The following is a 115,343-nucleotide window of genomic DNA, read 5'->3' as shown; positions in this document are numbered from 1 at the left end:
GATGGGGGTGCCGTCGGACGCTGTGCCCGCCGGCGCCTGCATGCCCGCGAAGTACCAGATGGCGGGCGCAGACAGGCCCAGGTGCGGATCGTTGGCGAGCAGCGGCTTGCCGCTCACGGTGCGGGTGCCCGCCAGCACCCAGTTGTTGCTGCCCTTGCCTTCGTTGGTGCCTGCATTGCGGGTCAACTCCTCGGCCCAGGCCAGCATGCCGGCGCTGACCTGGCGGGACAGGAAGCCGCCCCTTGCAGCAGGCGCTTGTGCCACCGTTGGCGGCTGTGCCGAAGTGGCTGCCGCACCCGCAGCTGATGCCCGGTACACGCCCCACTGGCGATACAACGCAGACAGATCGGCCGTGGCCGCTGGCCGCTCGCCGGGATACGGCGGCATCAGCTGCCACAGGCGCTCGGTGTCCAGCGTGCGGGCCACCGACATGCGCGCGAACTCGTTGCCCCAATTGCTGCCGAGGTCCAGTGCCATCATCAGCGCCCAACCCACGCTGTCTTCGGGTTCCCACACGGCGGCAGACTCGCCTCCGGGCTTGACACCCAGAACGTGGAACTCGGGCGGAAGCGCTTGCGGGCGGTCCTTGTGAAACGCGTGGATCCCGCGGCTGTAGGCCTGCAGGGCCTCCTTGGCTGAAAGCGGCAGGCCTTCGTACTGGCGCCGGGCCGCGCCCATGATGTCCAGCGCGCGCATGAGCTTGTCGGTCTCCAGCGTGGCCTCGCCAAACACTTCCGACAACCGGCCGTGCATCACGCGGCGGTTGAACTCCAGCTGCCACGTGCGCTCCTGCGCATGCACATAGCCCATGGCAAACCACGCGTCCTGCGGGTTGTTTGCGCGGATGTGCGTCACGTCCGCAGCGTCGCGCTGCACCCGCACGGCCTCGCGCAGGCCCGCCACGCCCAGCCGGCCGTCCACCACGGCAAAGCTGCGCTGCACATACACCGCTGCCCCGGTGCCGGCCAGCAGCACCACGGCCACCAGCCCAACGGCTGTCCGTTTCATCCACGCCATCTCGAATGTCTCCTGTGTTTTGTTAGCTGGTTGTCTTGAGAAGGTGCCGGACCTTGAAGCCTCGCCAGGCGCCTCGCACCGGCTAGCGCGCCAGCACGCTCGGCTCCGAAACGCTTCCACCGCTTCCCGGCCACTCAGTCCAGGTGCACACTGCTGCCGGCCACCTGGAAGTTCATGACCGGCGCACTGGGCTCGCTGAAGGACACTCCCAGCGCGATCTGCCCCGTGCCATGCAGAATGCACGCGTCCCGCCGCAGGCGCACCGGCGAGTCGCTGCCGTCAAACCGCACCCAAGTGCCAAAGCTGCTCATGTCGGTCAACACAAAACCGCTGTTGCGCCAGTCGATGCGTGCATGCAGGCGGGACACCCGCGGGTCGTTGATGCACAGTTCTGCATCCGTGGCGCGGCCCACGTGAACGGGTGCGTCGGCGGAAGAAAAGGACATGTCCACGCCATGCCATGAAAACTGGATCTGCCCAAGGATGGAGTCCGCCGGGGCGAAATTGCTGACCAAGCCGGCTTGCATGGTGAGGGAGTCGGGTTCTTCGTTCTCGCGCCACTCCACCTGATACAGCATGAGCAGCTCGGTCTTGCCGCGAATTTCCATCATGCCGAGCTTGCGGTACCAGACGTCGGGGGCCGTGCCGGCCAGCAGCACCGCGGTTTCGGTGGCCCAGATCTCCGCCGGGCCTGCGCGCTCGCACAGGCGGGAGGCCACGTTCACCGCGTCGCCGTAACAGTCGCCATCCACATCCAGCACCTCGCCGGTCGCGATGCCCACGCGAATGTCCATGCGCAGGGGCTGGGGCCAGCGGTCCAGGCGCGCTTGGTGCTGGCGCAGCAAAGTGCTCATGGCTGCCACCGCGCTGGACGCGTCGCCAAAGATGCACAGCACACCATCACCCAGCTTTTTCACCACCCTCCCGCCGCTCAGCTCGACGGAATTGGCGATCCATTGGGTCACCTGGGTGACCGCCTCGGTGGCCTTCTCGTTGCCAAGGGTTTCGTACAACGAGGTACTGCCCGAAATGTCTGCAAAGACCACGGTAGACAGCACACTCATGAACGCGGGCCTCTGAGTAACATCATGTGAATCAGTTTAGTGCAAGCGCAATAGCGGCGCACGGTTTAAACGGTTAACGATGTTTTGTCCGGTAGTGCGGAAACAGACGCCGCTCAAACCTAAGAACTCACGATTTCTCGCGCCCGCTCACATCGCCGTGAAAAAACGCAGGGTCAAACGTAAAAATTCGCAAAAAACGGGTCTGCGATGTTGGCTTTGCGCAAAAACGGGAGCGCTCCTCTTGTGCGGCACGCCCATCACGCTTAAGTTGGCCAACCCTGTTACAAAAGAACTCGCGTCCACCCCCATGCGTTGGAACAAGCCCAACATCCGCAACAGCCTGCACGACCTCCTGGGCCGTGATAAGCCGTCTTCGACGGCATGGGTGCGCGACCAGGGGCTGGAGAACATTCGCCGCGCCATGCTGCACAGCCTGGCGGGCGTATCAGGGTGTGAGGTGGCCCGCATGAACATGCGGCTGCGTTATGCGGGCGACATCGAGGCGCTGTGGTACCTGCGCAGCGACCTCTTCACCACGCTGCTGCCCCTGTGCGGCCGCGCGTATGCCCAGAATGCACTGGACCGCATCACCCCCCTCTTCCAGGGTCAGCTTCCCCGCACGCTGCGCGCACCGCTTCTGCAGCACGTGCATCTCTAGAGATGCCTTGCACAACTCCCTGTGGTCCGTGGTAGCGCGGCCTGGGGCGGTCCGCACTTCCACCGACTCGCGAGGCTTATGCAGGAAATCCCCGAAAGAAAGCAGGATCAGCCGGGCGCGGCGCCGACATGCTGCTACTGGTGCCCCCAGTAGATCAGCGCATCGCGCGCTTCCACCGACAGCGACACCGCGGCGCCTACGGGCAGCAGCACCTTCGTCTCCACATGGCCGTATGGCAGGTTGGTCAGCACGGGTGCCTTGATCTGGCTGCGCAGCCAGTCCACCACCGATTGCAGCTTGTAGCCTTTGTCGTGCGGCGCCAGCTTGTAATTGGTGAACTGTCCCAGCACCACGGCCTTTTGCTGCGCCAGTACGCCGGCGTGCAGCAGCTGGGTGAGCATGCGTTCGATGCGGTACGGGTGTTCATGCACGTCTTCCACAAACAGAATGCCACCCTTGATCTGCGGAAAGTACGGTGTACCGACCAGCGAAGCGAGCACGGCGAGGTTTCCGCCCCAGAGGGTGGCGCTTTTCACGTACACATTGGGCACGGCTGGCTTGCCGGTGGTGGGATGGGGCTTCTCGTTGTGCATGCACCAGCCCGTGCCCTCGCCATGGCCGGTCAGCAGGTCATCGAAGCAGGCTTCCATGATGTCGTCGGGCTCTCCCGCCACACCGAAGTCGGCACCCAGTGAGGGGCCCGCCCAGGTAGTGGCCCCCGTCTTTGCCAGCAAGGCCAATTGAAAAGCGGTGAAGTCGCTCACGCCCACAAAGTGCATGCCCTTGTCGATGGCCTTGGCCACGGCCTTGTAGCGGATGCCCGGCAGGATGCGCGTGAGGCCGTAGCCCCCCCGCGAGATCATCGCCACGTCGGCCCCGCTGGCGGCAGCGCGGTGGATGGCGGCCAGCCGCGTCTCGTCGTCGCCCGCAAAACGCGTGTGGGTGGCCAGGGCATCGGTGTCCACCTCGACCTCATGGCCCAATGCCTTCAGGCGGGCCAGGCCGCGTTTGAAGGCCGCCTTGTCGCGCACGGCGCTGGAGGGCGAATAGATATAGATGTGCTTGGGACCGTGGTCGTGGTCGCACTGCGAAGGGTCGTGATCGTGGTCGTGCAAAGCGCTCAGGCCCGCGAGGGCCTGCTCCGTCAAAAAAGGGGGTCCGGTGCCGCGTCAGCAGCCTGTGCGAGCGGTACCGGCAGCCGGGAAGTATTCCACAGCACGCGCGGCAATCGCCTCGCCATGCTCCTGCACAAAATGCCCGGCGTCTGGCAGCACCACCGGCTCGGGACAGCCCCGAAGGGAGGACTGCAGTGCGCGCATGGTGGGCAGGCCCAGCACCGGGTCCTGCGCGCCCACCACCATCAGGATCTGCCCCTGCCACCGGTGTTGCCAGAAATCCCGGGCCGCGCGGGACACGGCCGCCCCCGGATCTTCAGTGGCGGCGGGCACACGTTCAGGAAAGGCGCGCAGCGCTGCGCGGTAGCCTTTGTCGGGGAACGGCGCGTCGTAGGCAGCACATTCGGCCGCCGTGAGATGCGGGTTGCCGCGCGCAAACAAGCGGCCTACCCCGTACAGCGGCTTGTCGCGGCACATCGCACGCCAGTCCACAAAACCCTTTGGCAGCGGCGCGTCGCCCGTGGCCAGCAAGGTGTTCATCACCAGCAAACCCTTGAACCGCTCGGGCATCGCCATGGGCAGCGTCAAGCCCAGAATGCCGCCCCAGTCCTGCACCACCAGCACTACGTTGCGCAGATCGAGCCTTTCAATCAGTTCCAGCAACACCTGGCGGTGCCAATCGAACTGGTGGGCGCCCTCTTTCTTGGGCTTGTCGCTTTTGCCAAAGCCAATCAGGTCGGGCGCCACCACGCGGTCGCCGGCGGCCAGAAAGCCGGGCAGCATGCGCCGGTACAGGTAGCTCCAGGCCGGGTTGCCATGCAGGCACAGCCAGGTGCGGGGCGCCATCGCCGGGTCTGGTGGGCCTTCGTCCAGATAGTGCAAACGCAGGCCCACTAGGCTGGGCAGGTCACTGATGTACTGCGGTGCCCACGGGTAACCAGGCAAATCGGCAAACGCGGCATCGGGCGTGCGCAGCGCATCGTCGCGCAGTGGGTGGCGAGCCAGCCCATCTGCCCGCTGCTGGCGGCGGCGCTGTGCAAAAAACCCGCTCAGCAGGCTGCCGCATTCATCGGCCAGCACGCCGCCCAGCACCTCGGTCTGGTGGTTGATCTCGGCATGACCGAACAGGTTGAGCACCGAGCCTGCGGCGCCCGTCTTGGGCTCTGCCGCGCCATACACCACACGGGCCAAACGCGCGTGCAACATGGCGCCGCTGCACATCGCGCAGGGCTCCAGCGTCACATACAGGCTGCAGCCATCCAGCCGGTAGTTGCCCAGGCGCTGGGCTGCTGCGCGCAGCGCCACGATCTCGGCGTGGGCCGTGGGGTCGTGGGCCTGCACCGGGGCATTGCGGCCTGTGGCGATCACTGAGCCGTCCTTCACCACGATGGCGCCCACCGGCACCTCGCCCGCCTGTGCGGCCGCCTGGGCCTCGGCCAGCGCCAGGCGCATCCAGTGGGTATCGTCGTGGGAAGTCATCGCTATTTAAAACATAGCTACCAGCGCTTTATGGATAAGCGCTAGAGGCCATTTTGATGCTTATTTCACGTCATCCGGCATGGGTCGGGCCTGCTGCATCAGGCTGTCCATCTGTTCCTTGACCTGCTGCTGGACCTGCTGGCTTTGCTCACGCACCGTGGCCGCCGGCGCGGAAGCGGCGCCCGCAACCGCTGGCGCGGGCTGCAGCGAAGGCACTGGGGCACGGGTGGCAGACATCTGCTTCTTGACCAGCACACCCACCAGGGCCAGGGCTACCACCAGCCCCACCAAGCCAAACATCCCGCGCATGTGATTTCTCCTTGCAGGGCGCCTTGCCCCATGTACCAAGGAGCAAACTGTATCTGCAAACCCGGCCCCCCATGGCCGCGCACGGCGGCCGTCGGGTGGCAGGGCGGGATCAGTTCAGCGCCACGCGGCTGCCGTCCTTGAAGGTATAGAGCGTCACGGCGGGCGTCGTCAGCTCACCCTTGGCAGTGAAGGCGATGTTCGCCGTCACGCCCTTGTACTCGGTCTTGGCCAAGAAGGGTGTGAACACCTTGGGGTCCACCGAGTTGGCGCGCTTCATCGCATCGGCCAGCACCATGGCGGCGTCATAGGCGTAGGGGCTGTATATCTGGAACTGGCCCGGGAACTTGGCGTCGTAGCGCTTCTTCCAGTCCGACCCGCCCTGCATCTTGTCCACCGACGCGCCGCCGGTGGCGCAGGTCACGTTCTTCAGCGCCGGGGTCTTGCCAGAAAGCTCGGGCAGCTTTTCGGTGCACAGTGCGTCGCCACCAAAATACTTCACGTTGCCCAGGCCCAGCTGCTCCATCTGGCGCAGCATGGGACCGGCCTGCGCGTCCAGGCCGCCGTAGAAGATCGCGTCGGGCTTCTTGTTCTTGATGGCCGTGAGGATGGCCATGAAGTCGGTGGCTTTGTCATTGGTGAACTCTTCTGCCACCACCTTCAGGCCCTTTTGTTGCGCCGTGGCCTTGAAGACCGAGGCCACGCCCTGGCCGTAGGCCGTGCGGTCGTCGATGATGGCCACGCTCTTGAGCTTGAGGTGGTCGGCACCAAACAAGGCCAGGGCAGCACCCAGCGCGTTGTCGTTGGCGATCAGGCGGAAGGTGGTCTTGTGGCCGGGCTTGGTCAGGTCGGGGTTGGAGGCCGAGGCCGTGATGTGGGGCAGATCGCACTTGGCGTAGATGGCCGATGCGGGGATAGACGTGCCCGACTGCAGGTGACCCACCACGCCCGCCACCTTCTGGTCGCACAGCTTTTGCGCCACGGCGGTGGCTTGGCGTGGGTCGCCCGCGTCGTCTTCGGCCGCGATTTCGAACTTGATCTTCTTGCCGCCGATGACGAGGTTCTGGGCGTTCAAGTCGTCAATGGCAAGGCGCACGCCGTTTTCGGTGTCCTTGCCGATGTGGGCAATGCCGCCGGACACAGGACCCGCGTGGGCGATTTTGACGGTCTGCACGTCCTGGGCCTGAACGGCAGCAGCGGCCATGGTCAGGGCGCACAGCGCGGAAACACTGGACAGGGGGGCGGTGGCGGAAAAGACAGGAAAAGCAGCGAAGCGAGGCACGAAAAAGTCTCCAAAATTCAGTCGAAGCGAAGCCGGTGGTGCACCAATCTTGTACACAACCGGGCTGTATCCTAGCCACCTGCGCTGCGGATTGCCGCGAATTGCTAAGCAAACTTAGCAATTGACACGGCCATTAACCACGCTAATGGAGCGCACTCCCCGAGCACCTCGCGGAGTGCGCTGGGATAATCCGGCCCCATGTCCCTTTTGCCCCACCAGCTCGAACTGCTCTCGCCCGCGCGCGACGCAGACATTGGCATCGAAGCCATCAACCACGGCGCCGATGCCGTCTACATCGGCGGCCCTGCCTTTGGCGCGCGGGCCAGCGCGGGCAATGACATCCGCGACATCGAGCGTCTGGTGAAGCACGCGCACCGCTTCAACAGCCGCATCTTCATCACGCTCAACACCATCCTGCGCGACGATGAGCTGGAAGCCGCGCGCCAGATGGCCTGGCAGGTATACGAGGCGGGGGCCGACGCGCTCATCATCCAGGACATGGGCTTGCTCGAAATCGACCTGCCGCCCATCCAACTGCATGCCAGCACCCAGACCGACATCCGCACACCCGAGAAGGCGCGTTTTCTGCAGGACGTCGGCCTCTCGCAAATCGTGCTGGCACGCGAGCTGACGGTGCAGCAGATAGCAGCAGTCCACAAGGCGCTGGGCCCGGTCGATGCGCCCGGCCGCGCCAACATCGAGTTCTTCATCCATGGCGCGCTGTGCGTGGCCTACAGCGGCCAGTGCAACATCAGCCATGCGCAAACCGGCCGCAGCGCCAACCGAGGCGACTGCAGCCAGGCCTGCCGCCTGCCCTACCAAGTGACGGATGCACAGGGCCGCTTCATCGCGCACGACAAGCACGTGCTCTCGATGAAAGACAACAACCAGAGCGACAACCTGCGCGCCCTCATCGACGCCGGTGTGCGCAGCTTCAAGATCGAAGGGCGCTACAAGGACATGGGCTATGTGAAAAACATCACGGCCCACTACCGCACGCTGCTGGACGAAATCATTGAAGAGCGCGAGGCGCAAGGCCGTCCTCTCTCCCGCTCATCGAGCGGTCGCACCACCTTCACATTCAAACCCGACCCGCTGCAGAACTTCAACCGCGAGTTCACCGACTATTTCGTGACCGGCCGCAAGGAGGACATCGGCGCCTTCGACAGCCCCAAGAACCCCGGCCAGGCCATCGGCTGGGTGACCAAGGTCGGCCCCGACTTCGTGGAGCTGGAAGTGAGCGACCCCGCCACCGTGCTGCACAACGGCGACGGCCTGTGCTACTACGACCTGCACAAGGAGCTGGTGGGCATGGCCATCAACGTGGCGGAGCCCGTGTCGGCCCGCAGCGTCGGCCAGTGGCGGGTGTACCCCAAAGACCCGATGGACGGCTTCAAGGACCTGCGCAAGGGCACCGAGGTCAACCGCAACCGCGACATGGACTGGGTGCGCACGCTGGAGAAAAAGTCTAGCGACCGCCGCATCGGCCTGTGGGCGCACCTGAGCGAGACGCCCACCGGCTTCAGCCTGATGCTGACCGACGAGGACGGCAACGTGGGCTGTGCCGACGTGCAGCAGCCCCACCAGCCAGCCACCGATGCCGCCAAGGCCGAGGCCAGCCTGCGCGAGCAACTGGGCCGCTTTGGTGCCACGGTGTTTGCGGTGCATGACATTGCGTTGCAGTTGTCGCAGCCCTGGTTTGTGCCCGCATCGGTGCTCAACGCGCTGCGCCGCGATGCCGTCGCCGACCTGGAAGCCAACCGCGCGCGCAACTTTGTCCGCCTGCCGCGCGCCACGCCGGTGGAGCCGCCTGCGCCCTACCCCGAGGACACGCTCTCTTTCCTCGGCAACGTGTTCAACCACAAGGCCCACGACTTCTACGTGCGCCACGGCGTGAAGGTGATCGATGCCGCCTATGAGGCGCACGAGGAGGAAGGCGAAGTCAGCCTCATGATCACTAAGCACTGCGTGCGCTTCTCCATGAGCCTGTGCCCCAAGCAGGCCAAGGGCGTGACGGGCGTGCAGGGCACCATCAAGGCGGAGCCGCTGATGCTCATCAACGGCAAAGAGAAGCTGACCCTGCGCTTTGACTGCAAGCCGTGTGAGATGCACGTGGTGGGCAAGATGAAGAAGTCGGTGCTGAACCAGCACGCCAAGGACATGCAGGCCGTGCCGCTGCAGTTCTACCGCACGCGGCCAGCGGCGAAATCACTATCAAATTAAGAGCTTTTTTCGCTTATCCATCAAGCGCTAGAGGTCAATTTGGCTCTAAATTTCGGGTGAAACTGCCGCCAGCACGGCGCGCATAAGCACATAGCCAAAGATTCGACCCGTGCGCACCATCCGGGTGCAAGAATGGCTGCCATCATCCGCCCTGCAAAGTTCTGCACGGGGCGGGGTCCATTCCCTCAACCCGGAGACCTCAGCGCATGAAGATCGAAACCCTGGCCGTGCACGCCGGCTACAGCCCCGACCCCACTACCAAGGCCGTGGCCGTGCCCATCTACCAGACGGTGGCTTATGCGTTTGACAGCGCCCAGCATGGCGCGGATCTGTTCGACCTGAAGGTGCCGGGCAACATCTACACCCGCATCATGAACCCCACCACCGACGTGCTCGAAAAGCGCGTTGCGGCGCTCGAAGGCGGCATCGCCGCGCTGGCCGTGGCCTCGGGCATGGCGGCCATCACCTACGCCATCCAGACCATTGCCGAGGCGGGCGACAACATCGTCTCGGCCAGCACGCTGTATGGCGGCACCTACAACCTGTTCGCCCACACGCTGCCCCAGCAGGGCATCACCACCCGCTTTGCCGACCCGCGCGACCCGGCCAGCTTTGCGCAGCACATCGACGCGCGCACCAAGGCCATCTTCATCGAATCCATCGGCAACCCGCTGGGCAACGTGACCGACATCGCGGCCATCGCCAAGGTGGCGCACGACCACGGCGTGCCGCTGATCGTGGACAACACTGTGCCCAGCCCCTACCTGCTGCGCCCCATCGAGCATGGCGCCGATATCGTTGTGCATTCGCTCACCAAGTACCTGGGCGGTCACGGCAACAGCGTGGGCGGCGCGATTGTGGACAGCGGCAAGTTCCCGTGGGCCGAGCACAAGGTCCGCTTCCCGCGCCTGAACGAGCCTGACGTGAGCTACCACGGCGTGGTCTACACAGAAGCCCTGGGCCCCGCCGCCTTCATTGGCCGTGCGCGCGTGGTGCCGCTGCGCAACACCGGCGCGGCGCTGTCGCCGCAAAGCGCCTTCCTGATCCTGCAAGGCATCGAGACCCTGGCCCTGCGCATGGACCGCATCTGCGACAACACGCTGGCGCTGGCCCAGTACCTGCAAAGCCACCCTAAGGTGGAATGGGTGCGCTACGCGGGCCTGCCCGACCACCCGGACCACGCCATCGTGCAACGCCAGCTGGGCGGCCGCGCCTCGGGCATCCTGAGCTTTGGGCTCAAGAGCACCGACGCCGACCCGCGTGCGGCCGGGGCGCGTTTCCTCGACGCTCTGCAGCTCTTCACGCGCCTGGTCAATATCGGCGACGCCAAGTCGTTGGCCACGCACCCGGCATCCACCACCCACCGCCAGCTCAACCCCGAAGAGCTTGCCAAGGCGGGCGTGAGCGAGAACATGGTGCGCCTGTCGGTCGGCATTGAACACATCGACGACCTGCGGGCCGACCTGGTGCAGGCCCTCGACGCCGTCTGAGCCTTCAACAGCCGGCACCGGTTGCGGGATACTGGAGGGCCTGCCCCGCAGATCGCGGGGTGCCTTGATTCAAGATCGCCATGTCCCGCCTATTCCCTTTTGCTCCGGTCACGCTCGGCCTGCTGATTCTGGTCGGCTGCAGCTCCCTACCCTCCATCTCGCCGCGCGGAGCGGATGTGACCGATTCCCACGTCGCCAGTTTCCGCCAGAAGGAGGACGAGCAACTACTGCAAAAGCAGGTGTCACCTCCGCTGGATGCACCTTTGTCGCTGCAGGAGGCACCGCTGCCGCGCTACCCGTCCTTCATGCTGAATGACAACTCGCCCAAAGCACGCGGCGACGTGACGGTGTCGTTCGAGATCATGCCCAGCGGGCTGGTCGGCACCGTTCGCGTGCTGTCTGGCACAGGGGACGAAGCCCTGCACAAGCCGGCGATCGATGCGGTGCGCCGCTGGAAATTTGCGCCGCTGCTACGCAACGGGGAACCCGCCCGCCTGGTCTTGCAGCACACCTTCCGCATGGAACCTGAGCGCGTCAGATAGCGCGGTGCCGCCGCTCATGCGTCACGCGCCAGCCGCAGCCCGCTGTATTGCCAGCGTGCAGTGGCAGGAAAGAAATTGCGGTAGGTGCTGCGCGCATGCCCCGGCGGCGTAGCGCAGGAGCTGCCGCGCAACACGTACTGGTTGACCATGAACTTGCCGTTGTATTCGCCCACGGCGCCTTCCGCTGCACGAAAGCCGGGGTAGGCGGCGTAGCTCGATTGGGTCCACTGCCAGGCGGTGCCAAACAGTTGCTCCAGCCCAGGGCCGCCACTGGGAGCCAGCTGTGCGGCGTGTTCCCATTCGGCTTCGGTGGGCAGGCGTGCGCCCGCCCAGCGGGCATAGGCGTCGGCTTCGTAGTACGACAGATGCAGCACCGGCATTGCCGCCTGCACTGGCTGCAAGCCCGCCAGCGTGAACACCTGCCAGGGGCCGTCACCACCCGGGCGGTGCCAGTACAGCGGATGCTCAAGCCCCTGGGCCACGCGCCAGTCCCAGCCCTCGGCCAGCCAGTGGGCGGGTTGCTGGTAACCCCCGGCCTGCACAAACGCCAGCCACTCCCCACAGGTCACCAGCCGCGAGGCCAGCGCATACGGCGCCAAGTAACAGCGGTGGCGCGGGCTTTCGTTGTCGAAGGCGAAACCGGTGCCACCGTGGCCGATGTCCACCAGCCCCCCCTCCAGACTTACCCAGCCCGGGGGCGCAGTAGCGGGGGTGATGGCGGGCTCGCCCACCAGGGTGGTGGCATCGCCATAGGCCGGAAAGATGGGATTGCACGACAGCAGGTGCTTGATGTCGGTGAGCATCAGCTCCTGGTGCTGCTGCTCGTGCTGCAGGCCCAGCTCGATGAGCGCGCACACGGCGCTGTCGTGCAGCACGGCGGGCAGCAGCCGCGCCAAGCGGGCGTCCACGTTGGCGCGGTAGTCCTGCACCTCGCTCAGCGCAGGCCGGGTCAGCAGGCCGCGCTGCGGACGCGGGTGCTTTGCGCCCACGCCGTTGTAGTACGAATTGAACAGCACCCGGAATGCGGGGTGGAAAGGCGCAAAGCCCGGCTCGTGGGGCTCCAGCACAAAGGTCTCGAAAAACCAGGTGGTGTGGGCCAGATGCCACTTGGTGGGGCTGGCGTCGGGCATGGATTGCGCGGCACAGTCCTCCGCCGACAGCGGCGCCGCGATGGCACGCGAGCGGTTGCGCACGGTGGTGTAGCGGGCATGCAGGTCGACGGGGTTGGTGGTCATGGCAGTGGTGCGGCAAGGGGCAGGTGTGTGGCGGTCACGGGCGAGCGTGCACCACGGCGAACCAGCCGCGCTCGTCCGTCCAGGCCTGGGCATCGCTGAAACCGGCGCGCTCCAGCATGGCGGTGAACACGGGTAAGGGGTATTTGTAGCTGTTTTCGGTGTGGATGCGCTCGCCCTGCTCGAACATGCGCCCGCCGCCCGGCCAGCGCACCTGCGCGTCGGCCAAGGCCTCCAGGTGCATTTCGATGCGCGACTCCTGCGGGTTGAAGAACGCATGGTGCTTCCATTGCGCCAGGTCGAAGTCGCTGCCGATGAGGCGGTTGACGTGGCGCAGCACGTTGCGGTTGAACTCGGCCGTCACGCCCGCGGCGTCGTCATAGGCGGCTTCCAGCACGTTCACGTCCTTGGGCAGGTCAATGCCGATGAGCAGGCCGCCGTCGTCATCCACCAGCTCGCGCATGTGGGCCAGCAGCTGCAGAGCGTGCGGCGGGTCGAAGTTGCCGATGGACGAGCCAGGGTAGAACACCAGCCGCCCTGCGCGCGGGATGTCGGCGGGCAGCTCCACGCCGCGGGTCATGTCGCCGCCCAGCGCGCGGGCATCCAGCCAGGGGAAGTCGCTCTGCAGCCCGGCCACGGCCTCGCGCAAGTAATCGGCCGAAATGTCCACGCCCACAAAACACGCAGGCCGCACCAGCTGGCACAGCGCGCGCGCCTTCTGGCAGTTGCCGGCGCCCAGCTCGATCAGCGTACGGCCCGTGCCCACCGACCGGGCAATGTCGTCCGCATGCCGCCGCATGAGGGCTTGCTCGGTGCGGGTGGGGTAGTACTCGGGCAACTGGGTGATGGCCTCGAAAAGGCGCGACCCGTGCTGGTCGTAGAAGTATTTGGGGGAGATGCTGGCGGGCCGCTGGCTGAGCCCGTGCGTGATGTCTTCGGTGTCGCGGGTCCGTGGCATGGGTGGGTGCGGGTAGCGGCTGGGTAACAGCGGAGTGGGGTACAGGCCGTGGCTGGGCACGCGTTGACCGGCGCCTCGCCACTTCGGAACCGCCCATTCTGCGCACATAGCCCCGGCCTGTATGTAGGCCAAGGCCGCCCGCCCACTTTCGCCTGCGTGACCAGGGCACTTTTGCAAGCTGCCGCGCTCCAAACGCACTTTCCAGGAGAAACAGCCCATGCCCCTCCTCCATCTGCCGCCTTCCCCTTCCATGCGGGGCCCCAGCGCGCCTGGCGACAGCACAGACCACACACGGCGCACCCTGCTGCAGCGCAGCGCCTGGGCCGCAGCCTGGGTGGCGACGCCCGCCGTGGTGCAGACGGCATGGGCGCAGGGTGCGCAGCGCCTGCAGCCCACGCCCAGCCAGACCGAAGGCCCGTTCTACCCCGTGGCCCTGCCCGCCGACAGCGATGCCGACCTGCTGCGCAACGGCGCGCTGCAGCAGTATGCCGAGGGCCAGCCCGTGTGGGTGGAGGGCCGCGTGACCGACACCGGCGGCACGCCACTGGCCGGCGGTGTGGTGGAGATCTGGCAGTGCGACGCCGCCGGCCACTACCACCACCCGGGCGATGGCGGGCGCGCGGCGCAGGCCTTCCAGGGCTTTGGCCGCGTCACCCTGGGGCGCGACGGGCGCTACCGCTTTCGCACCATCCGCCCCGCACCGTATTCCGGCCGCACGCCGCACATCCACTTCAAGGTGCGCCTGGCGCAGCGCGAGCTGCTGACCACGCAGATGTATGTGGCGGGCGACCCCGGCAACGCGCGCGACTTTTTGTGGAACAGGCTCGGCGAAGCCGGGCGCGCAGCGCTCACGGTGCCGTTCACGCCGTCCAGCGATGGGCCCCGCGCCGAGTTCGCGCTGGTGGTGCAGGCCTGACGAAGCCTGCGGGGGCGCGTCAGCCCGATAGCCGCCCACGCAGAGCCGGCCCCAGGCAAGCAAAGCCTTTGCGCCAGCCGGTACAGTGCGCGCTCCGCCATTCCTTCCCGCTTGTTGTATGGATTCCGTCAGCCAACTCGTTCTGGGCGCCGCCGTCACCATCTCCACCCTGGGCCGGCGCACCGCCGTGTGGAAGGCCGCGCTGTGGGGTGGCATTGCGGGCACCTTGCCCGACCTGGACGCTCTTGTCGACCACGGCGACGCCATCCTCAACATGGTGTTGCACCGCTCGGAGAGCCATTCGCTGTTCTACCTGACGGCCCTGTCGCTGCCGCTGGCCTGGGCGGTGTCGCGCCTGCATGGCGAGCCCACACTGTTCCGCCGCTGGTGGCTGGCGCTGTGGCTGGCGCTCGTCACCCACCCCTTGCTCGACTGGTTCACGGTATACGGCACGCAACTGCTCCTGCCGTTCACCAGCTTCCCCTATGCCATCGGCAGCGTGTTCATCATCGACCCGCTGTACACCCTGCCGCTGCTGGTAGGTGTGGTCGCAGCCCTGGTGATGCGCCAGGGGCGCGGCCTGGCCTGGGCACGCGGCGGACTGGTAGCCAGCACCGCCTACCTGGCCTGGAGCGTGGTGGCCCAGCACCAGGCCCTGCAGCAGATCATGGCGTCACCACCCGAGCCCCAACTGACGCCACAGCAGGTGCTTGTCACCCCTGCACCGTTCAACACGCTGCTGTGGCGCGCCGTGGTCGTCACGCCCACGCACTACTACGAAGGCTACACATCGCTGCTGGATGATGGCCGCCCAGTGCGCTGGGCCCGGCATGCGCGCGGGGCCGACCTGTATGCGCGGCACAGCGCCAGCCCGCTGGTCACCCGCGTGGCCAATTTCAGCCAAGGCTTTTTCAAGATGAGCGAGGCGGACGGCAACGTGTTCATCACCGACCTGCGCATGGGCAACGAGCCCACCTACACCTTCCACTTCAACCTGGGCCCCGAGTCGCGCATGGCCCATGGCGGGCACATCACCACGCAGCAGTGGCAGCGCCCCGACCTGGCCACCGCCTTGCCGTGGCTATGGCAGCGCATGTGGGGACGCGACGTGAGCCTGTATTGACCCGCGGGCCCTTGCGTTGCGGCATGCACACTGCGAAAAAAAGGCCGGCGCCTTTGCAGGCACCGGCCCCTCCCCTTGGAAAACACGCTTTACTGCAACGCGCCGCGCGTTAGAACCTGTTCAATGTCTTTTCGGGGGCGCACAAGTACCTTGCCGGGATGGGCAGCAAGGCGCGGTGCGCAGCCAATAGCTCGGCTATTGGCAAGCGCCGCAACGCCGCAGACCGCCCGGCAAGGCACTTGCCCGAAGGGTTGGAGTGAAATCGGGCGATTGGACGCCTCGGCTGCTTGCATGGGCATGAGCCCATGCGGCGCATCCGAAGCATCCACTCATCCCGATTGCACTCCAATGCGATCCCCGAAAAGACTTTGAACAGGTTCTTAGAACCGCCAGCCCAGGCCCACGCCCACCAGAACGGGGTCCACCTTGAACGTGCCCAGCTTGGCGCCGCCAGCCTTCACATCGGTCTTGATGAAGACTTTCTTCACGTCGAAGTTGAGGTACAGGTTCTTCTGCAGCGGAATATCCACACCCACCTGCAGCGCTGCGCCAAAGCTGTTGCGGTCGATGTCCACGCCAGCCGGCAGGTTCACGCTGGAAAAGCGCGTGTAGTTCAGGCCCGCGCCCACATACGGCTTGAATCCGGGGGCATCGAAGTGGTACTGCAACAGCAAGGTGGGCGGCAGGTGCTTGAGCGAGCCAATGGGCACGCCCCCTGCGCGCAGCGTGTGCTTTTGCGGCACGGTCAGGATCAGTTCGGCCGCCAGGTTGGGGCTGAAGAAGTAGGTGATATCGACTTCAGGAATCGCCTTGTTGTTGACCGTGAGGCCCAGGGGCGTGCTGTCCTTGTTGGCGCTGTCGAGGTGCACCGCGCGCGCACGGACCATCCAGGGGCCCTCGGCCTGTTGGGCCAGGGCGGCGCCGGACGAAAGAGCACACAGTACGGCGACAGCCAGCAGATTCTTTTTCATGGTGATTTCTTCGCATCGGTTGGACGGGGACGACCCCCGTGGCTGTATTGAACCGCTGCTGCGAACTGCCGGCCTTGCCCTACCTCAAGGGCTTGGCGTTAACCCTTAGACCTGGATCAATGCGCGGGCTTTTTGCCGCGCAGGCGCTGCACCAGCGTGACGCCCGCCAGCACCAGGCCACCGGCCACGATGCCCACCACCGCGTTGAGCAGGTTCTCGGCCAGCACCTTCCACACCCCGCCCGCGGGCCACTGGCCTGCTGTGGCTGCGGCGGCCTCCACCGCGTGGTGCACCGCCGGCACGCCGTGTACCAGGATGCCGCCGCCCACCAGGAACATGGCAGCAGTGCCGGCCACCGACAGGCCTTTCATCAACCACGGAGCCGCGCGCAGAATACCCGCGCCCACGGCCCGCGCAGCGCTGCTGGCCTTGTTGCTGAGCCACAGGCCCAGGTCGTCTAACTTGACGATGCCCGCCACCAGGCCATACACGCCGATGGTCATGATCAAGGCGATGCCCGACAGCACGGCCACCTGCTGCGCAAACGGCGCCGTCGCCACCGTGCCCAGGGTGATGGCAATGATTTCGGCCGACAGGATGAAGTCGGTGCGCACGGCGCCCTTGATCTTGTCCTTCTCGAAGCTGACCAGGTCCACGGCCGGGTTGGCATTGGCCTGGGCGTGGCTCTCGTGCTCGGCCGCGTCTTCGTGCGGGGCGTGCAAAAACTTGTGCGCCAGTTTTTCAAAGCCCTCAAAACACAGGAAGGCGCCGCCCACCATCAGCAGCGGCGTGACGGCCCAGGGCGCGAAGGTGCCGATCAGCAGCGCGGCCGGCACCAGGATGAGCTTGTTCACGAACGAGCCCTTGCACACCGCCCACACCACGGGGATCTCCCGCTCTGCCCGTACGCCAGAGACCTGCTGCGCATTGAGCGCCAGGTCGTCGCCCAGCACCCCCGCCGTTTTCTGCGCGGCCACCTTGGTCATCACGGACACATCGTCCGCCATGGCGGCACTCTTCTTGGCCGCGACCTTGGTCATCAATGCAACGTCGTCTAGGACTGCAGCGATATCGTCGAGAAGGGTCAACAAACTGGCACCGGCCATGAAGGGCTCCGGAAGTGAAGAAGAGCGGATTATGAATAAAAAAAGCTTCTAGCGCTTATGCATCAAGCGCTAGAAGCTATATTTTTTATAGTGACCTACGGGGACTGATGCGGCTTCAGTGGCGGAGATGCAACGCCCCACCATGTCGCGCGTTTCGCCCTACCCCACCCACTTGCGCGCGTTTCGCCAGATGCGCATCCAGCCGCTGTACTGGGCCTTGTCCTCGCTGGTCCAGCTCATCTGCACGTTGCGGAACACGCGCTCGGGGTGCGGCATCATGGCCGTGAAGCGGCCGTCGGCCGTGGTCACTGCCGTGAGGCCGCCCGCGCTGCCGTTGGGGTTGAACGGGTACTGCTCGGTCGCGCGGCCATGGTTGTCCACGTAGCGCATGGCAGCAATGGCCTTGTCGGCATTGCCCCGGTACTTGAAGTTGGCATAACCCTCGCCGTGCGCCACCGCAATCGGCAGGCGGCTGCCCGCCATGCCTTGCAGGAACAGGCTGGGCGATTCGAGCACCTCCACCAGCGAGAGGCGGGCCTCGAAACGCTCGCTTTGGTTGGTGGTGAAGCGCGGCCAGTCTTGTGCGCCGGGGATGATGTCGGCCAGCTCGGCAAACATCTGGCAGCCGTTGCACACGCCCAGGCCGAACGTGTCGGTGCGGCCAAAGAAGCCCTGGAACTGCGCCGCCAGCACGGGGTTGAACGTGATGCTGCGCGCCCAGCCGATGCCCGCGCCCAGCGTGTCACCGTAGCTGAAGCCGCCGCAGGCGACCACGCCCTTGAAGTCTTCCAGTTTGACGCGGCCGGTCTGCAGGTCAGTCATGTGCACGTCGAAGGCCTCGAAGCCCGCCTCGGTGAAGGCATAGGCCATCTCGACGTGCGAGTTCACGCCCTGCTCGCGCAGGATGGCCACCTTGGGTTTGGCAAGGTTGAGGTATGGCGCGGCCACGTTGTCGGCCGCATCGAACGTGAGGTGCACGTGCAGGCCGGGGTCGGTGGGCTCGCCTGCGGCCGCGTGTTCCGCGTCTGCATTGGCGGGGTTGTCGCGCTGCTGGCAGATCTTCCAGCTCACAGCGTCCCACACCTGGTGCAGATCGGCCAAAGGCGCGCTGAACACGGCTTTGGCGTCGCGCCAGACCTGCAGTTCGCCCTTGCCAGCGTCGATTTCGGACGAAACTGGGCGGGTTTTGCCCACGAAGTGGCTGAATTGGGAGAGGCCGTGCTCGCGCAGCACCTGCATCACCTCGTTGCGCTCGGCCGTGCGCACCTGCAGCAGTACGCCCAGCTCTTCGTTGAACAGGGCCTTGAGCGTGAGTTCTTCACGGCGCGCGCTGACCTGCTGCGCCCAGTTCTTGGCGTCGCCGGTTTCCATGCGGCTGTCGTTGATGCCGTCGCCTTCGGTGACCAGCAGGTCCACGTTGAGCGCCACGCCCACATGGCCCGCAAAGGCCATCTCGGCCGCGGCAGCCAGCAAGCCGCCATCGCTGCGGTCGTGGTAGGCCAGGATCTGGCCCTTGGCGCGCAGGGCGTTCACGGCGTTGACGAGGTTGACCAGATCTTTCGGGTCATCCACGTCGGGCACCACATCGCCGCTTTGCTCCAGTGTCTGGCCCAGGATGCTGCCGCCCATGCGGTTCTGGCCCTTGCCCAGGTCGATCAACACCAGGGTGGTGTCGGACTCGGTGGCGTTGAGCTGGGGAGTGAGCGTGCCACGCACGTCGGAGAGCGAGGCGAATGCGCTCACGATCAGGCTGACAGGGGAGGTGACCTTCTTCTTGTCCGCGCCTTCACTCCACTGCGTGCGCATGGACAGCGAATCCTTGCCCACGGGGATGGACACGCCCAGAGCGGGGCACAGCTCCATGCCCACGGCTTTCACAGTTTCGTACAGGGCGGCGTCTTCGCCGGGCTCGCCACAAGCGGCCATCCAGTTGGCGCTGAGCTTCACACGCGGCAGCTCGATCGGCGCGGCCAGCAGGTTGGTGATGGCCTCGGCCACGGCCATGCGGCCCGATGCGGGCGCGTTGATGGCAGCCAGCGGCGTGCGCTCGCCCATGCTCATCGCCTCGCCGGCAAAACCACGATAGTCGGCCAGCGTCACGGCGCAATCGGCCACGGGCACTTGCCAGGGGCCGACCATCTGGTCGCGGTGCGTGAGGCCGCCCACAGTGCGGTCGCCGATGGTGATGAGGAAGCGCTTGGACGCCACGGTGGGGTGGGCCAGCACGTCGATGACGGCCTTTTGCAGCGGTACGCCGGTCAAGTCCATGGGCGCAAATTCACGCGCCACGGTGGTCACGTCGCGGTGCATCTTGGGCGGCTTGCCCAGCAGCACGTTCATGGGCATGTCCACCGGCAGCTTCTGGTCGTCGGCCGTGGCGGCGGGGTCGTGCAGCACCAGTTGGCGTTCTTCGGTGGCGGTACCGATCACGGCAAACGGGCAGCGCTCGCGTTCGCAGAACGCCTTGAACTGTTCCAGCGACTCGGGCGCAATCGCCAGCACGTAGCGCTCTTGCGACTCGTTGCTCCAGATTTCCTTCGGGCTCATGCCCGACTCTTCGAGCTGCACGGCGCGCAGGTCAAAGCGTGCGCCACGGCCCGCGTCGTTCGTCAGCTCGGGGAACGCGTTGGACAAACCACCCGCGCCCACGTCATGGATCGCGAGGATGGGGTTGTTCGCGCCCTGCGCCCAGCAGTGGTTGATGACTTCTTGCGCACGGCGCTCGATCTCGGGGTTGCCGCGCTGCACAGAGTCAAAGTCCAGCTCGGCCGCATTGGTGCCGGTGGCCATGGAGCTGGCGGCGCTGCCGCCCATGCCGATGCGCATGCCGGGGCCGCCCAGCTGGATGAGCAGCGAGCCAGCGGGAAATTCGATCTTCTTCGTGAGCTCGGCATCGATCACACCCACGCCGCCCGCGATCATGATGGGCTTGTGGTAGCCGCGCTGCACGCCGCCCACGTTCTGCTCGTATTCGCGGAAGTAGCCGTTCAGGTTGGGGCGGCCGAATTCGTTGTTGAACGCGGCGCCGCCCAGCGGGCCTTCGACCATGATCTCCAGCGGGCTGGCAATGTGCTCGGGCTTGCCCACGGTGCTGCCCCAGAGCTTGGACACGGTGAAGCCTGTGAGGCCCGCCTTGGGCTTGGAGCCCCGGCCGGTGGCGCCTTCGTCGCGGATCTCACCGCCCGCGCCGGTGGAGGCACCGGGGAATGGCGAGATGGCCGTGGGGTGGTTGTGCGTTTCCACCTTCATCAGCACATGGTGGGTTGCACTACTCTTTTGATAGCTGCTCGCGCTTACCCCATATGCGCCAGAGGCCATTTTGGCCACAAAACGCTCGACCGGGTGGCCTTCCATGATGGAGGCGTTGTCCGAGTACGCCACCACCGTGTGCTGGGGCGCCAGCTGGTGGGTGTTGCGGATCATGCCGAACAGCGATTTGTCCTGCGCCACGCCGTCGATGGTGAACTGGGCGTTGAAGATCTTGTGGCGGCAGTGCTCGCTGTTGGCCTGCGCGAACATCATCAGCTCCACGTCGGTGGGGTTGCGCTTGAGGCCCGTGAAGGCGGTCACGAGGTAGTCGATTTCATCGTCGGCCAGGGCCAGGCCGAAGCGGGTGTTGGCGGCCTCCAATGCAGCGCGGCCACCGGCCAGCACATCCACATGCTCCATGGGCGCAGGCTGCAGTTCGGTGAACAGCGCCGCGGCGGCGCTGCGGTCGGCCACCACCGATTCGGTCATGCGGTCATGCAGCAGCGCGGCGATCTGGCCCAGTTGCTCGGCCGTCAGCTCGGGCGTCTTGCCCAGCAGGCCGGATTTCAGGCTGATGCGGTATTCGGTGATGCGCTCGACGCGGCGGATGGCGATGCCGCAGTTGCGCGCAATGTCGGTGGCCTTGGAGGCCCAGGGCGACAAGGTGCCCAGGCGGGGCGTGACGATGAGGACAGCGCCGTCGTCGGGGCCGGCGTAGGGGTCGCCGTAGGTCAGCAGCGCGGCCAGACGTTCCTGTTCGGCGGGCGTGGGGGCGGCATCGGTGGCGACCAGGTGCACAAACCGCGCTGCAATACCGCTGATCTTGGGGTGGATCGCCTCCAGGGCGGGTTGAAGTTGCTGGGCGCGGAAGTTGCTGAGGGCGTTGCCGCCCGCCAGCGTGGTCATGTGCAAGGTCACGGTAGCGGCCTGTTGGGGGTGTGAGGGGAACCCGGCATTTTACTGGGCGGCATCCATGGCAAGCGGCAACACAGGCCCGATGGGATAATTGCGGCATGAGCATCACCATCAAATGCGCTGAAGACATCGAGGGCATGCGCCTGGCGTGCCGACTGGCCTCCGAAGTGCTGGACTACATCACACCGCACATCAAACCAGGCATCACCACCAAAGAGATCGACCGCCTGGGCGCCGAATGCATGGCGCAGCAGGGCACCATCTCGGCCACCGTGGGCTACCAGCCGCCCGGCTATCCGCCCTACCCGGCCTCGCTGTGCACCTCGGTCAACCATGTCGTGTGCCATGGCATTCCCAACGACAAGCCGCTCAAGAAGGGCGACATCGTCAACGTGGACGTGACGGTGATCACCAAGGATGGCTGGTATGGCGACAACAGCCGCATGTTCCTGATCGGCGAGTGCTCGATTGCAGCCAAGCGCCTGTCGGCGCTGACGTTCGAGGCCATGTGGCATGGCATCGTGCAGGTGAAGCCGGGCGCGCGGCTGGGCGACATCGGCCACGCGATCCAGAAGTTTGCCGAAGGGCACGGCTTCTCGGTGGTGCGCGAGTTCTGCGGCCACGGCATCGGCCAGAAGTTCCATGAAGAGCCGCAGGTGCTGCACTACGGCAAGCCCGGCACACTCGAAGAACTGGTGCCCGGCATGGTGTTCACCATCGAGCCCATGATCAACGCGGGCCGCCGCGAGGTGAAGGAGTTTGGCAACGACGGCTGGACCATCGTCACCAAGGACCACAGCCTCTCGGCCCAGTGGGAGCACACGGTGCTCGTTACGCCCACGGGATATGAGGTGATGACGCTGTCCGCCGGCTCGCCGCCGCTGCCCGCGTTCGTGACCGCGACCAAGACCTGACCGGCCGAGGCGCGCAGCCGGTGGCGGCGCGCACAACTCTTGCATGGCTTTTTTGCATGGCACTTCCTTCGCGCGAGCTTCTTTGATGACCACGACCGAGATCCATGCCCTTCGCGACGCGTACCGCCGCGACAAAGCCGCGCTGCTGACGGCCCTGCAGGCCACCGGCGCATCAACGCGCGGCATCCGCGTGCTGCTGCGCAAACTGTCCACGCTGGCGGGCAACCTGCTGCAGACGCTGTGGCAGCGCGCTGGGCTGCCGCCCGACATGGCCCTGGTGGCAGTGGGAGGCTTCGGACGCGACCAGCTGTTCCCCTACTCTGACGTGGATGTGCTGCTGCTGATGCCCGATGGCGCGGCGCCGGAGGCCGGCAGCGCGTTGCGCACACGCCTGGAGGGTTTTATCGGCAGCTGCTGGGACGCGGGGCTGGAGATTGGGTCCAGCGTGCGCACGGTGGCTGAATGCCTGGCCGAAAGCGCGGGCGATGTCACTGTGCAGACCTCGTTGCTGGAGTCGCGCCTGGTGTGTGGCGACGCGGCCTTGTTTGCCGACTTCCAGCGCCAGTTCCGCGCGCAGATGAACCCGCAGGCCTACCTCGTCGCCAAGACGCTGGAAATGCGCCAGCGCCACAACAAGTACGAAAACACGCCCTACTCGCTGGAGCCCAATTGCAAGGAGTCGCCCGGTGGGCTGCGTGACCTGCAGATGATCCTGTGGGTGGCGCAGGGCGCGGGCCTGGGCCGCAACTGGAAGGAGCTGGCCGCCAGCGGCCTGGCCACAGCCTTTGAGGTGCGCCAGATCGAGCGCAATGAAGCGCTGCTGTGCCTCATCCGCGCGCGTCTGCATGCGGCAGCGGGGCGGCATGAAGACCGCTTGGTGTTTGATCTGCAGACGGCCGTGGCCGAGTCGTTCGGATACCGCTCGCTGTCGCCCGACGGCTCGCGCCTGCCCATGCGCGCCAGCGAAAGCCTGATGCGCCGCTATTACTGGGCGGCCAAGGCCGTGTCGCAACTCAGCCAGATCCTGCTGCTCAACATCGAAGAGCGCCTGAACCCCTCCACGCACGAGCCGCGGCCCATCAATGAACGGTTTTATGAGAAGGCCGGCCTCATCGAGGTGGCCAGCGACGACCTCTACACGCGCGATCCGCACGCCATTCTCGAAACCTTCCTGCTCTACCAAACCACGGTGGGGCTCAAGGACCTGTCGGCCCGCACGCTGCGCGCGCTGTACAACGCGCGAGGCGTGATGGACGGCGCCTTCCGGCGCGACCCGGTCAACCGCGCCAATTTCATGCGCATCCTGCAGCAGCCCTCGGGCATCACGCACGCCATGCGGCTCATGAACCAGACCTCGGTGCTGGGGCGCTATCTCTGGGCGTTTCGCGGCATCGTGGGCCAGATGCAGCACGACCTGTTCCACGTCTACACGGTGGACCAGCACATCCTGATGGTCCTGCGCAACGTGCGCCGCTTCTTCATGGCCGAGCATGCGCACGAATACCCGTTCTGCTCGCAGCTGGCAGGCGGCTGGGACAAGCCCTGGGTCCTGTACATCGCCGCGCTGTTTCACGACATCGGCAAGGGCCGGGGTGGCGACCATTCGCAGATCGGCGCCGTGGAGGTGCGGCGCTTTTGCCGCCAGCACGGCGTGGATCGCGAAGACGCCCGGCTCATCGAATTCCTGGTCAGCGAGCACCTGGCAATGAGCCGCATCGCGCAGAAGGAGGACTTGTCGGACCCGGATGTGATCGCCAGCTTTGCGCAGCGTGTGGGCAATGAGCGCTACCTGACGGCGCTGTACCTGCTGACGGTGGCCGACATTCGCGGCACCAGCCCCAAGGTGTGGAATGCGTGGAAGGGCAAGCTGCTGGAAGACCTGTACCGAGCCACCTTGCGCACACTGGGCGGACGCGCACCCGACGCTGCCGCAGAGATTGAGGCGCGTAAGCGCGAGGCCCTGGTGCTGCTGGCGTTGAGCGCCCTGCCCTTTGAGGCGCACAAGGCGCTGTGGGCCACGCTGGACGTGAGCTACTTCATGCGCCACGAAGCTGCCGACATTGCCTGGCACACGCGCCACTTATCACGCCACGTGGGCGCGCCGCGCCCGGTGGTGCGCGCGCGCCAGTCGCTGGCGGGCGACGGCCTGCAGGTGATGGTGTATGCGCCAGACCAGGAAGACCTGTTCGCGCGCATCTGCGGCTACTTCGACCGCGCGGGCTTCAGCATTCTGGACGCACGCGTGCACACCGCTAACAACCGGCACGCGCTGGACACGTTCCAGATCGTCGCATCAGACCAGGCGGGCCACTACCGCGAGCTGACCCACATGGTGGAGAGCGACCTGGTGCGCGTGATCGAGGAAGGCGGCCCGCTGCCCGAACCCACGCGCAAGCGGGTGTCGCGCCGTGTCAAGAGTTTTCCCGTGGCACCGCGCGTCACCCTGCGGCCGGACGAGAAGGCCCAGCGCTGGCTCCTGGCGATCTCGGCCAGCGACCGCGCTGGCCTGCTTTACCTGGTGGCCCGGGTGCTGGCCCAGCACCACTTGAGCGTGCAGCTCGCCAAAGTCAGCACCCTGGGCGAACGGGTGGAAGACACCTTCCTGGTGCAGGGCCCCGAGCTGCAGAACAACGCCCGGCAGATCCAGATCGAAACCGAGCTGCTGCGCGAGCTGTCGGCCTGAGGCCATCCTCGGATGGACTCAGCGGGCTTCCCGCCTGACCCTGGATGCTTCATTATTCATAGCTATCAGCGCTTTACCAGCAAGCGCTAGCGACATTTTTTGATCAGTATTTCGGCGCTGAAGATTCAGATAGGCTCGCCTCAGTCGTCTTCTGCAGCATCAATCTCAGGAAACAGCACCTCGGTGAAGCCGAACTGCGTGAAGTCGCGCACACGCATGGGGTAGAGCTTGCCAATGAGGTGGTCACACTCGTGCTGCACCACCCGGGCATGGAAGCCATCCACTGTGCGGTCAATGGGATCACCATACGGGTCAAACCCGGTGTAACGGATGCGCGACCACCGGGGTACCTTGCCCCGCAGGCCGGGCACCGACAGACAGCCTTCCCAGTCCTCTTCTTCTTCCGGCCCCAGCGCTGTGATCACCGGATTGAGCAATACGGTCGGTGGCACCAGGGGCCGGTCGGGATACCGCGGGTTGCGCTGGTCGGAGCCAAAGATGACCAGCTGCAGGTCCACACCGATCTGGGGGGCCGCCAGCCCGGCCCCGTTCACGGACCGCATCGTGTCGAACATGTCGCGCACCAGCAGGTGCAGCTCATCGGTGTCAAAAGCGGTGACGGGCTGGGCCACGCGCAGCAGGCGCGGGTCGCCCATCTTGAGGATGGTATGAATGGTCATGGGCAAAGGCGGGTTGCAAAGCAGCCCGCGCAGCATAGCGCGTGAAGCGCACAGCGGCTTGCATGCTCCGTGCAGAACATACACTTCGGTTTTCTGGAAAACGCTCACTTTTTGTGTATATAATCGTGGTCTTGTTCCTCGATAGCTCAGTCGGTAGAGCGCCGGACTGTTAATCCGTAGGTCCCTGGTTCGAGCCCAGGTCGAGGAGCCAAGAATTGCAGGCCCTGCATGAGCTAAGCAGGGCCTTTTAGTTAGCCGATTCAACCAATCTGGCTAGCTGGTGAAATTTCTGTCAGATACCGATATTCCTCGATAGCTCAGTCGGTAGAGCGCCGGACTGTTAATCCGTAGGTCCCTGGTTCGAGCCCAGGTCGAGGAGCCACATAAAAAGCCTTGCAACGTGTCAGCGGTGCAAGGCTTTTTTGCTTGTGCGCACCCCGCGCCTCCTGCACCCCATGCCATGCCGGACAATCGCTCCATGTCCTCCCAACTGCCCTGGCTGGAGCCCGATGACCCTTTGCCCCTCCCTGCTCACGCTTGGGGAGCCGCCGACCCGGCGCCCGGCCTTCTGGCTGCTGGCGGGTCGCTCAGCGTCGCAGCGTTGTGCGCAGCCTATGCCCAGGGCACCTTCCCGTGGTACGGGCCGGGTCAGCCCATCCTTTGGTGGGCACCCGACCCGCGCATGGTGCTGCCCGTGGCCAATTTCCGGCTGCACCGCTCGCTGCGCAAGACTTTGAAGGCCTTCCGCAACGATGCGCGCTGCGAGGTTCGTGTCGACAGCGCCTTTGCCGACGTGATCACCGCCTGTGCGACCAAGGATCGCGATGGCCAGGCAGGCACATGGATCGTGCCGGAGATGATTGCCGCCTACACGGCGCTGCACAAGGCCGGCTACGCCCATAGTGTGGAAACCTGGATCGACGGCCGGCTGGCTGGCGGCCTGTACTGCGTGGCGCTGGGCCAGGCGGTGTTTGGCGAATCCATGTTTGCCCACGCCACGGATGCCTCCAAGATCGCACTGTCGGCCTTGGTGTGCCTGTGCAAGCACCATGGCATCAGCTTGATCGACTGCCAGCAGAACACCCCGCATCTGGCTTCGCTGGGCGCCCATGAAATCACGCGCGCCGAGTTTCTGTCCCACGTGGACACGGCACGCCGCCTGCCCGCGCCCCGCTGGCAGTTTGACCCCGTATACTGGAACGCGCTGCTGCCCTCCTCCTGATGCCGACAGCATGACGCAACTCAACGACCTCCCACTGCAGACCCTGCAGTTTTACGCGACAGCCCCCTATCCCTGCAGCTACCTGCCGGACAGGCAGGCCCGCTCGCAGGTCGCCACACCCAGCCACCTGATCCAGAACGACGTTTATTCCGGCCTGGTGGCCAATGGGTTCCGCCGCAGCGGCATGTTCACCTACCGCCCATATTGCGATGGCTGCCAGGCCTGCACGCCGCTGCGGGTGCTGGCCCATGAATTCCAGCCCGACCGCAGCCAGCGGCGCGGCGTGGCGCGCCACGGCCAGCTGCAGGCCCGGGTGCTGCGCCTGTGTTTTGTGCCGGAGCACTACCAGCTCTATCTGCGCTACCAGACCGGGCGCCATGCGGGCGGTGGCATGGACCATGACAGCATCGAACAGTACACACAGTTCTTGCTGCAAAGCCGCGTCAATTCACGGCTTGTCGAGTTCCGCGAAACTGATGCAGGAGGAGAGCCGGGCGCGCTCAAGATGGTGTCTATCCTGGACGTGCTGGACGATGGCCTGTCCGCCGTGTACACGTTCTACGAGCCCGAGCCCCGCTGCAGCTATGGCACGTACAACGTGATGTGGCAGATTGCGCAGGCGCAATCGCTGGGCCTGCCCTATGTCTACCTGGGCTACTGGATCGAGGCCAGTCCCAAAATGAACTACAAGGCGCGCTTTCATCCACACGAGATCCGGACCCAGGGTGGGTGGCGCCGGGGTGATGACACGGGTAGCACGAGCGACTCCGAGCTGGAAGCGAAGCCGCATTTCACAAGGTAAGATGCAGCGGCTGTTTCCCTCCCGCCGCCCATGAAAAAAATCGATCCCAGCATTCCCGTCAAACCCAGCGTTCAGGTTCTGGAACGCATGTTTACGCTGATCGATGTCCTGGCGTCCCGCGAAGAGGCGATCTCCCTCAAGGAGATCAGCGAAAAGACGGGCCTGCACCCGTCCACCACGCACCGCATCCTGAACGACCTGACCATCGGCCGGTTTGTAGATCGGCCCGAATCCGGCAGCTACCGCCTGGGCATGCGCCTGCTGGAGCTGGGCAACCTGGTCAAAGCCCGCCTCAGTGTGCGCGACGCGGCCCTGACACCTATGCGCAATCTGCACAAGCTGATCCAGCAGCCCGTAAACCTGAGCATGCGGCAAGGCGACGAGATCGTGTACGTGGAGCGCGCCTATAGCGAGCGCTCGGGCATGCAGGTGGTGCGTGCCATCGGTGGGCGGGCCCCGCTGCACCTCACCTCCACGGGCAAACTGTTCCTGGCGCTGGACGATCCGCAGCGCGTGCGTGCCTATGCCACGCGCACCGGCCTGTCGGGTCAGACGCGCAACAGCATCACCCAGCTGCCGGTTCTGGAGCGCGAGTTGGCCAAGGCCCGTCAGTACGGCATCGCCCGCGACAACGAAGAGCTGGAGTTGGGCGTGCGCTGCATGGCCGCCGGTGTGTACGACGACCAGGGCAAGTTGGTGGCGGGACTGTCGATTTCCGCGCCCGCCGACCGGCTGGACGAAGGTTGGCTGCCCAAGCTGCAAGCCACCGCCAGTGAAATTTCCACCGCGCTCGGGTATGCGGCCAGTGCCGACACCCCGGCCGACGCTGCTGCTTCCCACGGCGTGCGTGGCCTGATGCGCTGAGCTCGCAAGGCACCACGTAAGCCTAAGGGCAGGACTTCCCAAACAAAACGCCGGAACAGCGGTAGCTGATCCGGCGCCAAGCGAGTCCGCGAACTGTGATGGGTGACCTGAACTATTGCTACTTGGCCGCTGCCTCCACCGCGCGCACCGCCTGCAACGGCGTTGCCAGCAGTGGCAGTTCAGGCTTGGATTCCACCCACTGCCGAACCCGTTCGGCATCACCCAAGCGGCTGAACTTGCCGGCCGAATCCAGGAACACCATGATGAGCTTGCGCCCCGCCACCTGCGCCTGCATGACCAGGCAGCGCCCAGCTTCAGAGATGTAGCCCGTCTTCTGCAGTCCGATATCCCAGGAGGGGTTCTTCACCAAGCCATTGGTATTGTTGTACTGGAGCGTCTTGTGCCCCACCGCCACTTCGTAGCCGGGCGACGTGGACAGCTCGCGCAGCAGCGGGTCGCCGTGCGCGACATTGACCAGGGTGGCCAAGTCACGCGCACTGGATTGATTGCGACTTGAAAGCCCCGTGGGTTCAACGTAGCGTGTGTCAGTCATGCCCAGCAGCCGCGCCTTGGCATTCATCTGGGTGACGAACACATCCAGACCACCAGGGTAGGTGCGGCCCAGCGCATGGGCCGCACGGTTCTCGCTCGACATCAGCGCCAAGTGCAACATTTCTCCCCGCGTGAGCGTGGTGCCCACCGTCAGGCGAGATCGGCTGCCTTTTTCCGTGTCCACATCTTCCTGGGTAATGGTGATGGGCTCATCCATGGGCAGGTGTGCCTGCGAGATGATCATGCCGGTCATGAGCTTGGTCAGCGAGGCAATGGGCAGCACCGCATGGTCGTTCTTGCTGAGCAGCACTTCCTGGGTGTCCTGGTCGATCACCAAAGCCACGCTGGACTTGAGGTCCAGGGGGTCAGTGATCTCATGCAGCCCTGCGATCTGGCCAAATGACAGCCGAGGGGGCGTGGGAGTGTAGGCCACCCGGGTGGGCGCCTTGGCCGTCTTGGCGGTGATGCGCACCACCTTGTTATTGGCAGCCGCCTTGCGCGGGGCCACGGCGCGCTTGGCACTGCTGGAACTGACCTGTTCCTTCTTCGCAGGCGCCTTCTTGCGCTCACCGGCCTGCGCCGCGGTGGCCACAAGTGCCGCACTGAGCAAAAACACGGTCAGGCCCTGGCAGAAACGACTCACTGCGGTGCGGGAGGCATGGTGCATCAAAGTGCTCCAAACAGTAAAAAGTGTTGTGCAGTGTACAGAACCAAAAAAAGTCGCGCAAGATCAACACCTTGCGCGACTTTCCAAGAAAGTGAATGAATTATAAAAACAATCGTCAGCCTTGTGCTGCCACCCTGTCAGCTTTACTTTGTAACTTGTTCAGGGCGCTCAGGTAGGCCTTCGCGGACGCCACCACGATATCCGGGTCTGCACCCACGCCGTTGACGACGCGGCCGCTGTTTTGCAGGCGCACGGTCACCTCACCCTGGCTCTCGGTCGAGCCGCTGATGGCGTTGACGGAATACAGCACCATCTCCGCCCCACTCTTCACATGCGATTCGATGGCCTTGAGTGACGCATCCACTGGACCGTTGCCTGCAGATTCACCGCGCACCTCGACGCCGTCCACAGTGAATACGATGCGGGCACGGGGCTGCTCGCCCGTTTCACTTTGCTGGTACAGCGAGACGAAGCCGTACTGCTCCTTCTCGGCCGTCACGCTCTCGTCGCTCACCAGCGCCAGGATGTCTTCGTCAAAGATCTCGCTTTTACGGTCGGCCAGTTCCTTGAACTTGGCAAACGCGACGTTGATTTCAGTTTCGCTGTCGAGCTGAACACCCAGCTCCTGCAGGCGCTGCTTGAAGGCATTTCGGCCACTGAGCTTGCCCAGAACGATCTTGTTGGCGCTCCAGCCCACGTCTTCCGCGCGCATGATTTCGTACGTATCGCGGGCCTTCAGCACGCCGTCCTGGTGAATGCCGCTGGCGTGGGCGAAGGCGTTTGCGCCCACCACCGCCTTGTTGGGCTGCACCACAAAACCCGTGGTCTGGCTGACCATGCGGCTGGCCGCCACGATGTGCTGGGTGTCGATGCCCAAATCCAGGTTGAAATAGTCACGGCGCGTTTTTACGGCCATCACTACTTCTTCAAGCGAACAGTTGCCCGCGCGCTCGCCCAGTCCGTTGATCGTGCATTCCACCTGGCGCGCGCCGCCAATCTTCACACCGGCCAACGAATTTGCCACAGCCATGCCCAGGTCGTTGTGGCAATGCACCGACCAGATCGCTTTGTCGCTGTTGGGAATGCGTTCGCGCAGCGTCTTGATGAAGTTGCCGTACAGCTCGGGGATAGCGTAGCCCACGGTGTCGGGCACGTTGATAGTGGTCGCGCCTTCCGCGATCACAGCTTCAAGCACGCGACAGAGAAAATCCGGATCGCTGCGGTAGCCGTCTTCGGGGCTGAACTCGATGTCCGCCACCAGGTTGCGCGCAAAACGCACAGACTGCTTGGCCTGCTCCAGCACCTGCTCGGGCGTCATGCGCAGCTTCTTCTCCATGTGCAGTGGGCTGGTGGCGATGAAAGTGTGAATGCGCGCGCTGTTCGCCCCTTTCAAAGCCTCGGCGGCGCGGGAAATGTCCCGGTCGTTGGCGCGGGAGAGCGAGCAGATCGTGGAATCCTTGATCGCGTTGGCGATGGCTTGAACGGCTTCGAAATCACCGTTGGAGCTGGCGGCAAAACCAGCTTCGATCACGTCCACCTTCAGGCGCTCCAGTTGGCGGGCGATTCGCAGCTTTTCGTCCTTGGTCATCGAAGCGCCGGGCGACTGTTCGCCGTCGCGCAAGGTGGTGTCAAAAATGATGAGTTTGTCAGCCATGTCGTTCTCTCCTGGAATCGGTGGGGTCCCGCAACGTCAAAATTCTGGCGCCCAAAACAAAAGGCCCGTTGCGGGTGCATACGGGCCTTTGTGGAAAAAGTGTGCGCGTGCGCCTACTGCCTCCGCCCGTGGGGAGGTAGCAGTAGAGCCAGAGCAAACGTGTTCATGCGGTGCAATGTAGCACAAGTGGCTTTGCGGGGCGGCAGCGCTCACTTGTGCAAGCCGCGTTCGTCGGGTTCTTCAGTGGACGTGCTGATCACGCTACTGTGTTGTCCTTTGGCCTTGCGCCAGGCATACACGCCGTAGCCGCTCACGCCATACAGCACGAACACGCCGAACAACACGATGGGCGGATGGATGTTGATGACCGCAATGCCGAGCGCGATGAGCACGATGGCAGCAAACGGCACGCTCTTTTTCATCTGCACGTCCTTGAAGCTGTAGAACGGCACGTTGGTCACCATGGTGAGCCCCGAATACAGTGTGAAAGCAAACATGACCCAGGTAATCTGCGACCAAGTGAGCCAGGCGTCTTCGCCTGGCTGCACACCCAGCTCTGTCATGAGCCAGATGAACCCTGCCACCAGAGCGGCGGCAGCCGGCGACGGGAGCCCCTGGAAGTAGCGCTTGTCCACCACGCCGGTGTTCACGTTGAAGCGCGCCAGCCGCAGCGCCGCACACGCGCAATAGACAAACGCCGCAATCCAGCCCCAGCGGCCCAGGCCCTGCAGCGCCCATTCGTAGGCGATCAAGCCGGGCGCCGCACCAAACGACACCATGTCGGACAGCGAATCCATTTGCTCGCCGAACGCGCTCTGTGTATTGGTCATACGGGCCACGCGGCCGTCCAGGCTGTCTAGCACCATGGCACAGAAAACGCCGACAGCCGCCATGTCGAATCGGCCATTCATCGCCATCACGATGGAATAGAAACCACCAAACAAGGCCGCCAGGGTAAACAGGTTGGGCAGGATATAGATGCCCTTGCGCCGCTTGCGGACTATCACCTCCGTGCCCGGGATGGAATCATTGCCATCATGCATCAAACAGACCTCCAGCGCTTGCCTGCAAAGCGCAAGCAGCTATTAAATTTATAGTATTTGAGACCACCCATTGTCTGGGCATGCCACCACCCACGCCCGAGGCGAAGGACGCAGTGTAGCGCCTGGCAACGTCCCGTTACGCCCATGAAAAAAGGCCACCGAGGTGGCCTTCAGATGCTATGTGCGCAGGATCAGTTGCGGGTCTGGTCCACCAGCTTGTTCTTGGCGATCCAAGGCATCATGGCGCGCAGCTGGCTGCCCACCTTTTCGATGCTGTGGTCGGCCGTGTTGCGGCGGCGGGCCGTCATCGATGGGTAGTTCAGGCGGCCTTCCTGGATGAACATCTTGGCGTAGTCGCCGTTCTGGATGCGCTTGAGGGCATTGCGCATGGCGGCGCGCGACTGCTCGTTGATCACTTCGGGGCCGGTCACGTACTCGCCGTACTCGGCGTTGTTCGAGATCGAGTAGTTCATGTTGGCAATGCCACCTTCGTAGATCAGGTCCACGATGAGCTTCAGCTCGTGCAGGCATTCGAAGTAAGCCATTTCTGGGGCATAACCGGCTTCGACCAGGGTTTCATAACCCATCTTGATCAGCTCGACAGCGCCGCCGCACAGCACGGCCTGCTCGCCGAACAGGTCGGTCTCGGTTTCTTCCTTGAAGTTGGTCTCGATGATTCCGGCCTTGCCGCCGCCGTTGGCAGCTGCGTAGCTCAGGGCCAGGTCACGGGCCTTGCCGGACTTGTCCTGGTGCACAGCGACCAGGTGGGGCACGCCGCCGCCTTGGGTGTAAGTGTTGCGCACGGTGTGGCCGGGGGCCTTGGGGGCCACCATCCACACGTCCAGGTCAGCACGGGGTACGACCTGGTTGTAGTGCACGTTGAAGCCGTGGGCGAAGGCCAGCGATGCGCCTTGCTTGATGTTGGGCTCGACGTTGTTCTTGTACACGGCGGCGATGTCTTCGTCGGGCAGCAGGATCATGACCACGTCAGCGGCCTTCACGGCATCGTTGACTTCCATCACCGTCAGGCCTGCCTTGCCGACCTTGTCCCACGATGCACCGCCCTTGCGCAGGCCGACCACCACCTTCACGCCGCTGTCGTTCAGGTTTTGTGCGTGGGCATGGCCTTGGCTGCCATAGCCGATGATGGCCACGGTCTTGCCTTTGATCAGGCTCAGGTCGGTGTCTTTGTCGTAGAAAACTTTCATGGGTCGCTCCGGTTGAAATGCGTTGTTGGGGGGTTGAAATAAGAAAAACGGGGTGAATTGTCTTACACGCGCAAAATGCGCTCGCCCCGGCCGATGCCGCTGGCGCCCGTGCGCACGGTTTCCAGGATGGCCGTGCGGTCGATGGCTTGCAGGAAGGCGTCGTTCTTGGACTGATCGCCCGTCAGCTCGATGGTGTAGCTCTTCTCGGTCACGTCGATGATGCGGCCACGGAAGATGTCGGCCATGCGCTTCATTTCCTCGCGCTCCTTGCCCACGGCGCGCACCTTCACCATCATCAGCTCGCGCTCGGTGTAGGCACCTTCAGTCAGGTCCACCACCTTCACGACTTCAATGAGGCGGTTCAGGTGCTTGGTGATCTGCTCGATCACGTCATCCGAGCCCGTGGTCTGGATGGTCATGCGCGACAGCGATGCATCCTCGGTGGGCGCTACGGTGAGCGATTCGATGTTGTAACCACGGGCCGAGAACAGGCCCACGACGCGGGAAAGAGCTCCGGGCTCGTTTTCCAGCAAGACGGCAATGATGTGTTTCATAAGTGCAGATTCCTCTTTTCGCTGCCCTCCCCCGTGCACGGTAATGCACGGGCTTGGCAGGCAATAGATTCGTCAAAAGTGAATGCTATCTATTCGATAGCTGGTAGCGCTTGATGGACAAGCGCTGGAGGCCGATTTGGCTTAAAGGTCTTCCGACCCCAGCAACATCTCGGTAATGCCCTTGCCGGCCTGCACCATCGGGAACACGTTCTCGGTGGGGTCGGTGCGGAAATCCATGAACACAGTGCGGTCCTTGAGCTTGCGGGCTTCGCGCAGCGCGGGCTCCACGTCCTTGGGGTGCTCGATGAGCATGCCCACATGGCCATAGGCCTCGGCCAGTTTCACGAAGTTGGGCAATGCATCCATGTAGCTGTGGCTGTAGCGGCCAGAGTATTCGATCTCTTGCCACTGGCGCACCATGCCCAGGTAGCGGTTGTTCAACGAGCAGATCTTGATCGGCGTGTTGTACTGCAGGCAGGTGGACAGCTCCTGGATGTTCATCTGCACCGAACCTTCGCCGGTGATACAGAACACCTCGGACTGCGGCTTGGCCAGCTTGATGCCCATAGCGTAGGGGATGCCCACGCCCATCGTGCCCAGGCCACCAGAGTTGATCCAGCGGCGTGGCTCGTCAAAGCGGTAGTACTGCGCAGCCCACATCTGGTGCTGCCCCACATCGGACGTGATGTAGGTGTCCGCGTCCTTGGTCATGTTCCACAGCGTCTCGACGACGTACTGGGGCTTGATGACGTCGGGACCACCCATGTCGTACTTGAGGCATTCGCGCTTGCGCCAGCCTTCGATGGTGTCCCACCAGGCGGCCAGGGCGCCCGCGTCGGGGCGGGTGCTGCTCTCGCGGATCATGGAGATCAGCTCGGTGAGCACGTCCTTGACGTCACCGACGATCGGGATATCGACCCTCACGCGCTTGGAAATGCTCGACGGGTCGATATCTACGTGGATGATCTTGCGGTCGTTCTGCGCAAAGTGCTTGGGGTTGCCGATCACCCGGTCGTCAAAGCGCGCGCCCACGGCCAGCAGCACATCGCAGTTCTGCATGGCGTTGTTGGCTTCGATGGTGCCGTGCATGCCCAGCATGCCCAGGAACTTGCGGTCGCTGGCCGGATAGGCGCCCAGGCCCATCAGCGTGTTGGTGACGGGATAACCCAGCATGTCCACCAGCGTGCGCAGCTCGTTGGTGGCGTTGCCCAGCAGCACACCGCCGCCGGTGTAGATGTAGGGGCGCTTGGCCGTCAGCAGCAATTGCAGCGCCTTGCGGATCTGGCCGCCATGGCCTTTGCGTACGGGGTTGTACGAGCGCATCTCCACGCTCGTGGGGTAGCCGGTGTAAGGCACCTTCTTGAAGGAGACGTCCTTGGGCACGTCCACCACCACGGGACCGGGGCGGCCGGTGCGCGCAATGTGGAAGGCCTTCTTCATCGTGGCGGCCAGGTCGCGGGCGTCCTTGACGAGGAAGTTGTGCTTGACGATGGGACGCGTGATGCCGACCGTGTCGCATTCCTGGAAGGCGTCCAGCCCGATGGCGGGCGTCGGCACCTGGCCGGAGATGATCACCATGGGGATCGAATCCATGTACGCGGTGGCGATGCCGGTGACGGCATTGGTCAGGCCGGGGCCGGAGGTGACCAGTGCCACACCCACTTCGCCGGTGGCGCGGGCGTAGCCATCGGCAGCATGCACAGCCGCCTGCTCGTGGCGCACCAGTACGTGCTGGATGGTGTCTTGCTTGTAGAGCGCGTCGTAAATGTAGAGGACTGCGCCACCGGGGTAGCCCCAGATGTACTGGACGTTCTCAGCCTGAAGCGACTTGATGAGGATCTCGGCGCCCATGAGGTCCTGAGCACCGGAAGCGGGGGAGGTGTTGTTGCCCTGCGAAGCAGCGGCAGCCGAGGAGAGCTCAGCCTTGGAGATTTCCATGATCGATCAACCTTTGTGAATTTCTCTGACGAAAAACCTTGGGTGCTCCTTGCATGCGCTCTTGTGAAGCCAGCGTGGAACTTGAGGCCAAGGACATGAGCGAGATGATTGCTCGCCGGACCGTGACCCGTTTGCCTTTTGAATTGCAGCGGCGATTATCGCACTGCAACACAAGCAAAAACCGCGCGCTCTTAAAAAATCAAGGCTGGATGCGATAATCAATGGCTTGACCGTGCCAGATAGCCACAATTTTGAGGCCGTCGGCACCGACCCCACCCGGGCTGACCCCTCTTGGCAACCGAACAAGAACTCTCCGACTTCCTGAAAAGTGTAGAAAAGCGCGCCTACAAGCGCTCGGTCTACCATGTTCGCAACGAGGAAGCCGCGCTGGACATTGTTCAGGACAGCATGCTCAAGCTGGCCGAGCACTATGGGGACAAGCCTGCAGACGAGCTGCCCATGCTCTACCAGCGCATTCTGTCGAACTGCACGCTGGACTGGTTTCGACGCCAGAAGACGCGCAATGCACTGTTTTCGAGCATGAGCGACTTCGAAGGACCGGGCGAAGATGGCATGGATTTTGATTTACTCGAAGCGTATTCAGGCCCGAAAACCGGCGAGAAAGCCGAAAGCGCCGAGGACCTGACCCGCCGTGCGCAGATCTTTCACGGGATCGAAGCAGAAATTGCCGAGCTGCCGCCGCGTCAACGGGAGGCGTTCCTGATGCGTTACTGGGAAGAAATGGACGTCGCAGAAACTGCAGCCGCCATGGGCTGTTCGGAAGGCAGCGTCAAAACACACTGTTTTCGCGCCATTCAGACACTGAGCAAGGCACTCAAAGCCAAAGGAATCGAGCCATGAACACCGCACACACCCCCACCGCACAGACAGAAGCCGCTGCAGAGCGTTTTGCCCTGCGCGTCACGGCCCGGTTGTCCAGCGGCACCGAGGACCTGCCTTACGACATTTCCGAGCGGCTGCGCGCCTCGCGCGTGCAGGCCCTGGCCCGCCGCAAGCGGGTGGCGGCCCCGGCGCACATTGCGGCGCCCGTGGTGGTTATCGGCAGCGGCAGCGCCACGCTGGGCCGTGGGGGCGACCAGAGGAGTGGCTGGTGGAGCGCACTGGTGTCCGCCGTACCGCTCATCGCCTTGGTGGTTGGCCTGGTGGTCATCAACATCGCACAGGACGAAAACAGCGCCAACGATCTGGCCGAAGTGGACGCAGCCTTGCTGACCGACGACCTGCCGCCTGCCGCTTACGCCGACCCCGGCTTCGTACAATTCCTCAAGACTTCTGCACGAACCAACTGAGCGGACTGCCGCACAGGTACAGAACGGACTGAATGCACCCACGCCCCCCCGCTGCTCCCACTGCCCTGCCAGCCATCGTGCTGGCTTCGGCGCTTCTGGGGGTCCTTTCTATTGGTGGCGGCTACGCGTTCATGCAGACGCGCATGGCGCCCGGCACCCTGCTTTCCGCAGGCGCGGAAGCGGCGATTGCCGACCCCAGCAACGTGCGTGCGGCTAACCGGCCGGCTGAAGCAGCCACCGCTGCGGCGGTCGCCACCGAGTCTGGCCCTCCCTGGGGCACCTTGAACACCGCGCAGAAGCTGGCTCTTTACCCCCTGGCAGAGCGCTGGGCGCTCATCAGCGAGGTACAAAAGCGCCGCTGGCTCTCGCTGGCAACCAATTTTGCGGCGCTGCCTGCAGAAGAACAGGCCAAGTTCCACGAACGCATGACCGACTGGGCCAGCCTAAGCGCCCAACAGCGCAACCAGGCACGGCTGAACTACGCGGTGACCAATCGGCTGGCGCCCGATGACAAGCGTGCGCAGTGGGAGGCATATCAAGCCCTGTCGGACGAAGAAAAGCGTGCGCTGGCCGCCATCGCCGCACCAAAACCGAAGGGCGCGGCCACTGCGCTTCGGCCCGTGTCGCCCAAAAAACTGGCCCAGGTGCCCGCGGCCACGCAGGCCAGCCCCAACCGGCCCAACCCGCCAAAGATCCCCCCGGTGATCGACCACGCACCGCGTGTGGCCGCCCCCGTGACACCCGCATCACCGCCAGCAACCCATGCGGATTCCACCGTGGTAGAAACGGCGCCGGTGGCCGTTCCCGTAGCCACGCCGGCGGCCCTGCCCCCACTGGGCGAAGCCGCTTCCTCCGATGCGCCGGCCCCTGCAAGCCCCCCGCCCGTCACGCCCGATACCTCGGGCCTGTATCCTCAGTAGTTTTCAGCTCGGCGCTGCCACCGCTGGCGGCGCCCACCCCTCCTGACATGACGGCCTCTCCTCCCGCCCGCGCGCCCCTGCCCGATACGCCCGGCACTCCCGCTTCCCCTCCCCTCGGCGCCACGCCCAACCTGTGGCGTCGCATGGCCTGCTGGCTGTACGAGGGCATGCTGATGTTTGGCGTGGTGTTCATTGCGGGCTACCTCTTCGGCACCTTGAGCCAGACCCGCAACGCCATGGACAACCGCCATGCCCTGCAGGCGTTTTTGTTCGTGATCTTCGGCATCTACTTCACCTGGTTCTGGGCCAAGGGGCAGACGCTGGCGCAAAAGACCTGGCACATCCGGGTGGTAGACAAGGCAGGCCAGCCCATCACGCAGGCGCGGGCCTTGCTGCGCTATGTGCTGAGCTGGGTGTGGTTTCTGCCGCCGCTGGCGGCTTACTCGTTCGGCGTGGCTGCTGTGGATGTGCTGGTGCTGACCTTTGGTTGGGTGGCCATCTGGGCGATCCTGAGCCGGTTTCACCCCTGGCGCCAGTTCTGGCATGACGCCTGGGCCGGCACGCGGCTGGTGCACTACGAGCCTCCAAAAAAATAAGCGCTGCGGCGGCCGTCACCGCGAATTCACCCGACGCAGCGACGCTCCGCACTGTCATGTGGCTCCGCCACAATACCTGCATGCCCCCGATCCGCCCTGAGCCTCCCGCACCCGCCAACCCCCAGAAGGCTCGCAAGGGTTTCAACCGCATCTGGCATGCCGCGGGCTATTCGGTAGAGGGCCTGCGCGCTGGCTGGCATGAGAAGGCGTTTCGCCAGGAAGCCATCGCCGCCATGGTGCTGCTGCCTGCGTCGCTGTGGCTGGGGCGCAACTGGGTCGAGACGGCCCTGCTGGCGGGCTCCGTGCTGATCGTGATGATTGTCGAACTGCTGAACACGGGCATCGAAACCGCCATCGACCGCATAGGCCCCGAATGGCACGATTTGTCCAAGCGCGCCAAGGACATGGGCAGCGCCGCCGTGCTGCTGGCGCTGCTGTTGTGCGCCGGCATCTGGGGCACCGCTTTTTTCCAGAGGATTTTTCATGGCTGAACCCGCTGCACCCGTTGCTTTCTCTGTTTGCGTGTACTGCGGCTCGCGCCCCGGCGAGAACCCCGCCTTTGCCGACGCCGCCAAGGCCGTGGGCACCTGGATCGGCCGCCACGGCGGCCAGCTGGTGTACGGCGGGGGGCGCAGCGGCCTGATGGGCACAGTGGCCGAGGCCACGCGCGTGGCGGGCGGGCGCGTGGTGGGCGTGATCCCGCAGGCGCTGGTGGACAAGGAACTGGCCAACCGCCTGTGCGACGAACTGCACATCGTGCAGACCATGCACGAACGCAAGGCCATGATGGCCGAGCGCAGCGACGCCTTCATCGCCCTGCCCGGCGGAATCGGCACCTTTGAAGAGCTGTTTGAAGTCTGGACCTGGCGCCAGCTGGGCTACCACGACAAGCCTTTAGGCCTGCTCAACGTGGCGGGCTACTACGACGCGCTAATGGGCTTTTTGAACCACAGCGTGGTCAGCGGCTTCATGGGGGAATGGCAGATGGGCTTGCTCCACACCAATGCCGATGCCGAAGCCCTGCTGCGCACCCTGGTGCAAGAGGCCGGCCCCGACCAAGCGCCCGTCCCGCTGCGCTCGGTGATCTAACTCAAAACCAGAACCCCTGCCCACCGAAACCGACGCGCCCGGGCGAGGACCGCCGCGCAAGGGCCGCCCCGCCGCGCTGGCGGTGTCCCCCTTCCCGAATGGCGCAGCCATTCGAGAGAAGGGGCTGAGGGCCGCGGCTCCGAGCCTGCCTGCGCAGGCTTGGACGTGCCCGAAGAGACATCGCCTGTGGCGATGGCACCGAGGCGCGAAGCGCCTCAGGGTGATGTCACCCTCATACAGCCGCGTCGTCCAGGTCACCCGTACGGATGCGCACCACGCGCTCCACAGCGGTCACAAAAATCTTGCCGTCGCCGATCTTGCCGGTGCGTGCCACATTCACGATGGCGTCCACGCAGCGGTCCACGTCTTCGGTCTTCACCACGACCTCAACCTTCACCTTGGGCAAAAAGTCCACCACGTATTCGGCGCCGCGGTACAGCTCGGTGTGGCCCTTCTGGCGGCCAAAACCCTTGACCTCGGTCACGGTGAGACCGGTCACTCCACATTCGGCCAGGGCTTCGCGGACTTCTTCGAGCTTGAAGGGCTTGATGACGGCGGTGATCATTTTCATGGCGGGTCTCCTGGAGGATGTAAAAAATCGGGGCTGAAGGCGCGGCGCTAAAGCGTCACGCCCTGAATTTGCTGGTGATAGGGTAACGCCAGTCCTTGCCGAAGCTGCGGCGCGTCACCCTTATCCCCACGGGCGCCTGGCGGCGCTTGTATTCGTTGAGCTTGATGAGGCGGGTCACGCGCTCCACATCGGCGCGCGCGTAACCGCTGGCGATGATGGACTCGATGGGCTCGTCGTTTTCCATGTAGCGTGCCACGATGGCGTCCAGCACCTCATAGGGCGGCAGGCTGTCCTGGTCCTTCTGGTCGGGCCGCAGCTCGGCGCTGGGCGGGCGGGTGATGATGCGTTCAGGAATGGGGTTGGCGCCCGTGCCATACGGGTCGTTGGCGTTGCGCCAGCGGGCCAGGTCGAACACGCGGGTTTTGGCCACATCCTTGATCACTGCAAAACCGCCCGCCATGTCGCCGTACAGCGTGCAGTAGCCGGTGGACATTTCGCTCTTGTTGCCGGTGGTCAGCACGATAGAGCCGAACTTGTTGGACAGCGCCATCAGCAGCGTTCCGCGGATGCGCGCCTGCAGATTCTCCTCGGTCGTATCCTCCGCCAGCCCCGCAAAGTCGCTGGCCAGCGCTGCCTTGAAGGCTTCGAACTGCGGCTTGATCGAAATTTCGTCGTAACGCACGCACAGGCGCTCGGCCATGTCGCGCGCGTCGATCCAGCTGATGTCGGCCGTGTAGGGCGAGGGCATCATCACCGTGCGTACCTTGTCGGCCCCCAGTGCATCCACCGCAATCGCCAGCACCAGAGCCGAGTCGATACCGCCCGACAGGCCCAGCAGCGCGCCGGGGAATCCGTTTTTGCCCACGTAGTCGCGCACGCCCAGCACCAGCGCATCCCACAGATCGGCCTCCAGGCTTTTCTCGGGGGCAATGTCCGCTTCAATTTTAATAGCTGCCTGCGCTTGATGGACGTGCGCAAACACCAGTTTTTCTTCAAAACCCGGACCACGCCCTGCCACCGAGCCATCGGTATTCAGCGCAAACGAGCGGCCCTCAAACACCACCTCGTCCTGCCCGCCCACTAGGTGGGCATACACCAACGGCAGGCCCGTCTCGATCACACGCTCACGCATGGTGGCCTCGCGCTCGGCGCTCTTGCCCAGGTGGAAGGGCGATGCGTTGATGACCGCCAGCAGTTGCGCGCCAGCCGCCGCCGTGCTGCGTGCGGGCTCGGCAAACCAGGCGTCTTCGCAGACCAGCAGGCCGACGCGCACGCCTTCAACCGCAAACACACAAGGCGCATCGCCCGCCACGAAGTAGCGGCGCTCGTCAAACACCTGGTAGTTGGGCAGCTCGCGCTTGGCGTACGTCTGCTCGATATGTCCATCGCGCAGCACGCTGGCGGCATTGAAGCAGGCGCTGAACGCCGGCGCATCGGGCGACACGGCCTGCGGGTGGCCCAGCACAATGGTCAGGCCCTTCAACCCTGCGGTCTCGCGGGCCACGGTTTTCACGGCATCATCGCAGGCCGCGATGAAAGCGGGCCGCAGAAACAGGTCTTCAGCCGCATAGCCGCAAATGGCCAGCTCAGGGGTCAGCAGCAGCCGGGCGCCTCGGGCATGCGCCTCGCGCGCGGCAGCAATGATCTTCTGCGCATTTCCGGGCATATCGCCCACAACAAAGTTGAGCTGCGCGGTGCAAATGGAGAGCGTCATGGAACTGGAGTCGGCCCTTTTGGCCGGGTTGGATACCGCCTCTGCGGCCGCGCGTTGCGGCGGGCGGCGCGGGAGAGCGCATGGCTGAGGAAGCGCACATTATCGCCCGCGTATTGGCGTCTCCGCTGGACGTGGACGCCAGCGCCTGGAACGCGCTGCTCGCGCAGCAAAGCCACCCCACCCCCTTCCTGCGGCACGAATACCTGGCCGCCCTGCACGAGAGCGGCAGCGCCACGCCACGCACCGGCTGGGTGCCACGCTTCATGACCCTGTGGGAGGCGCAGGGCGACGCTGAAGTCCTGGTGGCCGCGTGCCCGCTGTATCTGAAGAACCATTCGTATGGCGAATACGTGTTTGACTGGGCCTGGGCCAATGCCTACGAGCAGCACGGCGTGCCCTACTACCCCAAGGCCGTGGTCGCCGTGCCCTTCACGCCCGTACCCGGCACACGCCTGCTGGCGCGTGACGACGCCACGCGTGCGCTGCTGGTGCAGGCCGTGTGCCAGTTGTGCGAGCAGCAGGATGTGTCGTCCGTGCATGTACTGTTTGCCAGCGAGGACGACGTGCAGACCAGCTCGCAACAGGGCCTGATGCTGCGACACACGGTTCAATTTCATTGGAAGAATGTGGCCCCCACGCTCGGCACTGACGTGTCCTCGCTGCCCCCCGAGGGGGCGCTCGCCGCCTTGGGGCGGCCCGGCGGCGGCTCGATGGCCCCCACGCTCGGCACTGACGTGTCCTCGCTGCCCCCCGAGGGGGCGCTCGCCGCCTTGGGGCGGCCCGGCGGCGGCTCGATGGCCCCCACGCTCGGCACTGAAGTGTCCTCACTGCCCCCCGAGGGGGCGCTCGCCGCCTTGGGGCGGCCCGGCGGCGGCTCGGTGGCCCCCACGCTCGGCACTGACGTGTGCTCGCTGCCCCCAGCTGGGGAAGGGGCCCAGGCTCCGCCAAGCCCGGGGGCGCTCGCCGCCTTGGGGCGGTCCGCCGGCGGCGCGGCCCGCTACACCAGCTTCGACCACTTCCTCGCCAGCCTCACCCAGGACAAGCGCAAGAAGATCCGCCAGGAGCGCCGCAAGGTGGCGGATGCGGGCGTGCGCTTTCGCTGGTCGCGTGGGGCCGACATCAGCGCGGCCGACTGGGATTTTTTCTACCGCTGCTACGAGCGCACCTACCTGGAGCACGGCAATCCGCCCTACCTCACGCGCAACTTCTTCGCCCGCATGGCGGCCCACATGCCCGAGGCCTGGCTGCTGTTTGTGGCCGAACGTGAAGGTCAGCCGATTGCTAGCAGTTTGATAGCTATCAGCGCTTTATCATCAAGCGCTAGCGGCCAAAATGACCAAAATCTGGTGGCCTACGGCCGCTACTGGGGCGCACTGGAGCGCGTGGACTGCCTGCACTTTGAGGCCTGCTACTACCAGCCCTTGCAGTGGTGCATCGAACATGGCGCGCTGCGGTTTGAAGGCGGCGCCCAGGGCGAGCACAAGATGTCCCGCGCGCTGCTGCCCGTGCAGTCGTCCAGCGCCCACTGGCTGGCACACCCGGCGTTTGCCGAAGCGGTAGAGCGGTTTCTGCAGCGCGAGGGTGCGGGCGTGGCGGACTACCTCGAATCGCTGAACCAGCGTCTGCCAATCAAGCCGTCGCTATGAGTGCGACTAGAACGACTCCCAGTCTTCATCACCCGCGGCCGATGTGACCTTGCCCGGAGAGGCCATGGCAGACTTGACCGGGCTTCGCGCTGCAGAGGGCCGAGCCGCCGGAGACGACGCGGCCGCTGCGCTGCTTGCCAGCCGAATTTTCAGCTCCTTGGCCAGTTGAACCACGGCCATAGAGACCTTCTGTGAGGCGTTGGCAAAACCAGTGCCGTTGCCCAGCTGCATCTCCGCTTCGCTGTAGGCGCCCTGATTGATCAGACGAGCCACCTTGCCCGCTTCTTCATGGAACTGTCGGTGTGAATCCAGCAGGTTCACAAACGACGGCTTGCCCCCGTACTGCGAGTTGCCTGAGCCATGCAGCCATTTGCCGAGTTCGCAGCAGTCGTCGCGGCCCACGGTGTCGGCGTCGAGATTCTCCCTGGTGGCGACCGCCGTTCGCAGCTTGGCACGCCACTGGGCGTGGGCTTGAATGGCGGTATCCAGATTGATGCCCAGAGAAGTGCCGCTCATACCGCGACCGCTGGCGTTACCAAAAGCCGCGGGCTTAGCAACGCGTGGAGTGGCAAACGCCGAAGACGCGTAGGCCAATGGCACAGGCACAGACATGCCCTGTGGCGCATCGCCCGAATAGGCGGCCTGCCCTGCCGACAGCTTGAAGAACGCCACCGTGTTCACCAAGTCCTGCGCCTGGTTGTTCAGGCTGCTCGCAGCCGCGGCCATTTCTTCGACCAGAGCCGCATTCTGCTGCGTGACCTGGTCCATTTGCGTCACCGCTTCGCCCACCTGCGCCACGCCCTGGCTTTGCTCCGAGCTGGCGGCGCTGATCTCACCCATCAGGTCCGTCACGCGCTTGATGGCCGCGACCACCTCGCTCATGGTGGCTCCGGCCTTGTCAACCAACACCGTACCGGTGCCCACCCGCTCCACGCTGTCGTTGATCAGTGTCTTGATCTGCTTGGCTGCATCGGCCGAACGACCTGCAAGGCTGCGCACTTCAGAGGCCACCACCGCAAAACCACGGCCCTGCTCGCCTGCTCGCGCGGCTTCCACGGCGGCGTTCAGCGCGAGGATGTTGGTCTGAAACGCAATGCCATCGATCACCCCGATGATGTCGGCGATCTTGCTGCTGCTGTCGTGGATGCCCTTCATGGTGCTGACCACCTGGCTTACCACTTCGCCACCGCTGACTGCCACAGTCGATGCGCTCTGGGCCAACTGGTTGGCTTGCCGCGCGTTCTCCGCGTTCTGGCGCACGGTGGAATTGAGCTGCTCCATCGACGCAGCAGTTTCCTGCAGCGCGCTGGCCTGCTGCTCAGTGCGCGCGCTCAAGTCGTTGTTGCCCTGCGCAATCTCAGACGAGGCGGTGGACACGCTCTCCGATCCCGAGCGCACCTGGCCCACGATACGCTCAAGGTTCTTCTGCATCTCACCCAGCGAACGCAACAGCTGCGCCATTTCGTCCTTGCCATCATGGCGAATGTCCACAGCCAGATTGCCGTGGCTGATTTCGTCTGCCGCCTCCACCGCGCGCTGCACAGGGCGAACGATGGAGCGTGTAGCCCACAGGGCTAGCGCCGCGCCCAGCACCAAGGAAATGACAGCCCCGGAAGCGAGTGCCACTTGGCTGAATTCAGCCGTCTCGACATTGTGTTTTTCAAACGCGCTCAGTTGCTGCTGCGCGTTGTCTGCCACGTTCGCCAGCGACTGAAGGTAGGCATTGGCAAGGGGCTTGAGTTCTGAATCTACAAGAGCAAAAACGTCTTCTCCCGCCTTTTTGCGCTCCAGCAACTTGGCCCTTGCCCCCACATAGGCTGAGCGCGCTACAGCCACGCTCTCCATCAGCGCTTTTTCCTCGGCATCGTCTACCAACGCTTCCAGCTTTTTCTGCGACTCGCTCGCGCGCTTGGATGACGCCGTCATATCCGCTGCGAGCGCTTGCACATAGGCGTCATCGTTGGTCTTGAGCGAGGCCGATGCCCGGACCCAGTTCAGGTCGATGGCGGCCTTCCATTCTTGCGCAAGGGTGCTGCGCTGCATCTCAATAGTGGCCAAGCGCACGCTGGCGGCTTTCAACTCCCCCAGCCGCCATACGCCTATGGCGGCGATTGCAGCAGTGATGAGGAGAACCAAACCAAAGGCCAGGCTCAAGCGGGTGCCGATTTTGAGGTTGTTCATAGAGTTTTTCTGTGGTTGCAAGGGGGGACGCGCTTGCGTGAAAGCACGACAAGCATTGCGGCAACCCACGGATCATATCATATTTAATGATAAATATGATTTCATCATTTTTATCACAATGACATTGCACTTCCACATACCACCATAGGTGGGCGCCAACGCAGGTGCATTGAGTCACATCAAGCCTCCGCGCCTTGCACCCACGCCAACCGGGTCTGAGAGGCCCACAGGGCGAGCCCGACTTGTGATGCTTGCCCAGTGCCACGCGCTCTCTTGGCGACCTCAGCACAAATGCCCAAAAAAAAGCACGCCGGGCAGAAACCCGGCGTGCTCTCATTTTGCTAGCTTTCAGCGCTTTACCATCAGGCGCTAGGATCAGTTTTGGTCATATTCGGTGTCGTACAGCTTCGCGCATTGTTGCACTCAGAAGCTTTCCCAGTCGTCATCGCTCCCGCCCTTGGCAGGCGCGGAGGGTTGCGCTGCGGGCTTGCTGGCGGCGGGCGCAGAGGCAGCCGCTGCTGCAGGGCGCTTGGGGGCGCTCAGGCTGGCCAGCGGCTTGGTTTTGACAGCCGCAGCAGCGGGCTTGCTGGCCGCTACGGCCGGTGCCGCCCGGGCGGGTGCGGGCACGGCCATGGGCGCAGTAGCAGGCCGCGCGGCGCTGGTGTATTGGCTCGCATCGAGCTTGAACACCGCCACCGCATTCACCAGTTCGCCCGCCTGTGCGTTCAGTGCACTGGCCGCCGCCGCCATCTCCTCCACCAGCGCTGCGTTCTGCTGCGTGGCCTGGTCCATCTGCGTGACGGCTTCGCCCACCTGGCCCACACCTGCGCTTTGTTCGCTGCTGGCCGCGCTGATCTCGCCCATGATGTCCGTCACCCGGCGGATGGAGGCCACCACTTCGGTCATGGTGGTGCCGGCCTTGTCCACCAGCAGGGTGCCTTGTTCCACCCGCTCCACGCTGGCGGTGATCAGGCTCTTGATCTCTTTGGCGGCTTCGGCGCTGCGTCCGGCCAGGCTGCGCACTTCACTGGCCACCACGGCAAACCCGCGGCCTTGTTCGCCTGCACGGGCGGCTTCCACCGCCGCGTTCAGCGCCAGGATGTTGGTCTGGAAGGCGATGCCGTCGATGACCGAGATGATGTCGGCAATCTTGTTGCTGCTTTCGTTGATGCCTTTCATGGTCTCGACCACTTCGGCCACCACGTCGCCGCCTTGCACGGCCACGGTCGATGCATTGACGGCCAGCTGGTTGGCCGTGCGCGCGTTGTCGGCGTTTTGCTTGACGGTGGAGCCCAGCTCTTCCATCGATGCGGCCGTTTCTTCCAGCGCGCTGGCTTGCTGTTCGGTGCGGGCCGACAGGTCGTTGTTGCCCGAGGCTATCTGCGAGCTCGCCGAGGCCACGCCTTCGGCGTTCTGGCGCACCAGACTGACGGTGTTGACCAGGCTTTGCTGCATGCGCTGCAGCGCGGCCAGCAGCTGGCCGGTTTCATCCTTGGACTGCACGAGGATCTGGCCGCTCAGGTCGCCAGCGGCCACGCGGTCGGCGGCTTCCACAGCCTGGGCCAGCGGGCGGGTGATGGAGCGGATGATGCTGATCGCCAGGAAGATGGCCACGGCAATCGCCAGGGCGCCTGCGATCAGCACATCGCGCTGCAGGGCGCTAGCGGCGGCCTCAGCGCGCTTGCCCGCATCGATGGTCACCTGGGCCTGGTAGTCCACCTGTTCCTTGATGACCTTCTGGTACTCCTGCTGGGTGGGGCGCACCTTTTCTTCAAGCAGCTTCAGGGCCTCGTCCCTTTGCCCCTGCTGGATCAGCGCCAGGTATTCATCGCCCACCTTGAGGAAGGCGGCACGGTTTTCCTGCACACGCGCCAGGATCTCCTTGCCTTTGTCTGACTGCACCAGCCTGGTGAGGACCGTCATCTGCTCGGCGATGGAGCTGCGTGCTGCAGCCACACGCTCCAGCGACGGCTTGGTGATGTTTTCAGACGTGAAGATTGCGAGGTTGCGGAACTGGATGGCCTGGACATTCACTCCATCTGCCAGCACGCCCATCGACTTGGTGATGGGGATGCGCATCTCGACGATGTCATTGAGCGAGGCGCGCTGGCTGGCAGAGCGGGCCAGCGCGACCGAGCCCAGCACCACCAGCAGCAGCACCATGGCAGCAAACGCGATGGTGAGCCGGGTGGAAATCTTCCATTGGATCATTGTGCTTCTCCTCGGGGTTGCTTATGAATTCATTGGGCGACGACCGGACCGCAAGCCAGTGTCGAGGACTTGTTGCGTAAACACCTTACTCTGGCATGGCCGTTGTCACCAGTCCTATTTCGTCACTGCTCAGCAACGCCTCAATGTCCATCACGATCAACATGCGGTCGCCGAGGCTGGCGATGCCCGTGACGAAAGAAGGGTCTACATGGCCCTGGCGTTCGAACTGGGGCGTGGGCTTGATGAGCTCGGGCGTGAGCGACACCACGTCGGCCACCGAATCCACCACCGCGCCGATCACGGTGGCGCCTATGTCCAGGATGATGACCACGGTGAAGTCGGTGTAGTGCGCCTCGGGGCACGCGAGCTTTACACGCAGGTCCAGGATGGGGACGATGCGGCCGCGCAGGTCGATCACGCCCTTGATGAAGTCGGGCGAATGCGCCAAGCGGGTGGGCTGCTCGTACGAGCGGATTTCCTGCACACGCAGGATGTCGATACCGTACTCCTCGGCCCCGAGGCGGAAGGTGAGGTATTCGGCCGCCGCCCCCGCTGCGGACGGCGAAGCGGCAGAACGATGGGCGGAGGTGGGCGCAGGGGTTGCAATCATGGGCTGGGTCCAACAAAAGAGAGGAGAGGCAAAAGGCACGCGGGCGGCGGCTGCAGGTGTGATGGAGCGGCGGCCGGGCTCAGGAAACGACCCGCGCGGGCGGTGGACGCAGCATAGCAGCGTCTGTTTCAATTCATAACAATTGGGGATGTTCGGCACCTGGGGCCACGGGATTGGAGAGCTGGCTCCAGCCCCGCGATCATCAGCCGGGGCCAAAAAATGCTACCTTCGACGGCATTCGCGCGCGCCGGGCTCTGTTCTGCCGCCGCCCTCTCCGCTCTTGATCGCCCCCATGCCCCGCTCCTCCACCGCTCCATCCTCTGACTCCATTACCCCCATGGCCGCGCCCGGCCTGTCGCTGCTGGCGCTGGAGCTGCGGGCGCCGTGGGAGTTTGGGGCGGTGCTGCCCGCCTGGCCGGTGCTGCAGCGCGCGCCGCTGGGCGACGGCCACACGGTGATCGTGTTCCCCGGCCTCACCGCGGGCGACGCCACCACCGTGCCCCTGCGCCGCTACCTGGACTCACGCAACTACAACACCCTGGGCTGGGGCCAGGGCCTGAATCTGGGCCCGCGTGATGGTGTGCTGGACACCGCTAAGCGCCAGTTGCGAGAGGCCGCCGATGCCAGCGGCAACAAGGTGAGCCTGGTGGGATGGAGCCTGGGCGGCATCTACGCCCGCGAGCTGGCCAAGGAACTGCCTGACCTGGTGCGCTGCGTGGTGACGCTGGGCACCCCGTTTGCTGGGCCGCACACATCCACCAACGCTTGGCGCATCTATCAGTTCGCCAGCGGCCGCAACATCGAGCGCGAGACCGAGAACTACGACCTGCCGGGCGCGCCGCCGGTGCCCACCAGCAGCATCTATTCGCGCTCGGACGGCGTGGTGGCGTGGCGCGGCAGCATCCAGGCGCCGGCCGACCACAACCCCCACACCGAGAACATCGAGGTGGTGGCCAGCCACTTCGGCATTGGCCTGAACCCCAGCGCCTGGTGGGCGGTGGCCGACCGGCTGGGCCAGCCGCTGGCGGCGCCGGGCGCGGTGTGGAAACCGTTTCAAAGGCCCCGGCTGCCGGGCTTGCATCTGGTGTTTCCGGATCCACACAGGTAGGCAGTACACAACACAAAAAAAGAAGCACGCCAAGGGTCACCCTGGCGTGCTTCTTTTTTTATAGCTTTCAGCGCTTATGGATAAAGCGCTGGAGGCCGATTAAGCTTAATTTTCAGCGTGTTGCTCAGCGGCGCAGGTTCTCCTGCTGGGTTTCACCGACGCGCGTCACCTCGCGCTCCTGGGGGCCAGGGATGGTGTCGGCGGGGTCGTTGACCTTGGCGGGGCCGACGGCCACACCACCCAGAGCGCCCGCCACGCCACCCACGGCGCCGCCCACCACCGCGCCAATCGGGCCGCCGACGGTGGAGCCCACCGCTGCGCCTGCGGCCGCGCCGACGGCAGCCCCGCCACCCACCGCCACGGTGCCGGAGCCTTCCACGACCTCAGCTTGTGGACTTGGGTCAGCGCCGTCGCGCAAATTAGGGGTGGGAACGCTGGTGTTCAGGGTCTGTTTTTCGCGGCGCACTTGTTCGGCCAGGTCGTTGTCGCGGGCCACGGCTTCGATGGTGGATGGGTTCATGGTGCAGCTCCTCGCAAGGGGTGGAGTAATGTGAAAGTCACAACGTGGGCAGCGCCGCGCGCTGCCTTACCCTGTTTTTACGGTCCCTCGCGCAGAGCCCGCGCCGTCTTGCGGGCTCCCTGCATGTCAGACAAGGTCTTACCCGGCTGGCGCGGCACCCATCTGCACTAATCGCACCGCACTGCACCGCATCATGTGGCGCGGCAGGATGCCTGGCGTCAGAAGCTTTCCCAGTCGTCATCGCTCCCGCCCTTGGCAGGCGCGGAGGGTTGCGCTGCGGGCTTGCTGGCGGCGGGCGCAGAGGCAGCCGCTGCTGCAGGGCGCTTGGGGGCGCCCAGGCTGGCCAGCGGCTTGGTTTTGACAGCCGCAGCAGCGGGCTTGCTGGCCGCTACGGCCGGTGCCGCCCGGGCGGGTGCGGGCACGGCCATGGGCGCAGTAGCAGGCCGCGCGGCGCTGGTGTATTGGCTCGCATCGAGCTTGAACACCGCCACCGCATTCACCAGTTCGCCCGCCTGTGCGTTCAGTGCACTGGCCGCCGCCGCCATCTCCTCCACCAGCGCTGCGTTCTGCTGCGTGGCCTGGTCCATCTGCGTGACGGCTTCGCCCACCTGGCCCACACCTGCGCTTTGTTCGCTGCTGGCCGCGCTGATCTCGCCCATGATGTCCGTCACCCGGCGGATGGAGGCCACCACTTCGGTCATGGTGGTGCCGGCCTTGTCCACCAGCAGGGTGCCTTGTTCCACCCGCTCCACGCTGGCGGTGATCAGGCTCTTGATCTCTTTGGCGGCTTCGGCGCTGCGTCCGGCCAGGCTGCGCACTTCACTGGCCACCACGGCAAACCCGCGGCCTTGTTCGCCTGCACGGGCGGCTTCCACCGCCGCGTTCAGCGCCAGGATGTTGGTCTGGAAGGCGATGCCGTCGATGACCGAGATGATGTCGGCAATCTTGTTGCTGCTTTCGTTGATGCCTTTCATGGTCTCGACCACTTCGGCCACCACGTCGCCGCCTTGCACGGCCACGGTCGATGCATTGACGGCCAGCTGGTTGGCCGTGCGCGCGTTGTCGGCGTTTTGCTTGACGGTGGAGCCCAGCTCTTCCATCGATGCGGCCGTTTCTTCCAGCGCGCTGGCTTGCTGTTCGGTGCGGGCCGACAGGTCGTTGTTGCCCGAGGCTATCTGCGAGCTCGCCGACGCCACGCCCTCGGCGTTGCTGCGCACACCCGACACCACGCGCGCCAGGTTGTCGCGCATGTGGGTCAGGGCGGTGAGCAGCTGGCCCATTTCGTCCTTGCCGCCCGCGGGCACGTCGGTTGTGAGATCGCCCTCTGCAATGGCGCGGGCTGCGCGCACCGCGTGGTGCGCGGGGCGGGTCACGGCGCGGGTAATGCCCACGCCCAGCAGCGCGGCCAGCACCACGCAGACGGCCAGGGTGGCCAACAAGGAGATGCGGGCCATGTTGAACACCTGGCGGGCTTCTTCACTGGCCTTCCTGGCATTTTCGGAGTTCAGGGCCTGCATCTGGCCCAGGGTCTCAGCCACGGCCACAAAGGCACCTTCGGATTCGCCCGCGTACACCATGGACAGCGCGTCGCCTGTCAGTTCCAGCGTCTCGGCGGAGGTGAAGTCCACACCGTTGGCAATCTCCACCAGCTTGGCCTGCAGCACGGCGTATTCGGCCTTGCGCTTCTTGTAGGTGTCGTAGATCTCCCGCTCTTTGGGGTCGTTGATCAGGGGCTCGTAGGTTTTTTCCACCTGTTCGATGTCCTTGGCACGCAGGGCGACCTGTTCGGAGAAGGCCTTGACCTCCACCAGGCTGCGCGCGGTGACCATGCCCGCCTCGGACCGACGCATGCGGTTGAACAGAACGCGCAGGTCACCGGTCTGCTCCACGCTGGGCAGCAGGTTGGTGGCGATCGCCTCGGCGTTGCTGTTGATGCGCGACATCTGCACCAGCGCGATCACGCCCAGCACCGTGGTCAGCAACACCACAGCAAAAAAAGCTGCACCCAGTTTGACGCCAATGCGCAGATCGGAAACTCTCATGACTCACCCTTCCAAGAAACCAGCCACCCGGCCGCCCTTGCACCAGTACAAGCTGTAACAAATTGATGCGGCAGTCTATCAGCGCCCCAGCCCACCCCGGCTAGGGCATGACCCCCATGGGCAGATGGCCCACCGCCGAATGCGGCCATAAAAAAAGCATGCAGGCCAAAGAGCTTGCATGCTTTAATTTTGATAGCTGCTAGCGCTTACCAGATAAGCGCCAGGGGCCGATTTGGCTCCAATTTTTCAGAGCATCTTCCGGCCCGGGGCCGTTTACGCTTGCGACTTCTTGAATGCCTCGATGCCGTCGGCCACTTCCTTCTTGGCGGCCTCAATGCCTTCCCAGCCCACCACCTTCACCCACTTGCCCTTTTCCAGGTCCTTGTAGTGCTCGAAAAAGTGGGCGATGGCGTTGCGGCGCATGGCATTCACGTCCTCGATGTTCTGCCAGTGGTCGTACATGGGCAGGATCTTGGAGGTGGGCACGGCGATGACCTTGCCGTCCACGCCGGCTTCGTCTTCCATCATCAGGATGCCCAGAGGGCGGCAGGGCACCACCACGCCGGGGTGCAGCGGGTAGGGGGTGATCACCAGCACGTCCACCGGGTCGCCGTCGCCGGACAGCGTCTGCGGCACATAGCCGTAGTTGGTGGGGTAGTGCATGGCCGTGGTCATGAAACGGTCCACGAAGATGGCGCCCGATTCCTTGTCCACCTCGTACTTGATGGGGTCGGAGTTCATCGGGATTTCGATGACGACGTTGAAGTTTTCGGGGGCGTTCTTGCCTGGGGGGACGTTGTTGAGAGACATGTCTTTGAATAGTGGTTTGAAAACGGCAACCCGCGATGCAAGCGCTGCGTCACGTTGATGACACAGCACAACGAAGCGTCGGGATTAACCCTGATTTTAGGGGCACGCCCCTTTCTGCCCGCTTGCAAACCGGCGTTTGCCTGTAAATTGGGCCCGTTGGCCAATCGACTCCAGCCGCCCCAGCGGTGCGCAGGGAGCACGAGGAAGCAACGCAGCGGGGATGCCACCGATGCGTTGGACCCCCTCCGTGCAACACACCCAAGGAGTATTGAATGGCTGCCAGTTCAGCGCTGACCTCCCCCCTCATCCTCGCCCTCGTCTGTGGGCTCATCGCCGTGGCCTACGGCATCTGGGCCCGGGGGTGGATTCTTTCCAAAGACCCGGGCAACGCCCGCATGCAGGAAATCGCCGCCGCCATCCAGGCCGGCGCGGCAGCCTACCTGGCGCGGCAATACAAGACCATCGCCATCGTGGGCGTGGTGCTGGCCGTGCTCATCGGCATCTTTCTGGACACGACCACGGCCATCGGCTTTGTGGTGGGCGCGGTGCTGTCGGGCGCCTGCGGCTTCATCGGCATGAATGTGTCGGTGCGCGCCAACGTGCGCACGGCGCAAGCGGCCACGCAAGGCATCGGCCCGGCGCTCGATGTGGCGTTTCGCGGCGGGGCCATCACCGGCATGCTGGTGGTGGGGCTGGGGCTGCTGGGCGTCACGGCGTTCTATTGGTTCCTGGCGGGCAATGGCAACCTCACGCCCACCGCCAACCTGGCCACGCTGCTGAATCCGCTGATCGGGTTTGCGTTTGGCTCGTCCCTGATTTCCATTTTTGCGCGCCTGGGCGGCGGCATCTTCACCAAAGGCGCCGACGTGGGCGCCGACCTGGTGGGCAAGGTGGAGGCGGGCATCCCTGAAGACGACCCGCGCAACCCCGCCGTGATCGCCGACAACGTGGGCGACAACGTGGGCGACTGCGCCGGCATGGCGGCCGACCTGTTCGAGACCTATGCAGTGACGCTGATCGCCACCATGGTGCTGGGTGCGCTGCTGGTGGCCACCGCGCCGGTCAACGCCGTCGTGTACCCGCTGGCGCTGGGGGCTGTGTCCATCATCGCGTCCATCATTGGCTGCTTCTTCGTCAAGGCCTCGCCTGGCATGAAGAACGTGATGCCCGCGCTGTACAAGGGCCTGGCGATTGCCGGCGTGCTGTCGCTTATTGCGTTCTACTTCGTCACGCTGTGGATCATTCCGGACAACGCCATCACCGCCACGGGCACGCAGATCCGCCTGTTTGGCGCGTGTGCCACGGGCCTGGTGCTGACGGCCGTGTTGGTGTGGATCACCGAGTTCTATACCGGCACGCAGTACTCGCCGGTGCAGCACATCGCCCAGGCGTCCACCACGGGCCACGGCACCAACATCATTGCAGGCCTGGGCGTGTCGATGCGCTCCACCGCCTGGCCCGTGGTGTTTGTATGCACGGCGATCATCGTGTCGTACGGCCTGGCGGGCCTGTATGGCATTGCCGTGGCGGCCACCGCCATGCTGAGCATGGCCGGCATCGTGGTGGCGCTGGATGCCTATGGGCCCATCACCGACAACGCGGGCGGCATTGCCGAGATGGCCGAGCTGCCCAGCAGCGTGCGCGACATCACCGACCCGCTGGACGCCGTGGGCAACACCACCAAGGCCGTCACCAAGGGCTATGCCATCGGCTCGGCCGGGCTCGCGTCGCTGGTGCTGTTTGCCGACTACACGCACAAGCTCGAAACCTACGGCCGGTCCATCAGCTTCGATCTGTCGGACCCGCTGGTCATCGTAGGGCTGTTCATCGGCGGGCTCATCCCCTACCTATTCGGCGCCATGGCGATGGAGGCCGTTGGCCGCGCAGCGGGCGCAGTGGTGGTGGAGGTGCGTCGCCAGTTCAGCACCATCAAGGGCATCATGGACGGCACCGGCAAGCCCGAATACGGCAAGGCTGTGGACATGCTGACCACCGCCGCCATCAAGGAGATGGTGATCCCCAGCCTGCTGCCGGTGATTGCACCACTGGTGGTGGGCCTGCTGCTGGGCCCCAAGGCGCTGGGCGGCCTGCTGATGGGCACCATCATCACCGGCCTGTTCGTGGCCATCAGCATGTGCACGGGCGGCGGCGCGTGGGACAACGCCAAGAAGTACATCGAGGACGGCCACCACGGCGGCAAGGGCAGCGAGGCGCACAAGGCTGCCGTGACCGGCGACACCGTGGGCGATCCCTACAAGGACACGGCCGGCCCCGCCATCAACCCACTGATCAAGATCATCAACATCGTGGCGCTGCTCATCGTGCCGCTGGTGGTCAAGTTCCACGGCGGATAGGCGCTGACACGGGGGCCCGGCCGAGCCTAAGAAGGCCGCGCATCAAGGAAAACGGGGGGCTTCGGCCCCTTTTTGCCGCGTACCATCACGGGCACGGCACTCCAACACCTCCCAGATGGCCCCGCACACCCCTTCTGCACACGCACCGGCCCGCGCGCCCGCCCCCCACGAGCGCATCACCACCGAGGTGCTGGCCCAGGCCGGCCCGCTGCTGGAGCGCGTGGCCGACGCCGCACGCACCACATTGCAGCAGCGGCAAGACCAGGCCCGCACGCCGGGCGAGCACCAGGCGCTGCAGGGCGCGCGCCAGCAGCTCACGCATCTGACCCCCGTGATGCGCGATCGCTATCCCGATGCCTTGCGCCAGGCCATGGCGCAGACCGCTGCGCAGGCCGACGCCGCGCCCACGCGCTCGCTGTTCTCCATCCACTTCGACGAGCTGGAGCTGATGGACGAGAACCAGGTGAACGAAAGCGTGGAACGCGCCCGCGCCAAGCAGGTGCTGGTGACTGCAGTGGAAGGCCCGCTGGCCGACCTGGACGCGCTGGTGTGCGGCGCCCTGGGTCTGCCCCGCGTGCAGCCCGAGCACAACCCGCTGCGCCCGGACGTTTTTTTGCAGGCGCTGCAAACCGTGGTCTCACAGATGCAGCTGAGCCCACAGGTGCGCACCGATTGGATGGGCCCCATGGCCCAGGCCTTGGGTAACGAGCTGCGCGGCTTGTACCGCACGCAGATCGACCGCCTCAAGCAAGCCGGCGTGCAGCCCGTGGGCTATGCCATGCGCCAGGCCGACGGCAACCTGCTGTATGTGGCGCCTGCCGCAGGTGGCGCATCCCCCGGGTTTGCGGCGGACAACGACCTGGCCGAGGCCCGGAGCAGTGGCGACCCGCTGCTCACGCTCGACCGGCTTCGCCGCCTGCTGCTGGGCGAGTTCATGGCGCCACAGGTACCACCGGCGGCGCCCGCTGCCGGTGACGGTGCCGGGGCCCCGTCCCCAGAGGAAAGTTTTGCCGACCGCTTTGCACGCGAGTTTGACAACAACCCTGCACAGTTGCCCCAAATCGACGCCCCCGCCACCGACTTCGCCATGACCGTGCCCGCCGCCTTCGAAGCGCTGCAGGAGATGGACCAGGTCGGCCACATGATGCAGCGCCTTGGCAGCGGCGGCACAGAGGCGCTACGCCAGCCCCAGCAAAGCGCCGGCCTGGGCCAGGCCCTCAGCATGGAGGTGGTCGCGCTGATGGTGGACAACATCGCGCACGATCCGCGCCTGCTGTGGCCCGTGCAGCAGTTCATCCGCGCGCTGGAGCCGGCCCTCATGCAACTGGCCGTCGCCGACCCGCGTTTCTTCAGCCACAAGGACCACGCCGCACGCCGGTTGCTGCAAGACATCACTGACCGCAGCCTGGCTTTCAACAGCACTGAAGCACCCGGGTTCCAGAGCTTCATGCGCTCGCTCATGAACATTGCGGGCCCCCTGTCCACCGCCACCATCGACAGCGCGCACCACTTTGAAGAGGCGCTGAAACAGCTACACGCCAAGTGGGACGAGAAGGAGCAAGCCCGCAAGGCAGAACGCGCCCGCGCCATCGAAACCCTTCAGCACGCCGAACAACGCCACGCCCTGGCGGCCACGCTGTCGCGCGACCTGGCGCAGCGCCCCCACATCGACCGCGTGCCCGAGGAAGTCGCCCAGTTCCTCCTGGGCCCCTGGGCCCAGGTGCTGGCCGAAGCCCGTCTGACGAATCCCGACGACTCCCCCGACCCCGGCCTATACCACGCCCTGGTGGACCGCCTGATCTGGAGCGCTCAGCCCGAGCTGACACGCCAGAACACTGCAGAGCTGGCCCGCATGCTGCCCACCCTGCTGCCCCGCCTGCGCGAGGGCCTGGCCCTCATCGACTACCCCGCCACCCGCACCGACGCAGTTTTCGAGCTGCTGATGCAGCAGCACCAGGCTGCCTTTGCCAAACCTGCGGCAGGCACGGCCACACACGGACAGGACGCGACGACGGATGCGGGCGCCCCTGCGGCAGCCGCGCCACGCGCCCTGACGGAGCCCGCCGCGCTGGCAGACGACGAGCCCTGGCTGGCACCTGCCGAAGCCAAAGAGTCCGGCTACATGGACATCAGCGCAGCAGACGGGGAAAACCTGCCGGCTGTCCCGGAAGCCGACGCCGTTGCGGACCAGCACGCGGGCGACGCAGCCCCCCCACACCACCAGCCAGCCCCCGCCACCCCCTGCCCGCCGCTGGCCGTGGGCAACTGGGTCAACCTGCTGGTGTCCGGCCAGTGGGAACGCACGCAGCTTTCCTGGATCGGCAAGCACGGCACCCTCTTCCTCTTCACCAGCGCTGCGGGCCGCACCCAGTCCATGACCCAGCGCCTGCTGGACAGGCTGTACCAGCACGGCGCGCTGGAGGTGCTGACCGACCACCCCGTGGTGGACGTGGCGCTGGACGCGGTGGCAGAGCAGGCGATGCGCAACAGTGTGGAGAGCCGCCTGTGACGCGGAAACGCTTCTGAATTGATAGCTTCCCGCGCTTATTGGATAAGCGCTGGCAGCAATTTTGACCTGAAAATTCTTCGCAACCATCACTCGCAGCACACGGCCCACGGCCCGAGTACACCTACAGCTATTGCGCGGCAGGCAGCGTCAGCACTGCGCGCAGCCCGCCAAGTTCGGAGCGATCAAGCTCCAACCGCCCTCCATACATGGCCGCCAGGTCCTGGACGATGGCCAGGCCCAGGCCCGCACCCTGCACAGCCTCGTCCAGTCGCACACCACGTTCCAAGGCATGCTTGCGCTGCGCGGCATCGATGCCTGGCCCGTCGTCGTCTATGGCAATCACTACCTGCTGGGTCGTCCTATAGGTATCTCGCACCGGTTCCTCCGCCGTCAGCCTGACAGCGGACCGCGCCCATTTGCACGCGTTGTCCAAAAGGTTGCCCAGCATCTCATGCAAGTCCTGCACTTCACCCGCAAAGTAGATCGGCGCTTGGGGCAGCATAACGGCAATCGCCACACCACGCTCGACATACAGTTTGTTCAACACCCGCACCAGCCCGCCCACGACAGGTTCCACGATTGCGCGCTGTCCCGGAACCTGCACAGACGCTGCTATGCGCGACCGGGCGAGGTGCCAGTCGATGTGGCGTTTTGCCACGTCCACCTGGTCGCGCACGAGTGTTGCCAATGCTTCGCTGGCGTCGGACGTGGGAGTCCGCGCGGCGTTCTCCAAAACCGCAAGCGGTGTTTTCAGCGCATGGGCCAGATTGCCGGCCTGGGTGCGCGCACGCTCCACCACCTCGGCATTGCAGGTCAGCACGGCGTTGAAGTCGTTCACCAGCGGTTGCACCTCCGCAGGGAATGCCCCCTGCAACTGGGTGGTGCGAGCCTGCTGCACATCCTGCAAGCCCCGCTGCAGCGCCTGCAAGGGCTTCAGCCCCACCGCCACCTGCGCCCAGGCGGCGGGTGACAGCAGCGCCAACAGCACCAGCAGCGACACGCCCAGCACGCGCGTGAACTGCGCCGTGGCCGCCTGTGTAGCCTGAAGATCAGCCGCCACGATCAGGCGCCAGCGTGCCGCATTCACGCCCCCGGCACGCACGGTGCGCTCCAGCACCAGCAAGGGCGCGCCCTGGGGGCCTCTCACTTCGTGCACATGCACGGCGCCATCGGCCAGCGCATCCACCTGCAAAGCCAGACTGGTGTCCCACAACGAACGCGAGCGCAGCATTCCCACCCGGCTGCGCCCGTCGGCCGCCATGGCATCCACCTGCCAATACAGACCTGAATACGGTTTGAGCCAGCGCGGGTCTGACAGCGCCTGCGCGGCGACCAACGGCTGGCCCTGGGCATCAAACTCCAGCCGTGCCGTGACCTGGTCGAGCTGCTGCAACAGGCCGGCCTCAAACTGCCGCTGCACATGCTCCCGGAACAGCCCGCTCAGCACCAGCCCCGCCAGCACCACGGCCACAGCCACACCCGCCACCGTGACTGCCAGCAGAAGGAACCGCAGCGACAGCGACCCGCGCCAGGCCGCAGCAGGAACCGCGCCCCAGCTCATGGCGACACCAGCCGGTAGCCCATGCCGCGCACCGTTTCGATGCAGGTGCCGGGCAACCTCTTGCGCAGCCGCGCCACAAACACTTCGATGGTGTTGGAGTCGCGGTCAAAGTCCTGCGCATAGATCTGTTCGACCAGCTCTGCGCGCGACACCAGCACACCGGGGCGGTGCATGAAGTAGTTCAGCACTTTGTATTCGTGCGCAGTGAGCACCACGGGCTGGCCCGCATGGGTTACGCGGCTGCTGCGGGTGTCCAGCTGCAAGTCGCCGCACTGCAGCACGGCAGACGCCTGCCCGTTGGCGCGGCGGATCAGGGCCCGCAGTCGCGCGAGCAGTTCTTCCATGTGAAAGGGCTTGGTCAGGTAGTCGTCGGCACCCGCATCAATGCCTGCGACCTTCTCGTGCCAGTTGTCGCGCGCCGTGAGGATCAGCACCGGCATGTTGCGCCCTGGGCACGCCAGCGCTTGAGCACCGAGATCCCATCCACCACCGGCAGGCCCAGGTCCAGCACCACGGCATCCACCGCTTCGGCCTCGCCCAGAAACTGCGCGTCACGACCGTTGTCGGCCTCGTCCACGGTGTAGCCCGCATCGTGCAGCGCGGTGCGCAGCTGGGCGCGTAGCAGGGTGTCGCCCCAGCGGTACGCGCTGCACTTCGGCACGCAAAAGATCAACGTGCACGAAGTGGGCACCGTGGTGGACTCCAACGTGCGCCATGCCACGGCGGGGTCGGGCGACCTGTGTTTTCCCACCCGGACGCCACTCGAGGACGTGATCGCCCACCTGCAGGCCGAAGGCGTCCTCATTGTGCAAGGCCCGGTGGGCGCAACGGGCGCACGCCACCGCTTGCACTCGGTCTACATCTACGACCCGGATGAAAACCTAATCGAGATTGCCAACGAGGTGTGAGGCAGCAGGCGCGTGCAGCGGCGCAGCCTGGAGTCAGAACTCTGCGGAAATCGCCGCCCGCAGCAACGTGGAGGCGGGCTCCACCAGCTCCAGCAACTGCCCGGCCCGGTCCTGCTCAATGGCCTGCAGCACCATTTCGTTGATGCCCCCCACGACTGCCATCGCCATCGTGGGCTGCAGCGGCGTCTTGCGCAGGCGCTCGCCGGGGCGGTTGTTGACGACATCCAGCATCAGGTCGGCCAGTTGCTGGTTGGCGCGGCGCCGCGCCGCCAGGCCTGGTGCGCCCAGGCCCAGGATGTCGATGAACAGGGTACGCAGCAGCACCGGGTTGCGCGCCAGCACGCCAAAGTAGGCCGCCATGGCCTGCTCCACCTGGGCCTGCCAGTCGCTGTGCGGGTCGATGGCACCGCGCAGCACAGCAATGGCGTTGCCGCTGGCCACCTCGTACAGCGCAATCAGGCATTCAGCCTTGTCGGCAAAGTTTTCATAGAAGGTGCGGCGCGACACACTGGCCTCGCGCACGATGTCGGCAATCGTGGTGTCGGCATAGCCCTTGGCGGCCACGGCGCGGGCCATGCCTTCGAGCAGGCGGGCGCGGTGTTCATTGCCTGGGGTGGGGGTGTCGGCAGCGGCAGTCATGGCAAAAAAATCCTCGAAATCGGATTAGGTACTTGACAGTACCACAGTTGACCTGCATCATACAAACCATTCGGTACTGCAACGTACCAACCTTTCCCCTCCTGCCCCTGACGGAGATCGCCCATGACCGAACTTGTTGTCCGCCGTCTGCTGATTGACCTGGAAACGCCGTTTGCGCGCCAATGGTGCGGCGGTGACGCATTTCGCACGGCGCTGTTCAACGCGCTGTCGATGAGCTTCCCTGTGGGTGAGCAGTTCTTCATCGACGCTGTGCGTGACGGCCACAAGGCACTCCCACCCGACCTGCACGCACAGTTTGCCGACGAGGTGCGCGGCTTCATCGGACAAGAGGCCACACACCGCCGCATCCACGCGCTGTTCAACGGCCACCTCGAAAAACAGGGCCTCGTCAACGACTGGGCCCCGCGCGCCGCAGAGCGCATGAAGCTGTTTGCCGGGGCCGACCCGCGCCACCTGCTGGCCGTGACGGCCGCCAACGAGCACTTCACCGCCCTGCTGGCCGAATGGCTGCTGGCCCACCCCGAGGTGCTGCAGGGCGCCGAGCCCCGCCTGGCCACGATGTGGCAATGGCACTGCGCCGAAGAGGCCGAACACAAGAACACCGCGTTCGACCTGTACCAGGCGCTGGGTGGCAACCACGAATGGCGCATCACCTGGTTCCGCCGCATCACCTGGGTCTTCCTGGCCGATGTGCTGCGCCAGACGCTGAACAACCTGCGCCGTGACGGCACCTTGTGGAAGTGGAGCACCTGGGCCAGCGCCGCCCGCACCCTGTTCGGCAAAGGCGGCCTGGTGCGAGAGACCTACCAACCGTGGCGCCAATACCTGCGGCCCGACTTTCATCCCACCCAGCACGGCAGCGACCTTTCGGAATGCTGGCTGGCGGAACACAGCGATGCCTACACCCCGGTGGGGGCGCGCTGACCACGACAACCTGACACCATGAAAACCAACCTCACGCCCCGGCGCACCGGCCGGGCGGGCGGAGCTTTGCTCTGCCTGATCGCATCCGCCCCCCTGGCGTTCACCGCACTCACTGCCCTGCCCGCCCAAGCAGAGCCTCTCGCGTTTGACGTCGCCCTGCAGCAGCTGCAGCAGCGCTCGGACCAGCTGGCCGCATCGCGCAACGCGGTGGAAAGCGCCCAGCTGCGGCGCGACGCCGTGCAGCGCCTGGGCGGCCCGGTGGTCAACCTGAGCGGCGCGGCCTACGCCTACAACGCCAACCTGGACGTGGACCTGAACCCGCTGAACCGCGCCCTGCCCGGCGTGCTGTCGCAGTTGCCGCCCCAGCTCGCGGGGCCCATCGCGCAGATGCCGCACCTGCCGTCCAGCTACACGCTCAACCGCAACAAGAGCGATACCACGGCCTCGGTCTCGGCCGTCTGGCCGATCTACATAGGCGGCGCCAGCAGCGCCGCGCGCGGGCTGATGGACGCACAAACGCAAGAGGCCCAGGCCGATGCCGACAAGACCGGCCACGAAGCCACCACCCTGCTGGTGCAGCGCTACTTTGGCGCGCAGCTGGCCGAGCGCGCTGCAGTGCTGCGCGAAGCGGCCCTGGCCACCATCGAACAGCACGACGCCGCCGCGCAGAAGATGCTGGATGCCGGCGTGATCGCCCGCGTGGACCGGCTGCAGGCCCGCTCGGCCCTGGAAGACGCCCGCCGCAACGCCCGCAAGGCGCGCGACGATGCCGAGTTGGCCGCCACGGCACTCACCCGCACGCTCAAGGCCGCCGAGCCCGTCACGCCCACCAGCCCGCTCTTCGTGCTGAACGGGCCGGTGGAGCCCCTGCCGCACTTCATCGACACCGCACTGGCGCGGCACCCGGGCCTGGCCAAGGTGTCTGCCAAAAAGGAGCAGGCCACGCAGCTGCACGCGGCACAGGAAGCGCTGCGCAAGCCTCAGGTGTTCGCCTTCGGCCAGCGCCAGCTCAAGACCGGCCGCGACGCCGACTGGGTGGCCGGTGTGGGGGTGCGCTGGACGCTGTGGGATTCCATCGACCGTAACGCCCTGGCCGAATCCTCCATCCGGCAGATCGAGCAGGCCGAGCGCACCGGCGCGCAGGCGCAAAACGACATTGCCCTGCTGGTGGAGCGCCGCTGGCTCGCGCTGGAGCAGGCGCGCCGCGCCTACCTGGCACTGCAGCCCGGCCTGGAGGTTGCGGACGAAGTGCTACGCCTGCGCACTGCGGGCCTGAAGGCCGGCACCAGCACCACGCTCGATTTGATCGACGCGCAGGTGAACCAGGCCAAGGCTCAGACCGAACGCGCCCAGGCCGCGCACGACTACGTGAAGGCCTTGGCCGAGCTGCTGGAGGCCTGCGGCCTGTCGGAAGACTTTGGCAAGTACATGGCGCGCGCCGATGCAATGAAAGTGGAGTGAACACGATGAGCAAGAACAACAACAGCAAGAAAGCCGCAACAGTGGCCACCGTGGCCTTTGTGGCCGTGGCGGGCTTCGTCGGCTTTGGCCTTTGGAAGGCGTCTCAACCCGCGCCTGAACTCTTCCAGGGCCAGATCGAGGCGCAAGAAGCCGACATCGCCCCCAAGGTCACCGCCCGCATCGCGCAGATCCTGGTGAAGGAAGGCGACCAGATCGCCGTGGGCGCACCGCTGATCCGCATGGACAGCCCCGAGGTCACCGCAAAGCTGGCCCAGGCCACGGCGGCGCAAGAGGCTGCCCAGGCCGTGGCCGACAAGGCCCAGCACGGCGCCCGCCCGCAAGAGGTGGAGATGGCCCGCCTGAACTGGCAGCGCGCCGTGGCCGCCGCCGACCTGGCCGAAACCTCGTTCAAGCGCGTGGACGGCCTGGCGCGCGACGGCCTGGTGGCCACGCAAAAACGCGACGAGGCCGAGGCCAACTTCAAGGCATCGCGCGACCAGGCGCTGGCTGCCAAGGCGCAGTACGACCTGGCCCGGTCCGGCGCGCGCCGCGAAGACCGCGCGGCCGCCAGTGCCCAGGCGCGCCAGGTGGCCGGTGTGGTGGCCGAGGTGCAGGCCGCCCAGGCCGAGACGGAACTGAAAAGCCCCGTCGCTGGTGAAGTGGCCAAGGTGCTGGCCCGCACGGGCGAGCTGTCGCCCCAGGGCGTGGCCGTGGTCACGGTGGTGGACCTGAAGGACCAGTGGGTGGTGCTGAACGTGCGCGAAGACCGGCTGCAGCGCTTTGGGATCGGCAGCGAGTTCGAAGCCACCTTGCCCGCGCTGGGCAACAAGGCGGTGAAGTTCAAGGTCTACCACCTGGCCCCGCTGCCCGACTTTGCGACGTGGCGGGCCACGCGTGCGGGCCAAGGCTTTGATGCCCGGACCTTTGAAGTGCGTGCGCGTCCGGCAGCCCCTATCGACGGCGCTCGCCCCGGCATGACCGTCTTGGTCAACTGAAGTTTGAATGAAAAGTGCCTCCAGCGCTTTTCTGATAAGCGCCAGCAGCTATGAATTCAATAGTGAACAGCTTTCGCCGCGAGGCCCGCCGCCTGGCGGCCGACCCCTGGGACCTGGCCATGGTCACCTGGGTGCCGCTCTTGGGCGTCGCACTGCTGTGGTGGATCTTCTCCGCCGGCCTGCCGCGCCACCTGGCTGTGGGCGTGGTGGATGAAGACCACTCCAGCCTCTCGCGCCAGCTGGTACGCATGCTGGACGCCACACCGGGCGTCCAAGTTACGCAGCATTTCAGCAATGCGGCAGAGGCCGAACGCGCGCTGCGGGCTGTGGACGTGTATGCCGTTGTCAGCATCCCGCGCGACTTTGCGCGCACCGTCAAAGAGGGCCGCGCCGCACAGGTCACGCTGCTGCACAACGCGCAGATGGGCACGCATTCGGGCCTGCTGCAGCGCGATGTGCGCGCGGCGGTGGGCACGCTGTCGGCGGGCATCGAGATGGCTGCGCGCAATAAGCGGGGCGAAAACGCGCGCACCGTGCGCGTCAGCATGGAGCCCATCCACACGCAGATGGTGGCGCTGTTCAATGTGTCCAGCAACTACGAGCAGTTTCTGGGCGCGGCGCTCATCCCCGCGCTGCTGCACATTCTGGCCATGACAGCCGGTGCCTGGACGGTGGGGCGCGAACTGCGTGATCGCACGCTGGACGAGTGGCTCGGCGCGACTCGTCTTGCGTCCACTGCAGGCGCCTTGCTGGGCAAGCTGGCCCTGCCCTGGGCCACGCTCACCCTCACGGGCTTGCTGGCGCTGGTGGGCATCACCTGGGGCCGGGGTTGGCATCCGCCGGGCCACCTGGCGTGGGTGGCGGGCGCGCTGGCGCTGCTGATGGCGGTGTCGCTGACCGCAGGGGCTGCACTGGCTGCCCTCACGCGCTCATTGCGCACGGCGCTGTCTGGCGCGGGATTTTTTGCGGCACCCGCATTCGCGTTCAGCGGCGTGGCGTTTCCGCTGGCCGGCATGCCCGCCAGCGCCCGCGCCTGGGCCGATGCCATGCCGTTCACGCACTACATCCGCCTGCAGATCGAGCAGCTGCAGATGGGGGCGCCGGTGGCCACGAGCGTGTCCACCATGGTGGCGCTGATCGTTGCCACCGCCGTGCTGTGGCTGCTGGGCGCCACAGCGCTGACCGTTGCGCACAAACGTCCCGACACCTGGGGAGGCCGCTGATGAACACCGCGACGACACCGAAGCCAGCGGTGACGCCCCGGCCGCAGGGCCTGCTGGGAGCCTGGCTCCAAGCGCTGGCCACCGTGGTGCGCGACAAGGGCGTGCTGCTGCTGTTGATCGGCGCCCCCGTGCTCTATGGGTTCTTCTATCCCTGGTTCTATGCCGACGAGGTGCTGACCCGCGTGCCCGTTGCCGTAGTGGACATGGACCGCACCAGCCTGTCGCGCCAGATCACGCGATTTGCCGACGCCGACCCGCGCATCGCAGTGCGCATGGTGACCGGCAGCGAGCGCAAGGCGCAGGAAGCCCTGTGGCGCGGCGAGATCGAAGGCTACGCGGTGATCCCTGCCGGGCTCAAACGCAACGTGGTGCGCGGCGAAAACGCCGTCGTCAGCATCGAGGCCAACGGGGCCTATGCCCTGCTCAACAAGGCCGTGCAGTTCGGATTTGCCGAGGCTGTCGGCACCGTGTCTGCCGGTGTGGAGATCAAGAAGCTGCAGGCCAGCGGCCAGAGCGCGCAGCAGGCCCGCGCCAGCCGCGCCCCCGTGCAGCTGCAAACCGTGGCGCTGTTCAACCCCACCGAGGGCTACGGCAGCTTTGTGGTGCCCGCCGTGGCGCTGCTCATCCTGCAGCAGACGCTGCTGATGGGCGCAGCCCTGCTGGTTGGCACCTGGGTAGAAAGCGGGCAGCATCGCGCCAATGTCACCACTTGGCTGGGCCGCTTGCTGGCGTTGTGCGCCCTCGGCTGGGCCAGTGGCTTGTTCTATTTCGGCTGGATCTTTGTGCTGCACGACTACCCCCGCGGCGGCAACCCGCTGGGCGCACTGGCGCTGCTGGCGTGCTACATACCGGCCATCGCTTCGCTGGGTGCGTTGCTGGGGCTGTGGTTTGGCAATCGGGAGCGGGCTTTGCAGGTGCTGCTGTGGACCACGTTACCCATCGCGTTCGTCGCAGGTTTCTCGTGGCCGGTAGAGGCGTTGCCCGAGCCACTGCAGTGGCTGCGCTGGCTGCTGCCCAGCACCTCGGGCGTGCAGGCATCGCTGCGGCTGAACCAGCTGGGAGCGCCACTGTCTGCCGCCCTGCCCTACCTGTGTGCGCTGGTGGCGATGTGCGCGGTGTGGACCGCCGCACTGCTATACGCCGCGCGGAAAACCTCGGGCGGTCTGACACCAGAGCTACAAAAACAGTAGCTATCAGCGCTGACCCAGCAAGCGCCAGTGCCGTATTTGGCTTGAATTCATCCCACTACAACGCACCACGGCGCTCGGCCAAATGCTTCAGGCGGACAAGCGGCTGCGCGTGCGTTGCGCCACATCTTTCACCCAGGGCTGCGCAGCCCAGTGGCGCTGGGCAAACGCCTTGATCTCATCGGCATACGACAGCGATGCCCCGATCACGTCCAGCCCCTGCAAAAACATGCGCTGGTGCCGGTCTGACAGCACAAACTGCGCGCTGTGCCCGGCGCTGCACACCATGCGCTGCTGCACGTCGATGGTGAGCGCCAGCGGGCCCGACCGTTGCGCGGCCTCGGCCATGAAGGCCTGCACGTCGGCCTCGGGCACCATGGCCAGCAGCAGGCGGTTGTTGAGCGCGTTGGAGTAAAAAATCTCGCCAAAACTCGACGCCACCACCGCCTTGAAGCCGTATTGCTGCATGCCCCACACCGCGTGCTCGCGACTGGAGCCACAGCCGTAGTTGGAGCCGGCAATCAGCACATCCACCCCTTGGTAGGCCGGCTGGTTGAGCACAAAGTCCGGTCGCGGCTGGCCTGCACCGTCAAAGCGCAGGTCGTACAGCAGGCCCGGTGCCAGGCCCGACTTGTCGATGCCGCGCAGAAACTGCTTGGGCATGATCTGGTCGGTGTCGAGGTTGGGCGTGGGCAGCACGGCAGCCCGGCCGTGCAAGACGCTGGTATCGGCAGTTTTTGGTTCGTTGGTCATGCAGCGGTCTCCAGGCTTCGGACGTCGGTGATGCAGCCGGTGACAGCGGCAGCCGCCGCCATGGCCGGGCTCATCAGGTGCGTGATCGCTCCTCTGCCCTGGCGGCCTTCGAAATTGCGGTTGGTGGTGGAGGCACAGCGCTGCCCGGGGGCGAGCACGTCGTCGTTCATGGCCAGGCACATGGAGCAGCCGGGCTGGCGCCATTCAAAGCCAGCGGCCACCAGGCGCGTGGCGATGCCCTCGGCTTCGGCCTGGGCCTTCACGGCGCCCGAGCCGGGCACGACCATGGCGCGCACGCCGTGGGCCACGCGGCGGCTGCCGACGACGCGGTCCACCTCGCGCAGATCTTCAATGCGGGCGTTGGTGCAAGAGCCGATGAACACATGCTGCACCGGCACGCCCGCGAGCGGCTGCCCGGCAGCCAGTGCGGTGTAGCGCAGGGCCTGTTCGGCGCTGCTGCGCAGCACCACGTCGGTGATGTCCTGCGGCCTGGGCACGGTGGCGCTGATCGCCATGGCCTGGTCGGGGCTGGTGCCCCAGGTGACGAAGGGGGCCACCTCGGCCGCGTTGAACACGTGCTCCACATCGAACGCGGCGCCTTCGTCGCTGTGCAGCGTGGCCCAGTGGGCCAGCGCCTGGGTGCGGACCTCTCCAATAATGTCGGGAGCCTTGGCCAGCACGTAGTCGATGGCGGTGGCGTCGGGCGCGATCAGTGCGCCGCGCGCACCCGCTTCCACCGCCATGTTGCACAGCGTGAAGCGCGCCTCCACCGACAAGGCACTGATGGCGCTGCCGCAGAACTCGACCACGTACCCGCGCGCGCCCTGCGCGCCGATGCGGCTGATGATGAGAAGGACCAGGTCCTTGGCCGTGGTGCCGGGGGGCAGCGTGCCATCGACGCGGATGCGCATGTCCAGGGCGCGGCGGTAGACCAGGGTCTGCGTGGCCAGCACATGCTCCACCTCGGACGTGCCGATGCCAAAGCCTAAAGCGCCCAGCGCGCCATACGTGGTGGTGTGGCTGTCGCCGCAAATGATGACCATGCCCGGGCGCACCATGCCGTGCTCGGGCGCGACCACGTGTTCGATGCCCTGCAGCGGGTCGTTGGTGTCGAACAGCGGGATCCGGTGGCGGTCGCAGTTGGCCTTGAGGTTGCTGGCCTGCAGGGCCGAGGGCGGGTCCTGGATGGTGCGCCAGCGCACGGGGTGCGTGGGGATGATGTGGCTCACCACCGCCACGTTCTGCCCCGGCACGGGCACACCGCGCCCGGCCTCGTGCAGGCCGGCGAAGGCCTGGGGGCTGGTGTATTCGTTCATCAGGTGCAGGTCGCAGAACAGCAGCACGTTCTGTTCGTCCAGAACGGCGACGGTGTGCGATGCGACCAGCTTCTGGTAGAGCGTGGTGGGGTTGGTCATGGTCATCGTGGTGGATGTTTGGTGTGCCGCTTTACTGGGCAGCAAGAAGGAATGGCAGTGCTGCGCCCAGCAGTGCATCGGGCGCCTCTTCGGCGATGTAGTGGCCGCAGGGCAAGGCATGGCCGCGCACGTCGGTCGCCACGCGCTGCCACTCCGCCAGCGGCTTGAAGCACTGGTGCACCACGCCCTGCTCGCCCCACAGCGCCAGCAGCGGCACGGCCAGCTGGCGGCCTGCATCGCGGTCGGCGCGGTCGTGTTCCAGGTCGATGCTGGCGGCGGCGCGGTAGTCCTCGCAGATGCCATGGGCCGTGCCGGGCAAGGCCAGGCAGCGCACGTATTCGGACAGCGCCCGCGGGTCGAACGGCGCAAGGCCTGCGCTGCGCCGCCCCATCACGTCGCGCACGTAGGCAGCGGGGTCGGCCTCGATCAGGCGCTCGGGCAGCGGCGCGGGCTGGATCAGGAAGAACCAGTGCCAATAGGCCCTCGCAAATGGATCGCTGGCCTGCTCATACATGGCCAGCGTGGGCGCGATGTCCAGCAGCACCATGCGCTGCACCGCATCCAGGTGGTCGGCCGCCAGGCGGTGCGCCACGCGCGCACCACGGTCATGGGCCAGAACGGCAAAGCGCGGGTGGCCCAGGTGCTGCATCACGGCCAGCATGTCGGCGGCCATGGTGCGCTTGCTGTAGAGCAGGTGCTGTGCGTCGCCCTCCGGTTTCGCCGAGTCGCCATATCCGCGCAAATCCGCCAGCACCAGCGTGAAGTGCTGCGCCAGCGTGGGCGCCACCTTGTGCCAGATGGCCGAGGTCTGCGGGTGCCCGTGCAGCAGCAGCAACGCGGGGCCGGTGCCGCCGACCAGCGCGTGGATGTACTGGCCGTCGGGCGTGGGCACGCGGTGGGTGGCATAGCCCGGGAAAAGCGGAGTGGTGGTCATGGATGTCGTTGCGAGAAGGTTGCGAAGCCGGCGGACTCACTCCGCAGTGATGCCCCGCTCCTGGATGAGTTTGGCCCACTGCGGCATCTCTGCCTCCAGCCGCGCACGGGCCTGCTCGGGGGTGGACGGGATCGGGTCGAACCCGTCCTTGGCCATGCGCTCCTTGAGCGCGGGGGTGTTCAAGGCCTGGTTCAGCGTGGCGTTGAGCTTGTCGATGATGGGCTTGGGCGTGCCAGCCGGCGCGAACACGATGAACCAGGTTTCAAAAGCGTAGCCTGGCAAGCCCGCCTCGGCAATGGTGGGCACATCGGGCATCAGCGCCGAGCGCTTTGTGCCGGTAACGCCCAAGGCGCGCAGCTTGCCGGCCTGCACGTGCGGCTGCGCGGCCGACAGCACCGGAAAGCTCAGCGCCACCTGGCCCGACATGGTGTCGATCATGGCCGGGCCGCCACCGCGGTAGGGAATGTGCACGATGGGCGTGCCCGCCACGGCCTTGAACAGCTCGGCCGACATGTGAAACGTGCTGCCCGCACCGGCCGAGCCGTACGAGTATTGCCCCGGCTTGGCCTTGAGCAGTGCGATCAGCTCCCTGACGTTCTTGGCCGGCAAGGCGTTGTTGACCACCAGCACATGCTGCGAGCTGGCGACCATGCCGATGGGCGCCAGATCCTTCAAGGTGTCGTACGGCATCTTGGATGTGAGGCTGGGGTTGATGGCCAGCGACACGGTCTGCAGGCCAATGGTGTAGCCGTCGGGCTGTGCCTTGGCGACCATGTCCACACCGATGTTGCCGCCCGCACCGCCCTTGTTTTCGATGAACAAAGAGCCGCCGAGCGCCTTGGCCCACTCGTCAGTGATGAGCCGCGCCGCGATGTCGGCGCTACCGCCAGGCGCGTAAGGCACCACCAGCTTCACCGCCTTGGCGGGGTAGGCCTGGGCCAGGGCGGCGGTGGTCGTGCACAGGACCAGTGCTGCAGTGGCTGCCACGCGCCGCGCAAGGGTGGGCCAACGAAGGGATGGGGTCATGGTGGTTTGTCTCCTGCCAGGTTGTTGTGGTGTGTGCGGGCATCTTATGAGTGCACCCGGCAAACATAAAGTCATTCAAAATCACTTCATTCATAAACCAAGAACACGAATAACCTGATGGACGGCTTCTCAGACCTGCGCTTTTTTGCCCTGCTGATCAAAGAAGGCAGCCTGGCTGCGGCAGCGCAGCAGATGGGCATCACCCCGCCTGCGGCAAGCCGCCGACTGGCGCAGCTGGAGCACCGGCTGGGCGTGCGGCTTTTGCACCGCACCACGCGCCGCATGGCGCTGACGCCGGAGGGCGAGACCTATCTGCTGGACGGCGCGCGCATCCTGTCGGACCTGGACGCCCTGGAACGCACTGTGGCAGGGGCGCGGAGCGTCCCGCGCGGCCTCATCAAGCTGGCGGCCACGCTGGGCTTCGGGCGCGTTCGCATCGCGCCCGCGCTGTCGGCCTTTGCGCGCGCCTATCCAGAGGTCGAGGTGCAACTGCACCTGACAGACCGGCCCGTCAATCTGGTGGAGCAAGGCTTTGACGCCGCCGTGCGGTTTGGGGACCTGCCCGATTCGCGCCTGACCGCGCGGCGCCTGCTGGCCAACCGCAGGTTGCTGTGTGCGTCACCCGCCTACCTGGCCCAGGCCGAAGAACCCCAACAGCCTGCCGACCTGCTGGCACACCAGTGCATCGTGATTCGCGAAAGCGATGAGACCTATGGCACCTGGCACCTGCACCAGGGCGGCCGGCAAGAGACCGTGAAGGTGCGCGGCCTGCTCAGCACCAACGATGGCGCTGCCGCCACCACCTGGGCGCTGGCGGGCCATGGGGTGCTGATGCGGTCCGAGTGGGATGTGGCAGACCACTTGGCCGCAGGCCGCCTGGTGCGCGTGCTGCCGGCGTGGTCGCTGCCTGCGGCGGATGTGACGCTGGTCTACCCCAGCAAGAGCGACCTGTCTGCGAAGACCCGCGCGCTGGCGGACTTTCTGCAGGCGTGGTTTGCACGACAAGATTGAGGCACATCCGCCCGCGCCATGCGCACCCTGCACACCACACGCCAACAACGCAATGCTTTCATTTGATAGCTAATTGCGCTTGCTGGATAAGCGCCAGAGCCCGATTTGATTCAAAAACTCCACCCACCACTTGGAGGTGGCTCCCCCGGCAGCGCATACCGCCTCACCGACAGCCCCTGCCAGCGCGCGCCTACAGCCGCGGCGAAAGCCAGCTTCTAGAGTCAGGCCAGCGGTTTGAAAAAGAAAACGCACCGACCTGAGGAGAAGCCCATGCGCACCACACTGCCCACCCTGTCTGCCCGCCCCGCGCCGTTTCGTGCCAGCACGCACCGTCGCCGCTCACCATGGGCCTGGGCGGCTGCGGTGGGAGCCCTGGTGGCGGTGTTGGCACTGACCGCATGCTCTACGCCGCGTGTGCCAGACGGCATCCGCGCAGTCACGGGTTTTGACGTGGACCGCTATACGGGCCACTGGCACGAAGTGGCCCGCATTGAGAACCGCTTTGAACGCGGCCTGACGCGCGCCACCGCCACCTACACCCGCAACGACGACGGCACCATCAAGGTGGTGAACCGCGGCTACGACCCGGCGCGCCGCGAGTGGAAAGAGGCCGAGGGTACGGCGCGCTTTGTGGACAGCCCGGACCGCGCCGCGCTCAAGGTGTCTTTCTTCGGGCCGTTTTACGGCGGCTACAACGTGGTGGCGCTGGACGAGAATTACCAATGGGCCATGGTGGTCGGCTCCAGCCGCGACTATCTGTGGATCCTGTCCCGCACGCCCACCCTGCCCTGGCATGTGCGCGACCACCTGCTGGAACGCGCACAGGCGCTGGGCGTGGACGTGAGCAAGATCGTGTTTGCAGCGCCGCCCGTCGAACAGCACGCGCGGCAGGCGGTGCGTACGTGACAAGCCCTACGTGACAAGCCTTTCACTATCTATTTGATAGCTGTCAGCGCTTTATCATCAAGCGCTAGCAGCCATTTTGGCTTAAATTTTCAGCACCCCCCGCTGCTCAAGCCACCTCCGGCACCGTGGCCGCAGCCACCAGCCGCTGGGTATACGGGTGCTGCGGCGATTCGAGCACCTGGACCACGCTGCCGCTTTCCAGCACGGCGCCATCCTTCATCACCAGCACGTCGTGCGCCATGGCGCGGATCACGTCCACGTCGTGGGTGATCAGCAGGTAGCTCAGGCCCTTCTCTTTTTGCAGCCGCTGCAGCAGGCCCAGCACCTGCTGCTGGATGGTGACGTCGAGCGCACTGGTGGGCTCGTCCAGCACCAGCACCTGAGGCTGCACGATGAGGGCCCGCGCAATGGCCAGGCGCTGGCGCTGGCCGCCGGAGAATTCGTGTGGATAGCGTGCGAGCAGGCGCGGAAACTGCGCTTCTGTCAGGCCCACTTCGGCCAGGATGGCTTCCACGCGGCTGCGGCGCTCCGCCACGCTCAGGGCGGGCTCGTGCACCTTCAGGCCCTCGCCCACGATCTCCTCCACGGTGAGGCGCGGCGACAGGGACGAGAACGGGTCCTGGAACACCACCTGCACCCGGAGGCGCAGTTGCTGATTGGCCGGCGTGTTGCGCATGGCCGGCTGCTGCCAGGCCTGCCCGCCGACCTGCAGCGCGCCCGTGCTGGGCAGCAGGCCCAGGATGGCCTGCGCCAGCGTGGATTTGCCCGAGCCCGATTCGCCCACCACGCCCAGCGTTTGCCCCGGCAGCAGCTGCAGGGTGGCGCCCTGCACGGCCACGAATTCGCCCTTCTTGAACCAGCCGCGCACTCCGGGCAGCGGCGTGGGGTACACCACGCGCAGGTTGTCCGACGCCACCACGGGCGGCGTACCTGCGGGCGGCGCGGCCTCCAGTACATCGCGGCGCGGCTGGCTGGCGATCAAGCGGCGGGTGTAGGCATGCTGCGGGGCGCCAAACACCTCGGCCACCGGTCCTTGCTCCACCAGCACGCCCTGCTCCATCACGGCCACACGGTCGGCAAAGCGGCGCACCAGATTCAAGTCGTGCGTGATGAGCAGCACGGCCATGCCGGTCTGGCGCTGCAGGTCGCTGAGCAAATCCAGAATCTGCCCGCGCAGTGTCACGTCAAGCGCGGTGGTGGGCTCGTCGGCCAGCAGCAGCTTGGGGGCGCTGGCCAGGGCCATGGCAATCATCGCGCGCTGGCGCTGGCCGCCCGAGAGCTGGTGCGGAAAGCTGCCCGCGCGCCGCGCGGGCTCGGGGATGCCGGTTTGCGCGAGCAGCTCAATGGCGGCCTGCGCGCACTGCGCGCCCGTGAGGCCGCGCTTGAGCTGCAGAATCTCGGCAATCTGCGCGCCCACGGTCATCAGCGGGTTGAGCGCGGTCATGGGCTCCTGGAACACCATGGCGATGTCGTCGCCGCGCACGCCGCGCATTTCGCGTTCCGTCAGCGCCAGCAGGTCGCCCCGCCCCTGTAGCACGGCCTGGCCGGTGATGGCCGCATCGCCCACCAGGCGCAGCAGGCTCAAGGCGGTGATGGTTTTGCCGGAGCCGGACTCGCCCACCAGCGCGAGCTTTTCGCCGGCGGCAATGTCAAAGCTCACACCGCGCACCACCTCTTTGGTGCCAAAGCGGACGTGCAGGTCGTGCACTTGGAGCAAAGGGGAATTCATGGCCGTGGAAGTTGGGGTCACAGGTCGGCCTTTCTGGGGTCCAGCGCATCGCGCAACGCGTCGCCCATGAAGGTCAGCAAGAGCAAAGTCGTGACCAACACCGCAAAGGTGGAGAGCGATATCCACCACGCATCAATGCTGTTCTTGCCCTGGCTCAGCAGCTCGCCCAGCGACGGTGTGCCGGGCGGCACGCCCAGGCCGAGAAAGTCGAGTGAGGTGAGCGCCAGGATGGCCGCACTCATGCGAAACGGCAAGAAGGTGACCACGGGCGTGAGGCTGTTGGGCAGGATGTGGCGCCAGATGATCTGCCAGTTGCCCACGCCCAGCGCGCGGGCGGCCTTCACGTAGTCGAGCTGTCGGTTGCGCAGAAACTCGGCGCGCACGTAGTCGGAGAGGCCCATCCAGCCAAACAGTGATAGCAAGATCAGCAGCAGCGCAATGCTGGGCGCAAACACCGCGCTGAAGATGATGAGCAAATACAGCTCGGGCATGGAGCCCCAGATCTCGATGAAGCGCTGAAAAGCCAGGTCAGTGCGCCCGCCGAAGAACCCTTGGATGGCGCCGGTGACCACCCCCAGCAGCACGCCCGTCACCGTGAGGGCCAGCCCGAACAGCACGCTCACCCGAAAGCCGTAGAGCAGCTGCGCAAGCAAATCGCGCCCCCGGTCGTCCGTGCCCAGCCAGTTGTCGCGGGTGGGCCCGGAGGGGTTGGGGGCCTTGGCAAAGTAGTTCAGCGTGTTGGGGCCGTAGGGGTTGAGCGTGTACAGCGCCCAGTTGCTGCCGCCCGAGAGCTGCTCTTTGATGAACGGGTCCAGGTAATCGGTGGGGGTCTCGAAGTCGCCGCCGAAGGTTTTTTCGGGGTAGTCCTTGAGCATGGGGAAGTAGGTCTGCCCCTCGTAGCGCACGACGAGCGGCTTGTCATTGCTGACCAGCTCGGCGCACAGGCTGACGAGCACCAGCGCGCAGAAGATCAGCAGGCTCCAGTAACCCAGCCGGTTGCGCTTGAAGCGCAGCCAGGCGCGGCGGGAGGGGGAGAGGGAGGCGGGCGTGGCGCCCGGGGGTGCGGAAGGTGTGGTGGAGCCCATGGCTTGCGGTTTATCCGGCATCGCGCTGCAAGATGGCCTTGCTGTATTGCAAGAATTCGTCCAGGTGTTTCTCGATGATGGCCACCGTGATGGGCAGCTGCAGGCTCTGATAGTCGTGCACCGCAATGTTGCGAAAGCCCACCATGCGCTGCAGCCCGGCGGCCAGGTCACGGTCGATACGCCCCGCTTGCTGCAGCAGGGCAAACACGTCGCGTGCACTTTGCGGCACGCCCAGCCGGTCACGGCGGATCAGGTGCTGGCCCATGTCCAGAGCAGCCTCGCAGGCGCGCTGGATGTTGAGGATGGCAGCGTCCTGGCGGCTGAAGTTGGTGGCAAAGGTGTCGGGGTCGATGAAATATTCTTCGCGCGCCCGCATCACGCAGCGCTCGATGGTGGCGGCCTTGTTGATCAGCACGTCATCCGCCATACACGCTCCCCCGCGCTTGCACGTCGGCCAGCAGGCCCGCACGCGCCGTGTCCAACGCCGTCTTTTCACTCAAGATCGCACTCTCCCAAAGGGCCGCCTGCCCGTCCCCTGCCCACCAGCGCTCGCCCTGCGCCAACACCTGGTACTGCATGACGGTGGATGCGGCGCGCAAGTCCAGCAGGTCCACGGGGCAGCCCGCCACGTCGGCCAGCTCACCGGCGAGTTCCCACAGCAGCGTCACGTCGGCGTAGCCCGCCACCAGGACAGCCATATCCAGGTCGCTCTCAGGCCCCGCTGTGCCCTGCACGCGGCTGCCAAAGCCGTACACCGCCAGCGCACCGGGCAGGCGCTGCAACAGCGTTTGGGTCAAGCGGTCCTTGACTTCTGGGCTGATCGTGGTGGTGTTCATGCGCAGCACCGTTCAATCAAACTTCACTTCAATCAAACTTCACGCGCGGGTCCACCCACACGTAGCACAGGTCGCTGATGAGCTTGGTTACCAGCCCGATCAGCGTGAACAGGTACAGCGTGCCCAGCACCACCGGGTAGTCCCGGCGGATCACGCTTTCATAGCTGAGCAGGCCCAAACCGTCGAGGGAGAACAGCGTCTCGATGAGCAGCGAACCTGCAAAAAATGCGCCGATGAACGCGGCCGGGAAGCCGGTGACGATGGGGATGAGCGCGTTGCGGAACACGTGCTTCCACAGCACCTGCCGTTCGCTCAAGCCCTTGGCGCGGGCCGTGAGCACGTATTGCTTGCGAATTTCTTCCAGAAACGCGTTCTTGGTGAGCATGGCCGTCACGGCAAAGCTGCCCAGCACCATGGCCGTGACGGGCAGCGTGATATGCCAGAGGTAATCCACGATGCGCGCGCCCCAGCTCAGTTCGTCCCAGTTGGCGGACGTGAGGCCGCGCAGCGGAAACCATTGCAGCTGGCCGCCAAAAATCACCAGCAGCGCCACACCCAGCACAAAGCCCGGAATGGCATAGCCCACCAGGACGATGAGCGTGGTGATCAAATCAAACCGCGAGCCGGCGCGCACCGCCTTGGCCACGCCCAGGGGCACGGCCACCAAGTAGCTGATGAAAAAGGTCCAGAGGCCGAGGCTGATGGAGACGGGCAGCTTTTCCTTCACCAGCGTCCACACATCCTTGTTCTGGAAAAAGCTCTTGCCAAGGTCGAAGCGCGCGAACTGCGCCAGCATCTGGAAGAAGCGCTCGTTCGCGGGCTTGTCGAAGCCGTACAGGGCCTTGATCTGCTCCAGCCGCTTGGGGTCCACACCTTGGGCGCCGCGGTAGCTCAGGCCCCCGCCCTCGGCACCGCCGCCGCCGACGCCGGCCTTGGCCTCGGCCATGTACTGTTCCACGGGGCCGCCGGGCACGAACTGCACCACCACGAAGGTCAGCAGCAGCACGCCCAGAAGGGTGGGCACCATGAGCAGGACGCGTTTGAGGATGTAGGCGAACATGGCGGGCGGTAGCTGGCGGCGTGTTGTGGCTGTGCTTTACTTCTTGTCGGGCGCGGTCTGCGGGGGGATGCGGGCCCACCAGGTGTCGATCACCCAGCCCTCGCCGCTCGAATACGGCGGCACCACCTCAGGCCGGGCCAGCCGCCATGCGTTGTAGGCCATGCGGTGGGTGCCGGCCGTCCATTGCGGGATCAGGTAGTGGCTGTGGGCAATGATGCGCTCCAGCGCATGGCAGGCGGGCAGCAGCTGGGCTTCGGTCTTGGCGGAGGTCATGGCCCTGACCATGGCGTCTACCGCGGGGTTCTTCACGCCCGCGAGATTGCCCGAATCCTCCACGTCAGCCGCCTCGCTGCCAAAGATGTCGGCAAACTCCTGGCCCGGGTTGTGGGTGCCTTGGTATGCCAGCGAGGTGATGTCGAAGTCAAACTTCTGCAGGCGCTGCTGGTACAGCGCAAAGTCCACCGAGCGAAAGCGCAGCGTGATGCCGATCTTTTCGAGGTTGCGCATCCACGGCGTGATGGTGCGCACGCCGCCTTCGTTGCTGTCCATGTACTCCAGCACAAAGGCTTCGCCCTTGGCGTTGCGCAACGCGCCATCCCGCACTTCCCATCCAGCATCCTTGAGCAGCGCCTGCGCGCGGCGCAGGTTGGCGCGCAGGGACGAATCACCGTCGGTGCGCGGCGGCACCGTCATGGGGCCGAAGGCGGCAGGCGGGATGTGCTTGCGCCAGGGCTCCATCAGCGCCAGCTCTTCAGGTGATGGCGTGCCCTTGGTCTCGCAAGCGGTGTTGCCAAACAGACCGTTGACCCGCTGGTAGGCGCCGTAGAACAGCTGGCGGTTCATCCATTCGTAGTCCATGGCCAGGCCCAGCGCCTCGCGCACGCGGGCGTCCTGCAGCAGCGGGCGGCGGGTGTTGAGCACATAGCTCTGGAAGCCCGAAGGCAACTTGTGCTGGAACTCGCCCTTCACCAGCTCGCCGCTGTCGAACTTCTTACCCGTGACGCGGCGGGCCCAGTCGCCTGCGCTGAAAAAACGCATCAGGTCGAACTCGCCGGCCTTGAGCGCCTCCAGGCGGGCGGTGCTGTCCTTGTAAATCTTGACCAGCACCCGGTCGAAGTTGGCCGTGCCCTTGCGCACGTTGAGGTCGCGCGCCCAATAGTCAGGATCGCGCACGTACGTGATGTCCTTGCCGAAGCGCACCGGTCCAATCTTGTACGGCCCGCTGCCGATGGGGACGTCCATCACCACCTGGTCGAACGGCTTGGCCTTGCCGTTTTCCACACCCCAGTCGCGGCTGAAGACCGGCAGCCCACCTACGGTCAATGGCAGTTCGCGGTTGGGCTGCTTGAAGCGGTAGCGCACGGTGCGTTCGTTGACCACATCCACACCCGCTACCTCGATCAGCAAGGTCTTGTACGCGGGTGATGTAAACGGCCCCACCAGCGTATCGTAGCTGTGCTTCACATCCTGCGCCAGCACGGGCTTGCCGTTGTGAAAGCGCGCCTCGGGGCGCAGCTTGAAGGTGGCCGACAGGCCGTCTGCAGACACCTCCACATCTTCGGCCAGCAGGCCGTAGCCGGTGGCGGTCTCGTCCATGGAGCCCACCAGCAGCGAGTCGAACATCAGGGACGACAGGTAGGCCGGCGCGTTGCCCTTGATGGTGAACGGGTTGTACTTGTCGAAGGTGGAAACGCGCAGGTTGCTGACCAGGCGCAGCTCGCCGCCCTTGGGCGCGTTGGCGTTCACGTAGTCGAAGTGCGCAAAACCGGCGGGGTAGCGCGGCTCGCCCCACAGCGCATACGCGTGGGCGGCCCAGGCGGGCGCCGCACATCCCATCATCAGAAAAGTCAGCCAAAACCGCATGCGACAATTCTGCACTACGTCGCAGGCGCTGCTGCCCCGGCCCGGGGGATTTCCCCGCAAGCCGCCGGGGCGCCACCGCCATCGCCATATTTCCCGCATTCCACAGGAGAACAACAATGGGTTTCCTCGCCGGTAAAAAGCTGCTCATCACGGGCGTGCTGTCAAACCGCTCCATCGCCTACGGCATCGCCAAGGCCTGCCACGACCAAGGGGCCGAGCTGGCCTTCAGCTACGTGGGCGAGCGCTTCAAGGACCGCATCACCGACTTTGCGGCCGAGTTCAACTCCAAGCTGGTGTTTGACTGCGATGTGGCGAATGACGAGCAGATCGAGCGCATGTTTGCCGACCTGTCCGCCACCTGGCCCAAGTTCGACGGCTTTGTGCACAGCATCGGCTTTGCGCCCCGCGAGGCGATTGCAGGCAACTTCCTCGACGGCCTGTCGCGCGAAAACTTCCGCATTGCGCATGACATCAGCGCGTACAGCTTTCCGGCCATGGCCAAGGCGGCCCTGCCCTACCTCAAAGACAAGTCGTCGCTGCTGACGCTGAGCTACCTGGGCGCGCTGCGTTCCATCCCCAACTACAACACCATGGGCCTGGCCAAGGCCAGCCTGGAGGCATCGGTGCGCTATCTGGCCGAAGCCGTGGGCCGCACCGAGGACGGCCGCAGCATCCGCGCCAACGGCATCAGTGCCGGCCCCATCAAGACGCTGGCCGCCAGCGGCATCAAGGACTTCGGCAAGCTGCTCTCGCGCGTGGCCGACGCCTCGCCCCTGCGCCGCAACGTGACCATCGAGGACGTGGGCAACGTGGCGGCGTTCCTGCTGTCCGACCTGGCTAGCGGCATGACGGCCGAGATCACCTATGTGGACGGCGGCTTCAGCCAGACGGCGGGCCTGTCGGCTGACCAAGTCTAATCGATACTTCTCAGCATCAAAATGGGCTCTAGCGCTTATCCCAAAAGCGCTGGCAGCTATTTATTCAATAGCATCTCGTCTCCTGCCCGGCGACGTTTTGTGATTGCTCTGGCAAGGGCCCTGCCCCTGGCCGCCCTGCTGCCCTCGTCAGCCTGGGCGCAGGCAGCAGACGCGCCCGCCCTGCTGCTGGCCAATGTGTACCGGCCCGGCATGCCGCTGTCGGACTACTGGGTCAGCGAAAAATACGACGGCGTGCGCGGCTACTGGGACGGTAAAACTTTACGCACCCGCGGCGGAGAAACCGTGCAGGCCCCGGCCTGGTTTACCGCGGGTTGGCCCACCACGCCCATGGATGGCGAACTGTGGGCGGGGCGCGGCCGCTTCAGCACCGCACAGTCCACCACGCGCCAACAGCAACCCGATGACGCTGCCTGGCGCAGTATCCGCTTCATGGTGTTTGACTTGCCACAGCACGGCGGCGTGTTTGATGAACGGTTGCCCGCGCTGCAGGCGCTGGTGCAGCGCATTGGCCAACCCTGGGTCCCGGCTGTACCGCAGCAGCGCATTGCCAACGACGCAGCCCTGCAGGCCCTTTTGCAAAAGACGGTGCGCGCGGGTGGCGAAGGGCTGATGCTGCACAAAGGCAGCTCGCTGTACCGGTCTGGCCGCAGCGACGACCTCATCAAGGTCAAGACCCACGAAGACACCGAGGCCCGGGTTGTGGCGCAGGTGCCTGGCAAAGGCAAGCACGCGGGGCGCATGGGCGCGCTGCTGGTGGAGATGCCTTCAGGCCAGCAGTTCAGGCTGGGCGCGGGTTTCAGCGATGCCCAGCGCGCGGACCCACCGCCCGTGGGCAGTTGGGTGACCTACCGCTTTCGCGGGACGCACGACGGCGGCCTGCCGCGCTTTGCGAGTTTTGTGCGGGTTCGCGAGGACATGCCACGTTAGCCCCCCTCGACCTCCAGAACCTTTCGCTATCAAAAAAAGAGCTGCCAGCGCTTGATGGGAAAGCGCTGGCAGCTCTTTTTGCTTCAAAGTGAGCGTTAGATGATCCGACCGAAAGGCCCGTCGTCACCCACCTGGACCAGGTTCTTGGCCGTGGCCAGGGGCTTGGGATTCTTGCGGGTATTGGCGGTGGTGTCGGCCACGCAGTCGGCGTAGTAGCGCACCTGGCCGTTCTCGTCCTCCACTTCCACCAGCCCGTGGATGTCGGTCTCAAAGCCCGGGCACAGCTTGGCAAACTCGCGCGCGAACTTGAGGTAGTCCACGATCTTCTTGTTGAACACCTCGCCGGGGATCAAGAGCGGAATGCCCGGCGGGTAGGGCGTGACCAGACCCACGGTGATGCGACCCTCCAGGTCGTCGATCTCCACGCGCTCGGTCTGGCGGTGGGCGATGTGGGCGTAGGCGTCCGACGGCTTCATGGCGGGCGTGAGGTCCGAGAGGTACATCTCGGTCGTCAGGCGCGCGATATCGTACTTGGCGTACATCTCGTGCACGTGCTGGCACAGATCCTTGAGGCCCATGCGCTCGTAGCGCTTGTGCTGCTGGCAGAACTCCGGAAGGATGCGCCACATGGGCTGATTCTTCTCGTAGTCGTCCTTGAACTGCTGCAGCGCGGTCAGCAGCGTGTTCCAGCGGCCCTTGGTGATGCCGATGGTGAACATGATGAAGAAGCTGTACAGCCCCGTCTTCTCCACCACCACGCCGTGCTCGGCCAGGTACTTGGTCACGATGGACGCGGGGATGCCGGTCTTGTCGAACTTGCCGTCCAGGTTCAGGCCCGGCGTGACGATGGTGGACTTGATCGGGTCCAGCATGTTGAAGCCGTCGGCCAACTGGCCGAAGCCATGCCACTTGCTTCCGTTCTTCTTGCCCTTGCCGTCGCTGCGGATGATCCAGTCCTCGGCACGGCCCAGGCCCTCGTCCACCAGCTTGTCGGGGCCCCAGACCTTGAACCACCAGTCGTTCTTGCCGAAGTCGTGTTCCACCTGGCGCATCGCGCGACGGAAGTCCAGCGCTTCGAGCAGACTTTCTTCCACCAGCGCAGTGCCGCCGGGCGGCTCCATCATGGCGGCGGCCACGTCGCAGCTGGCGATGATGCTGTACTGCGGCGAGGTAGACGTGTGCATCAGGTAGGCCTCGTTAAAGAGGTGCCTGTCGAGCTTGGTGGTTTGCGAGTCCTGCACCAGCACATGCGATGCCTGGCTGATGCCGGCGAGCAGCTTGTGGATGGACTGCGTGGCATACACCACCGAGTGCTTGGGGCGCGCGCGCTTCTTGCCCATGGCGTGGTAGCTGCCATAAAACGGGTGGAAGGCCGCATGCGGCAACCAGGCCTCGTCAAAGTGCAGGTTGTCCACGTAGCCGTCAAGCATGCCCTTGATGGTCTCGGTGTTGTAGAGCACACCGTCGTAGGTCGATTGCGTGAGGGTCAGCACGCGCGGCTTGACCTTCTTCGCATCCACGCCTTTGAGCAGCGGGTTGGCCTTGATCTTGGCCTGGATGGCGGCGGGCTCGAACTCGCTTTGCGGGATCGGCCCGATGATGCCGAAGTGGTTGCGCGTGGGCTTCATGAACACGGGGATGGCCCCGGTCATGATGATGCTGTGCAGGATGGACTTGTGGCAGTTGCGGTCCACCACCACGACGTCGCCCGGCGCCACGGTGTGGTGCCACACCATCTTGTTGGAGGTGGACGTGCCGTTGGTCACGAAGAAGCAGTGGTCGGCGTTGAAGATGCGCGCGGCATTGCGCTCAGACTCACCAATGGCGCCGTTATGGTCCAGCAGCTGGCCTAGTTCTTCCACCGCATTGCACACGTCGGCGCGCAGCATGTTCTCGCCGTAGAACTGGTGGTACATCTGGCCGACAGGGCTCTTCAAAAATGCCACGCCGCCCGAGTGGCCAGGGCAATGCCAGCTGTACGAGCCATCTTCGGCGTAGTCCAGCAATGCCTTGAAGAACGGCGGCTGCACGCTCTCCAGGTAGCTCTTGGCCTCGCGGATGATGTGGCGCGCCACGAACTCGGGCGTGTCCTCGAACATGTGGATGAAGCCGTGCAGCTCACGCAGGATGTCGTTGGGCAAATGGCGGCTGGTCTTGGTCTCGCCGTGTACGTAGATGGGCACGTCGGAATTCTTGCGGCGCACTTCACCAATGAAGTTGCGCAGGCTCAGAACGATGGGATCCAGCCCCTCGCCCACTGTGAATTCCTCATCGTCGATGGACAGGATGAAAGCGCTGGCACGGCTTTGCTGCTGCGCAAACTGGGACAGGTCTCCGTAGCTGGTGACACCCACCACCTCAAAACCCTCGGCCTCGATGGCCTGCGCCAGGGCGCGGATGCCCAGCCCCGAGGTGTTTTCGGAACGGTAGTCTTCATCAATGATGATGATGGGAAAGCGAAACTTCATGCGCAGCCTCCAGGGAGCCGTGGCCTGCCAGGCCAAAAAACGAAATAGGCGCGAAGTGTAAGGAATAACGTTGACGCGCCTTTGAACTGCCATCCTTTTGTCCCAGAATGTGGTGCGCTGAATACAGCGGCTCACAACAACATACAACGACAAAAGGAGGTCTTTATGGAGGAATCCACCCTCTGGTGGCTGGCAGCGGGGGCTGTAGTGGTCGCCGAACTGCTGACCGGCAGTTTTTATCTGCTCATGGTCGCCATTGGCCTGGCGGCTGCGGCACTGGCTGCGCACCTGGGCGGGGGCCTGTCACTGCAGATCGTCACAGCCGCCGTGGTGGGCGGCGGTGCCGTGGTGGCATGGTACTTGGTCAAGAAGCGCCGCCCAGGCGACCCTTCGGCCCGCGCAGACCGCAGCGTGAATCTGGACGTGGGAGAAACCATCCTCATCGAAAGCTGGAACGCCGACGGCACGACGTCGGTGAAGTACCGCGGCGCCACCTGGACTGCCATCCACCGCCCCGGCGTGACACCTTCCACCGGCATGCACCGCGTGGCGGAGCTGGTGGGCAACCGGCTCCTGGTAGACCCCGTTTAGCCCCCTGCAAAGCCCTTGTGACGCTGCCACCGAACCCGTGAGCGCGGCACGGTACGCACACGCACGTGCAAACATTTCATATCCACCCAGAAAGAAAGCAGGCCCTCCATGGAAATCGCCATCGTCATTCTCGTTATTGCCGTGATCTTCATCGCGCGCGCCGTCAAGGTGGTGCCTCAGCAGAACGCGTGGGTCAAGGAGCGCCTCGGCAAATACGCGGGCACGCTCACGCCGGGACTGAACTTTCTGGTGCCGTTTGTGGACAAGGTTGCCTACAAGCACAGCCTCAAGGAAATCCCGCTCGATGTACCCAGCCAAGTCTGTATCACGCGGGACAACACGCAGCTGCAAGTGGACGGGATCCTGTACTTTCAGGTGACCGATCCCATGCGCGCCAGCTACGGCTCCAGCAACTACATCATGGCCGTCACACAACTCGCCCAGACCTCGCTGCGCTCGGTGATCGGCAAGCTGGAGCTGGACAAGACCTTTGAAGAGCGTGACATCATCAACGCGCAGGTCGTTCAGGCCATCGACGAAGCTGCGCTGAACTGGGGCGTGAAGGTGCTGCGTTACGAAATCAAGGACCTGACGCCACCTGCCGAAATCCTGCGCTCCATGCAGGCCCAGATCACTGCTGAACGCGAAAAGCGCGCACTGATAGCCGCATCGGAAGGCCGCCGCCAGGAACAAATCAACATCGCCACCGGGGAGCGCGAGGCCTTCATTGCCCGTTCCGAAGGCGAGAAGCAAGCCGTCATCAACAAGGCCATCGGCGAGGCCGAATCCATCCGCGCAGTGGCCCAGGCCACGGCAGAGGCCATCGAACGCGTCGCCACGGCCATCCGCCAGCCCGGCGGTGAACAGGCTGTTCAACTCAAGGTCGCCGAGAAGGCCGTGGAAGCCTACAGCCAGGTCGCGTCGGACGCCACCACCACCCTCATCGTGCCCAGCAACATGACCGAGGTGTCGGCGTTGATCGGCTCGGCCATGAAGATGGTGCAGACCTCGCAAAGACCGTCCTGACCTCGCTGCGCCCGGCTCTTTTTTAGGCTTGCCAGCTCCGGCAGCCAAAACCACCCTTTCCTATGGCTATAATCGAGGGCTTCGGAGAGGTGGATGAGCGGTTTAAGTCGCACGCCTGGAAAGCGTGTGTGGGCTAATCCCCACCGCGGGTTCGAATCCCGCCCTCTCCGCCAGATACAGCTCTAAGTCATTGATTTTCAAAGACTTTTAGCAAAGTCATCAAACCGTTATACGGCTGGTTATACGGTTACTTTCAGCCAGTTTTGGCTCAGAAAGTGGCACACCCACCAGCCTGAAGAAGTTCTAGCGCCCCTGGCCCTAGAACTTTTTTTCATTGGTGGCTTCCCTTTTGACATCCACCCCCACCAGCCCGGTATCGAGCGCCAGCGCAGCCCCCTGCGGCTTTCCCGCCAGCGCCGCCGCCATGCCGCACATCAGCAGCCAGTGCTCGGTCGCCTTGAGTGCCGTCTCCAGCGCCCAGCGCTTCACATCAGCCACCGGCATATCCCGAGGCACCCACACCGCTTCATCCCAGCGCCATGTCGCCAACCATGTGGCTTGGTGACCGCCATTTGCACTGGCATACCGCAACTGCGGCGCCCGGTGCCCCGCAGCCTCAAACCGCTCGGCAATGGCCGCTTGGTGCATTGCCGACAGCCGCCCCTCGCCCTGAATCTCCAGCCACAGCCCCAAGCCTTGTGCCCAGCTCCGCTGGCGCAGTCGCAGCGCTGTGACCACAGGCGCGTTGGCCTGCAGTTCTCTTGCCTGGGATTCCAGCACGACGCCAGCTTCGCCGTAACGCAATGCCGACGTTGGTGACAACTCAACACGCCATTCGTCGCTGCTGGCTGCTGTACCGCTTTCTTGGGCTACATGCACCTGCAACGCCTCGGCCACACACTGCCACCACAGCACCCGCAGGCCTGGCGCATCGTCAATGCCCATCGCTGCCCGTTCCCAATGGGCTACTTGCTGGGCCAGCACCCTTTGCGGCACTCCCATTGCCTCTGCCGCATCCCGAAACGCCAGCATGGCAGGCCCCTCGCTGACCGAATGCCCCATCGCCCTTCGCGCAAACCGCAGCACCCAGGCGTGGTCTGTACGCCCTGACTTGGCCTGCCACAACAGCACCACTGCCACAGCGCCCAGCGTATCGAGCGATTCCCGCAAGGCTTCTTCAAACCCCGCCGTGCCCATCCACGCATGCCACTGCGCCAGCTCGGTAACGTCATACGCTGCCATGAACCACACCAGCAAGCGCAGCGCCCGTACATGTTCAGGGGCCTCCACACCCCATAGTAAGCGCGCCACTTCGGCATCGCCTTCGACGCTTTGAGGGTACTGCTCCAGCAAGGCTTGCAGATCCCGCCAGGACGCCAAGCCCAGGCGATGGCGGGCGTGTTTGCAGAAATACCGCACTGCAGCCATGCGCTGGGGCTGCGCAGGCGGGGTGTGTAGCGCCGTGTCAACCACCTCCAGCACCAGCTGCGCCGCACCATCACCGGCTTCGTGTGGGGATGCCAAACCAGGCAGGGGCAACAGGGGCGGCAGTTCCAGCAGCGCCGTCAGCAACCGCTCCAGCGGGGGTGGCATCAAGGAATCGTCGGTCATCACAAAGCACCTCCAAACAAAACAGCTCAAAACGAACTCCCGCCAGCCATGTGCTCATGCGCCCATACGGCAGCGGCACTGGGAGGTCTGCCCAGCGCTACTCAAAGCGGAAGTTCAGGAAGAAAAAAGGGAAAAGGGGAAAAAAGAAAACGAGCGAAGCTGAACGACACAACTGCCGAACGACCTACTCGCCCTCTTGCACCGGCACCACAGGCGATAGCACCAACACCGCGTCGATGTTCACGCGCTCACTGAGCGTGGCCACCACACGCCGTGGCTGCTTGCTCGCCCAGCCGGTCAGCATGGCATTCCAAGGCACCAGCGGTATCGGGGCCATAGCCGGGTCCAGCACCAGCAAGTCGGCGGGTTCCTCTGCCTCGAAGCGCATGCCCACAGCCAGCACCCAATGCATGTAGCGCTCCGTAGAAAAGCACACCAAGCACAGCTTTCCATCGGCCAGGGCATCCAAAGTGCGTTCCGCCACGCGTGAGCGCAATTCCTTGCAGTGCACCTGCTCGGCATAGGGGGCCAGTTGCAGCTGTAGCTCTTGGACCTCGCAGCCATCAAAGTAGTACCGCTGCGCCACTTTGCGCAGCGCTTGCAGGCGAGCGTCGCGGGTGTCCCAAATCAGCGCATTGCGCCGCACTTGGCCCAACACCATCAATGCCATCAAAACGCAGTGGTAGCCGCAAGTGGCATCCACCTCCCCCTGGCGCACATGCAGCCGCTGGTTGCCCAACATGGGGCCATGCATGCCAGCACTGATGCGGGGGTGGCAATGGTAGGAATGCAGCATTGCTCAGTATTCCTCCGGCAACAGCAAGGTGGTCGAGCGCCGGTCGGCCTCGGTGATGATCCACAGCCGGTGGTTCGGGGGGATGTCATAGGCCGACAGCAAACGGCTACCGTAAGTGAGCGCCGCAGCGTTCGCTTCTTTGTCCTCCTGGCACAAGTCACCCCAATCCCCCGCGACGTGGCGCAGCACAAACGGCAGCGGTGCCAACTGCAGTGCTTCGAGCATGTCGAGTGCACCGGGGGTGATCAGCACGGTGCCCAAGGAGAACAAGGGGGTGCGTTGTTGTTCGTAACGCGCGCATGCGGCGGCCTGACCAGGCGAAGAGGTCATAGGAAAGCTCCTTAAAGAAAGGGAGAAGGGAAAGGGGAAAAAGAACGAAGCGCAGCTATGCGCTCGGCACCACCGACACCACGCCCTGGCGCGATCCGCCACCACACAACCCATCACCGCCGCGATGACACAGCCACGGCGGTGCCACGCGTGCTGTCATAACGGCAGCCGCGCGCACGCTACCGCGGGGTTACGGCGCGAAAGGAATCAAGCTGGGGGATGGGGAGAATGCGACCTGGGAATACAGGCGGGGAGCACGCTGATATTGAATTGATAGCAATCAATAAAGTCAAAAATCAACGGTAATATTCGAAATATTATACCACAATGGTTTGGCCGAATGAATTTTTGCCGACGCACTCAATATTTGTCGCATCCCGGACGATCATATGGTCGCTTGTGAAACAGATGCGGGTGTGTCTGATACCACTCTTTCATCGCCTGCATCGGCGTACTGCTCTTGAGCGCTGACTGCGGCAACTGGTGGTTGTACAGGGCCACATAGCGCAGCAGGGTCTGCTCCATGTCTTCGCGGCTGTTGAACCTGTGGGTCTTCAGAACGTCCGCAATGCGGCCGTTAAATCGCTCCACCATGCCGTTGGTTCTGGGCGTCCTGGGCTTGGTCAATCGGTGCTCGATGCCCAGTTCCTGGCACAGCTGATTGAACTCATGGTTGCCGCTGGGCTCACGCTCCTTGCTGGCAAACAGGCGGTCCGTGAACTCCTTGCCGTTGTCGGTCAACAGCTTGTTGATCCTGATCGGACAGGCCTTGTGCAACGCCTTGAGGAAGACCTGTGCATTGGCAGCGGTCTTGTTGGACTTGAGCTGTACGAACACCCACCGCGTGGCCCTGTCGATGGCCACGAACAGGTAGCGCCGTAGCGATTCGTCCTGCATCTGGGGCAGGTACTTCACATCCATGTGCACATAGCCTGGCTCGTAGCTTTTGAAGGCCTTGTGCGCTACCGCAGGTTCCCGGGGCTTGAGGACGTTGAGCTTGCCCGCTCCATGGCGGCGCAGGCATCGGTCCAGACCCGAGCGTGAGACATTGGGACAGATGAACTCCCGCGTGACTGCCAGCAGGTCATCCAGAGGCAGCAGCAAGGTGCGCCGCAGGTGGACCACCACGGTTTCTTGTGCTGGCGTGAGCACGGTTTGCAGGCGATGGGCAGTGTGCGAGCGGTCTGCAAAGACGCAGCGCTTCTTCCACTTGTAGACCGTCTGCTCAGTGATGCCAAAGCGCTGGGCTAGGACGCTGGCTGGTTCATTGCTGGCTGCGATCTCGGCGCGCACGGCGGGCGTGGTGCGGGCGTTCTTGTGCAGGGCTATCAACATGGCTTCACTCCCCAGGTGGATTGCAAGGACTCTATCAACTCTTGCAAAACGGCTCGGGCCATGAAGAGCGGGTAGCGTTTAGAGTCTATGCAATCGTCCGGGATGCGACAAATATTGCGGCGAGCAAAATCGCCAAAATATCAGGCTGACAAAATTTACCGGCATTGCAGCAAAAATATCAAGCACTGAGCTTGCTATGTGCCATCGGGATAATTTGACACTTCTCGCCAAATCAATCAAGAGCATTTCACATAAAGCCTCACGGCTTTTGCCACCACCGCATCCGAGCGTTGGGATATAGGTGAATTGGTTTGACTCTTTAAGTGATGAGTCAATTTCAAAGCTGATCCTTGATACTGGTATTTTCGATTTTCTGCTCGCGCCGATTTGGATTTCGAACTTACACGCATAGGTGATAAATTTGGTATGCGCTGATTTTTATAGTTGGCAAGCATCTCTTCTACATTGCGACACACTTCTTTGCCGATCTTTTTTACTATATTTTCTAAAGTAGCCTTGCTTGGACGCTTTATTGGTTCTGACCGATTAATCTCTTCAGTTTTTTCTAGTGTTGGCGATGCTGCAGAAAATTTACCCCATTTATAAGATGCCGCAAGATCCAGATCATCAATTTTCTGCAGCAAGAAAACATCCATGGCACAAGAGCGCCATCTCATTGTTTCAGGATTCTGACGCCTAATGACAAGTGCTGTATTGCCATTTGATTTTCGCCAATCAAGATAACTGCTCTCCATTTTCTTGAAGTGCAGCCCTGTACCTTCGCTAATAAAATGAGCCAGACGCAGCCAAACAGCAGGATGCAGCCTGGTTTTCATCTGCACCACGATATTGCCATTTTTAATCAACTCGCGCAGTTTTTGGTGCGTTCTAACAACCGCCAATCCCGCCTCATTGGAGTCATTATCTTTGTTAATTGCTTCAACGATGTTTTTGGATTTTCCTGCCAAATCAAAATCCAGCAGCAAAAATGCATTGAAGACCTCGGTGAACGACCAGGCAGAAGCGCTCCAGTCGATCTCGACCGGGATGCCCTTGGCGCTTTCATCTCGCATACCCCACCTCCCATGTTGACGTCCGGTGTGACGCAAGCGCCCTCAACCGACGTCCACCGTGGCGAGGTTGCCGACGCACCAGGAGGCAAATACTACCTCCACATTCCTCCGTCGTCAAACCTCCATATTCCTATCTCTCAACTCCAAAAAAACACCTCCTGATTCCTCCATTGAACTTCATCAATTCCCCGGAGAAATGGGAGATTTTTTTGGCACAAGAAGAATTTTTTAGGGCTGCTCGAAGTTTCTATTTTTTACTGTGAACACCGATGGCTGGATGCAGTGCATGTCGCACTGGTCCGTAGCACATACCTGGAGTTCATCCATGAATGAGAAGCTGCAAGCCGTCACGGCTAACCAAGTGAAGTTGCCACGCAAGCGCACTGCGTCGGCCCCCACCCTTCCCGATCCCCTGCGCAATTTCAACGGCCTTCCCGATCAGGCCTTCGTACGCCTCCCCGTAGTGCTGATGCTGCTGGGGGTATCCCGCTCGACCGTTTGGCGTTTGTGCAAATCCGGCGCATTGCCCGCTCCAAAAAAGCTGGGTAGCCATATTGCCGTTTGGCAAGTTAAGGATCTGCGCGAAGTATTGAATTCGGGTTCGCTTTGGACGCATTCTGCTTCGGCATAAATTGCGGATTTATCAAACGCTCGGAAAACCAAGAAAACCCGATTTGATGCTGCCGTAGAGCTGTTTTTCAGTGGTTTTTAGGGTTTTGGCGGTGATGTCGTCAAAAGCGAATGTGCTGATTACCAGTAATTGATTGACTATGACTAGCTCACCACCACCAACCAAAAATCGACCATTAAAGCAGATCAACTAGCGGACCAACCATTTAACCAACCTGTAGCGTGCTTGAGTGATATCCAATATCGCCCACACGGGCATCGTTGCAAGCACCAAAATCACAATTGAAAGATTTTATGTCAGATTCTCAAACATCTATCTTCTATATGCCAGCACCCCGCAAAAAGCATGGGGCCATCAATTTTCCCGCAAAGTATGGAATCATCTTTCACAATAAAGAGGTCTGTCACCTCAACACTATGAGCGATCACATTAAGGGCCTAACAAAGGCTAATAATAAGATCATTGCGAAGTTGAATGGTGATTATCAAATCTGCGCGTACCATCTATCAGTAAATCCCCCTGCAACCTTGATCGGCAACAACGTATTGATGAGCAATTCTGTCTACCAGGCTGCGCTCACCCATAAATACCAGCTGCAGATCTATCTTGCGGAATCGGGGGGCGTCGACCCGGTGTATGTGAAGACCATTAGCTTGAAGCACTGCGAGTTTCAGGAAATCACACTAACTTACTGCTTGGAGTTTGAATCGGACAAGCAGGCCGTGGGCTTTCAATCGAAGCTCAAGCGCTACGCAGGGATTGTGCTGAAGTCTCCCCGCAACACGAATCAGAAAATTTCTAACAAGGTGGGGGTTTCTGCATCTGGGGATACCCAGTCCTGGTATATCAATAAGGTCGAGGGGCGCTCGGTATTGTTCTACGTGAAGGATAGGAACCAGAAGAACAAGTTTTCTAGCTTTGATGCGCCGGAGGTGGCGAGTGATATTTACGCCATTGGCAAGCGCGTGCTTCGGGTGGAAATCAAGCTCAGCACCAAATACCTTGCGGAGAGCGGGCTGAGCAAGCCAAGCGCTTGGCGCGGGGCCAAGGGCAAGGCGGTGTATCAGCAGCAGTTCGATTGGCTTCGTACGTTGCTGAAGGTGGATGCGGACTACCGGGTCAACAAGCCACAGCAGCGCCATATTGAACAGCTGTCGGTATGTGACAAGCTGGTACTCGACTGGCACCTCAAGGGCAAGCCCACGAATCGGTTCCCGGAGTTCAAGTCAGGCGAGTGGAAGAAGTCGCCGATCAAGCAACGTATCCAGGAGCGCCTGCGCATCGATATTGATATTCCCTGGAAGACCCAGTGCCGTATCGCGATCCCTGGGCTGAGTGAGTTGCTGTCCCTGGATCGGTTGGTGAAGCCACCGAAGGAGTTGTTGGAGCACAGCCATATGCCCGCGACGGTCAAGGGCAAGAACCGTGTGCTGCGCGAGCGTGTTGATGCGGCACTTGCTGCGGCGCAGATCAAGTGGGATGCGAAGGCTCGCGGCAAGGGCAAGGCCACGAGTAAAGGCAAGAGCAAAGCCAATAGCAGTGTTGCTGGCAACGGCCCAACGGCCTCTATCCCGGTCTCCACGCTGTGGGCTGTTTTGGAGGGGTTCCGTAAGGCGGGGGTCCAGGTGCACTTTCCCTCGGACGGGACGACCAGCGATGTGTCTAACTTGATGGGGTAAGTGGTGAGTGTTGCCCCTTGGTTCGCCAAGGGGCAGCCACAGCCCACGCGCTGTGGCGTACCGAGCTACTTTTGAATAGCGGGCTGGTTCCATATAGATCAGCCTTCCTGTCTTCCAAATGCTCCATGGCCCCTCTTAGCGCAAATTCTGAGCCACATAATGTGGGGGACAGTTCAAGAGGAAGGAGACGCATGCAATGAAATTCGTCAGCAATGCGGGCACAGATCGTGTCATTGATGTTATGCGCCCCTGGCTGATGCCCAATTCTCAATTGGACGTGGTCTCACTGTTGATTTCCACGCAGAAGTGACCCACTAACCCCCAGGATTTCCATCTAAATCTGATCCACGTACTAACCCTAGCCTGCTGCTTTCTTAAGCAGCAGGAGACCAGCAGTGATAGACGTGGCAACACTGAGTGTCATCAGGCGCTGGGCCCTGCGAGAGCAGCTGTCCATCAGGGAGATCGCCCGCCGCACGGGCCTCTCGCGCAACACCATCCGCAAGTACCTGCGCGCCGGCGAGGCCGAGCCGCACTATGCCAAGCGGGTCAGTCCATCCAAGCTCGATCCCTTCGCCTTGAAGCTCGCCGGCTGGCTCAAGACGGAAGCGGGCCGGTCCCGCAAGCAGCGGCGCACCGTCAAGCAGATGTACGCCGATCTGCGGGGCCTGGGCTATACCGGCTCCTACAACCGCGTAGCGGCCTTTGCCCGCCTCTGGCACGAGCAGCGCCTTGTGGCCCAGCAGACCACCGGCCGCGGCACCTTCGTTCCCCTGGCCTTCGGTCCGGGTGAGGCCTTCCAGTTCGACTGGAGCGAGGACTGGGCTGTTCTCGCCGGCGTGCGCACCAAGCTGCAGGTAGCCCACTTCAAGCTCAGCCACAGCCGAGCGTTCTACCTGCGTGCCTATCTTCTGCAGACGCACGAGATGCTGTTCGATGCCCACAACCATGCGTTCGTCGTGCTGGGCGGTGTGCCCCGCCGAGGCATCTACGACAACATGCGCACCGCCGTAGACCGCGTGCGCCGGGGCAAGGAGAGAGATGTCAACGCACGCTTTGCCGCCATGGCCAGCCACTTCCTGTTCGAGGCCGAGTTCTGCAACCCGGCCTCCGGCTGGGAGAAGGGCCAGGTAGAGAAGAACGTGCGCGACGCCCGCCATCGCCTGTGGCAGGTGGTGCCGCCATTCCCGAGCCTGCCCGATCTCAATGCCTGGCTTGAGGAGCGCTGCGTGGCGCTGTGGCACGAGATCAAGCACGGCAAGCTGCCGGGCACCGTCGCGGATGTCTGGGCCGAGGAGCGGGCAGCCTTGATGCCTGTGCCAAGGCTCTTCGATGGCTTTGTGGAGCACACCAAGCGCGTCTCACCCACCTGCCTGGTCCACTTCGAGCGCAATCGCTACAGCGTGCCGGCACCGTATGCCAATCGGCCGGTGAGCCTGCGGGTCTACGCGGATCGCCTGGTGGTCGCCGCCGAAGGCCAGATCGTGTGCGAGCACCAGCGTCTGATCGAGCGTAACCACCATGGTGCGGGACAGACCGTGTACGACTGGCGCCACTACTTGGCGGTGCTGCAGCGCAAACCAGGAGCTTTGCGCAACGGCGCTCCGTTCCTAGAACTGCCAGCGGCCTTCAAGCGACTGCACGCCACCTTGCTCAAGCAACCCGGCGGCGACCGGGAGATGGTGGAGGTTCTGGCTCTGGTGCTGCACCACGATGAACAAGCTGTGCTCGCTGCAGTGGAGTTGGCACTGGAGTCAGGGGCTGCCAGCAAGACCCACATCCTGAACGTGCTCCACCGCCTGCTGGACGGTAAGCCCGCCCCAGCACCGGTCACCTCGCCCCAGGCCCTCAAGCTGTCTGTGGAACCCCAGGCCAACGTGCTGCGCTATGACCAATTGAGGGAGGTGCGCTATGCGTCATGACCCTGCCATCGCTTCCATCGTGATCATGCTGCGCGAGCTCAAGATGCACGGCATGGCCCAGGCGGTTGCGGAACTGGCTGAGCAAGGTGCGCCGGCCTTCGAGGCAGCACAGCCCATCCTGTCCCAACTGCTCAAGGCTGAGACCGCCGAGCGGGAGGTGCGCTCGGTTGCTTACCAATTGAAGGTGGCCAGGTTCCCCGCGTACCGGGACCTGGCAGGCTTCGACTTCGGCCACAGTGAGGTGAACGAGGCACTGGTGCACCAGTTGCACCGGTGTGAGTTCCTGGAGGATGCCAACAACGTGGTGCTGGTGGGCGGGCCGGGCACAGGCAAGACCCACATTGCCACAGCCCTCGGAGTGCAAGCCATTGAACACCATCACCGAAGGGTGCGGTTCTTCTCCACGGTAGAGTTGGTCAATGCGCTGGAAGAAGAGAAGGCCCAAGGCAAGACAGGGCAGATGGCCCACCGGCTTGCATATGTGGATCTGGTGATTCTGGACGAGTTGGGCTACCTGCCGTTCAGTGCATCAGGAGGCGCCTTGCTGTTCCACCTGCTGTCCAAACTCTACGAGCGCACCAGCGTCGTGATCACCACCAACCTGAGCTTCAGCGAATGGGCCAGTGTGTTCGGGGATGCCAAGATGACCACGGCATTGCTGGACCGACTGACCCATCACTGCCATATTCTTGAAACCGGCAATGACAGCTACCGGTTCAAGAATAGCTCTGCGCAGCAACCACCACAGACCACCAGAAAGGAGAAGACAGCCAAGAACTTATCCACAACGTGAGCGTGAAGTTCACGAACCAGGGTGGGTCAGATCGAGATGGAAACGGTGGGTTAGGTTTGCGTGGAAATCAACACCTCGTGGTCAGATTGCGCCGGTGTATTCACCGCGCCCCGGATAGTCGTTCTTGATGACGAAGTCCAGCGACTGGATCATTTGATCAAAGCGGGGGCGTACGAATGGCATCGACTGGACGGAAAGGAAGTAGACGGGGTTGTCCGGCCTGATCAGGAACACGCCAGGCTCGGAAAAAATGGCTGATTCCTCAATGCCTATGGACGTTTTTCCACGACCCACTGAAAGGTGTGAGGCGGGAAGGAGAGTAGAAGACCGGCGATGGTTAGGCGCCTTCCTCTCCCTCCTCTCAAAAAATCAGACGATTCCCCCGTTTGCAAAAATAGTCTGGCCATGTACCCAGACGCAGTCCCGACTGCACAACGCTGCGATGACATCGGCGATATCAGCAGGCTCGCCAATACGCTTGAAAGGCGTGCGTTGGGCAAAGCCTGCAATCAGCTGGGTTGACTTTCCATCGGTGAACAATGGTGTGTTGACCACCCCCGGGGCTATCGCGTTGACCGCAATGTTTCGCCCTTCCAGTTCTTTGGCAAGGCAACTGACATACATGTCCTGGGCCATTTTTGTTGCGGCGTAAGGACCGTAGGTACCCGTTCGCAACTGCGTGATGCTGGAGGACAACGCAAGAATGCGGCCTCCATCGCGGACACGGCGCGCGGCTTCGCGCAGCGTGTTGAAGCCACCTTTGGCATTGACCGCAAACATGCGATCGAAATCCTCATCACGCATGTCCTTCATCGGTGCCAAGCGCATGATTCCGGCATTGGCTACGACGACATCTACCCCGCCAAAGCTGCTTTCAGCTGCATCGAAGAGATGTATTACTGCCCGGGGGTCGCTGACATCAGCCTGTACCGCGATGGCGCGTCCACCAGTTGACTCGATGTCCCGTACGACTGCAGCGGCAAGGTCTCTGTTCTTTTCGTAGTTCACAACGACCGCATGCCCGTCACGTGCCAGTCGCAATGCGGTGGCAGCGCCAATGCCGCGCGACGATCCCGTCACGATAGCGACGCGCCCAGTTGCAGGAAGGCGTGCTGACGTGGCTTGACTCTGGGCATTGGCCGTCCCCATAACGCCAGCGCCAAACGCGACTGGGACGGCAGCAAGGGCCGCAAGCATGCTGCGACGGCCATCAACTTCTGTACCGCGCTTTGCTCCGGCGGTCTGGGGAGGTAGCTCATTGAGGCTCATGGGAGATCCTTGTAAATTTGGAGGAATTTCGTTGTCTGGGAAGAGGCTTCATATCAATCCGCCATTGGCGTAAATGACCTGGCCGTTGATCCACGCTGCATTGGGTTGGCACAGCAGTGAGATCACATCGGCCAGGTCGTCTGGCGTGCCCAGCCGCTTGTGAGGAGTGCGCGCTGCCCACTGCGCGATCAACTCTGAAGTCTTGCCCGCTGTGAACAACGGCGTGTCCGTTGTGCCAGGCGCTACAGCATTGACGGCTATGCCGCGCCCTTCCAGCTCTTTGGCGAGGGCACTGATGTACATCCCTTGGGCCGCTTTACTGGCGGCGTATGGCCCGTAGGCGGGAGGTCCCATCTGGGTCACGCTCGAAGCGAGGGCGACGATTCGCCCCTCGTCCCGCACCTGACGTGCAGCTTCACGCAACGTGTTGAACCCGCCTTTGACATTGACAGCCATGAGACGGTCAAAATCATCGTCCTTCATGTCCGTGAATCGGCCTAAGCGCTGTATACCGGCATTGGCTACCACGGCATCCACGCCGCCAAAGGCTTCAGCGCACGACGCGAATAGCTTGCGGACCGCTTTCGGGTCGCTGACGTCAGCTTGCACCCAGATGGCGCGGCCACCGGCAGCCTCAATATCATTCACTACGGCACCGGCCAAATCAGTGCGCACCACGCAGTTCACGGCAACTGCGTATCCATCGCGAGCAAGTCGGCGCGCTGTGGCAGCACCAATGCCGCGTGAGGACCCAGTGACGATGGCTGCTTTGACTGCGGGAAGTGGCTTTGCGGTCATGGAACACCAACCTCAGGCGTTCGTGCGAACCGAGTCGCTGCTCTGAGAGTCCGCAGAAACGCGTGCGGTCCGTGATTCTTCCGTGTGGCGTTCGCCAGGCGCGGCAAGTTCACCTTTGCGCCGGGCCTCCAGTACCTCGGCACGTACAGCCTCACGCAACCGATGGCTGGTAGGCGCAGCAGTCTCCAAAACAAAGCTGGCCTCGCCGCGGGAAACCTGTCCGGCGCGCAACGCCACGATTGTTTCAGCTCGCACATCCAAACGGGGAAGGTTGGACGGCAGTGACGTGGGTTCGGCAAGTGCGATGTGCTCTGCACTTTGTGCGAAGACGGGAGATGCGGCCCCCAGAATGGATGCGATTGCGATTGCGCGGCCAGACAGGGACAGTGAGAAAGAGATCTGCTTCATGGGAATGCTCCTAGCGTTGGTGAGGGACCTCGCGGTTTGGTCCAAAGCGGCTATTGCCACCGGTCCGCGTGAATCCAATGCTAGGTAGAAGCCGTTTGTCGGCGTTGCATGCCAAGACAAAAAACTTGCCTAATTCTGTCAAGTTGCCTAAGCTTCCTGGAAGCTCATTTACACATCGATGTCCGATCCACTGCTCACTGCCGTCACCCAATATGCGCGGCTGCATTCGAACGCTGATGGCTTAGCGACGCCGCCAATCCCTGGTTTGCGCATGATGTACGTGGATTCTCCACGCGGCCGACTTCACTCAACGTACAAGCCGCTTGTTTGCCTTGTTCTGCAGGGCAACAAGCAGTTGATAGTGGGAAAAAATGAGGCTGTTTGCAGCGCCGGTGAATCGATCATCGTGGCCGCAGATATGCCCGTCATCGGCCAAGTGACTGGAGCCAGCATGACTCACCCCTATGTGGCACTGGCAATGGAAATCGATATGGGACTGGTTGCCGAAATGAGCGCCGCTTTGCCCGGAACGGCAAGTGGGCGCACAAGCACCGGTGATACGCTGTTTGTGCAGCCCACCGAAGCGTCCGTGGCAGATTGCGGGTTGCGGCTGATGAGGTTGATTGACCGGCCTCAAGCCCAGCAGGCACTGTTGCCGGGGCTGCGGCGCGAACTTCACTACTGGCTGCTGGCAGGACCCCATGGGGCCCGGCTGAGCGACTTAGCGGCACCACAAGGGCATGCGGCGCGCCTGGGACGCGCTGTCGGCTTCCTCCGCACAAACTACTCCAGTCGCGTATCGATTGAAGAACTGGCTGCCCTAGCAGCGATGAGTCTGACAGCGTTTCACCGGCATTTCAAAACACTTACCAGCCTATCCCCCGGTCAGTATCAGAAGCGGCTTCGTCTTATTGAAGCTCGTCGCCAGATGCTGTACGAAGGTAGCAGTGCAAGCGATGCAGCGTTCAAGGTCGGATACGAAAGCGTGTCTCAATTCACTCGGGAATACGGACGCATGTTTGGTGCACCGCCGGGCCGCGACAAGCGCAGCGCGCATATGCAGGTGAGTCAGAACAGACTCAATGGCATTGATAACGAGCGCAAGCGAGCCTAGGTTACTTGCTCACTCTCTGACATTAAGGGGTGCTATCGCATCGACCACGGCGTACGCGCACTCGGGGTGGTCTGGCGTAAGCACGCTAGTCGCTCAGTGATGCATGTTTGCACTCGTGGTCTGGGCTGCCCCGGGCATCTCCTCGAGTTGGCGCGAGATGCTGGGGGTGATGAAAACATACCTTCGTGATCCGAAGGCATCTGCCGCCGTTTAATCGCCCGTACGATGGGCTAGGGCCGATATGGCTATCAGCAATCACCTTAAACGGAGAAAAGGACCGGACGGCAGCTTTGCAGCGTTTGCGGTCTCCCACTTAACAGAGCTCGATGCCAGATAGCAGCCGGTCAGCGATTGACGTCTCAACTAGCTGCTCGGGCGAGCAATCTGCCTAGTTTCCGCTTCTCTCGCACTTGAGGCTAGAAAGCTCTCCACGGCCGTAGCGATCCCTCAGTCACCTCCAGAAAAGAAGCCAGTCTCCGGACGATCAAGGGTCCCGATAAGCATTCCCCGATCAAGCAGACGATTCTGATGTTCGCAAGAAGTCTCGGGTAATAGGGCACAAGAATGGCAGGCAGCCAGATTGCAGTTGTCCGGGCCCTGTCCAGGGCTCTCGATACACACAGGATCACTTGAACACCACCTCGCACGATCAAGTGCGCGCGCAATGGTGCGTTCCAGCAACCCAGGAGATCCCATCCGCACTAGCCCACCCAGCGTCCCCTCTGAATCACCAGCCGCTGTATAGATCAGAACGCCGCTCATCCGAGGGTGATCCTCGGAGAAGTAGATTCGCTCCCGCAAGGAGGACGAGCCATATCCGCAGTCGAACGTGAGCTGGCTGATTACAACGTGAGCAAAGGTATGCAGCAACACGAATTTGGGCTCCACATCCTGCGCGTGGATCTCTCGGCGCATCGCCTGGGCGTGAAGATTCCGATTTACCTCGACGAGGCGTTGACGATGGAAGGCCCCATGTTCGGTGTTCCAGCGGTCCAGCTTGTCACTGTCAAACACCAAGAAGATGCCTTCCCCGCGAACGACTATAGCGGGAAGCCAGTTCTTGCGCTCCCGAGATATCAGCTTCCACCGCTTGCTGGAATCCTGCGCCGAAGCCGCGAACAGGCGGCTGTAGCCGACAAACGCTCGGGTTTCTCGCAGCTTGTCCAACAGGGCAATCCTGCTGAAACGGTCGCGAACGATCGGGGCATATGAGCCTGTCGAATGACTTCGCACCAAGAGGTTGATCTTCGGCATGCCCTCCTGACCGTCTCGACAAAAGGCCGCGTACTCCTCGAACCGGAATGCCCCTTCGGCGTACTCAGTATCTGCTGCCAGGCCTTCCTGGGACGCTTCCCCATTGCGAGTCTCAAGCCAAGCATTGAGTGGCGCCACCAGTAGCGCTGGATCAATCTCCCATTCCGACACATGTGAATCGTGGATCACTTCAGCAACTATTGCCGCTGTCAGACATCCGCCGTTGGCCCCAGCCCTCATGGCAAGCATAGTCGCTGTCAACCTGTGCTGCGTGAGCGCCTCGTGCAGCACATGCTTGTTCGCTGCATTTGCGAGCGCCTCGGTGTCAACTCCAGATTCGGGACGGCGCCTCTTGAGGATGACGCTGACAGCCTTTCGTGACAGGGTTCCGTCGTCAGAGATGATGGCGGCGTTCAGCAACTCCTGCTTGAACTCGTGATCGTCGAGAATATCCAGAACGTCCGGAGGAAAAGAAGCGTCTCGTACCTCTGGAATGTAGATCGAACTTCGGACGTCTGAAAAATAGAGGTTGCTCGCGCCGCGTAGTACTGCCTGCAACTTCTGCGGGCAAGCTTCGCCGCTGACATCACCACCATCGCCGATGCTCAACGCAGGGATCTGCGAGTCGCACTTGATGCCGAGGCCATCGCCAAAGGCACCGGCCAACGACTTCCGCTTCACTTCGATGATGCCGTCGGCTTGCTGCCGCTCCGCCACGACAATGACGCCGGCAATCGAAGCCGACCCAGTCGACAGAAGTCGAAGCCAGCGGTCCGATCGTGTTCGATTCCATTCTTCGGGTTCGAGACCGAGCCATTCGATCCAGGGAAAGTCACGTATGTGCCCATCCCGACAGACCGTGACGAACCGGACCTGAACCGTCCGACGCGGCTTGTGTAGCTTGCCTTTGTCTCCTCCGCTTCCGACTGGACCTGTGCATTGCGGCGCTGCTCTGTCCTGGTACCTGGTTTCAAACATTCGCCCGCAACGGGGGCATGAGTGCCATAGCGGAAATCTGAGAAACGGCAACTTCAGTCCCACGTTGACTGCCTCGGCCGACCCTGCACTATTCGGCGCACGGAAATCAGGTGGCTGCACGAAAAAGTCGACGCCCAGACGCCGAGCAAGTCTGGGCTCGTCCTCGACCTTGAACTCTCGGTGCTCTGGCTTCGAGGGGTCGAATGGCCAAGCGTCGAGACCTGCATGCACAAGCGAAACAGGGCCGGGGAAGTCGACAAGAGCGCCGACCCCGAAGGGCGAGATCGCCTGGGATCGGCGAACGGGTCGATTCATGCTGATGCTCCTGGGGAGGGAATGTATGCGTCTGTGATGTCCGCCTCGCAGCTGGCGTCGACGTTTCGAAGGGAAGACATCGTGGCCCAGCTACGGTGATTCCACTCGGGGCGCTCCGCACTGCCGGCCGGGTGCATCAGAGGGGCATCCTCGGGAGGCTGACCGAACCTGCCGTACGAAAGAGGACTCCAAGCTTTCCACTCGTCCAGCCGCTGCTGGAGCTTAGTCATCACAGACACTTCCTCGTGGTCAGCAATCGCGACAACTCGCTCCCGAATCACTTCTTCGATCCTCGCGCGAAGCGCACTTCCAGGCTTCAATGGAAACGGATCGGGCTGGGTTGCTTCTTGCTCAAGCTCTCCCAACTGTCGAACGAGCGAAACTATCAGCCCGTGGAGAGCCCGGTCCACGGCCGGGGGACTGAATGGCGTGACGCTCGTCGGCTCAACCTGCGCGTAGAGCTTCTGGTGGTAGGCCCTGAACTTCTCATAGTGGCTTCGGTCTCTGGCCTTTGTCTGACCATAGATAACGACTACGAGGCCCGGCTTGCTTGCGTCGCGACCGATGCGACTGGAGACTTGGATGTATTGCGAGGTCGTCTTGGGTTGACCCACGATCGCCATCAATGAAAGTCGAGGTATGTCCACCCCGACCTCGATAATGTTTGAAGCTAGGCAAGCATCCACGGGCACAGGCTGCGAGTTTCCCTCGTGCTTCCCTTCGAGCCTCGTAAGGCGCACCTCCAACTGCTCGAGCAGACGAGGTATGTAGTCCCCGCGGATCCGACTGGTGAGCTCTTCGACTCGGAACAACTGCCTGATCCGCGTGTAGTCGATGCCATGTCGTGCAAGCACCACACGAAGATATTCGCGCGTGTCCGCCGAGAACAGCGTCAACGCCCCTCCGAGTTCTCGAAGCGAATTGAAGAACACAAGGAGGGTCCACCAGGGGTCGATATCTGCAGGTTCGCCGTCGAGCAGGGCTGCGCTCTGCATGAGCGTGGCGAAGATGCGAGCCTCGGAAGTCTGCACGGAGCCGTGCGCCGGTGCCAAAACGCCTGCATAGAGCCTGCCAGGTAGCGGGCAGCCTTTTTCGTCAACGGCTTCGCGCGCGAAGAATGAATCCGCTGCATCAAGCCCGGCGGGAGGAAAAAGCGCCACCGAATCTCTTGCGTAAAGCGCCCGTACCTGTTCTCGCGCCCGACTGATGGTGGCCGTCGACGCAACAATCTTTGGGAGGATACCGCCCCCTAACGGGTCAATGCATAAGGCCTCGATCACTGCTTCATAAGCACCTACCATCGAACCCAAAGGGCCGGATATCAGGTGCAGTTCGTCCTGAATGATCAAGGTCGGAGGGATTCCATTGTGCGTGCCCCCATCATTCAGACCAAAAATGCTTCTGGCGGCGGGATTCCACGCGAGCATGGCGAACTTGTCGACCGTACCGATCAGGAGATTCGGGGGACTCTCCAGAAGATCGTCGTCGATCACAACAATAGGCAGAGGCGGTCTTGCCGGACCCGGAAGCCCTCCGAACTCGCACGCTTCATCGGCACACCTGAACACAACGGTTTCACCGGCCGACAAACGCTCCTTGGAATATCCTAGCACCTCGCACTGGGCAGCTCTGCTCCTTGGTCTCCCAAAACCTCTGCCGCCCTTTGCCTCCTCCCGGGAAGCCTCGTGCGGCCCGAACTTCGCGGCGCACCAGGGGCATCGAAGCAGCACGTACGGATTCTCGGCGTCAGGATCTCGCTGAAGTGCACGAAGTTTCTCTAGAGCATCAGCGCGTCGATTGGGGGTAGCGGATCCACCAACCCACAAGCCAATGCGGAACGGACGGTCACCAAGATGCTGGACATCCTTCCGCCTGAGGCTCTCCATTGCACAGAACAGGGTTGCCGCACGTTGAAACTGCTGCGCGGTCAAGAGCCTCAACGTGTAACGCATGAGCACGTCAACGCCCGAGGCGTCACGCCGTGAAAGCGCGTTGAAGAAGACCGTGAATGCAGTCAGTCCCAGGTAGGCTTCAGTCTTTCCGCCGCCAGTCGGAAACCAGATCAGATCGACGGTGTTGCGATCCGGATGCGATGGCTCAACAATGCTCGGCAACGACATCAGCAGGAAGGCGATCTGGAAGGGTCTCCAGTAGCCCTGGGATTCGCTCCGAGCGGTGGGATCGATACGGGCGATCGGCTTGTCCCAAGTCATGCGGTGCCCAGCATCACGCGTCGGAAGCCGCAGCGGCTGTCGTGATCGCAACTGCGCGATCAGCATCGCCTGATTCGCCAGCCGGAACGCGGCTCGCACCAGATCCCCTACTTCACTTCTCTCTGACAAAAGCTGCAGTCCACTCTCGATGCGGTCCGCACACTCCCGGCATCGATCGATCAGTGCGGCCGCAGTCGGACGATCTTCGACAGGTATCGCAGCCGAGATTGCATCAAGCTCTCGAATCCACCTGCGATACTCGTCGATAAGGGCCCGGACGTCCGCAAGCCCGTCATCGTCAGCATCGAGCCCCGCGAGACACCGCATGCTGGTGCGAAGACTTCTGGTCATTCCGTCGGCACCCTTGATGAACAGGTCTGCGCTCATAGCGGGAGTCTCAAAGACTGGTAGAACATCCGTCCAGACTGCGAAAACACGCTCCGGTCGGCCATGGACCCAGTCGGCCCCGCATCCGTGCCCAATGGCGAAAGTCCGACTTTGTCTGTAGAGCACGCGGTTGACGTTCTCGTCAGCCAGCGGATCCTCATCCCGGAATTCGCCAGCAAGGTAGTCCGGGTATGGCTCTATGGTGGATGCCCCCGACAGACTCGAAATGCGTAGCCCCGCTTGGAACAGGCTCAGGGAATCGAGCTCTTCGCGCTGAGCCTTGGCCGTGTTGACGATCGACGCCGTGATCAGGCGGTGCCTGTCAGACGGAGCACCAGACCAGCTGCGGGACACGATCACGATCTCCAGCCGCAGCCCGCCCACATCGATCGGGCGGCGAATCGGAGCTTGCGCGGAAAGCAGGTCGGCGATCGATACCACTGCGGCAGGGACACAGCCGTTTGAATCGACAACAGGATGCCTGAGCCACACCCTTCGCGGCACCCCAGGCTTGCCTATGGCAGCGCCCAGAATCAGAGTCAGTGGCTTGTAGACACCGCAGGGGGTCACCGTGATTCGGTCCGCGGCGGCACGACCGACGTTGACAAGTTCGATCCGATATCCGTCGTCCTTACCAGACAGGTCTGCGAGAAAACTCAAGCCCAGCGCAGAGGGGCGAAATGCGTTTGCGAGCGTCACACCTTGCTCGTCAGGATCTTCGGACACCGCCGTCGAAGCGAGCCGCTTTCCGGGGTCCCCCTGTCCTGACTCCTCATCGGCCATCGCACCTTCTGGCTGAAGGTCCTTTGCATCTGTAAGAACATCACCTCCGGCGTCAGCAGCAACCTCGGACAGAAGCTCGTCGGTTCCTTGCGGAAACAGGATGCCCGCACCAAAGCGCTTAGTTGGAGGATCCTGCCAGATGATCTCCTCTCCGTTGAGCTGCTGTCGCGCGACACGAAACTCTTCCCAGGTCATGGCTTGCTTGTCAACAAGCGCCACCTTGCTGCCTGCTGGATCCGGCCCGACTATCTCGGCACGCAATCGCGCCAGCATAGTCTCGCGGTTGGCTAGGCTCGTCTCGAGAGTTGTCATTCGGAACCTTTTCGCATCAGCTTCTTATATCCGTCCACCAACAGGCGGTCGTACTGACCGCGTGCTCGGTCATTGATCAACATCGTCAGGCTATGTCGCGCCCGGGTCATGCCGACATAGAGCAGGGCCTTCCCGTGAACGTCATCGACTGATTCAATGTCGGTCACAACAATTGCCGCGCCTTCCAACCCCTTGAATGAATGGACGCTAGCATATCGAATGCCGCTCACACCCTGCAGGTCACTCTTGTAAGGCATCAGTCTTACATCAGCACCGGAATTAGGCATTGCTGCCGCACATGAAAGTGCGTCTGATCGCATAGAAAGAACGACGATCTGATCAGCGGAATACTTCTTGAGGAGACGGTTCAAGACTGCCGCCAGTTGCACAGCCTGGTGGGAGGCTGATCGGTAGAAGACCGCATCTACATCGGGACACTCCGCGTCGGCAAGGACACGACTGTACCCAGGCGAAAGACCGCTTGTGAGTGTCACTGCTTCAGCGATTCTTGGTGAGTTTCGGCAGTTGATCCGAAGAGGTGAAGTCGTGAAGCTAACTCCGACTCTCGATCGGAGCCTTTCAAGGCTAGCCTGTCCGTTCAGGACTGCATAGATGGCCTGTCTCTCGAAGTCACCAAACATGGCCCACCGTCCAGCCGACAGGCCTCCGCACGTGATCAGCTCGAGGACATCGAGCATCGGATCTGATAGCAGGTCCTGGGCCTCGTCGAGGATCAGCACATCATGTGCAGGAAAGGTCGATTCCCCTGTTAGCAGCGCCTCAGTAGCTCGCAGCGGAAGATCAACGGTCCAGAAACCCGATTCGGCCGCCTCAGGCACATCGGATTTCTGCACGCCAAGCATGAGCCCAGACAAAGTTCCAACATAAAAGGAAACACCTAGCGACCTAGCTTCTTCTGCGATATCGACTACCTCACGCTTGAGCCAAACGCCGAGCAGGTTGTTGAAACACAGAAGGACGACGCTCTTACTACTCTTTACCGCTCGTCGTGCCGCTTCGATTGCCAGCAAAGTCTTTCCCGTGCCAGCGGGACCCTTGAACAAAACTCTATCATTTTCCTCAAGAAGGTCGAGTGCAACAAACTGTTCCTCAGTGAATTTACGAATAGATTGCTCGGCCAAATCGAACGCGATACCGCCAGTCGTTGCGTATTCAAAATCCCTTCGCATGAGAGCAACAATTGCCTCCAAGTTTCGTGATGTTGGGCGGCTCTGCTCGCCATACCACCCGAGCTTCGGACTAGCCGCTGCAAGCTTGGCGTGGGCGCTTTCAAGAATATGACGGATGATCCTCGATATGGGATTTCTGAGCAGAGCTGACTTCGTGATCACTTGCCATGGGTCCCATTCCAAGGACCGCTCATTGAAGTCGATTTCTGTGAAAATCACCGCCGAATGGAACGCGAGCGCCGCTAGGCTCGGATCCCGACGCGAGAGATACTCCCGTAGCGAATGCGATGCGTCGCTTGCCTGCCTGAACGGACCGACTGGAGTGGTTTTTGGCGTTTCGTATTCGTACGTCCACAGACCATCCCGCCTGCTGACACCACAACCCTTCACCTCGATGCAAAGAACGCCGAGGCCTGGCACTGCGACAACGAGATCTGCCTCCCCCTCGATGCGGACTGAATGGCGGCGGATGTCGAAGGAGTGGAAAACGATCCAATCCCGAGTCTCAGGATCATCACGAAGTTTCCGAAAAATCAATTGCTCGCCCTTCGGCGATCTCGCGGAGATCTGGGGCGGAATCATTCGAGCCATCAAGCCACCTTCACAGGAACGATATGGAAGAGCCTCGAGAACGGAATTCGTACTGAAGTCACGTCGACGGCCGAAACTCGGAGAAGACCGATGCACCCTGCCTCGAGTCCCGGCAGTTGAATCGACTCGACAGTTTCGATGCGCTTGCGAGCTGCGATCAGTATGCGAACCTGATCAAGCAAGAGTCTTCGGATCTCCGATGCCGCGCGTTGATGAAACACTTTCAGACGCTCCATTTCCTTCCATTTTTCCAGTGCATATTCATCGGGGTTGGCGTCCGAGAGCGTTCCTTCCAGTTGACTCAGGGTACGAATTAGCGCCCGGAACGTTTCGAAGTCGTGTGGAGCGATCACTGCATCACTGGCCCAGTTCCATAGGTAAGTCGCAGAACGCAGCTTCAGGCCTTCATCGCGCGCAGTCCTAGCCACAAGACCTTCACCATGCCGCTTGATCGCACGAAAGAGAATCATCTTCCAGCAGGTCGCATCCTCCCTGAGCGACGGCTGCCCTTCGCGCTCCATCAACCGATCGGCCACATCATCGAGATAGTCTCCACTGCCACTTAGCCTTAGCAAGACAAGGTCGCGCTCTTCAAGATCTCGAACTGCCTTGCGGGGCAGTAGATTGCCTCCCGGCAAAGAGCTCTCGGGATCGTCTACCAGTGCTGACACTTCAACCACGCTTCCGTCGTCCGGGAGGAACGCCCCACTCCCATCGGAAAAGAGAACAAACCGAGCGGCTACAGTGACGTCTCGCTCTGATACCGGGCCCGCAAGAACGTGATGGGCTCGTACCTCCTGCCAGAAGGATTCTTTTGCCCATTGATCAAGTTGCTGGCCCTCTTCTTCGCTGGCCGATGTCTCTTCCATTGCAGAACGTTCGGAGGAAATGAATCTGTGATCGACCGGGAACATGATCGGTTCAGGAACAAAAACTCCCTCCCTTTTGTACGCAAGAATCATTACTTCGGAGGCACGACCTCCATGAAGCAGATCCATCGACATCGCCCTCGAGGCAAACCTCAAAGTGCCTGGAATGACGATGGTGTCGAAACCTCTGTTAGCGATCTCCTTCCGCGTCCTAAAAATCGTGCAGGAACCGGTGAAAAATTCCGTCGAGGCCGACATCTCTATGGGCCAGCCGGGAGTCAGACCGCCCTGAAGTCCAGCAAACACCGCGACGCCGCCCTCGCGTCCCGCGAGCGTGCTCAGGGTCTGCAGAAGGATCTCGCGTTTCGGATTGATCGAGGAAGCGAGCAGCGAGGCCACTAGTTCCGCAAGCGCGATTACAGCTCCAGCAGCTGACAGTACAGACTCGGTCTGGAGTTTCAATGCATCAGACATTGACGCGATGCCAAGGCGGGCATCATCGAACGGAAGCAGCGTCTGCGTGATCGTCGATTTCAGCAACCAGACCCCTCTTGCAAGTCGCCTCTGATGGTCGTCCTCGTGATCGAGAAGGGAAAAGATGTGAGCGCTCCGCCCCGCGATCTCAGAGACCAAAGGGTTATCCAGGACGAGCTTCCGCACACGACACAGTGCCGCTCGCCTGTAGCTAGCATCGATCATGTCTAAGAGGGAGGTTTTATCAGACACACCCATGCCAACACCAGCCCTGTCAGCGAACATCATCGTAATCCCCTGCGCTCAAATCGCGTACGCCGAAAGCGAATGCTTCGACGCCATGGGGCATGTCGCCGACCTTTGCACCGAGTTGCCAAGCGTAAACGCCCTCGTCGACTGAGTAGCTCAGGAATGGGAGGATCTCATGCGAGGCCTCCTCGTCGTATTCAGGATGAGCCACGAGAATCACGACACTTCGAGCGTTCAAGTGTCCGAGCTTCGATATCGCCGCTGCACCGTCCAGGATAGTCACACCAGTCGGTGCGTCATAAATCTTCTCCGTCCGCGTGGGAACCACCAGCAGCTTGCCATGTGTGCGACATTGGGTATCGGCTACGCAAAGAGCGTCGAGCATCCAGAGTGCAGGCTCCGACCCGGCTTGAACCTTGATTTCCTCAAGGTCCTGCAGGAAGCTGGTCCGTTCAGTAAAGATGGTACTGTCAGCCATTGGCGATCTTGACCATGCCAACGATGTATCACTGTTCAGTGAACGCATGAACCTTGCACTTAAGGCTAATTTTTCATCGGTACGGGCCGACATTGAACCGAGGGTCACGCCATGGGAGAGCGCCGTACTTCTTGGCAGGTAGAACTTCGAGCCAGTGGCTCTGCCACGCGAATCCGTTTCGTCGATGGCAAGACAGTCCGCACCGTGCATGGTTACCAAAGCGCAAACGCGTCCGGAGTAGCGTTTGGACTTGGCGCCGGCCGGCTTCCGCCAATGGACGGACGTGCCCTCCGGCAGGCTGCGAAGTGCCTCCCAGTCCAGTGATTCGTCGTGCGATCGGGCGGCAGCGCATAGAGCACCCAGACCAACGAATGCCGCTGCCAAGTTTCGAACCGGCAAGCGCACGACAACTACACGCTTGCCGGGCTTTAGCGCCTGCTCACGCATCCACTCGCCCAGAGCCATGAGCCAATCAGCCCACGTCGGCAGTTGTCGCTGAGAATCGCCGATGACGATCTTCAGTCGCCCGGCGTAAGGGGCTCCAAGCTTAGTTTTGTCCTCCTGCATGGGACGGTCTTCTCCCTAGGGTGTTGCGCGCACTGTGCATGTAGGATACTAGACGTAACAGACAAGCCTCTGGTGCGCCTCAGAAAGAACAAGTGGTGCGATCAAGGTTCTACTAGCAGAAGGGAGCGACCTTTGGACGACGAGATCTTGCAGTTCAGGCTTGATGTGGTGTCTCAGGCCCACGACGAGTTTGGCGGAAAGGACCCAGAAGCCGGGTTTGTCGCCGTCGCTGGGCGCATGCTGGAGGAGGTGGAAGAGGTCGTCGACCTCATGCCATGCCCTTTTCGAGGAACAGGTACTCGCCGACGGATCCTTGGTGTGGACGGATATGCATTCGATGACGCGGATGGGTCACTCCGCGTCGTGATCGCCGACTTCGGTGGCGAAAACCAACCCCACTCGGTAACGCAAACTTCGGCGAAGACGGAGTTCGGCCGGCTGACGGCGTTCCTCGAGGAAACCCTTGCAGGAAATGATGATCACCTACCGGCAGACGAGGACCCGGTCGCCGACTTCGCAAATCTGCTCGAGATCCATCGCGATGCGATTCCTCGCCTCCGCCTTTATCTCGTGACCGACGGTGTATTGAGCGATCGGCTTCGCGACTGGCCGGAAGCTGAAGTCGCCGGCATTCCGGCAGAGTTTCATATCTGGGACATAGCGCGGTTTAAGAGCGCCCTTTCCAGCAAGGGTGGACGGGAGGCTCTGACCGTCGATTTCTCGGAGGTGGCTGAAGGTGGCATCCCATGCTTGCATGCAAGCCTGAACCAGTCGCAGTACAGCGGTTACCTCTGCGTCATTCCAGGAGAGGCGCTGGCTCGGATCTACGACACCTATGGTAGTCGGCTCCTCGAGGGCAATGTACGATCGTTCCTCGGAAAATCGACGAAGGTCAACAAGGGGATCCGCGAGACGATCCTGCGAACGCCGGAGATGTTCTTTGCATTCAATAACGGTATAGCTGCGACAGCCAGCTCCGTTGTAGTCGAGAGCACTCCCGATGGAATGCGCCTGAAATCGGCAACTGATTTTCAGATCGTCAACGGAGGACAGACTACAGCTTCCTTGACATTCTCCAGACGAAAGGACGGTGCGGATCTCTCAGGAATCTTTGTACAGATGAAACTTTCGGTCGTTGGTGACGCAATTTCCGGCGACCTCATTCAGAAGATCTCCGAATTCGCAAACAAGCAGACAAAAGTCTCTGACTCTGACCTGTTCTCGAATCACGAATTCCACCGACGCATGGAAGAGCTCTCTCGCCGATTGAAGGCACCGCCGAAGCCTGGGGCTCAGCGCCCGACCTCATGGTTCTACGAGCGAGCCAAGGGTCAATACAGGATCGAGACAGCGAAAATGAGCCCTGCCGAGAGGCAGCGCTTCGAGTCGGAGAATCCGAAGTCACAGCTCATTACCAAGACTGACCTCGCTAAAGTAGAGAATTCTTGGCGATGCATTCCACACGAGGTCAGCAAGGGCGCACAGAAGAATTTCGATATTTTCAGCAAATTCATCGTTGCCGAGTGGTCAGCAAGGCCGCTAGAGTTCAACGACGACTATTTTCGCATCGTCGTTGCGCACACAATTATCTTTCGCGAGCTCGAAAGACTGATTCCAGCTCAAAAGGACTGGTACGATGGAGGATACCGCGCGAACGTCGTCGCATACACGATTGCGAAGCTGGTAAGGGTAATCGAGGAGAACGCTCCCGGAAAGAGTCTCGACGCGCTCCGGATATGGAGGCAGCAGGGAATTTCGCCTGCCCTGAAAGAGCAATTGAAGTTGATTGCTCGAAGCATGTATCAGGTGATCACTTCTCCTGAGGAGGGTCTCGAGAATGTCACCGAATGGGCAAAGAAGGAACTTGCTTGGCAGAGGGCACAGAGCAAGCGAGTGGAGCTTCTTCCAGAGTTCGAAGCGGAACTGATCCTTCGAGAGCAGGTCGATGAGATTAGAAAGGCTGCAATCGAGACTGCTCGCATCGACCGTGGAATTTCCAACATAGCTGCAGTGGTTGCGACAAAGCCGGCGGTTTGGCGCGAAGTGCGTCGGTGGGGGCTGAACAACAAGCTGCTCACTGCCAAGGAGGAGCAGCTGCTTCTTTTTGCAGCAACACCCGGCAAGATTCCGTCTGAGCGTCAAGCCGCGGCCATACTTCTCATTCATAGGAAGCTCCAGCAAGAGGGGCTCGGGGCTGCGAATGAGATCCCGCTCTCACCATCGCGCTAGCCGCTTTGGGGGAGTCTCTGAAAATCAGGACTCTCTCGTGGTCGCTGCAGGTTCCACCATACCTGCACGAACCAAGACGTCGGCAACGATCTCGGCAATCTGAAAGGCTAGGTAGGGAGGGACAGCGTTCCCTACTTGTGTGTATTGAGCTGTCCGATTTCCCAAGAAGACATAAGAGTCAGGGAACGTCTGCAACCGTGCAGCCTCCCGGACCGTGAGGCTGCGACATTGGGACGGGGTCGGGTGGATGAATGCATGACCGTCCTTTCCGATGTGACTGGTCACCGTCATGCTGCAACGGCCGGCCAGCTGCACCCGAAACCTGTCCTTGAAGATAGCAGCACCCGGATTATCTGGGTCGACATTGGAGTGTTCCGGCAGCAGCGACACCGGAAAGTGCGCCAGCTTTGGGCTCTCACCGACCATATGCCCATACGCTGACACGAACAGGTAGCGAACCAGATCGCTCGGCATATGTGCACGAGAAGCGTGATTGGCAAGAAGCTGCAAGGGCCTGTCTCGGTACCAATTGGGCATGGCGGAAGGACCTGTCATCGCTCCAGGCGCAACAAGAGTACGATCGGACCCGACACCTGGATCATGCTTGGTTTGAAGGCGACCCACCAGCCTCTGCATCAAATCAGCGACGTGGCGAGTGGAGGGTTCTGGACTTGCATTCAGCTCCGCAAGAGCCTGCCGCATAATTGGCAGTTCGAAGCTCTCAAGCCAATTCATCCCCTTGCCGCGGAATGAGAGCGGCGGACGCAGTTCAGGCAGATCGTTGATGACTTCCCACACAGTGACGTATTTAGCCGGAGAAAGCTTACGGACGGTGCCTGCGCGATCAAAAACATCCCGTCTGACACCGAAGATGATGACTCGATGCCGGGCCTGAGGGACACCATATCGCTCCGCCTCGACAATGAAGTCATCTGGGGAGGGCATAGGCGTCCCTTTCGCTCCGGCCGGCAGTGCAACGAGCACATACTCAAGGCCCGCGTCGTTTCCGCAGGCTAGATCTGGCCGCTTCAAATCGGCCATGATGATTTCGAAGATCTGGCGCTCCGCTACCCGGGAGGACAGAATTCCCTTGACGTTCTCCATGACGAAAACGGCAGGGCGGAACTCGTTGATGACCTCTAGGTACTCTCGGTACAAAAAATGCCGATGGTCATTTTCTGCCTTGTAGCCGACGGTTCCCTTGTTACGCGACCGACCAACCACGGAATACGCTTGGCACGGCGGGCCACCGATCAGTACCGCGTTCGTCGGCAAGTGCTGACCGGTCATGAATCGTTTCATGCGCTGCTTGATGCCCAAGGAAATCGCTTCGCGATTCGATGGGCCCAGTTCAACGTTCCAGGCCTCCTTTCGCGCAGCCTCGCACGCCGCTGCGATCGCGGGAACTCCGGATCCGCGGAGCTTCTCGAACACGATGTTCCACGGTTCCGAAGCTAGGATTGCATCCCATTGCCGCCAGACAGCTTGGGTGGCCAAGCCGGACTTGCTCAGAGCGCGATGAGCGGCACGCAGCTGCAGCGTCTCGAAGGCCATCCAATCCTTCTCGATGGAGACGCCAACTTCGAAATTCACTCCCTTGAAGCGCGAGAAGCCCTCACCCAGGCCTCCCGGACCGGCGAATAGATCAATAACAGGAATGGACATCAACTTATTTTTTTCAGGGTGCTCGCCTTGGTTCGTAAAAGAATGCTGCAGCGGGCCGAGCCGCTATCCTACCAGGCAGGATCGAAGCGCTCGCCCCATTTCGTCGGAAGCGCTGAGCCAGTTCGGGGAGGCTTAACCCGTGACAGACATCGTTGACGAAAACACTCGATCGCGAATGATGGCCGGGATCACGTGCAAAAATACCAAGCCCGAGCTCTTGGTCAGGCGCTACCTACATGCCGCCGGGCTGCGATTCAGGCTCCATGATCGGCGGCTGCCCGGATCACCAGACCTCGTCTTTCCCGGACTCAAGGTCGCGCTTTTCGTCCATGGCTGCTTCTGGCACCGCCACGCAGGCTGTCGGTTTGCTACGACGCCGAAAACCCGTGCAGACTTCTGGCAACACAAATTCTCTGCCAACGTTGCCAGGGATCGACGCGACCTTGACGCACTGATCAGCGGAGGGTGGACGCCCATTGTGGTCTGGGAATGTGAGCTACAGCATGACGGTGCTCTTGATGAACTGTACTGGCGGGTACGCGCGGCATCTATTGCAGCATGACGCGTTTCCACCTGACTGCTCAGAATAGGCCGTTCGATACCCAAGCCGGTCGGCAACAACAATTGGCCGAAGCAGTTAGATGCGAGGCGAAGTGCGTCGCCCAGCCTATCTAGACACTCAGGGAACGGAAGCGTCACGGACGAAAAGCTGCCCCTGGTGAACTTCCGCCTTCAGCCTGCAGCAGTCAGGTCCTCTCGGCCGTACCTCGCGGTCTCGACCGTCGATTTGCACAATATTTGTTTGCCTAGGGAAGCTCTTCACGAATCGGTTCTGGCAGTGCCGTAGTGATGCCCGAACTAAGACAGCCCTTGCTTTCGAGAATTGATCGCCCCCAGCAGGCGCTGTGCGCGGGCAATTGCCCGG

At 63.3% G+C, this 115,343-nt stretch carries 93 protein-coding genes, 3 tRNA genes and 1 pseudogene (1 of these 97 running past the window's edge); 43 read left to right on the top strand and 54 right to left on the bottom strand.

Going from position 1 to position 115,343, the window contains the following annotated elements; all coding sequences use genetic code 11:
* Both ACK4HJ_RS14865 and ACK4HJ_RS14860 read right to left on the bottom strand, forming a co-directional pair.
* Window positions 1-1,017, bottom strand: partial view of a penicillin acylase family protein gene (locus ACK4HJ_RS14865; protein WP_409832969.1) — the start only. 1,521 nt of this gene lie to the left of the window's left edge; the window shows 1,017 of its 2,538 coding nt (coding positions 1-1,017); the start codon lies at window positions 1,015-1,017; its stop codon lies beyond the left edge, outside the window.
* 134 nt (window positions 1,018-1,151) lie between these two features.
* Window positions 1,152-2,081 (bottom strand): adenylate/guanylate cyclase domain-containing protein, encoded by a 930-nt coding sequence (locus ACK4HJ_RS14860; RefSeq protein ID WP_409832967.1) that lies wholly within the window; start codon window positions 2,079-2,081, stop codon window positions 1,152-1,154.
* Window positions 2,082-2,388: 307 nt separating this feature from the next.
* On the opposite strand from ACK4HJ_RS14860, the gene ACK4HJ_RS14855 reads away from it, so the two are divergent.
* On the top strand, window positions 2,389-2,739 hold the full coding sequence (locus tag ACK4HJ_RS14855) for a hypothetical protein (RefSeq protein WP_409832965.1): 351 nt from the start codon (window positions 2,389-2,391) through the stop codon (window positions 2,737-2,739).
* A 134-nt stretch (window positions 2,740-2,873) separates the two neighbouring features.
* On the opposite strand, the gene ACK4HJ_RS14850 is transcribed toward ACK4HJ_RS14855, so the two are convergent.
* The 4 genes from ACK4HJ_RS14850 to ACK4HJ_RS14835 form a co-directional block, all read right to left on the bottom strand.
* Window positions 2,874-3,854 carry an LD-carboxypeptidase gene (locus ACK4HJ_RS14850; protein WP_409832999.1) on the bottom strand — a complete coding sequence of 327 codons (981 nt, stop codon included), beginning with the start codon at window positions 3,852-3,854 and terminating at the stop codon, window positions 2,874-2,876.
* Window positions 3,855-3,908: 54 nt separating this feature from the next.
* Window positions 3,909-5,333, bottom strand: a complete 1,425-nt coding sequence (gene tadA / locus ACK4HJ_RS14845; RefSeq protein ID WP_409832962.1) for a tRNA adenosine(34) deaminase TadA — start codon at window positions 5,331-5,333, stop codon at window positions 3,909-3,911.
* 60 nt (window positions 5,334-5,393) lie between these two features.
* Window positions 5,394-5,642 carry a hypothetical protein gene (locus ACK4HJ_RS14840; RefSeq protein WP_409832959.1) on the bottom strand — a complete coding sequence of 83 codons (249 nt, stop codon included), beginning with the start codon at window positions 5,640-5,642 and terminating at the stop codon, window positions 5,394-5,396.
* Between the two features lie 109 nt (window positions 5,643-5,751).
* Window positions 5,752-6,843 (bottom strand): branched-chain amino acid ABC transporter substrate-binding protein, encoded by a 1,092-nt coding sequence (locus ACK4HJ_RS14835; RefSeq protein WP_409832956.1) that lies wholly within the window; start codon window positions 6,841-6,843, stop codon window positions 5,752-5,754.
* Window positions 6,844-7,119: 276 nt separating this feature from the next.
* Here ACK4HJ_RS14835 and ACK4HJ_RS14830 point away from each other — a divergent pair, with 276 nt between their 5' ends.
* From ACK4HJ_RS14830 to ACK4HJ_RS14820, 3 genes are all read left to right on the top strand, one after another.
* Window positions 7,120-9,144, top strand: coding sequence for a peptidase U32 family protein (locus tag ACK4HJ_RS14830; RefSeq protein ID WP_409832953.1), 2,025 nt, complete (start codon window positions 7,120-7,122; stop codon window positions 9,142-9,144).
* 206 nt (window positions 9,145-9,350) lie between these two features.
* Window positions 9,351-10,634 carry an O-acetylhomoserine aminocarboxypropyltransferase/cysteine synthase family protein gene (locus ACK4HJ_RS14825; protein WP_409832950.1) on the top strand — a complete coding sequence of 428 codons (1,284 nt, stop codon included), beginning with the start codon at window positions 9,351-9,353 and terminating at the stop codon, window positions 10,632-10,634.
* An 80-nt stretch (window positions 10,635-10,714) separates the two neighbouring features.
* On the top strand, window positions 10,715-11,176 hold the full coding sequence (locus tag ACK4HJ_RS14820; protein ID WP_409832947.1) for an energy transducer TonB: 462 nt from the start codon (window positions 10,715-10,717) through the stop codon (window positions 11,174-11,176).
* A 14-nt stretch (window positions 11,177-11,190) separates the two neighbouring features.
* On the opposite strand, the gene egtB is transcribed toward ACK4HJ_RS14820, so the two are convergent.
* Together egtB and egtD are read right to left on the bottom strand one after the other, a co-directional pair.
* On the bottom strand, window positions 11,191-12,411 hold the full coding sequence (egtB, locus tag ACK4HJ_RS14815) for an ergothioneine biosynthesis protein EgtB (RefSeq protein ID WP_409832946.1): 1,221 nt from the start codon (window positions 12,409-12,411) through the stop codon (window positions 11,191-11,193).
* Between the two features lie 34 nt (window positions 12,412-12,445).
* Window positions 12,446-13,366 carry an L-histidine N(alpha)-methyltransferase gene (gene egtD / locus ACK4HJ_RS14810; RefSeq protein WP_409832943.1) on the bottom strand — a complete coding sequence of 307 codons (921 nt, stop codon included), beginning with the start codon at window positions 13,364-13,366 and terminating at the stop codon, window positions 12,446-12,448.
* A gap of 217 nt (window positions 13,367-13,583) precedes the next feature.
* Between egtD and ACK4HJ_RS14805 the strand changes: the two genes are divergently transcribed.
* Window positions 13,584-14,282 (top strand): intradiol ring-cleavage dioxygenase, encoded by a 699-nt coding sequence (locus tag ACK4HJ_RS14805; RefSeq protein ID WP_409832940.1) that lies wholly within the window; start codon window positions 13,584-13,586, stop codon window positions 14,280-14,282.
* 118 nt (window positions 14,283-14,400) lie between these two features.
* Entirely contained in the window at window positions 14,401-15,405 is a 1,005-nt protein-coding gene (locus tag ACK4HJ_RS14800; protein ID WP_409832938.1) for a metal-dependent hydrolase, read from the top strand.
* A gap of 380 nt (window positions 15,406-15,785) precedes the next feature.
* On the opposite strand, the gene ACK4HJ_RS14795 is transcribed toward ACK4HJ_RS14800, so the two are convergent.
* From ACK4HJ_RS14795 to purL, 3 genes are all read right to left on the bottom strand, one after another.
* Window positions 15,786-16,376: an OmpW/AlkL family protein gene (locus ACK4HJ_RS14795; RefSeq protein WP_409832936.1), complete on the bottom strand. Its 591-nt coding sequence runs from the start codon at window positions 16,374-16,376 to the stop codon at window positions 15,786-15,788.
* A 116-nt stretch (window positions 16,377-16,492) separates the two neighbouring features.
* Window positions 16,493-17,482: a DUF808 domain-containing protein gene (locus ACK4HJ_RS14790; RefSeq protein WP_409832933.1), complete on the bottom strand. Its 990-nt coding sequence runs from the start codon at window positions 17,480-17,482 to the stop codon at window positions 16,493-16,495.
* Between the two features lie 159 nt (window positions 17,483-17,641).
* Window positions 17,642-21,649 (bottom strand): phosphoribosylformylglycinamidine synthase, encoded by a 4,008-nt coding sequence (gene purL, locus ACK4HJ_RS14785; protein ID WP_409832931.1) that lies wholly within the window; start codon window positions 21,647-21,649, stop codon window positions 17,642-17,644.
* Window positions 21,650-21,744: 95 nt separating this feature from the next.
* Between purL and map the strand changes: the two genes are divergently transcribed.
* Together map and ACK4HJ_RS14775 are read left to right on the top strand one after the other, a co-directional pair.
* The gene (gene map / locus ACK4HJ_RS14780) at window positions 21,745-22,560 is read left to right on the top strand and encodes a type I methionyl aminopeptidase (protein ID WP_409832928.1); all 816 of its coding nucleotides are present in this window, start codon (window positions 21,745-21,747) and stop codon (window positions 22,558-22,560) included.
* Window positions 22,561-22,645: 85 nt separating this feature from the next.
* Window positions 22,646-25,243, top strand: a complete 2,598-nt coding sequence (locus ACK4HJ_RS14775; RefSeq protein WP_409832925.1) for a [protein-PII] uridylyltransferase — start codon at window positions 22,646-22,648, stop codon at window positions 25,241-25,243.
* Between the two features lie 140 nt (window positions 25,244-25,383).
* Here the strand turns inward: ACK4HJ_RS14775 and def are convergent, their stop codons facing one another.
* A complete protein-coding gene (gene def, locus ACK4HJ_RS14770) occupies window positions 25,384-25,923 on the bottom strand; it encodes a peptide deformylase (RefSeq protein ID WP_409832922.1) in 540 nt (179 codons plus the stop codon).
* 135 nt (window positions 25,924-26,058) lie between these two features.
* On the opposite strand from def, the gene ACK4HJ_RS14765 reads away from it, so the two are divergent.
* The 5 genes from ACK4HJ_RS14765 (at window position 26,059) to ACK4HJ_RS14745 (ending at window position 28,811) form a co-directional block, all read left to right on the top strand.
* Window positions 26,059-26,134: transfer RNA gene (locus ACK4HJ_RS14765), tRNA-Asn, on the top strand.
* A 95-nt stretch (window positions 26,135-26,229) separates the two neighbouring features.
* Window positions 26,230-26,305 (top strand) — tRNA-Asn (locus tag ACK4HJ_RS14760).
* A gap of 96 nt (window positions 26,306-26,401) precedes the next feature.
* Window positions 26,402-27,145, top strand: a complete 744-nt coding sequence (aat, locus tag ACK4HJ_RS14755) for a leucyl/phenylalanyl-tRNA--protein transferase (protein WP_409832919.1) — start codon at window positions 26,402-26,404, stop codon at window positions 27,143-27,145.
* A 10-nt stretch (window positions 27,146-27,155) separates the two neighbouring features.
* On the top strand, window positions 27,156-27,947 hold the full coding sequence (locus tag ACK4HJ_RS14750) for an arginyltransferase (RefSeq protein WP_409832916.1): 792 nt from the start codon (window positions 27,156-27,158) through the stop codon (window positions 27,945-27,947).
* A 30-nt stretch (window positions 27,948-27,977) separates the two neighbouring features.
* Window positions 27,978-28,811, top strand: coding sequence for an IclR family transcriptional regulator (locus ACK4HJ_RS14745; RefSeq protein WP_409832914.1), 834 nt, complete (start codon window positions 27,978-27,980; stop codon window positions 28,809-28,811).
* 118 nt (window positions 28,812-28,929) lie between these two features.
* Here ACK4HJ_RS14745 and ACK4HJ_RS14740 read toward each other — a convergent pair whose 3' ends face one another.
* The 6 genes from ACK4HJ_RS14740 to ACK4HJ_RS14715 form a co-directional block, all read right to left on the bottom strand.
* Window positions 28,930-30,030 (bottom strand): serine hydrolase, encoded by a 1,101-nt coding sequence (locus ACK4HJ_RS14740; protein ID WP_409832912.1) that lies wholly within the window; start codon window positions 30,028-30,030, stop codon window positions 28,930-28,932.
* A gap of 115 nt (window positions 30,031-30,145) precedes the next feature.
* Window positions 30,146-31,684, bottom strand: a complete 1,539-nt coding sequence (locus tag ACK4HJ_RS14735) for a 2-isopropylmalate synthase (protein WP_409832909.1) — start codon at window positions 31,682-31,684, stop codon at window positions 30,146-30,148.
* Window positions 31,685-31,893: 209 nt separating this feature from the next.
* A complete protein-coding gene (gene pssA, locus ACK4HJ_RS14730) occupies window positions 31,894-32,727 on the bottom strand; it encodes a CDP-diacylglycerol--serine O-phosphatidyltransferase (RefSeq protein WP_409832906.1) in 834 nt (277 codons plus the stop codon).
* 191 nt (window positions 32,728-32,918) lie between these two features.
* The gene (gene ilvC / locus ACK4HJ_RS14725) at window positions 32,919-33,935 is read right to left on the bottom strand and encodes a ketol-acid reductoisomerase (protein ID WP_015013660.1); all 1,017 of its coding nucleotides are present in this window, start codon (window positions 33,933-33,935) and stop codon (window positions 32,919-32,921) included.
* A 62-nt stretch (window positions 33,936-33,997) separates the two neighbouring features.
* The gene (ilvN, locus tag ACK4HJ_RS14720) at window positions 33,998-34,489 is read right to left on the bottom strand and encodes an acetolactate synthase small subunit (protein WP_015013659.1); all 492 of its coding nucleotides are present in this window, start codon (window positions 34,487-34,489) and stop codon (window positions 33,998-34,000) included.
* A 141-nt stretch (window positions 34,490-34,630) separates the two neighbouring features.
* A complete protein-coding gene (locus ACK4HJ_RS14715; protein ID WP_409832902.1) occupies window positions 34,631-36,427 on the bottom strand; it encodes an acetolactate synthase 3 catalytic subunit in 1,797 nt (598 codons plus the stop codon).
* A gap of 291 nt (window positions 36,428-36,718) precedes the next feature.
* Here ACK4HJ_RS14715 and ACK4HJ_RS14710 point away from each other — a divergent pair, with 291 nt between their 5' ends.
* The 6 genes from ACK4HJ_RS14710 (at window position 36,719) to ACK4HJ_RS14685 (ending at window position 40,342) form a co-directional block, all read left to right on the top strand.
* Window positions 36,719-37,288, top strand: a complete 570-nt coding sequence (locus ACK4HJ_RS14710) for an RNA polymerase sigma factor (protein ID WP_409832899.1) — start codon at window positions 36,719-36,721, stop codon at window positions 37,286-37,288.
* Complete coding sequence (locus tag ACK4HJ_RS14705; protein WP_409832896.1) at window positions 37,285-37,737, top strand: DUF3619 family protein; 453 nt, start codon at window positions 37,285-37,287, stop codon at window positions 37,735-37,737. Before ACK4HJ_RS14710 ends, ACK4HJ_RS14705 begins: the two co-directional genes overlap by 4 nt.
* A 32-nt stretch (window positions 37,738-37,769) precedes the next feature.
* Window positions 37,770-38,657, top strand: a complete 888-nt coding sequence (locus tag ACK4HJ_RS14700; RefSeq protein WP_409832894.1) for a DUF3106 domain-containing protein — start codon at window positions 37,770-37,772, stop codon at window positions 38,655-38,657.
* 47 nt (window positions 38,658-38,704) lie between these two features.
* The gene (locus ACK4HJ_RS14695; protein WP_409832891.1) at window positions 38,705-39,253 is read left to right on the top strand and encodes an RDD family protein; all 549 of its coding nucleotides are present in this window, start codon (window positions 38,705-38,707) and stop codon (window positions 39,251-39,253) included.
* A gap of 80 nt (window positions 39,254-39,333) precedes the next feature.
* Entirely contained in the window at window positions 39,334-39,744 is a 411-nt protein-coding gene (locus ACK4HJ_RS14690) for a diacylglycerol kinase (protein WP_409832888.1), read from the top strand.
* Entirely contained in the window at window positions 39,737-40,342 is a 606-nt protein-coding gene (locus tag ACK4HJ_RS14685) for a TIGR00730 family Rossman fold protein (protein WP_409832886.1), read from the top strand. The genes ACK4HJ_RS14690 and ACK4HJ_RS14685 overlap by 8 nt, the downstream gene beginning before the upstream one ends.
* Window positions 40,343-40,574: 232 nt before the next feature.
* On the opposite strand, the gene ACK4HJ_RS14680 is transcribed toward ACK4HJ_RS14685, so the two are convergent.
* Both ACK4HJ_RS14680 and ACK4HJ_RS14675 read right to left on the bottom strand, forming a co-directional pair.
* A complete protein-coding gene (locus tag ACK4HJ_RS14680) occupies window positions 40,575-40,913 on the bottom strand; it encodes a P-II family nitrogen regulator (RefSeq protein ID WP_007857855.1) in 339 nt (112 codons plus the stop codon).
* 55 nt (window positions 40,914-40,968) lie between these two features.
* Entirely contained in the window at window positions 40,969-42,627 is a 1,659-nt protein-coding gene (locus ACK4HJ_RS14675) for an NAD+ synthase (RefSeq protein WP_409832883.1), read from the bottom strand.
* A gap of 80 nt (window positions 42,628-42,707) precedes the next feature.
* Here ACK4HJ_RS14675 and ACK4HJ_RS14670 point away from each other — a divergent pair, with 80 nt between their 5' ends.
* Complete coding sequence (locus ACK4HJ_RS14670) at window positions 42,708-44,273, top strand: GNAT family N-acetyltransferase (protein ID WP_409832880.1); 1,566 nt, start codon at window positions 42,708-42,710, stop codon at window positions 44,271-44,273.
* A 6-nt stretch (window positions 44,274-44,279) separates the two neighbouring features.
* Here the strand turns inward: ACK4HJ_RS14670 and ACK4HJ_RS14665 are convergent, their stop codons facing one another.
* The 3 genes from ACK4HJ_RS14665 to ACK4HJ_RS14655 form a co-directional block, all read right to left on the bottom strand.
* Window positions 44,280-46,454, bottom strand: a complete 2,175-nt coding sequence (locus tag ACK4HJ_RS14665) for a methyl-accepting chemotaxis protein (protein ID WP_409832877.1) — start codon at window positions 46,452-46,454, stop codon at window positions 44,280-44,282.
* A 423-nt stretch (window positions 46,455-46,877) separates the two neighbouring features.
* Window positions 46,878-48,665 (bottom strand): methyl-accepting chemotaxis protein, encoded by a 1,788-nt coding sequence (locus ACK4HJ_RS14660; RefSeq protein WP_409832875.1) that lies wholly within the window; start codon window positions 48,663-48,665, stop codon window positions 46,878-46,880.
* A gap of 85 nt (window positions 48,666-48,750) precedes the next feature.
* A complete protein-coding gene (locus tag ACK4HJ_RS14655; protein ID WP_409832874.1) occupies window positions 48,751-49,275 on the bottom strand; it encodes a chemotaxis protein CheW in 525 nt (174 codons plus the stop codon).
* Window positions 49,276-49,567: 292 nt separating this feature from the next.
* On the opposite strand from ACK4HJ_RS14655, the gene ACK4HJ_RS14650 reads away from it, so the two are divergent.
* A complete protein-coding gene (locus ACK4HJ_RS14650) occupies window positions 49,568-50,383 on the top strand; it encodes an esterase/lipase family protein (protein WP_409832871.1) in 816 nt (271 codons plus the stop codon).
* A 124-nt stretch (window positions 50,384-50,507) separates the two neighbouring features.
* On the opposite strand, the gene ACK4HJ_RS14645 is transcribed toward ACK4HJ_RS14650, so the two are convergent.
* The 3 genes from ACK4HJ_RS14645 to ppa form a co-directional block, all read right to left on the bottom strand.
* Window positions 50,508-50,903, bottom strand: a complete 396-nt coding sequence (locus tag ACK4HJ_RS14645) for a hypothetical protein (protein ID WP_409832868.1) — start codon at window positions 50,901-50,903, stop codon at window positions 50,508-50,510.
* Window positions 50,904-51,121: 218 nt separating this feature from the next.
* On the bottom strand, window positions 51,122-52,945 hold the full coding sequence (locus tag ACK4HJ_RS14640; protein WP_409832865.1) for a methyl-accepting chemotaxis protein: 1,824 nt from the start codon (window positions 52,943-52,945) through the stop codon (window positions 51,122-51,124).
* Between the two features lie 273 nt (window positions 52,946-53,218).
* Window positions 53,219-53,755, bottom strand: a complete 537-nt coding sequence (ppa, locus tag ACK4HJ_RS14635; protein WP_409832864.1) for an inorganic diphosphatase — start codon at window positions 53,753-53,755, stop codon at window positions 53,219-53,221.
* A gap of 272 nt (window positions 53,756-54,027) precedes the next feature.
* Between ppa and ACK4HJ_RS14630 the strand changes: the two genes are divergently transcribed.
* Complete coding sequence (locus ACK4HJ_RS14630; protein ID WP_409832861.1) at window positions 54,028-56,109, top strand: sodium-translocating pyrophosphatase; 2,082 nt, start codon at window positions 54,028-54,030, stop codon at window positions 56,107-56,109.
* A gap of 115 nt (window positions 56,110-56,224) precedes the next feature.
* On the top strand, window positions 56,225-58,618 hold the full coding sequence (locus ACK4HJ_RS14625) for a DUF1631 family protein (protein WP_409832859.1): 2,394 nt from the start codon (window positions 56,225-56,227) through the stop codon (window positions 58,616-58,618).
* A gap of 127 nt (window positions 58,619-58,745) precedes the next feature.
* Here the strand turns inward: ACK4HJ_RS14625 and ACK4HJ_RS14620 are convergent, their stop codons facing one another.
* On the bottom strand, window positions 58,746-60,179 hold the full coding sequence (locus ACK4HJ_RS14620) for a sensor histidine kinase (protein ID WP_409832856.1): 1,434 nt from the start codon (window positions 60,177-60,179) through the stop codon (window positions 58,746-58,748).
* A pseudogene (locus ACK4HJ_RS14615) lies at window positions 60,176-60,840 on the bottom strand (response regulator transcription factor). Before ACK4HJ_RS14615 ends, ACK4HJ_RS14620 begins: the two are co-directional and overlap by 4 nt.
* A 13-nt stretch (window positions 60,841-60,853) precedes the next feature.
* Between ACK4HJ_RS14615 and ACK4HJ_RS14610 the strand changes: the two are divergent.
* The gene (locus ACK4HJ_RS14610; protein ID WP_409832855.1) at window positions 60,854-61,087 is read left to right on the top strand and encodes a hypothetical protein; all 234 of its coding nucleotides are present in this window, start codon (window positions 60,854-60,856) and stop codon (window positions 61,085-61,087) included.
* 33 nt (window positions 61,088-61,120) lie between these two features.
* On the opposite strand, the gene ACK4HJ_RS14605 is transcribed toward ACK4HJ_RS14610, so the two are convergent.
* Complete coding sequence (locus ACK4HJ_RS14605) at window positions 61,121-61,726, bottom strand: TetR/AcrR family transcriptional regulator (protein ID WP_409832852.1); 606 nt, start codon at window positions 61,724-61,726, stop codon at window positions 61,121-61,123.
* 123 nt (window positions 61,727-61,849) lie between these two features.
* Here ACK4HJ_RS14605 and ACK4HJ_RS14600 point away from each other — a divergent pair, with 123 nt between their 5' ends.
* The 5 genes from ACK4HJ_RS14600 to ACK4HJ_RS14580 are packed head-to-tail and all read left to right on the top strand — an operon-like array spanning window position 61,850 to window position 67,540.
* Window positions 61,850-62,671: a metal-dependent hydrolase gene (locus ACK4HJ_RS14600; protein ID WP_409832849.1), complete on the top strand. Its 822-nt coding sequence runs from the start codon at window positions 61,850-61,852 to the stop codon at window positions 62,669-62,671.
* An 18-nt stretch (window positions 62,672-62,689) separates the two neighbouring features.
* A complete protein-coding gene (locus tag ACK4HJ_RS14595; protein WP_409832847.1) occupies window positions 62,690-64,132 on the top strand; it encodes a TolC family protein in 1,443 nt (480 codons plus the stop codon).
* A gap of 5 nt (window positions 64,133-64,137) precedes the next feature.
* Window positions 64,138-65,127, top strand: coding sequence for an HlyD family secretion protein (locus ACK4HJ_RS14590; RefSeq protein ID WP_409832846.1), 990 nt, complete (start codon window positions 64,138-64,140; stop codon window positions 65,125-65,127).
* A 50-nt stretch (window positions 65,128-65,177) separates the two neighbouring features.
* On the top strand, window positions 65,178-66,350 hold the full coding sequence (locus ACK4HJ_RS14585; RefSeq protein ID WP_409832843.1) for an ABC transporter permease: 1,173 nt from the start codon (window positions 65,178-65,180) through the stop codon (window positions 66,348-66,350).
* On the top strand, window positions 66,350-67,540 hold the full coding sequence (locus ACK4HJ_RS14580; protein WP_409832840.1) for an ABC transporter permease: 1,191 nt from the start codon (window positions 66,350-66,352) through the stop codon (window positions 67,538-67,540). Before ACK4HJ_RS14585 ends, ACK4HJ_RS14580 begins: the two co-directional genes overlap by 1 nt.
* Window positions 67,541-67,627: 87 nt before the next feature.
* Here ACK4HJ_RS14580 and leuD read toward each other — a convergent pair whose 3' ends face one another.
* Genes leuD through ACK4HJ_RS14560 form a run of 4 tightly spaced genes read right to left on the bottom strand, consistent with a single transcriptional unit; the run spans window position 67,628 to window position 71,665 of the window.
* Window positions 67,628-68,290: a 3-isopropylmalate dehydratase small subunit gene (leuD, locus tag ACK4HJ_RS14575; RefSeq protein ID WP_409832837.1), complete on the bottom strand. Its 663-nt coding sequence runs from the start codon at window positions 68,288-68,290 to the stop codon at window positions 67,628-67,630.
* The gene (leuC, locus tag ACK4HJ_RS14570) at window positions 68,287-69,705 is read right to left on the bottom strand and encodes a 3-isopropylmalate dehydratase large subunit (RefSeq protein WP_409832996.1); all 1,419 of its coding nucleotides are present in this window, start codon (window positions 69,703-69,705) and stop codon (window positions 68,287-68,289) included. The genes leuD and leuC overlap by 4 nt, the downstream gene beginning before the upstream one ends.
* A gap of 31 nt (window positions 69,706-69,736) precedes the next feature.
* Window positions 69,737-70,639 carry an alpha/beta fold hydrolase gene (locus ACK4HJ_RS14565; RefSeq protein ID WP_409832834.1) on the bottom strand — a complete coding sequence of 301 codons (903 nt, stop codon included), beginning with the start codon at window positions 70,637-70,639 and terminating at the stop codon, window positions 69,737-69,739.
* Window positions 70,640-70,675: 36 nt separating this feature from the next.
* Window positions 70,676-71,665 carry a tripartite tricarboxylate transporter substrate binding protein gene (locus tag ACK4HJ_RS14560; protein ID WP_409832832.1) on the bottom strand — a complete coding sequence of 330 codons (990 nt, stop codon included), beginning with the start codon at window positions 71,663-71,665 and terminating at the stop codon, window positions 70,676-70,678.
* A gap of 117 nt (window positions 71,666-71,782) precedes the next feature.
* On the opposite strand from ACK4HJ_RS14560, the gene ACK4HJ_RS14555 reads away from it, so the two are divergent.
* A complete protein-coding gene (locus tag ACK4HJ_RS14555) occupies window positions 71,783-72,676 on the top strand; it encodes a LysR family transcriptional regulator (RefSeq protein ID WP_409832829.1) in 894 nt (297 codons plus the stop codon).
* Between the two features lie 270 nt (window positions 72,677-72,946).
* Window positions 72,947-73,582, top strand: coding sequence for a lipocalin family protein (locus ACK4HJ_RS14550; protein ID WP_409832826.1), 636 nt, complete (start codon window positions 72,947-72,949; stop codon window positions 73,580-73,582).
* Between the two features lie 106 nt (window positions 73,583-73,688).
* On the opposite strand, the gene ACK4HJ_RS14545 is transcribed toward ACK4HJ_RS14550, so the two are convergent.
* The 6 genes from ACK4HJ_RS14545 to ACK4HJ_RS14520 are packed head-to-tail and all read right to left on the bottom strand — an operon-like array spanning window position 73,689 to window position 80,155.
* The gene (locus ACK4HJ_RS14545) at window positions 73,689-75,311 is read right to left on the bottom strand and encodes an ABC transporter ATP-binding protein (RefSeq protein ID WP_409832825.1); all 1,623 of its coding nucleotides are present in this window, start codon (window positions 75,309-75,311) and stop codon (window positions 73,689-73,691) included.
* A 17-nt stretch (window positions 75,312-75,328) separates the two neighbouring features.
* A complete protein-coding gene (locus ACK4HJ_RS14540; RefSeq protein WP_409832822.1) occupies window positions 75,329-76,396 on the bottom strand; it encodes an ABC transporter permease in 1,068 nt (355 codons plus the stop codon).
* A gap of 10 nt (window positions 76,397-76,406) precedes the next feature.
* Window positions 76,407-76,823: a type VII toxin-antitoxin system HepT family RNase toxin gene (gene hepT, locus ACK4HJ_RS14535; protein ID WP_409832819.1), complete on the bottom strand. Its 417-nt coding sequence runs from the start codon at window positions 76,821-76,823 to the stop codon at window positions 76,407-76,409.
* Window positions 76,813-77,232, bottom strand: coding sequence for a type VII toxin-antitoxin system MntA family adenylyltransferase antitoxin (mntA, locus tag ACK4HJ_RS14530; protein ID WP_409832816.1), 420 nt, complete (start codon window positions 77,230-77,232; stop codon window positions 76,813-76,815). The genes hepT and mntA overlap by 11 nt, the downstream gene beginning before the upstream one ends.
* Before the next feature lie 28 nt (window positions 77,233-77,260).
* A complete protein-coding gene (locus tag ACK4HJ_RS14525; RefSeq protein ID WP_409832814.1) occupies window positions 77,261-78,292 on the bottom strand; it encodes a microcin C ABC transporter permease YejB in 1,032 nt (343 codons plus the stop codon).
* 36 nt (window positions 78,293-78,328) lie between these two features.
* On the bottom strand, window positions 78,329-80,155 hold the full coding sequence (locus ACK4HJ_RS14520) for an extracellular solute-binding protein (RefSeq protein ID WP_409832811.1): 1,827 nt from the start codon (window positions 80,153-80,155) through the stop codon (window positions 78,329-78,331).
* 116 nt (window positions 80,156-80,271) lie between these two features.
* Here ACK4HJ_RS14520 and fabI point away from each other — a divergent pair, with 116 nt between their 5' ends.
* Window positions 80,272-81,072, top strand: a complete 801-nt coding sequence (gene fabI / locus ACK4HJ_RS14515) for an enoyl-ACP reductase FabI (RefSeq protein WP_409832808.1) — start codon at window positions 80,272-80,274, stop codon at window positions 81,070-81,072.
* A gap of 126 nt (window positions 81,073-81,198) precedes the next feature.
* Window positions 81,199-82,020, top strand: coding sequence for a DNA ligase (locus ACK4HJ_RS14510; protein WP_409832993.1), 822 nt, complete (start codon window positions 81,199-81,201; stop codon window positions 82,018-82,020).
* Between the two features lie 95 nt (window positions 82,021-82,115).
* Here ACK4HJ_RS14510 and ACK4HJ_RS14505 read toward each other — a convergent pair whose 3' ends face one another.
* Complete coding sequence (locus ACK4HJ_RS14505; protein WP_409832806.1) at window positions 82,116-84,488, bottom strand: Orn/Lys/Arg decarboxylase N-terminal domain-containing protein; 2,373 nt, start codon at window positions 84,486-84,488, stop codon at window positions 82,116-82,118.
* Window positions 84,489-84,653: 165 nt separating this feature from the next.
* On the opposite strand from ACK4HJ_RS14505, the gene ACK4HJ_RS14500 reads away from it, so the two are divergent.
* From ACK4HJ_RS14500 to ACK4HJ_RS14490, 3 genes are all read left to right on the top strand, one after another.
* Window positions 84,654-85,079: an NfeD family protein gene (locus tag ACK4HJ_RS14500; RefSeq protein WP_409832803.1), complete on the top strand. Its 426-nt coding sequence runs from the start codon at window positions 84,654-84,656 to the stop codon at window positions 85,077-85,079.
* Between the two features lie 108 nt (window positions 85,080-85,187).
* On the top strand, window positions 85,188-86,105 hold the full coding sequence (locus ACK4HJ_RS14495) for an SPFH domain-containing protein (protein ID WP_409832800.1): 918 nt from the start codon (window positions 85,188-85,190) through the stop codon (window positions 86,103-86,105).
* An 83-nt stretch (window positions 86,106-86,188) separates the two neighbouring features.
* Window positions 86,189-86,278: transfer RNA gene (locus tag ACK4HJ_RS14490), tRNA-Ser, on the top strand.
* A 145-nt stretch (window positions 86,279-86,423) separates the two neighbouring features.
* Here ACK4HJ_RS14490 and ACK4HJ_RS14485 read toward each other — a convergent pair.
* The 5 genes from ACK4HJ_RS14485 to ACK4HJ_RS14465 all read right to left on the bottom strand — a co-directional run bounded on the left by ACK4HJ_RS14485 (window position 86,424) and on the right by ACK4HJ_RS14465 (window position 91,250).
* Complete coding sequence (locus ACK4HJ_RS14485) at window positions 86,424-87,716, bottom strand: hypothetical protein (protein WP_409832797.1); 1,293 nt, start codon at window positions 87,714-87,716, stop codon at window positions 86,424-86,426.
* A gap of 184 nt (window positions 87,717-87,900) precedes the next feature.
* Window positions 87,901-88,512, bottom strand: a complete 612-nt coding sequence (locus ACK4HJ_RS14480; RefSeq protein ID WP_409832795.1) for a hypothetical protein — start codon at window positions 88,510-88,512, stop codon at window positions 87,901-87,903.
* Window positions 88,513-88,515: 3 nt separating this feature from the next.
* Window positions 88,516-88,842: a hypothetical protein gene (locus ACK4HJ_RS14475; protein ID WP_008903593.1), complete on the bottom strand. Its 327-nt coding sequence runs from the start codon at window positions 88,840-88,842 to the stop codon at window positions 88,516-88,518.
* A 360-nt stretch (window positions 88,843-89,202) separates the two neighbouring features.
* Window positions 89,203-90,177 (bottom strand): IS481 family transposase, encoded by a 975-nt coding sequence (locus ACK4HJ_RS14470; RefSeq protein WP_409832793.1) that lies wholly within the window; start codon window positions 90,175-90,177, stop codon window positions 89,203-89,205.
* A gap of 236 nt (window positions 90,178-90,413) precedes the next feature.
* The gene (locus ACK4HJ_RS14465) at window positions 90,414-91,250 is read right to left on the bottom strand and encodes a hypothetical protein (RefSeq protein ID WP_409832790.1); all 837 of its coding nucleotides are present in this window, start codon (window positions 91,248-91,250) and stop codon (window positions 90,414-90,416) included.
* A 325-nt stretch (window positions 91,251-91,575) separates the two neighbouring features.
* On the opposite strand from ACK4HJ_RS14465, the gene ACK4HJ_RS14460 reads away from it, so the two are divergent.
* The 4 genes from ACK4HJ_RS14460 (at window position 91,576) to istB (ending at window position 96,275) form a co-directional block, all read left to right on the top strand.
* Window positions 91,576-91,881 (top strand): helix-turn-helix transcriptional regulator, encoded by a 306-nt coding sequence (locus ACK4HJ_RS14460; protein ID WP_409832787.1) that lies wholly within the window; start codon window positions 91,576-91,578, stop codon window positions 91,879-91,881.
* A gap of 293 nt (window positions 91,882-92,174) precedes the next feature.
* On the top strand, window positions 92,175-93,560 hold the full coding sequence (locus tag ACK4HJ_RS14455; RefSeq protein WP_409832784.1) for a hypothetical protein: 1,386 nt from the start codon (window positions 92,175-92,177) through the stop codon (window positions 93,558-93,560).
* 395 nt (window positions 93,561-93,955) lie between these two features.
* Window positions 93,956-95,482, top strand: a complete 1,527-nt coding sequence (gene istA / locus ACK4HJ_RS14450) for an IS21 family transposase (protein WP_409832783.1) — start codon at window positions 93,956-93,958, stop codon at window positions 95,480-95,482.
* Window positions 95,472-96,275 carry an IS21-like element ISThsp10 family helper ATPase IstB gene (gene istB, locus ACK4HJ_RS14445; protein ID WP_409832781.1) on the top strand — a complete coding sequence of 268 codons (804 nt, stop codon included), beginning with the start codon at window positions 95,472-95,474 and terminating at the stop codon, window positions 96,273-96,275. Before istA ends, istB begins: the two co-directional genes overlap by 11 nt.
* A 369-nt stretch (window positions 96,276-96,644) precedes the next feature.
* Here the strand turns inward: istB and ACK4HJ_RS14440 are convergent, their stop codons facing one another.
* The 3 genes from ACK4HJ_RS14440 to ACK4HJ_RS14430 form a co-directional block, all read right to left on the bottom strand.
* A complete protein-coding gene (locus tag ACK4HJ_RS14440) occupies window positions 96,645-97,424 on the bottom strand; it encodes an SDR family oxidoreductase (protein WP_409832991.1) in 780 nt (259 codons plus the stop codon).
* 168 nt (window positions 97,425-97,592) lie between these two features.
* Window positions 97,593-98,342, bottom strand: a complete 750-nt coding sequence (locus tag ACK4HJ_RS14435) for an SDR family oxidoreductase (protein ID WP_409832778.1) — start codon at window positions 98,340-98,342, stop codon at window positions 97,593-97,595.
* A 12-nt stretch (window positions 98,343-98,354) separates the two neighbouring features.
* Window positions 98,355-98,750 carry a hypothetical protein gene (locus ACK4HJ_RS14430; protein WP_409832776.1) on the bottom strand — a complete coding sequence of 132 codons (396 nt, stop codon included), beginning with the start codon at window positions 98,748-98,750 and terminating at the stop codon, window positions 98,355-98,357.
* Window positions 98,751-98,928: 178 nt separating this feature from the next.
* Between ACK4HJ_RS14430 and ACK4HJ_RS14425 the strand changes: the two genes are divergently transcribed.
* Window positions 98,929-99,864, top strand: coding sequence for an AraC family transcriptional regulator N-terminal domain-containing protein (locus ACK4HJ_RS14425; protein ID WP_409832773.1), 936 nt, complete (start codon window positions 98,929-98,931; stop codon window positions 99,862-99,864).
* Between the two features lie 447 nt (window positions 99,865-100,311).
* Here ACK4HJ_RS14425 and drmB read toward each other — a convergent pair whose 3' ends face one another.
* The 5 genes from drmB to ACK4HJ_RS14400 all read right to left on the bottom strand — a co-directional run bounded on the left by drmB (window position 100,312) and on the right by ACK4HJ_RS14400 (window position 110,524).
* The gene (drmB, locus tag ACK4HJ_RS14420) at window positions 100,312-102,411 is read right to left on the bottom strand and encodes a DrmB family protein (RefSeq protein ID WP_409832770.1); all 2,100 of its coding nucleotides are present in this window, start codon (window positions 102,409-102,411) and stop codon (window positions 100,312-100,314) included.
* Window positions 102,408-106,106, bottom strand: coding sequence for a helicase-related protein (locus ACK4HJ_RS14415; protein WP_409832768.1), 3,699 nt, complete (start codon window positions 106,104-106,106; stop codon window positions 102,408-102,410). Before ACK4HJ_RS14415 ends, drmB begins: the two co-directional genes overlap by 4 nt.
* Window positions 106,103-107,878: an NERD domain-containing protein gene (locus ACK4HJ_RS14410; RefSeq protein WP_409832765.1), complete on the bottom strand. Its 1,776-nt coding sequence runs from the start codon at window positions 107,876-107,878 to the stop codon at window positions 106,103-106,105. Before ACK4HJ_RS14410 ends, ACK4HJ_RS14415 begins: the two co-directional genes overlap by 4 nt.
* 8 nt (window positions 107,879-107,886) lie before the next feature.
* Window positions 107,887-109,296 carry a hypothetical protein gene (locus ACK4HJ_RS14405; RefSeq protein ID WP_409832762.1) on the bottom strand — a complete coding sequence of 470 codons (1,410 nt, stop codon included), beginning with the start codon at window positions 109,294-109,296 and terminating at the stop codon, window positions 107,887-107,889.
* A gap of 208 nt (window positions 109,297-109,504) precedes the next feature.
* Entirely contained in the window at window positions 109,505-110,524 is a 1,020-nt protein-coding gene (locus tag ACK4HJ_RS14400; RefSeq protein ID WP_409832759.1) for a hypothetical protein, read from the bottom strand.
* 132 nt (window positions 110,525-110,656) lie between these two features.
* Here ACK4HJ_RS14400 and ACK4HJ_RS14395 point away from each other — a divergent pair, with 132 nt between their 5' ends.
* Complete coding sequence (locus tag ACK4HJ_RS14395) at window positions 110,657-112,753, top strand: AIPR family protein (protein ID WP_409832756.1); 2,097 nt, start codon at window positions 110,657-110,659, stop codon at window positions 112,751-112,753.
* A gap of 24 nt (window positions 112,754-112,777) precedes the next feature.
* Here ACK4HJ_RS14395 and ACK4HJ_RS14390 read toward each other — a convergent pair whose 3' ends face one another.
* Window positions 112,778-114,418 (bottom strand): DNA cytosine methyltransferase, encoded by a 1,641-nt coding sequence (locus tag ACK4HJ_RS14390; RefSeq protein WP_409832753.1) that lies wholly within the window; start codon window positions 114,416-114,418, stop codon window positions 112,778-112,780.
* A gap of 139 nt (window positions 114,419-114,557) precedes the next feature.
* Between ACK4HJ_RS14390 and ACK4HJ_RS14385 the strand changes: the two genes are divergently transcribed.
* The gene (locus ACK4HJ_RS14385) at window positions 114,558-114,980 is read left to right on the top strand and encodes a very short patch repair endonuclease (protein WP_409832752.1); all 423 of its coding nucleotides are present in this window, start codon (window positions 114,558-114,560) and stop codon (window positions 114,978-114,980) included.
* The last annotated feature ends 363 nt before the right edge of the window (window positions 114,981-115,343 follow it).

This window comes from Acidovorax sp. (genome assembly GCF_046294525.1).
Taxonomy (GTDB): Bacteria; Pseudomonadota; Gammaproteobacteria; order Burkholderiales; family Burkholderiaceae_C; genus Acidovorax.
Note: the sequence above shows the minus strand (reverse complement) of the source record. Positions and strands in the feature narration are given on the sequence as shown.

Coding starts and splice junctions, on each gene's coding strand:
- ACK4HJ_RS14790 (WP_409832933.1), bottom strand. CDS start 17,482: ATGGCCGGTGCCAGTTTGTTGACCCTTCTCGACGATATCGCTGCAGTC.
- map (WP_409832928.1), top strand. CDS start 21,745: ATGAGCATCACCATCAAATGCGCTGAAGACATCGAGGGCATGCGCCTG.
- ACK4HJ_RS14625 (WP_409832859.1), top strand. CDS start 56,225: ATGGCCCCGCACACCCCTTCTGCACACGCACCGGCCCGCGCGCCCGCC.
- ACK4HJ_RS14835 (WP_409832956.1), bottom strand. CDS start 6,843: ATGGCCGCTGCTGCCGTTCAGGCCCAGGACGTGCAGACCGTCAAAATC.
- leuD (WP_409832837.1), bottom strand. CDS start 68,290: ATGACCAACGAACCAAAAACTGCCGATACCAGCGTCTTGCACGGCCGG.
- hepT (WP_409832819.1), bottom strand. CDS start 76,823: ATGGCGGATGACGTGCTGATCAACAAGGCCGCCACCATCGAGCGCTGC.
- ACK4HJ_RS14590 (WP_409832846.1), top strand. CDS start 64,138: ATGAGCAAGAACAACAACAGCAAGAAAGCCGCAACAGTGGCCACCGTG.
- ppa (WP_409832864.1), bottom strand. CDS start 53,755: ATGTCTCTCAACAACGTCCCCCCAGGCAAGAACGCCCCCGAAAACTTC.
- ACK4HJ_RS14660 (WP_409832875.1), bottom strand. CDS start 48,665: ATGATCCAATGGAAGATTTCCACCCGGCTCACCATCGCGTTTGCTGCC.
- ACK4HJ_RS14585 (WP_409832843.1), top strand. CDS start 65,178: ATGAATTCAATAGTGAACAGCTTTCGCCGCGAGGCCCGCCGCCTGGCG.
- ACK4HJ_RS14400 (WP_409832759.1), bottom strand. CDS start 110,524: ATGCAGGAGGACAAAACTAAGCTTGGAGCCCCTTACGCCGGGCGACTG.
- ACK4HJ_RS14680 (WP_007857855.1), bottom strand. CDS start 40,913: ATGAAAATGATCACCGCCGTCATCAAGCCCTTCAAGCTCGAAGAAGTC.
- mntA (WP_409832816.1), bottom strand. CDS start 77,232: ATGAACACCACCACGATCAGCCCAGAAGTCAAGGACCGCTTGACCCAA.
- ACK4HJ_RS14690 (WP_409832888.1), top strand. CDS start 39,334: ATGCCCCCGATCCGCCCTGAGCCTCCCGCACCCGCCAACCCCCAGAAG.
- ACK4HJ_RS14705 (WP_409832896.1), top strand. CDS start 37,285: ATGAACACCGCACACACCCCCACCGCACAGACAGAAGCCGCTGCAGAG.
- ACK4HJ_RS14435 (WP_409832778.1), bottom strand. CDS start 98,342: ATGACCGCAAAGCCACTTCCCGCAGTCAAAGCAGCCATCGTCACTGGG.
- leuC (WP_409832996.1), bottom strand. CDS start 69,705: ATGACCAACCCCACCACGCTCTACCAGAAGCTGGTCGCATCGCACACC.
- ACK4HJ_RS14650 (WP_409832871.1), top strand. CDS start 49,568: ATGCCCCGCTCCTCCACCGCTCCATCCTCTGACTCCATTACCCCCATG.
- ACK4HJ_RS14390 (WP_409832753.1), bottom strand. CDS start 114,418: ATGTCCATTCCTGTTATTGATCTATTCGCCGGTCCGGGAGGCCTGGGT.
- ACK4HJ_RS14520 (WP_409832811.1), bottom strand. CDS start 80,155: ATGCGGTTTTGGCTGACTTTTCTGATGATGGGATGTGCGGCGCCCGCC.
- ACK4HJ_RS14745 (WP_409832914.1), top strand. CDS start 27,978: ATGAAAAAAATCGATCCCAGCATTCCCGTCAAACCCAGCGTTCAGGTT.
- tadA (WP_409832962.1), bottom strand. CDS start 5,333: ATGACTTCCCACGACGATACCCACTGGATGCGCCTGGCGCTGGCCGAG.
- ACK4HJ_RS14600 (WP_409832849.1), top strand. CDS start 61,850: ATGACCGAACTTGTTGTCCGCCGTCTGCTGATTGACCTGGAAACGCCG.
- egtD (WP_409832943.1), bottom strand. CDS start 13,366: ATGCCACGGACCCGCGACACCGAAGACATCACGCACGGGCTCAGCCAG.
- ACK4HJ_RS14750 (WP_409832916.1), top strand. CDS start 27,156: ATGACGCAACTCAACGACCTCCCACTGCAGACCCTGCAGTTTTACGCG.
- ACK4HJ_RS14480 (WP_409832795.1), bottom strand. CDS start 88,512: ATGCTGCATTCCTACCATTGCCACCCCCGCATCAGTGCTGGCATGCAT.
- ilvC (WP_015013660.1), bottom strand. CDS start 33,935: ATGAAAGTTTTCTACGACAAAGACACCGACCTGAGCCTGATCAAAGGC.
- ACK4HJ_RS14460 (WP_409832787.1), top strand. CDS start 91,576: ATGAATGAGAAGCTGCAAGCCGTCACGGCTAACCAAGTGAAGTTGCCA.
- ACK4HJ_RS14735 (WP_409832909.1), bottom strand. CDS start 31,684: ATGGCTGACAAACTCATCATTTTTGACACCACCTTGCGCGACGGCGAA.
- ACK4HJ_RS14855 (WP_409832965.1), top strand. CDS start 2,389: ATGCGTTGGAACAAGCCCAACATCCGCAACAGCCTGCACGACCTCCTG.
- ACK4HJ_RS14425 (WP_409832773.1), top strand. CDS start 98,929: ATGTCCGATCCACTGCTCACTGCCGTCACCCAATATGCGCGGCTGCAT.
- ilvN (WP_015013659.1), bottom strand. CDS start 34,489: ATGAAACACATCATTGCCGTCTTGCTGGAAAACGAGCCCGGAGCTCTT.
- ACK4HJ_RS14540 (WP_409832822.1), bottom strand. CDS start 76,396: ATGGGCTCCACCACACCTTCCGCACCCCCGGGCGCCACGCCCGCCTCC.
- ACK4HJ_RS14700 (WP_409832894.1), top strand. CDS start 37,770: ATGCACCCACGCCCCCCCGCTGCTCCCACTGCCCTGCCAGCCATCGTG.
- ACK4HJ_RS14415 (WP_409832768.1), bottom strand. CDS start 106,106: ATGACAACTCTCGAGACGAGCCTAGCCAACCGCGAGACTATGCTGGCG.
- ACK4HJ_RS14605 (WP_409832852.1), bottom strand. CDS start 61,726: ATGACTGCCGCTGCCGACACCCCCACCCCAGGCAATGAACACCGCGCC.
- ACK4HJ_RS14675 (WP_409832883.1), bottom strand. CDS start 42,627: ATGACGCTCTCCATTTGCACCGCGCAGCTCAACTTTGTTGTGGGCGAT.
- ACK4HJ_RS14555 (WP_409832829.1), top strand. CDS start 71,783: ATGGACGGCTTCTCAGACCTGCGCTTTTTTGCCCTGCTGATCAAAGAA.
- ACK4HJ_RS14685 (WP_409832886.1), top strand. CDS start 39,737: ATGGCTGAACCCGCTGCACCCGTTGCTTTCTCTGTTTGCGTGTACTGC.
- def (WP_409832922.1), bottom strand. CDS start 25,923: ATGACCATTCATACCATCCTCAAGATGGGCGACCCGCGCCTGCTGCGC.
- ACK4HJ_RS14665 (WP_409832877.1), bottom strand. CDS start 46,454: ATGAACAACCTCAAAATCGGCACCCGCTTGAGCCTGGCCTTTGGTTTG.
- ACK4HJ_RS14440 (WP_409832991.1), bottom strand. CDS start 97,424: ATGGGGACGGCCAATGCCCAGAGTCAAGCCACGTCAGCACGCCTTCCT.
- ACK4HJ_RS14560 (WP_409832832.1), bottom strand. CDS start 71,665: ATGACCCCATCCCTTCGTTGGCCCACCCTTGCGCGGCGCGTGGCAGCC.
- ACK4HJ_RS14430 (WP_409832776.1), bottom strand. CDS start 98,750: ATGAAGCAGATCTCTTTCTCACTGTCCCTGTCTGGCCGCGCAATCGCA.
- ACK4HJ_RS14485 (WP_409832797.1), bottom strand. CDS start 87,716: ATGACCGACGATTCCTTGATGCCACCCCCGCTGGAGCGGTTGCTGACG.
- ACK4HJ_RS14595 (WP_409832847.1), top strand. CDS start 62,690: ATGAAAACCAACCTCACGCCCCGGCGCACCGGCCGGGCGGGCGGAGCT.
- ACK4HJ_RS14545 (WP_409832825.1), bottom strand. CDS start 75,311: ATGAATTCCCCTTTGCTCCAAGTGCACGACCTGCACGTCCGCTTTGGC.
- ACK4HJ_RS14645 (WP_409832868.1), bottom strand. CDS start 50,903: ATGAACCCATCCACCATCGAAGCCGTGGCCCGCGACAACGACCTGGCC.
- ACK4HJ_RS14470 (WP_409832793.1), bottom strand. CDS start 90,177: ATGTTGATAGCCCTGCACAAGAACGCCCGCACCACGCCCGCCGTGCGC.
- ACK4HJ_RS14825 (WP_409832950.1), top strand. CDS start 9,351: ATGAAGATCGAAACCCTGGCCGTGCACGCCGGCTACAGCCCCGACCCC.
- ACK4HJ_RS14820 (WP_409832947.1), top strand. CDS start 10,715: ATGTCCCGCCTATTCCCTTTTGCTCCGGTCACGCTCGGCCTGCTGATT.
- pssA (WP_409832906.1), bottom strand. CDS start 32,727: ATGCATGATGGCAATGATTCCATCCCGGGCACGGAGGTGATAGTCCGC.
- ACK4HJ_RS14655 (WP_409832874.1), bottom strand. CDS start 49,275: ATGATTGCAACCCCTGCGCCCACCTCCGCCCATCGTTCTGCCGCTTCG.
- ACK4HJ_RS14525 (WP_409832814.1), bottom strand. CDS start 78,292: ATGTTCGCCTACATCCTCAAACGCGTCCTGCTCATGGTGCCCACCCTT.
- ACK4HJ_RS14800 (WP_409832938.1), top strand. CDS start 14,401: ATGGATTCCGTCAGCCAACTCGTTCTGGGCGCCGCCGTCACCATCTCC.
- ACK4HJ_RS14495 (WP_409832800.1), top strand. CDS start 85,188: ATGGAAATCGCCATCGTCATTCTCGTTATTGCCGTGATCTTCATCGCG.
- ACK4HJ_RS14860 (WP_409832967.1), bottom strand. CDS start 2,081: ATGAGTGTGCTGTCTACCGTGGTCTTTGCAGACATTTCGGGCAGTACC.
- ACK4HJ_RS14565 (WP_409832834.1), bottom strand. CDS start 70,639: ATGACCACCACTCCGCTTTTCCCGGGCTATGCCACCCACCGCGTGCCC.
- drmB (WP_409832770.1), bottom strand. CDS start 102,411: ATGAATCGACCCGTTCGCCGATCCCAGGCGATCTCGCCCTTCGGGGTC.
- ACK4HJ_RS14640 (WP_409832865.1), bottom strand. CDS start 52,945: ATGAGAGTTTCCGATCTGCGCATTGGCGTCAAACTGGGTGCAGCTTTT.
- ACK4HJ_RS14455 (WP_409832784.1), top strand. CDS start 92,175: ATGTCAGATTCTCAAACATCTATCTTCTATATGCCAGCACCCCGCAAA.
- istB (WP_409832781.1), top strand. CDS start 95,472: ATGCGTCATGACCCTGCCATCGCTTCCATCGTGATCATGCTGCGCGAG.
- ACK4HJ_RS14505 (WP_409832806.1), bottom strand. CDS start 84,488: ATGAAGTTTCGCTTTCCCATCATCATCATTGATGAAGACTACCGTTCC.
- ACK4HJ_RS14775 (WP_409832925.1), top strand. CDS start 22,646: ATGACCACGACCGAGATCCATGCCCTTCGCGACGCGTACCGCCGCGAC.
- ACK4HJ_RS14550 (WP_409832826.1), top strand. CDS start 72,947: ATGCGCACCACACTGCCCACCCTGTCTGCCCGCCCCGCGCCGTTTCGT.
- ACK4HJ_RS14465 (WP_409832790.1), bottom strand. CDS start 91,250: ATGCGAGATGAAAGCGCCAAGGGCATCCCGGTCGAGATCGACTGGAGC.
- ACK4HJ_RS14740 (WP_409832912.1), bottom strand. CDS start 30,030: ATGCACCATGCCTCCCGCACCGCAGTGAGTCGTTTCTGCCAGGGCCTG.
- egtB (WP_409832946.1), bottom strand. CDS start 12,411: ATGACCACCAACCCCGTCGACCTGCATGCCCGCTACACCACCGTGCGC.
- ACK4HJ_RS14410 (WP_409832765.1), bottom strand. CDS start 107,878: ATGATTCCGCCCCAGATCTCCGCGAGATCGCCGAAGGGCGAGCAATTG.
- ACK4HJ_RS14670 (WP_409832880.1), top strand. CDS start 42,708: ATGGCTGAGGAAGCGCACATTATCGCCCGCGTATTGGCGTCTCCGCTG.
- ACK4HJ_RS14830 (WP_409832953.1), top strand. CDS start 7,120: ATGTCCCTTTTGCCCCACCAGCTCGAACTGCTCTCGCCCGCGCGCGAC.
- aat (WP_409832919.1), top strand. CDS start 26,402: ATGTCCTCCCAACTGCCCTGGCTGGAGCCCGATGACCCTTTGCCCCTC.
- fabI (WP_409832808.1), top strand. CDS start 80,272: ATGGGTTTCCTCGCCGGTAAAAAGCTGCTCATCACGGGCGTGCTGTCA.
- ACK4HJ_RS14715 (WP_409832902.1), bottom strand. CDS start 36,427: ATGGAAATCTCCAAGGCTGAGCTCTCCTCGGCTGCCGCTGCTTCGCAG.
- ACK4HJ_RS14475 (WP_008903593.1), bottom strand. CDS start 88,842: ATGACCTCTTCGCCTGGTCAGGCCGCCGCATGCGCGCGTTACGAACAA.
- ACK4HJ_RS14580 (WP_409832840.1), top strand. CDS start 66,350: ATGAACACCGCGACGACACCGAAGCCAGCGGTGACGCCCCGGCCGCAG.
- ACK4HJ_RS14805 (WP_409832940.1), top strand. CDS start 13,584: ATGCCCCTCCTCCATCTGCCGCCTTCCCCTTCCATGCGGGGCCCCAGC.
- ACK4HJ_RS14620 (WP_409832856.1), bottom strand. CDS start 60,179: ATGAGCTGGGGCGCGGTTCCTGCTGCGGCCTGGCGCGGGTCGCTGTCG.
- ACK4HJ_RS14500 (WP_409832803.1), top strand. CDS start 84,654: ATGGAGGAATCCACCCTCTGGTGGCTGGCAGCGGGGGCTGTAGTGGTC.
- ACK4HJ_RS14630 (WP_409832861.1), top strand. CDS start 54,028: ATGGCTGCCAGTTCAGCGCTGACCTCCCCCCTCATCCTCGCCCTCGTC.
- ACK4HJ_RS14695 (WP_409832891.1), top strand. CDS start 38,705: ATGACGGCCTCTCCTCCCGCCCGCGCGCCCCTGCCCGATACGCCCGGC.
- ACK4HJ_RS14840 (WP_409832959.1), bottom strand. CDS start 5,642: ATGCGCGGGATGTTTGGCTTGGTGGGGCTGGTGGTAGCCCTGGCCCTG.
- ACK4HJ_RS14795 (WP_409832936.1), bottom strand. CDS start 16,376: ATGAAAAAGAATCTGCTGGCTGTCGCCGTACTGTGTGCTCTTTCGTCC.